This is a genomic window from Rhodococcus sp. C1 (assembly GCF_020809065.1).
Lineage (GTDB): Bacteria > Actinomycetota > Actinomycetes > Mycobacteriales > Mycobacteriaceae > Rhodococcus_F > Rhodococcus_F qingshengii.
In genome coordinates, this window is sequence record NZ_CP078080.1 from 5,515,076 (window position 1) to 5,627,916 (window position 112,841).

Here is a 112,841-nt window from a genome sequence, read left to right on the forward strand (position 1 = left end):
ACGCCGGCCAAGTTGGGTGAATCGTAGATGCGGTACGCGATGATCGCGGCAACTATTGCGGTAACTGCCATCGCAGCCTTGGCGAGGTAGAGCTCCTGCTTGTCCCGCAGTGGGTGAACGACAGCAACGATGTCGTTCGCAACTTGAGTGCCGATCGCTTGGGTGACGCCGTCGACGAAGCCCATTCCCGCCGCGAAAACTATGACAAGCGCGATCGCCAACAACCAGGTACCACCGGCGTCCTGCGCGATCGCGAAGAACGACGATACTGGATTGGCAGCGGCGAAAGGGATCGGCGCCGCGCACAGCGCGACAAACATGAGTAGAACGCAGAACACGAAGCCGATCGCCATTGTTTGCAGCGAGCCCTTTTTCACTTCACGCACGCTGGCCGCAGTGTAGATTCGCGTGAATATCATAGGCCAGCAAAGACTTCCAATGATTCCGGCGGCAACGATGCCGAAGTAGTAGAGTCCGCCTTCATCGGATCCGAAGCCGGGCAGGCTCAGTTGAGCGTCGGTAAGCTTGCTCATGTTCGAGATGCCACCGAAGTAGAAGAACAACAGGCCCAGGCACAAAATGGCCGATCCGATGTAGGCAACAATCCCCTGGACCATATCGGTGAGGATGAGACCCCTCATACCCATCTGGACGGTCCAGAACTGACGCACGACCAATACTGCAATCCCGATCAGGATGGAGTCGGCGTCAGAGAGTTTACCCAGCGATGCCCACTGAACTACCGCGCCCATTGCAATGAGCCCGAGAACGAGCCAGGGCACGAGGGCGACGACACTGATGGCGCTTCCGATCAACTTCAGGCCGCGGCTGTTGTACCGCAGGTCCAGTAGATCCGCCTGGGTCCGCAGGTCGAACTTCTTACCCCACTTCCATACTGGCCGGGCGATGAAATACATCGCGAGAACACCAAGGACGGAGTAGACGAGAAAGTACAACCCGATCACGCCACTAGCAACGGTCAGACCGAAAACCGCGGTAAAAGTCGAACCGGGCCACCACGAATTCGTGTACGCCATCGACACGAACCAGCTCGAAAACGAGCGCTCGCCGACGGCGTAGTTGCTGAACGTCGCGACGCTTTGCCGGTTCTTGGAGATGTGAAGGACAACAACGATGACGACGAAGAAGACGCCTAAGGCGCCAAAAGTGACGATCATCAGTCCACCGCTCCCTGACGACACTCGGTGACCCAGAGACCGGTGACTGCTGCGATCGCAGCTGCGGACACGAGTATCAGGTACCAGACCGAAATCGGTACGCCGATGACCAGACCGTGCTGGTGGGACATTGCGATGTACAAAGGTGGCCAGAGCGCGATCATATTGATCAGCGCGAATAGTGCGCCGAAGGCGATGTTCCTCGCTGGGGAACGACTGAATAAGCCAGTGCGTTTCATTGATACTCTTTTCGTCTCTGCAGGCCGTCAACAGGGCCGGCTGGGCGGCGTATAGCCAGATGAAAAGCGTATGAACAATCACATTCCTCGACCATCGGTCAGTTGACGTATTTTCCGCATACCTCCGGTCGGACATCACATGCGGACACGACAAACCGAACGGGCGAAATGTACTGGGGCATCGAGAATTTCATAACCGGAACTGAACGGGTGAGAATCCGCCACTAAAGACGCGGCTGCTGCATCATCAACGGAGATACATCTCCCCTCACAGCGCCTTTGGCGCTACCGTAGGGCTTTGGTTTACGCCCGTTCCGACTCCCCCGACTCGCTGGTCGTTGCGGTCACCCTGACGACGGTCGCACTCCGGGTACTCACATCTCGCTCGCGAGCAACAGTCCTGCTTCCACAGCAAGCGCGGCGAGCTGCACACGAGATTGGCTCCCGAGTTTGACGAGAAGATGCTCGACGTGGGTCGAAACGGTTCTAGGACTGATGAACAGCTTCTTCGCGATCTGGGGATTGGAACAGCCTCGGGTGACCCAATGAAGAATTTGCACTTCCCGGCAGCTCAACCCGAACGGCCACGGAATCCGACGTTCAACGACCACGAGGGACGTTCCGGGACCCGCCGACAACTCGATTCGATGGCACGAACCATCCGACTCGGCCCACAAATACTGCGCCGGTCGGCCAGCCCAATCCCGGATCGCTGACGCCAACCACCTGCGCGCAGACTCCCCAAGAACCGGACCCGCCGTATGACCTGGCAGCTCCGAAATTGCGCCTGTATCGGTGACTATGACGGCGTGCGCTGCCACCCCAGCCCGTTGCACGGCACCATGAGCGCTCCGGAAGAGATCACAGACGTCAGCGAGTACAGGACGGAACCTCTCGATCACGCTAAGAGCCTCGTTACTGGCGTCTTTGGGGCGCGCCCAACTCACGTGCAGAGCACCGGTATATCGCCCACCAGGCAACCTCAGACACATGGTCGCGCCCTCCTTGAACCCAGCGGGAATCAAGAATCCCTCGGCGGACTGCGTCTGCGCGAACGGGATGTGCCAATCCCTCTGCAAGTCCAGCCAACGGAGGGCGTGCGGAACCTGGGTATGCAACAAATGAAAGCCCGGATTCCCGTCGACGAACGCGTCGTTCATATGTTCGTCGAGCTCCCGCGTGTAGCCTTCGCTCGCCAACGTGACGTGCCTATGACTTCCTGAACCCGCATCCCATGCCGTCAATGCGTATCCATCCCATGGAATCGAATCCCGCAGGACTCTCATTGCAGCAGAAGCGCGCACGTGGACATCGGATAGTTCGACGAAACGGCCATCGTCCGGCGGGATCATGGCCGGAAGCAAAGCGTGGATCTGCATACGATACTCCTGGATCCGACTCCCCCAAGTACGTATAGGCTCTCATTGTCTCGCCAGTCAGGCAACATCGGGGAACGAGAGGGAAACCGGTGGTAGAGCCACACGCAGTGGGCGAAAAGTGGCTGAGTTTACGCCCACCCGGCGACCGGCTCGAGCAAGCTGGGGTCGCTGTCCCCGGCATTTTTGGCGGCAGTCGAGACTTCGCAAAGCTCAGATGCGGCACCCGCAATCGAACTGTCACTGGCGGCAACCGCTGACAAACAGTGCGCGCAGATTGGCTGCAAGTTGACCACCAATGGTGAATCGGCAATCGTTCGGGCAGCGATCAAGGGTATACCGTTCGGCACCATCACAATTCACACTGAATCAGGGCCGATCCACACCGAATCGTTGTCGAACACCGGGACCGGCGGAGGTGCGTTCGTCGCCGCGGTGGGCAGTGCAGCAAGTTTCCGGCCATGTTCGATGACGCTGCCAGATGCCCGTTCTCCTTGAAGAGTGCCTATCGCCCTCAGTCTCAGTCGCCGTTCGAACCGCCGAATACAAGTTCAGGCGTGCCCACTACCGATAGGCCGGGGTGTAGTTGCTGCTGTAGGGACTCGATCCCGGCGGTGTCGAGTGTTCCGTGGTGAATCTGGCAGACCCAGTCGAAATCTTCTGTAGACCAGGCGATCTGATATCCGTAAGTCTTGGTTTTCCACGGCTGGTTCGATCGTGGCCTCCGGGCGATCCATCCCGCTTTATCACCGAGTTCTGCGGCGAATGCGCCGGTTTCGGGTTCGATCGAGTGAACGAAGCGTGGGGTCAGGTCCGTCAGCATGGGCACCCTGATGGGTTCGGCGGCGATCTCCTCATGAAACCAGCTCATCGACTCCTGCGCCGGCGTTACTGGTGGCCCGCCGCGACCGGTGAGGCTCCTCGATTCTGCATCGGTGGTGACCGGACCGTCCCAGGTGAACAGGGAGAGTTCGAGGTGCTCCCCCACTCTGAGGTCGGTGTATGCGGCGCCGTCGATACCGTCGCCGGAGTGTTGGGCAAGTACCGCACCGGTTTCGGCGTCGACGACAAGCCGCAGCGACGGCTTCGGCAGATTCCGGCTCTCGCGTGGGGCGAGATCCACCGACCAGCATCGACGGCCGAGGAACTCGACGTCTGTCACCGGCCCTGTCGGGCGTGAATGATCGTTGCCGACCCAATGCTCAACGCGCGGGGTGATCGCAAGGTATCGGCCCGCGCCGGGCGAGTGCACGTGATGGAGTTCGGTGCAGCGCGGTTGGTCTGGGTCGGCGGTGAAGTCCCAAGCGGTGGTGCCGTCGCTGACGAACATCACCTGCCCGTCGAGTGACTCGATCCTCGATCGGCGCCCCCACCGATACAGATGCACGCCGGGGAGGCGAACGGGAAGAAACACAGGTTCTTCACCGTAGCTGCCGAAGTAATAGTGAAACGGTTCGTCGGAATTGCGGTACGGGACCACGACCCCGTGGACCGGTTGCCGCGGTCCGTCGGCCAAGGTCACCAACATCTGCACCCATTCGGTCATCACTGCCTCCGTTATGCATTCGGGTATCGGTCGTCTGCGGCCTAGGTCAACGCGCCTCCCACTGGTTTCGGTGAGCTTTCCGGCCCGATCGCCTGCGCCGCTCAGCTCAGACATGCAGGACTCCCGCGATCGCTTCGGAAGCCGCGGGGTAGGCGCGGGTGTCGGCTTGTTCCCTCAACTCTGCCGAGGCGTAGGACAGGAGATTGTCGAGACGAACACCAAGCTCGTCGTACAGATTCAGCCGAGCTGTCAACATCAGTCCCGGGTAGTCACGATGCCGGAATCGGACATGGATCCGGCCGCTCGGCCAGTGGCCGACGTACGTGGCGCTCACCTGATCGACTTTGTCCGAGAACCGCATTCGGTCGAGACCGCGCAGGCAGTACTGCACGTACCCGTGATGATCGAGTGGCTCAGGCCCGACAGGCCAGCACCGATCGGTGATGTCGATGCCGCCGGTGATCAGCGAATGGATGCCGCCATCGACCCCGGTGGAAAGTACCGACCGACCGCCGGCAGGACGGGTAGCGGTCCTCGCGACCAACCACAGCCTCCTGGCCCCTGCGACCCCGTGGGCGACATCCATCCCGGGCAGCATCAAAGTCGTCACCGGCGACGGAACCTCACCACGGTAGGCCCGTACAGTTGTGGCGCCACGCACAATGGGGTCTTTGCCCCAGTACCAGCGCACGTTGCCATCGAATGCGCGCTTGCGGCGATGGTTTTCGTTGTACGACACATCCGCATACTCGCTGGCGTACCCGACCTGCCGATTTTCCGCGCACAGGTAGGTGTTGCGGTCGATGCGCAGCGGGGCCGGATCATGCAGAGGTATCTGCAATACCGATGAGCTGTAACGCAACTCGAACCCGGCCCGCTTTCCTCCCGTGCCGTCCACGCGCGGCACCCGTTCCCACGGATCGTGCTCGACACCGAGATAGAGCGAGGATTCGTCGAACTCGGCCGACACGATCGCCGCGGCATCCACTTCGACCAGACGCATCCCACCACCCGGCTTGCTCACCAGCAGCGCCGGTTTGCGCCTCAGCGTCCGTGGCGGAATATCCGGCGAGGGTGAGATGTCGTTGTGCCTGCGTGTAGTCGTCATACACCAGGCGCCGGCGCGTCCCGCGCCGATCAGATGGTGCCCTTCGGTGTATTCGGACCGGTCGATGCCGTCGGTACCGACGTGAACCAAAGGGCCGTCGCGGTGATTCTGTATCCACAAACCGGACTCGTCGGCAGAGATCTGTGCTGGGCCGAATCCCGGAGGGGTCGGAGGAAGATCGGTCCACGCCACCAACCCCGCCAACGATTCTGTGTGCGGATCAATCAGTGCCGCAACGGGTTGACGCTCGTCGACCACCCACAGGTGAGCAGCGGCGAAGAAGACATATCGAGGGCGCAGGAACCTACGCCGGAGGTGGGCGCTCATGCGCCTTTCTGCAGAGTCATGACATCGACGGTACCAGCGAAACCGCATCGTGTACCGCAACGGTCGCCCGACTGGTTCGATTTCAGGGCTGCCGATCGCGCAACTCCTCGACGATAATCCACTGCGATCGAGGGTTGAGCGCACCGTGCGCTGTGATTGTTTCTTTGCTGCGGTGCACTATCTTCTTTTTGGACGTTCGATCAGGACGGGTCGACATCGGAGCGAATGAACTCCAAAGTGCCCGAGCACGTTCGACGCTTGGGCACTGTCGGACTTTGTTACCCGTCAGTCGGGGTGGGCTCAGGGTTTTCCTGGATGAATCGCAGATTGCAAACCCGTACGCTATCGCAATGGACTTGATGGTCTGGATCGTCACGACGCCATTTCTTGCAGCAGCACTGGCGGGCGTGATGCGACGAACGCTGGGGACGAGGGTCGGTTGGCCACGGACACTTGTGATCGCGGTGATAGCGCTCTCGGTGGGTGTCCCACTCTCGGGCTACGCCGCGACATTCGCAGGAATTGCCAGCCAGGACGATCAACTTCTGGTGAGCGTAGGAACAGCGCTCATATTCTTCGGAGTTGTCGCGCTCTGGGTGTTCGCAGCATGCCTGGCCGCATTGGTTTTCCTCGAAGTTGTCCTTCCAACAGGGTCCATCCCCGGACCGCCAGAAGCATTGCAGCGCAGCCGCAAATCGTGGCGACGAACCAAGCGATACGTCCAGATCATGGGCATCGTCGTGCGAGCGGGAGGCGGGCCCGCTCTCCGTGCTGGGCCATCAGCGCCTCAGTTCGGGGACGCGCTGGTGGAAGTAATCAACCGGTGCGGTGTCACTTTCGTCAAGCTGGGACAGATCCTCGGCACGCGAGACGACCTCATACCACCCGAGTTGGCTCGCACTCTCTCGTCTCTGCAAAGTTCGGCACGACCGGCTGATCCAGTCCGCATTGGGGAGCTACTGGCATCGGAACTCGGCGACGCACCAGAGTCGGTGTTCGCATGGTTCGATGTGGAGCCGTTCGCCGCCGCCTCTGTCGCACAGGTACATTCCGCGCGCACCGTTGAAGGCGTCGACGTTGTGGTGAAGGTTCAACGGCCCGAGGCGAGCGCACAAGTGAGCGTGGATTGCGATATCTTCCTTCGCGTGTCATCCCGCGCGGAGACCCGTTTTCCCTGGGCACGCGATATCGGCGTTCACCGACTCGCCGGGGGCCTCGTCACGTCACTGCTCGAGGAACTCGACTACCGCACCGAAGCAGCGAATACCGGCGCGATTGCTTCCACAATGTCGAACCGCCCGGATATCGTCGTTCCGCACATCTACCCCAACCTCAGTAGCGGACGGGTGCTCGTGATGGAACGTCTTCACGGCACACCGCTCTCCGACGGTGAGTCGGCGCTCACCGGCCTCGACCGCGACACCCGCAGCAGCATCGCCAACGAACTTCTTGCGTCGTTGCTCGACGGGATCTTTGTCCACGGCGTGTTTCACGCGGACCTGCACCCCGGCAACATCATGATCCTCGATGACGGCCGGGTCGGGCTCCTCGACTTCGGCGCAGTAGGGGTTCTGGACGGCGAGACACGGATCTTGTTCGCCGTGCTCCTCAACGCTGCCCTCGCAGGCGATCCGGTGGCGACAGTCGACGCGATGCTGATGGCATTCGACGTGCCGCCCGAAGTTGATCGCGGAGCACTACGTCACCAGGTGGGCCGAGAGATCACCCTGCTCAGTGTCCAACCCAATGTTTCCATGGCATCGTTCGCGCGAATGTTCACTGTGCTTCGCGAACACCGAATCGGAGTGCCGGGAGACGTCGCCGCCGCTTTCCGTTCGCTCGCGTCCTTGGAGCGCGCCCTGCGGCTCCTGGATCCGCAGATCGACCTCGTCGCTGCTGTTCGGGCCGAAGTACCCCGACTGTTGACCCATGTCGCCAGCCCGACTGCAGCCGCACAGGCAATCCTGTCGACGACGGCGGTCACAACCGCGGTGGTCCGGCGCCTGCCTGGTCAGCTCGATCAGATCGCGACCTCGATTGCCTCGGGAAGCTTCACACTTCGCACTCGCTCGGTCGCACACCCCGACGACAGGCGATGGCTACGACGGTCGGCGAACAACGCCCTGGGTATGGCGGCGGGGGTGACCGCGCTGATTGTCGCGGCGATCCTTCTGTTCGTACCTGGCGGACCACAACTCACACCTCAGCTGTCGGGCTATGCACTCGCGAGTGCGGTACTGGGCTTCGTCGGCGTCGTTCTGTGCATGCGGACCGTGTTCCGTTTGTTCACACTCGACAACCGGTAACCAGTAACTGATGTTCATCGCTTGATTTCGATGTCGTCGAAGTCGAGCGCCAGGAGCGTCGGCCGCGAGGGAACGCGGCCGCCTGGGCCTCTCGGGAGCACACGTCGTCGAGTGGGAAAGGTGAGACCGTCGAACTCGCGATGCTGGTCGCAGTAGAGAGCAGCTTTCGCCCAGCTGCCTACCGGTTCGGCGACGAAGTCGTGACGGCGGATGCGGCCACCGTTGTCGACATAGAAGGTCTGCTGCCGGCAATGGGTATCGATCGCCGGCGCGAACGTTGCTTGTAGTCGTCGCCATTGCTGCCCGGATTCCTGCCAAGGTTCGGCTTCGGTGACAGTGATGTCGTCGCGGGCGAGCAGCAGCGGTGCGTTCAGATAGTTCCAAAAGGCGTAGCCGGCAAAGTAAGCGGTGTCGAGCGCGTCCCAGTGGAGGTTGCGCCGGACTCCACTCAACCCGAAAAACTCTGGACGTGGGTCGGTTCGACTCCCGAGTTCTTCGCCGTCACGAGTTTCGATCCGCACGACGCCCTTGTCGAACACAGCGCACTCGCCGACACGCGGAAAGTCTTGGAGGACAGTGCGTTGCTCGGCGACTTCAACCTCGACCGTGAACTTCGCCAGCTTGTTGCCGGGGAAGCGCTGAGGCAGCAGACCGCCCAAACGTCCCCGTGCCGTGATCGCTGAAACAGACTGCCAACGTTCGACTCCGCCATGTGCGGTGAGGACTTCATCGAGTAGTTCGGTCATATGTCGACGCTCTCCGTCCCATGACGGAACTGTGGAAATCAGCGATCAGACGGACGCGTAGTTGTAGTTGCGTTCCTCCCGCGGTACCACTGCCACCCCGCGGTGATGATGACAGCGCCGGCAAGGGACCCGAGGATGCCGCTCGGGCGCAATGATAATCCGTCGCCTGCAATCAAACTCACGAGCAATCCGCCGACCAGCGAACCACCGATTCCCGCGATGAACGCGAAGGTCCAGTCCACTCGTGCGGTCGTTTTCCCCAGAATCAGCTGGGCTCCCGCTCCGATGACGATCCCGAACAGGAGTATTCCGATGATGAGCATGAGACAAGGCCCTTTCGTGGAGTGACGACGCAAGGCGCGAACGACTTACTCTGCACCATCTTTCCGGTATGTCTCTTATGTCGTGGTGAAATCCGTGTGAAAGATCGTCGTCACCCATTCCGCGTTGCTAGGTCGATGCCAGTGTCGTCGCCCAGCGGTAGTCCGCCTTACCGGCCGGGGTTCGCTTGACTTCATCGACCAGCACGATCGTGCGCGGCACCTTGTAGCCGGCCAACGTCTTGCGGCAATGTTCCTGAACCGCTTCGAGAGTCAACTCGTCGGATCCGGGGTAGGTCGCGATCACCGCTGCGACCTGCTGCCCCATGCGCGGGTCGGGCGCGGGGACAACGAGTGCGTCCGATATTGCCGGATGCGCGTGAAGGGCGGCCTCGACCTCTTCGGCGAAGACCTTCTCGCCACCGGTGTTGATGCACTGCGAGCCACGACCCAGGAAGACAATCGTGCCGTCCGCTTCGACCTTGCCCATGTCGCCGAGCACCGAAAGACGGGTGCCGTCAGCGCGGGTCGGGAACGTGCGGGCGGTCTTCTCTTCGTCCTTGTAGTACCCGAGCGGGACGTTTCCGATACGCGCGATGTAGCCCACGTCGTCGGAGCCGGCGGGGATCTCTTCGAGCCGCTCGTCGACCAGGATCATGTTCGGCGAGGGCGGCATTCGCAGATTTCCCGCCTCATCGATGGAGAAGGCGCCGTCATTACCGGACTCCGAGGCTCCGAAGTTGTCCCGCAACAGCAGGTCCGGCTTCACCGCCAGCATGCGGTCTCGAACGCTGGTGGACCAGATCGCACCACCTGACGTGATCGAGAAGAGACTGCTGAAATCGACCTCGTCTTTGCGTCGTTCCATCTCGTCGACCAACGGCAGTCCCATGCCGTCACCGACGATCAGGATCACCTGTACCGAATCCTTCTCGATCGCTTCGACGACCTTCTCCGCAACGAATTCTCGTCGTAGAACCACGCGGGCACCGAGGGTGAGGAAGGTGAACAGCGAATACAACGCTGCGCCGTGCATGAGGGGGGCGGCAATGAGGAACGAGAGTTCCGGAAATTCCTTTGCAGCGCTGGCTATCTCGGCGAGGTCCTGTCGAGCTTCCTCGCCGTACGGATTTCCGCCGGAGAGCGGCTTACGGAAGAAGTCGTCGTGACGCCACATGACACCCTTCGGGTATCCGGTCGTCCCGCCGGTGTAGAGCAGGTACACGTCGTCGCCCGAACGAGAATCGAACTCCCCTACCGGTGACATCTCGCGAGCGTCGTCGAAGGAAACCACCGACACTTCATGCGCTTTCGCGGCAGCGACCAGTTCGGCCTCGACCTCGCCGATCACGATCACCGTCTTCACCTTCGGGCATGCACCGAAAAGGGAAGCAAGGACACGCTGATGCTCGGGGAGTTCCACGACCACTGCGACCGAGTCGGAGTTGGTGAAGATGTACTCGAGCTCGGCGGGCGTGTACCGGTAGTTCACGTTGATCGGGACCGCACGGATCTTGATCAACCCGAGGATCGACGTGACATGTTCGACGCTGTTCTTCAGGAACAGGGCTACATGATCGCCGCGCGAGATGCCGGCTTGCGCGAGCAGGTTGGCCGTTCGGTTGGCTTCCGCGTCCAGCTCAGCGTAGGAGAAGTTCTCTCCCTCGTAAGTCAAGGCGACGCGATCAGGCACCGAGCTGGCGACGGTTTCGAATACATCAGCGAGGTTGAACTGCATCGTCTTCCCTTTCAGAGTCTGCGCCGCGATACCGAGGCATACAACCCTGAATCTAGAACACGTTCCATGTCACCCGAGGCAAAACGGAGCGATTAGCTGACCATTACCTGGACCTGACCTTGATCGGCGCAGCGACGGCCGAGCCCGCACCGCCCGACACCCATTCGGCGAGCAAGGTCTGCCACGACCCACAATGGCAGCGCAGGTAGGTGACCGTCCCCTCGCTGGTCCGATGCCGAGATTCGATCTCCCAGCGGTGGATGCAACTTATCGGCGCGAAATCTGTTTTCTTCATACGACGAGCATGATGTAATGGCATTGTGCATCTCAACCCTTACGGCGAATATGCGGTGACGCTGGCCGCCGACCTGGCCAATCGAAATCCCGAGACCTTGGCCGAACTCGTCGAACGCTGCGTCGATGCAGGCATCATTCTCGATTTCCCCATCGCCGAGAAGGACCTCGACGAGACCCTCGACCTTCTGATCGAGTGGTCGAAAATCGTCGACGTCACGGAGGAGGCAGCCCGCGCCGAGTTGGTGAACGTCATGCTCGAGCAAGCGTCGGCGTATCCGCGCATGACCAACCACGCAAACGACGGGTGGCATCTGCACTACCGCGATCCGCAACAGTCGCTCGCCGAGGTCCTCAAGGCCCTCTTCTCGGTAGGCACGGCGCTGCACCTCGTCGGCCGCGGAATGCACAGATTAGGTCGGTGCACCCTGGACGAGTGCACCAACATCTATGCGGACACCTCACGCAACGGCAATCAGCGGTACTGCTCCCCCACGTGTGCGAATCGCGACGCGGTGCGACGCCACCGCGCGCGCAAGTGAGCCGGACCGACTACGACGTGGGACCCACTACCTCGAAATCCGAGCCACCTTGGTAGTCGAACTGGAAGCTGCCGCCGCTGCTTCCCGAGCTGATTCGATTCCACGCGTCGATCAAGTCCTGGACCGTGTTGTATCCCAGGTCCTCCAAAGAACCTGAGAGACTTCCGGTTCCGGCGCCCTCGAACCAGCCGCCGACCACAACGGCCTGCGGAATCGCGATAGTGGGGTTGGTCGGATCGAGCAGTCGAACGCACGCTCCCGCAACGGCGTACACCCCGGCCGGCAGATTGCCGACGGTCCGCGTGATCGTCTGCCCAGGCGAAACGGCAAACAGATCGAGGATGTTGCTGACGGTCGGATACACCAACACGCCGGGCTGGAGCAGCTTTGCCGGATCGCGGATCACGTCGGGGACATCCCTGGCGTTGAGGATCGCCACTGTGCAGTTGATGAAGCTGAACCGCGGGTTCGGATTGGTGATGGTGAAGGTGATCGCATTGTCCGCTGCGCTCACCGACACCGGAGGCGGGAGAATCGCCGGTGATGCCGACGCCGTCGCCGGAGTCATGACAACCAGTCCCACGACGGCGGCCGACGCCGCGACAATGCTTCCGAGAACGCGTTTGAATCCACGACTTCGCATTTCCGAACCTCCAGGCAAGTCGGTCAGATCACCAGATGCCTGAAGAATAGACCGCTCAGTCGGAAAATTGGAGAGACAGACGGTGAGCTACCCGAAAAGTCCTTCGAGGCTGCCGCTGCCGAACAGGTCGCTCAGGCTTCCGGTATTGATGCCGCTGAACGGTCCACCGATGACAACGAGGCTCGGCACGCCAGGAACAGGCTTACCCAACGTCTCCAGATCGAGAAGATCGGAGCAGGCACCGAGCACGGCGTAGGTTCCGTCCGGAACATCGGTCACGGTGTTGGTGACCGTCTGCCCCTTACCGACGGCGAACAGTGAGGACGGGTCGGTGATCTTGGGGTACACCACAAGGTTCGGATCGAGCAGCTTGAGCGGATTATCAAGCACGGCAGCAGAATCCGCGGCGTTGACGACAAACGCCTGGCACAACGGGGCAATGCCCGTGTTGTTGTTCGTGATCGTCAGTGCCAGATCGTTTCCGGTCACCTTGTACGAGACGACCGGCGGGACCACCTCGGCCGACGCAGTTGCAGGATTGACCATCGCGACGCCTGCCGCGGTTGCAGCGGCGACTGCCACGGTTCCCACGACGCGACGTACTCCACTCGTGCCCAGCTTCATCGAGGATCCTTTCGTACTGCGCCTTGAGTTCGGCAACAGTGCGCAGCCTAGAACGGATCTACTGACCGAATTGCGTGAATAGCCCCGGAGGGAGGCCGTGCCCGAAAGATCGGGACAAACGTCCCCTTCTCGAAGAGCTCGCTGTTCGACTCAGTTCCCACTGGAGACGAAGGGCGTTCGCACCGGTCCGCCGACCGAACCGTGCGGTGCTACCAATCCACGCTTTTCGAGGATCGGACGCACACCCTCACCGAACTGATACGCCTCTTCGAGATGGGGATAGCCCGACAATACGAAGTGATCCAGACCGATCGCCGCGTACTCGGCAATCCGATCAGCCACTTCTTGGTGCGAACCGACCAATGCGGTGCCTGCACCCCCTCGCACCAATCCGACGCCGGTCCACAGGTTCGGCGCAATCTCCAGCGACCTCGCTCCGACGCCCTCCTTGTAAGCCGAACCGCCGCCGTGCAATTCGAGCATCCGACGCTGACCTTCGGAGCCGGATCGCGCAAGACTCGCCTGAGCCTGCTCGACGGTCGCCGGATCGAGCGCACTGAGCAGCCGATCCGCTTCTGCCCATGCCTGTTCCGAGGTGTCCCGGCTGATGACATGCAGACGGATTCCGTAGTCGAGGTGACGACCTTGAACTTCCGCGAGGTCGCGAATCCAGGCGATCTTGGCGGCAACAGCGGACGGCGTCTCACCCCAGGTGAGATACGTATCCGCGTAACGCGATGCGACGGTTCCGGCCGCCGGCGACGATCCACCGAAGAAGATGGGCGGTACCGGATCCGGAATGCGCTGCAGCGTAGCCTTTTCCACGTTGACGTACTCGCCGGAGAAATCAACCGGACCGTTACCGGACCACAACTGGCGGATCACGTCGAGGAACTCGCCGCATCGTGCGTACCGTTGGTTCTTGTCGAGGAAGTCACCGAACGTGCGCTGCTCGTGGTCCTCCCCGCCGGTCACGACGTTGAGCAGCAGACGACCACCCGACTGCCATTGGAAGGTAGCGGCCATCTGAGCGGCCAGCGTCGGGCTGAGCAATCCCGGTCGCAGAGCAACCAGAAACTTGAGCGTCTCGGTGGTCTCGACCATCATCGCTGTCGTCAGCCATGCGTCTTCGCACCACGCGCCGGTGGGTGTGAGAACGGCCTCGAAGCCGTTCGTCTCGGCGGCCGCGCCGATCTGATTGAGGTATTTCAGCGTCGCCGGACGATCACCGGACATCGAGCTGCCGTGCCCACCCGCCATCAGATTCCGGGAATCACCGTAAGTAGGCAAGAACCAGTGGAAGCGCAGTGACACGGTGATTCCTTTCGTCGACGAACAGGCAGAACTCTTCTGTCATTACAACCACAGTCCACCTCGAAGAACAGGGTTGAAATCACCCTGATCGCTAGGGGTGCCCACTTTCGGCTCCGGCGATACCTTCGTGAATTTGCACCGCGACCCGGGGGCTCCGATGACCACGTTTGCCGAAGTCGAGCACAATTCACCGTTCTCGAACGAGACCGACGACGAGCGGCGATCCAGACTGAGAACCGTCGTCGCCGCGAGCCTGCTCGGCACGACGGTCGAGTGGTACGACTTCTTCCTCTATGCGACGGCCGCGAGCCTCGTCTTCAACCAACTGTTCTTCCCCAACCAGAGTTCCTTTGTCGGGACCATGCTTTCTTTTGCGACCTTCGCGGTCGGCTTTCTCGTTCGCCCCATCGGCGGAGTGGTGTTCGGTCACATCGGCGATCGCATCGGGCGCAAGAAAACGCTTGCCCTCACGATGTTCATCATGGGTATCGCGACGGCGCTCATGGGTGTCCTTCCGACCGCAGCTCAAATCGGGGTCGTTGCACCGATTCTGCTTCTGCTGCTTCGTATCCTGCAGGGATTTGCTCTCGGTGGTGAGTGGGCCGGAGCCGTTCTTCTGGCGGTCGAACACAGTCCGGAGAAGAAGCGCGGGCTGTTCGGCAGCATCCCGCAGATCGGACTGGCTCTCGGCTTGGCTTTGGGCACAGGAATGTTCGCACTACTTCAAACGGTCTTCGACGACGAACAGTTTCTCCGTTTCGGCTGGCGCATAGCCTTTGTTCTCAGCTTGGTGCTCGTGATCGTAGGGTTGGTGGTCCGTTTGAAGGTCGACGAGACGCCGGCATTTCAGGCCGTTCGCGACCTCGAACAACGCTCGTCCGCCCCGCTCAGGGAAGTCTTTCAAGGAAGAGTCGCGCGAAACACCGTACTGGGCATGCTGTCTCGCTGGGGCGAGGGCGCCGCGTTCAACACCTGGGGCGTCTTTGCAATCACGTATGCAACCAAGACTCTGCATTTCGAAAAGGTTCCGGTACTTCTCGTGGTCACCGTGGCCGCAGTAGTGATGGCGATCTTGCTGCCGTTTTCCGGTTCACTCACTGATCGGTTCGGCCCGCAACGGGTCTACATCGTGGGCATCGCCGCGTACGGCCTCGCGATCTTCCCCGCCTTCGCACTGTTCGGTACCGAGAATCTCCTGCTCTTCGGAGTCGCGATGGTCGCGGTCTTCGGAGTGATTCATGCCTTGTTCTACGGCGCCCAGGGAACGCTGTATGCGAGCCTCTACCCCACAGAAATCCGGTTCACCGGGTTGTCGGTCGTCTACCAGTTCTCTGGTATCTACGCCTCCGGCGTCACACCTCTGATCCTTACTGCACTGATCGGCGCCACCGGCGGTTCACCGTGGCTGGCCTGTGGATATCTGGTGGCCACCTCGGCGATCAGCGTCGTCGCCACTGCGGCGATCAGGAAGCGTGATCTGCATCTGTAGCGATCACATCTGAATATTCACCTCTCTTGCACATTTACTAGATATGCATAGAAATACCTGCGAAGAAGAACAGATCGAGATACGCCTGCGCATCGGATACATCGGTGTATCGTTTGGGGTCCCACCCTGACGGAGGCGCCGATGACGACTGGAACGGACAACTCGCCGGCCAAGCGTGTCACCAAACGCCGTGGTCAGACCCGGCAGCGTCTGCTCGACGCGGCTGCAGATGTCTTCTCCGAATCCGGGTTCGGGCACGCCACGGTCGAGCAGATCTGCGAACGCGCCGGATACTCCCGAGGCGCGTTCTACTCCAACTTCGATTCACTCGACGAATTGTTCTTCGCGATGTGGGAGCAGCGATCTGCATCAATGCTCGCCGATCTACGGCTGGCGACGGAGTCGATCACCGCCGGTAACATCGTCGACATCCATGCCGCTGTCGCCCGGATCGTGGCGGTGGTTCCGGTCGACCCGCAGTGGTACCGGATCAACGCGGAATTCACAGCCCACGCGCTCCGTAACCCGGCACTTCGCAAAGCCCTTGCCGACCGTGAAGACGCGATCCTTCGCACCCTGTTGCCCATCGTGGAGTCCGCACTCAGCGACGTCGGGCGAACAATCGTCGGCGACCCGACGGCGTTGGGACGGGCATTGGTCGCAGTGCACGACGGCACCAGCGTGCAGTGCCTCGTCGATACCGACACCAACGCCGCCTTTGCACTGCGCCGCGATATCTTCACTCGAATTCTGCTGTCCTACAGCGAAATAATCCAGAACAACCAATCGGAAGAGGAGTTGTCGTGAGCGAACAAGCTGACGTCATCGTTGTCGGGGCAGGGCTGGCGGGACTGGTCGCCACCTACGAACTGACGCGCGCGGGCCGCAAAGTCCTTGTCGTGGAACAGGAGAACGCTGCCAACCTCGGCGCGCAGGCATTTTGGTCTCTCGGCGGACTCTTCCTCGTGAACAGCCCCGAACAACGCCGACTCGGCATCAAGGACTCCCTCGAGTTGGCGATGCAGGACTGGATGGGCACAGCGGGATTCGACCGCGACCGCGAAGATCACTGGCCGCGTCAGTGGGCCAAGGCGTACGTCGAGTTCGCGGCCGGCGACAAGCGTCAGTACCTGCACGATCTGGGGCTTCGCCTGATGCCGAATGTCGGCTGGGCCGAACGTGGCCGCGGAATGGCTCTCGGACACGGAAATTCGGTGCCTCGCTTCCACCTCACCTGGGGCACCGGACCTGGCGTCGTCGATGTCTTTCTGACCAAGGTCATTGCTGCCCAGAAACGTGGCCTCGTCACGTTCAAGCACCGCCACCAGGTGGATCAGTTGGTGGTCACCGATGGCGCGGTCACCGGTGCACGAGGAACCGTCCTCGAACCTTCCAGTGATCTGCGCGGTGTGAAGAGCTCACGCACCCCCGTCGGCGAGTTCGAGTTCGCCGCACAGGCCGTCGTGGTGACCTCCGGCGGTATCGGCGGCAACTACGAACTGGTGAAGAAGAATTGGCCGGAGCGACTCGGCACGGCTCCGAAGCACATGCTGACGGGAGTACCGGCGCACGTCGACGGACGCATGCTCGAAATCACCGAATCCGCGGGCGGAAACATCGTCAACCGCGACCGCATGTGGCACTACACCGAAGGCATCCAGAACTGGAATCCCATCTGGCCCAACCACGGAATCCGAATCATCCCCGGACCGTCCTCGATGTGGTTCGACGCCACCGGCAAGCGTCTGCCGGTCCCCAACTTCCCCGGCTTCGACACGATGGGAACTTTCAAGTACATCCTCGACAGCGGCCACGAGTACACGTGGTTCATCCTCGACCAGAAGATCATCGAGAAGGAGTTCGCACTCTCGGGATCGGAACAGAACCCTGACTTCACCAACCGCGACTTCAAGCTCCTCCTCGAACGAATCAAGAAGGGCGCGCCGGGACCGGTCGAGGCGTTCAAGCAGAAGGGCGCGGACTTCGTGGTGCGCAACAACCTTCGCGATCTGGTCGACGGCATGAACGCCCTCACCGACGAACCGCTCCTCGACTACGAGGACATCGAACGCGAGATGATCGCCCGCGACCGCGAAGTCGACAACAAGTACAGCAAGGACTTCCAGGTCACCGCCATCCACGGTGCCCGTAATCTGTTGGCAGACAAGATCGTGCGCGTCGTTGCACCGCACAAGATCCTGGACCCCAAGAACGGCCCACTGATCGCGGTCCGGTTGCACCTACTCACACGCAAGACCCTCGGCGGCTTGGAAACCAACCTGGATTCGCAGGTCATCAAGGCCGACGGCAGTGTCTTCGACGGTCTGTACGCAGCCGGTGAAGTCGCGGGCTTCGGCGGCGGCGGAGTCCACGGTTACAGCGCACTCGAGGGGACCTTCCTCGGCGGCTGCATCTTCTCGGGCCGCGCAGCCGGACGAGCATTGGCGCGCGACCTGTAGCTCCGAAATCAGGCGAGCGAATGCGTGACCAGAATGTGGTGGGCACGCATTCGCCGCGCCTCGTGCACGGATTGATGGTGGTGATGGTGCGTCGGCCCCCGCGCGTGGCGGACCAGATCGTGAACAGTTCGGATGACGGTCGGCATTGCGACCCTCCCTCAGGAGATTGTGACTGCTGCTCTTGCCTGTGGAATCACTGTCTGGACACCGCCACTCGCGCCACCTCCTCCGGATCGATGAGGTGGGTATGGTCGTCGTCACCGACATCGATCTGCACGACGTCGATACGTGCGTTGAATGTGGTTGCGCCACTGTAATCGACACTGACAGGCATGCCGTAGTCATCCCCGATGTCGGTGGTCTCGTCCGCGGAGAAGACCATCGGTTGCGTCTGCTCGACGCGACCTGAGCCCACTTCGCGACCGTCGTGATAGATCGCGACCCCACCGCCTCTCGCGAGACCACCTCCGTCGTAGGTGAACTCAGCTCTGATCTGGTGTGATCCTGCCGGAATGTCAACGTCGGAACCGATGACGAACTCGGTCATGCCCAATAGGTTGTAGACGAATTTGGCGCGGCCTTCCCGCGCGTAAAGTGCCCAGCCACCAAATCTGCCTCCCTGCGCGATCACCACACCGTTGGCAGTAATGCCATCCGCGACGTCGACTGCTGCTGTGACACTGAATGATCGGTTCTTGATACTCAGCACGCTGTGCTCGCTCAGCCGTTTCATTCCGGGAAACAGAACCTGTCGATTCCCGGACACCAACTGCGGACGCCCCGCGATGTGAGGGTTGAACCTCTCGAATCTTCGGTCGTCGATCGGAAGCACGTTGTACTTGACTGCTTCGATCAACCACAAGCGTTGCAGTGCAGCGAGTTTCTCCGGCAACTCGGCCGCCAAATCTTTGGACTGCGTCCAATCCTGAGACCCGTCGTAGAGCTCCCACACGTCGTCGAGGAGAGCGGGGAGTGCCTCCGCGAACAGCCACGGAGTGCTGTGCCTGGTGACCGCACTCCAACCCTTGTAATAGATACCGCGATTGCCGGCCATCTCGAAGTACTGCAGATCGTGACGTTCGGCGACTTCGGCGTCGTCGAAGGTGTAGACCATGCTGGTCCCCTCGATGGGTGATTGCTGGACGCCGTTGACAAAGGTCGGTTCCGGCAGTTTCGCGACTTCGAGGATCGTCGGTGCAACGTCGATGACGTGGGTGAACTGCGACCGCGTCTCCCCCTTGGTCCGAATCCCTGCAGGCCAGTGCACGATCGTCCCGTTACGGGTGCCACCCCAGTGTGACGCAACCTGTTTCGTCCACTGATACGGCGTACACATTGCCCACGCCCACCCCACGGAATAGTGGTTGTATGCGTCCTTGGTACCGAATTTGTCTTTCACTTCCGCCATGAACTCGGGTGTTTCGATGGCGGCGAGTCCGTTGAAGTTGGCCATCTCGTTGAAAGCGCCGTTGATCGTCCCCTCTGCGGATGCTCCGTTGTCTCCGATGATGTAGTACACGAGAGTGTTGTCGAGAGCTCCGAGTTCTTCGATCGCATCGACAAGCCGGCCGACATGGAAATCGGTGTGTTCGAGAAATCCTGCATAGACTTCCATTTGGCGTTCGAGGACGGGCTTCATCTCCTCACTCATGTCCTCCCACGCCGGAATGGCCTCGGGGCGCGGGGTGAGGACCGCATCCGCGGGAACGACTCCCCGCTGCTTCTGCTGCTCGAGAATCGATTCGCGTTGAGCGTCCCAACCTCCTGCGAACCGGCCCTCGTACTTGTCTGCCCACTCCTTCGGAACATGGTGCGGTGCATGTGTGGCGCCGGGTGCAAAGTAGACGAAGAACGGCTTGTCCGGAGCCAATGACTTCTGCATCCGAACCCAGTCGATCGCGTGATCGGCAAGGTCCTCAGTGAGGTGGTAACCCTCCTCCGGTGTCTTGTCCGGCTCGACAGGCGCGACGCCCTCGTACAGCGCCGGGTAATACTGGTTGTTCTCCCCGCCGATGAATCCGTAGAAATGCTCGAATCCGCCTTCTCCCGTCGGCCACGACGTGAACGGACCCACCGGGGATGTTTGCCACGGCGGAACCTCGTGACACTTGCCGAACTGCGCCGTCGAGTATCCGTTGAGTTTCAACGTCATCGGCAGTGCGGCTTTGGTATTCGGCCGCAGGCCGGAAAGACCAGGAGCCGAGGTAGCGGTTTCGGTGATCGATCCCATGCCGACCGAATGATGGTTGCGCCCGCTCAGAAGAGCGGCGCGGGTCGGAGCACACAGTGCCGTCGTGTGAAACCGCGTGTACGTGAGCCCATTACTTTGCAATCGCTCAGCAGTCGGTGTGTCCGCTGGTCCTCCGAAGGCACTGCTCGCGCCATATCCCACGTCGTCCAACAGGACCACCAGAACATTGGGTGCGCCGGCCGGCGGTAGTAGCGGAGTGATCGGCGGAAACTCGGTGTCCGGATCCTTCGCGTCGTACGTCACCAGACCAAGATGTTGTCGATCCGGAATCGGTAGTACGGCGCGGCTCTGGTCTGTCGGATCCATCATGACGTCTCGCCTTCTGTCTCTCACATGGCTCTTTCAAGCGTTTCAGGATCACGACGACGTCGACATCATCCGTTTCGGGTGAAGGCGCACCATTGCCGCAGCGTGGAGGCTTGAAGTGTGGATCAGCCCGGACGTTTCGCTCCCACCCCGATCGGGCATGCCTTCCTCGTCCCCCGGCGCCGTGTACGTGCCGTCCTGACCCAGATCCTGTGCGTCGTCGTGGGGCTGGCTGCCGGACTGGGGATGCCGTATATCCGGAGCGGCCCGATGATTCCCGCCCGTCAGGTCAGCGAGATGCTCGTTGCCCTCGGACTGGGGTTACTGGGTGTAGTGGCAGTGATCTTCTCGCTGCTGTTCCTCGTCGTCCAGTGGGCCGCGACCACCTTCACTCCTCGCTTGTTGTTGTTCCGCGACGACCCCATCGTGTGGCGGACGTTTGCCTTCGCGATAGGCCAGTCGGTTTTCGACATCACGGCGGCGCTCGCCATCAGCAACGAAACGGATGTGTCCGTGGTTGTGCCAAGTCTCGCAGTGCTGGCACTCTTGGCCACGCTGACGCTGATCAGACTGCTCCAGCTGCGCGCATTCTCGGCCATCCAGTTGGCTCCTGTACTGACCTCGATCTCGAGTCGTGGCCGAGCAGTCTTCGCCGCCGTGTACCCCACCACTGATCTGGAGTTGCCTCCTCTACCAACACTTCCGGTGATCACGACAATCGAGTGGCATCGACCGCCGGCCGTTCTGCAGCAGATCCTCGTCGAAGATCTGCTGCAGAACGCTCGGAACTGCCGATCCATGGTGGTCCTCCGAGTGTCGCCGGGTAGCACGCTGCGAGACGGATTGCCGCTCGCCGACGTCTACGGCGGACCCATGCCCGCCAACACGATCCTTGACGCCTTGGTCAGTGGGAGTGAGCGGACCTTCACCCAGGACCCCCTACTCGCGATTCGGTTGTTGGCTGACATCGCGCTCAGAGCGCTCTCACCCGCTATCAACGATCCTGCGACGGCCGTGCAGGCTCTGGACGAGATCGAGGACCTCCTCTCTCTGGTGGCCTCCGTACGCGCAGATTCGATCCGGGCCGTCGACGAGCGTGGTGATCTGCGTGTGGTGATTCCACTGCCCGACTTCACGAGCTTCGTCAGAACCGGACTGGACGACGTCATAGCCTCGGCATCGAACTCGCCACTCGTTCTGGGCCGACTTCGCGACCTACTTTCGCACGTCGCCGCCCAATCGGAGTCTCGGAACCGCGATATTCTCGCCAAGCGCGCTCGCTGGATTGATCAGCTGTCACAAGGCTTCCCGCGACTCGAACCCCCGTTGTGAACCCGTACAGATTTGCGGGCCATCGCGTCAAAGCATCGTCAAGATCAGTCTCAGAGCTACGGGAAATGACGATACTGACTCGGTGAGACATGCAGTGATACTCGGACACCGTGGAGTCATATCGTCGACCATCCGCGCCGGCGGCGAACCTGAGAAGCAAAAGCTCTCCGTCGCAACCGGACTGGCGGGTCTGTCGCTCGACGCGATGGCCTCGGTGTCGTACGGGCCAGAAGCCATCGTGTTGGTGTTGGCCCTCGCCGGCGGCGCGGGGATCGGGTTCACCGTGCCGGTGACGATCGCCATCGCCGTGCTGCTTGTGGTCCTGGTGGCGTCGTATCGCCAGGTGATCGCCGCATTTCCCGAAGGCGGTGGCGCATATGCCGTCGCGAAGAAGCATCTGAGTCCTCGCGCAAGCCTGACTGCCGCCGCGTCGTTGATCGTCGACTACACCCTCAACGTCGCGGTATCGATCGCAGCCGGTGTCGCGGCTCTGACCTCCGCCTTCCCTGCGCTTCTTCCCTACACGGTCTGGATCGCACTGGCGATACTCGGCGGCATCACGGCACTGAATCTGCGGGGCATCGCAGATTCCGCGCGGGTATTCATGTTGCCCACCGTGGTTTTTGTCGTCAGCATCTTCACGGTGATCGGTGCCGGACTACTTCGGGAAAACCCTGCTGCCGCAACGGCTCCCTTCGTCGTCGACAACGCACACACGATCGGCATTCTCCTTCTGCTCAAGGCATTTTCGAGTGGTTGCGCCGCATTGACCGGTGTCGAAGCCATCGCCAACGCGGTACCCAGTTTCAAGAAGCCTCGCGTGCGTAGCGCTCAGCGTGCCGAAGTAGCTCTGGGAATCCTGTTGGGCACCATGTTGATCGGCCTTGCCGTGTTGATCGAGAAGTTCTCACTGGCCCCAGTCCCTGGAACAACGGTCCTGTCGCAACTCACTTCCGCTGCCCTCGGAAATGGTGTGGGCTACTACGTCGTCCAATTCTCCACTGTGATTCTGTTGGCGTTGGCCGCGAATACCTCGTACGGCGGACTTCCCAACCTGATGCGAATCCTCGCCGACGACAACGTGCTCCCGCACCGCTTCAGCCGGAAGTCGACGCGCGACGTCTTCACTTACGGCGTCTTGTCGCTCGGTGGCGTCGGTGCTCTCCTGCTCATCGGATCCGGCGGAAACATGAACACCTTGGTGCCGCTGTTCGCCATCGGTGTGTTCATCGGATTCACGCTCGCGCAGTTCGGCATGGTGCGCCACTGGCTCGCCGAACAGACGCCGGGCTGGAAGTGGCGCCTAGCGCTCAACGGTTTCGGCGCAGTGTTGACCTCGATCGCAGCAGTGGTGACCACCGCCATGAAGTTCACCGAGGGAGCCTGGCTGATCGCTCTCGCCCTCCCTGCGCTCGTCCTCGGTATGGAACGCATCCGCGGTGCGTACACACATATCGGTACGCGGTTAACCGTTCAGGGTGAGAACGATTCTCTGTCTATCGGATACAAACCAGCGGTCCTAGTACCGGTGTCCGAAATTACGTCGCTCTCCACCCGCGCGATGGCCGCGGCAACGGCGATGTCGTCACAGCCCATCGCAATTCGAGTCTGCCTGGCCCACGAATCGACGACGGACTTCACACGCCGATGGCAAGCCCGACACCCGAATTCGCGTTTGATCGTCATCGAGGACACCGAGAATTCGGTGGGGAACACTCTCGCCCGATACATCCGCACACACTTCCCCCACCGAGAGACCTTTGTTGTCGTCGCCACCATCGACCCGGCGACCAGATGGCACCGGTTCCTCCCGAGCCAACGGACCGATGAGATCGCTCATGCACTGCGCAAACACACCGAGGCCGTGGTGTGCCAGATTCCGGTTCGGATCGATCCGGCTCACCGCGATCCCGCCCTACGCGCATGAGCCGACGCTCAGAGCGAAGTCCCGAACAACATGCCGAGCAGATACGTCGCGCCGGCAGCGCCGTAGCCGATCGCAAGTTGGCGTAGAGCCCTCTTGAACGGCGGCCCGCCCGAGAGCAACCCGACCACAACGCCCGTCGTCAGCAACGCGATCCCCACGAGAACAGATGCGACGATCAGAGCCGTCATGCCTTCCAGGCCGAACAGATACGGCAGCACCGGAATGATTGCGCCCGAGGCGAAGAAGCAGAAACTTGCCGCCGCTGCGCCCAACCCGGTTCCGACGGCTTCATGGTCGTCGACAACGTCCGCGGCGCCGAAGGTGCTGTTCGCGAGGACCTCGGCGGCGCGCTGGTCCGCTTCCTCGGCGGACATACCGCGGGCCCGGTAGACCAGGGCCAATTCGTTCGCGTCGACGTCGAGCAGGCCGACAGCTTCGCTGGCAGCCGGACCAGGATTGGACGCTTCCAACAACTCTCGCTGCGAGCGGACTGAAACGTACTCGCCGGCACCCATCGACAGGGCGCCGGCCAGAAGCCCGGCCATGCCGGTGATCAGAACGATCTGGTTGGAGACGCCGCTACCGCTGATGCCGAGTACAAGGGCGAGATTGCTGACCAGGCCGTCGTTGGCTCCGAAGACGGCGGCACGAAACGTCCCCGAAAGTCTGTTGCGGCCTCGGGTGGCCAAGGCCCGCACCACTTCTTCGTGGATCTTCTCGTCCGCGCCCATCGATGCGGTCGCGTCGGCGTCGTTCGGATAGGGGGATCGTGTCTCCGCGCGCTGGGCAAGAGCGAGCACGAAGACAGAGCCGAAGCGTCTGGCCAGAAAGCCCAGTATCCGAGTGCGGATATCACCGCGAAGTGGTTTGCCGACGTGATCGCCGAGTAGCGCTCGCCAGTGCGCCTCGTGTCGACCCTCCGCATCGGCCAGTGCGAGAAGGATTTCGCGCTCCTCGCCGCTGCGCCTACCCGCGAGGTCGCGGTAGACGGCGGCCTCGGCTTGTTCGTCGGCGAGGTATCGTCTCCAGCGCTTGACATCTCGCGGGTCTGGATCGGGTCGTGCGGCCGGAACTGTGGACATCGTGTTCCCCTTTCCGGTGAGGCGGTCATGCTTCGAGTACGCGGTCCATCCACGTCGTCAGATCATTGATGACGTCGTCGCGGTTGGTCTCGTTGAAGATCTCGTGTCTGGCACCCGGATAGGTGTAGTAGGTGACGTCTTCGATCCCCGCCGAGTTGTACCGTTCGACTGCGACGTCGGTACGGCTCAGTGCGGCGTTGAGAGGATCCGAGGTGCCGACGAAGACCAGGATCGGAAGGTCTTGTCGCACGCCCTCGACGTCGACGAACCTCGGTCCCGCTGCGATAAGTCCACCCATGCCGGCGTCGTCCAGGCTGAAACCGCACAGCGGATCGTTGATGTACAAATCCACCTGCGCTTCGTCACGGCTGAGCCAGTCGTGCGGAGTACGGGCCGGTTCGAATTCCGCATTGAACTGGGCGAGGACGTCCGGGCCGTCGTTGACGAGGCTCTCGATCAGTTGATCGACCGCGGTGGTCCCCGACAGTGCGACGGCGTCGATCAGGTGCGAATGATCGAGGATGTACTGCTGCGAAGCGAACGAACCGAGGCTGTGGCTGAGCAGTACGACGGGCAGGCCGGGGTGTTTGTCGCGGATGATGCCCGTGAGGGTCACCATGTCTGCCACCAAGCGGTTCCAGCCGTCGTCGCCGATGTTGCCTGGGCCGGCGTGCATGCTCTCACCGTGGCCGCGGTGGTCCGCCGCGTAGACGTGGAAACCGCGAGCATTCAGGGCTTCGGCAACGTGTGCGTAGCGTTTTGCGTGCTCACCCATACCGTGCGCGAGTTGAACAACCCCTCGAGGTTCCTGCTCGGTGGGCCATTCGTGGACATGAATGACCACTCCGTCGTCGCTGGTGAAGGTGAACATGCGCTACTCCCGGTGGTCGCGATCCGGACAGGTCATTTCTCATGCTAGATCCGCAACGGCAATCCATCCGGGAAGTAGGTCCTGATCACCGGCGAGCCTGATTCGTTTCTGCACATCCGGCTTCAAACTCGGATATACCGGACACGGATGTTCGGAAACAGTTGTCGACCAGCCTGAGGAGTACAGAGCGATGAATTCGAACCGCATGCGCAACGTCGGCTTGTTGGCGGCTCCACTTGCTGCTCTCGCCCTTCTCAGCGGTTGCGGCTCGGATGAAACGGGAACGGCCGAGAGTTCACCGGCACCCGCCTCAACGACGACCGCCTCTGCGCCGACGACCCAGACCGGCACCGCTTCACCTTCGACGACCCATACCGACCACACCCAAACGACAACCTCGACGGCACCCAATCCCGAAGGCTGCGCGATCGGGGAACTGAACGTCACCCTCGGCGAGTCGAGTGGCGCCGCCGGTTCTGTGGAGCTTCCGGTGGTCTTCACCAACACGGGCGGCCGCACGTGCACGCTCGACGGTTTCCCCGGCGTCTCGTATGTCACGGGAGCGTCCGGAAGCGAAGTGGGTGCTGCAGCCGGCCGCTCCGGATCCGGTTCACTCGTCTCCCTTGCCCCTGGCTCTGCCGCAACGTCTTTGGTGCGAGCTACGAACGTCGAGAACTACCCGGCAGATCAGTGCGGCGTGACCGACGTTGCGGGACTGAGGGTTTACCCACCCAACAGCTACGACTCGGTCTTCCTCGCCTACCCCACCAAGGGTTGCTCGATGACCGGCGCGAACATCAACCAGCTGACGGTCGCGCCGGTCGCCCGCTGAGTCACGGCTTGAGGCGTCGTAGACCCCAGAGCGCCGGCAGGAGGAACAGGCCTGAAAGGATCAGGACGAGTGCAGCTTCCGTGAACTGGAAACGCCAGAACCGATCATCCGAGTGGTAGCGAACTTCGTAGTGGTCGACGCCGTGTTCCCGCAAACAGATCTCCATCTCTCTGTTCTGCTGCGCTGAGAGCACATCCATGCGGAGGTTGTACTCGGCGCCGGTCTCCTCCGGGCGCTGGTCGTACGGGTCCTCATCGCCTGATCCACCCCACGTGCACTCGTCGTATTTGACGTCGACCCAGTTACCTCGGAGGTCGACATATCCCTGCGCGAGTTCCCAATTGACCGCGGGGATACTGGTATCGCTCGAATAGTAGGAACTGAATCCGGCGACGGGTGACGTTCGGACACTCGGCTCGGCGTAATCGGGTCGTGCAACCAACTGAAATGCTGCCAGGATCGCAACAACACCGACCATCGTGATCGCCATTGCGCCGATCGAACTACGCACCAGCAAAGCCAGTGCTGCTCCGAGCATGAGTGCCATGAATGTGTATGCACCCAAGACCAGTCCGCTGGATTGAAAGAGCGGATACGACAGGTTCGATATCTCGACGAAAGTCGAACGCCCGGCAACAAATGCATACCGGGAGTTGTCCGGGAGAGATCGAGCCCATTGCAGTGCAAATCCGAGCAATGACGAAGCCACAGAAATCGGCAGGAAGACGATTAACACCCGGGTCCAGAACCAACGAGTCCGACTGACCGATTGAGTAAGCCCCAATACGTGTGTTCCTTGTTCGACATCCCGCGAAAACACGGTGACACCGATCAACACGCCGAGGAACACCGGCAGAGCAGTAGCAACCACTGTCGTCAGTGTGAGAGCAGTCTCTGCCGTGCAGATAGCGGTGATGTCATCGAAGCAACTGAGAGGCGATCCGAAGAGTTGGGCTTGTCCGCCGCTCTTGATGATCGCACCACTCGACAAGACAATGACTGCTAATGCCGCGAGGAATCCCAACGACACAACGAGCGATGTCCGGTGGTGCCGCCACGTAACCCAGATCATGCCGCCACCATCGTTTCTGCGCTCAGGTGCCCGAGCACCACGTCGTCGAGAGTTGCGTCGTCGATCACCCAGCCGGCCCGAGGGCTCGGACGGATTCCCTCCACCACGTGAGAATTCGACCGCACCCCCTTCTCGGTATGAATGACCGCACCGGCGCCGACCACGTCCGAGGGATCGCCGTCCCCGATCAATACGTAATGGGCAGCGATCAATTCATCCAACGGACCGGACAATCTCGCGTTTCCGCCGCCCAGCAGAAGAAGTCGATCCGAGACGTCTGCCAATTCGGAAACGATGTGTGACGACAACAGAACTGTGGTGCCGTACTCGGCAACGTCTTCGAGCAGAGTGGTCGCCACAGACCGCCGTGCCACCGGATCGAGATCCGCCAGAGGCTCGTCGAGTAGAAGCAACTGCGGCCTGCGTCCGAGCGCCAAAGCCAGTGCAACCCTGGTTCGTTGACCTGGTGACAGAGTCTTCGCCTTTGCATCGAGAGAAATCCCAGCGCGCTCCACCAGATCCAGAGCGTACTTCGCATCCCACTCGTCGTTGGTGTATGCGCCGAATCGAAGAAGTTCTGCAACAGTGAATTTGGGGTACAGGGGCTTGTGCTGAGCGAGGTACGACAGGCCTGGACAGATGCCGTCCTGATCCGGCGTGCTGCCCAGGACGGAGATCGAACCATGGTCAGGCATCGTCAACCCGACCGCCAAGGACATCAGTGTGGACTTGCCCGCTCCGTTCACCCCGACCAGGGCAGTGATGCTTCCTGTCGCGACCTCGAATGTGCAGGCGTCGAGCACCTTCTTCTTGCCGAAGCGCTTGTCCACGTCCTGCATCGTCAGTGCCAATTCTTGCGCAGTCATGATGTCTCCCCCTGCTTTCCGGACGGATCCGATTCGATGAACGTCTTCTCGAGCTCCAAACTCACCAACGCTTCGATGTCCGTGCGCTCGAGTCCGGCGGCCACGGCATCTGCCACCCAGCGGGCCAACTCGCGCCGTAGCGCAGAGCTTTCCGCCATACCGGGCTTGGCCAGGGACTTGACGACGAACGTGCCCAATCCGGGCCGCGGAGCAACAAGTCCGTCGCGCTCGAGTTCCTTGTAGGCCTTCAGGACTGTGTTCGGGTTGATCGCGAGCGCTCCCACGACGTCCTTGGCTGTGGGCAGCCGATCCCCGACTTGGAGATCACCGAGCCTGAGCGCCTGCTTCACCTGAAGGACCAATTGCACGTAAGTGGGAATGCCGGATCGGCGGTCGATACGGAAGTCGATCATCCGAACCCTTTCACTAGTTCATTAGTGGAATAGATATTTACCCTGCCTTGACCTCCCGGGTCAAGCCAGACGACCCCTGTAAAGTGCAGATGCCCCGGTTCACCGGGGTGCCACGCTGCTCGTGTGAAGTTCGGTGAAACCCCGGCACTGTCGACGCAACTGTGAATTCGCCCGTCACTACTCGAGGCGAACGAGTCAGGTCACCGGCCTCGTGGCGACACGATGGTTCTCGGACGAAGGACCGCTCGTGGCGCTTCGCCTCGCGGCCGCGCTGCTCGCGACCCTTCACCACTAGCGGAGGGGTGGCTGTGAGTACTCGGCCGACACGTAGATTCAGATCTGTACTTGCAGCACTGACGGTGAGCACCGCACTGCTTGCCGGTGCGTGCAGTAGCTCGACGTCCGATGCACCCGCAACCACAGCGGCCTCGGACGGCTCGTTCCCGGTGACTGTTGTTTCCGGTCCCACGGATTCCGGCACGGACATCACCATCGAGTCACGTCCGCAGTCGATCGTGTCACTCAGTCCCAGCGCCACCGAGACCCTGTGGGCCGTCGGCGCGGGCGATCAGGTGAAGGCCGTCGACAATCAGTCCGACTACCCGGCCGGTATCCCGGTCACCGATCTCTCGGGCTTTCAACCGAACGTCGAAGCCATCCTCGGCTACGCACCGGATCTGGTGATCGCATCGGATGACATGAACGATCTTGTCTCCGGGCTGCAAAAGGCGAAGGTGCCGACCCTCCTACTACCCGCAGCCACAAGCATCGACGACGTCTACGCCCAGATCGAGCGCGTCGCGAAGGCCACCGGCCACGAGGACAAGGGCACCGAAGTTGTCGACACCATGCGCTCGGACATCGACGCCGCTGTCGCCAGTGTTCCTGCGCGCCAACAGCCGCTGACGTACTTCCACGAACTCGACTCCTCGCTCTACACCGTCACGAGTTCGAGCTTCGTCGGGCAGATCTACTCGCTGTTCGGAATGAAGAGCATCGCCGACGCCGCGGGGCAGGGTGACTATCCGCAGTTGTCCGCCGAATTCGTGGTACAGGCCAATCCCGATCTCATCTTTCTCGCAGACTCCCAATGCTGTGGAGTGACAGCAGAATCCGTCGCCGCTCGACCCGGGTGGAGCGGCATGAAAGCGGTTACCGGCAACCAGATCCATGTGCTCGACGAAGACCTCTCCAGCCGCTGGGGACCTCGTGTCGCCGACCAGGTGAAGGCCGTCGCGGCCATCGTTGCCCAAGTTCCCGCGGCCTGAGCACTCGATGATCAAAGCCGGTATCTCCCAACATCGGACCGCCGTTCTGCTCGGCGCCGCGCTCATTCTGTGCGCTGCCTTGCTGATCGGTGTTCTGGTGGGGCCGGCCGGATTGACGCCTGATCGGACCATTCTCGAACTTCTGGACGGAATACCCGGCATCCACCTCGATTCCGGCCTCACCGCAACACAGCAGGCCATTCTCTGGCAGATCCGGCTTCCGCGAGTAGTCCTGGGCGCGTTGGTCGGAGCAATGTTGGCGGTAGCCGGCGCCGCCTACCAGGGCGTGTTCCGAAATCCCTTGGCGGATCCGTATCTCCTCGGAGTTTCCAGCGGAGCCGGACTGGGCGCAACCCTCGCCATCGTTTCGGGTGGAGCGCTGGGCATGTTCGGAATTCCCATGGCCGCCTTCGTCGGTGGTGTGCTGGCAGTGTTCGCAACTTATTCGCTCGGCCGAAGCATTGGCGGGCCGCAGAACGCGGTAGTCATCATCCTCGCCGGTGTCGCAGTCGCGGCGTTCACGAATGCAGCACAGACTTTTGTTCAGCAGCGGTTCGACGATTCACTGCGCGAGGTCTATTCCTGGCTGCTCGGCGGATTGTCCACCGACGGTTGGTCGGAAGTTCTGGTTGTCCTGCCGTACGTTGCGCTGGCCTCAGCCGTCATCCTGGTACACCGACGCGTACTCGACGTGATGGCCGTAGGTGACGTCGAAGCCGCCAGCCTCGGCGTCGACCCGGCCAGATCACGCCTGGTGCTGGTGCTCGCCGCAACTCTGGGAACGGCGGCGGTCGTGAGTGCAAGTGGACTGATCGGCTTTGTCGGAATCGTTGTTCCCCATGCGGTTCGACTGGTCGTCGGCCCGTCGCATCGACTGCTTCTCCCCCTGTCACTCATGCTGGGTGCGGCGTTTCTCGTCCTCACCGACGTTGCCGCCCGCACGGTCATGGCACCGGCCGAACTCCCCATCGGGGTTGTAACCGCGATGATCGGCGCTCCGTTCTTCCTTCTGGTTCTGCGCCGCAGCCGGGTCTCGGCATGACCGACAGCGCAGTGTGGTGCCGCGACCTCCGAGTCAACCTCGGCGGCAAGGACGTCGTCGACGGCATCGATCTCGATGTGACACCAGGCGATTGGGTTGCCGTGGTCGGGCCGAACGGCGCCGGCAAGACAACCTTGATGCACGCCCTCGCTGGATTGATTCCGTCCACCGGTGAGCTCTCGGTCGGGGGACTGAGTCCTCGCAATTCCAGCCGCAAGGCTATGTCCGCCGTCGTCGCGTTGATGCCACAGCGTCCGGTAGTACCCGAGGGCTCAACGGTCAAGGAACTGGTTGCGCTCGGCCGCACTCCCTATCTACGACGCTTCGGAACCGAAACCGCTACTGACCGTTCGGTGATCTCTTCGGTGATCGAGAGGCTCGACCTCACCGAGTTCGCAGATCGACGAGCCACCGAACTTTCCGGCGGCGAATTGCAGCGCGTGGTCCTGGCTCGGGCACTGGCCCAAGAACCGCAGGTACTGCTCCTGGACGAACCCACCAGCGCGCTCGACATCGGTCACCAGCAGCAGGTTCTCGACTTGGTGGAGGAACTGCGTGAAGCCGACAACATCACGGTCATCGCCGCGATGCACGACCTCACTCTCGCGGGTCAGTACGGTCGACGAATCGTGTTGCTGGACAAGGGCAGCGTCGTTGCCGACGGCACTCCCTCATCGGTGCTGGAGGCAGACCTCCTCGGCCGCGTGTACGGCGCTCGGGTCGAAATCCTGGACCGGCCCAGCGGTCCCATAGTTGTTCCGATTCGGCAGGAAGGCACCCGCTGATGGAATTGGTGATGCTCGGCACCGGTGCTGCCGACGGTTGGCCGAACCCGTTCTGTACCTGCCCTTCCTGCCTGGCCGCCCTGTCGAGTGAAACCATCCGCGGGCACACTGCCGCCCTGGTGGACAACAGAATCCTGTTGGACTGTGGACCCGAAGTACCGCGTGCCGCGTCGCGATTCGGTCGCACGCTGGCACACGTCGAACACATCCTGTTGACGCATTCTCATTCCGATCACCTCGGCCCGATGGCATTGCTGTTCCGGTCCTGGGCCTCGCGCACCGAACCACTACAGGTTCTCGGACCACCCGACGCGCTCGATCTCTGCCGAGACTGGGTAGGCCCGGATGACCCGGTGACCTTCACACCGCTCGAGACCGGCCAGTCGATCATGTTGGGCACCTATCGTGTTCGCGCACTCGAAGCCGCGCACGAAGTACCCACCCTTCTCTACGACATGACCGACGCATCCGGAACCCGAATCTTCTGGGCCACCGACACCGGGCCTTTGCCCGAATCAACTGTCGACGCCCTTGCCGACGCGCGTTTCGACGCCGTCTTTCTCGAAGAGACCTTCGGCTACAAAACTGACCACGGCGCCGGGCACCATGATCTGCCGAGTTTCGCGGAGACGGTGAGCCGACTACGCAACTGCGACGCGATCACCGATCGAACCGACGTGGTCGCCGTACACCTCGGACACCACAACCCGGTCGAAAACGAACTCGCGGAAGCACTTCGCGTGTCCGGGGCGCGAGCGGTTCCGGATGGAGCTGTGCTCGAGATCGGGGTAGGACAGAGCCATCGAACTCTGGTCACCGGTGGCGCCCGCTCGGGCAAGTCCACTTACGCGGAGGGCCTGCTTGCCGGCTACCGGAACGTCACGTACATCGCCACCGGGGATCCGCAGGACGACGATCCCGACTGGATCGAACGAATTGCGTCGCATCGCGCGCGGAGGCCGCCGACGTGGACGACGGTAGAGACCTCCGAGGTCGCCGAAATTCTCGTGGCCGCAACAACACCGATCCTGATCGACTGCCTCGGCACGTGGCTGACCGCACGTCTGGACCGACATCAGGCGTGGGCGACAGAAGATCTCAGCGACGTCCACGCAGATATCGACCGGTTGGCCGACGCCTGGACCGCCTGTCCGGTTCCGATTGTCGCCGTCACGAACGAAGTGGGAAGCGGCGTCGTCCCGGACACGAAGTCCGGGAGACTGTTCCGCGATCTACTCGGTCTGGTGAACAGCCGAATCGCCAGTGAATCGGAGTCCGTGGTCCTGATGACCGCCGGGCTCCCCCTGAGCCTGCGCGTGTGACGTCAGAGCAATCCGGTGAGCTGACGCGCACAATCGAGTAGGAAACCGACCAACTCTCGATCCTCGTCCGTCACTCGCCCGCTCGCTCCCTGAACACACAACCCGCCGGCCACCTGGTCTGCGTGATCTCGAACCGGTACTGCGACCGCGGATCGACCCAGGCGACATTCCTGGTTCTCGAATGCAAAACCCTGCAGGCGAACAGACCTCAACTGCTCATACAACGCATCGAAATCACCGAGGGTGAACTCCGTGACCCGGCGAAGTTCCAAACCCGAAAGCAGCCGCTCGTCGTGCGCCAACAGAACCTTCCCCAGCGCATTCGCGTGAAGGTTCTTGGCCAGTGCCGCTATTCCGATGATCTCGTGATCCGGATCCTTGTCGACGAACCTCAAGCGCCCACCAGCGAATGAGGCGACGTGCAATCCGAACCTCGTGTGTGTCCGCATGTCCTCGACGCGCTCGTGCAGCGTCGGCGCCGGACCACTCGCCGACGCTGCATGTGAGAGCTCGGCAGTCCGACGCCCCAACGCGAACCCTGACAGGTCCGGCACCCGCACGAGAAAGCCTTCCGCCACCAGCAGATTCAGCATCCGGTACGCCGTGGCCGACGGAACGCCTGCAAAAGTGGCGATCTCCTTCGCGGTTGTTCCCGGTCCCAGATGAGCCACCGCCTCGAGCATCCCCAGCGCCTTCTGGACCGCACGCGGTTGTTGTCCACTGAAGTGGGTCTCGTCGCCGATCTGTTTGCCTGATCGTGGACCAGCGGTTGCACGGTCCGCGGTCACCGCCCATGCTCCGGCGAGTCACCCTCGGCGGTCCCACGATCCGGAACGAGTCGCCTTCGCCCGTCACCGTCGATCAGCAGAGTGCCCGCACCGGGCAACAGGTCCGCCGTCTCGACGCTGTCGAAAGCGCCCACCATCAGAAGGCTTTCCGGTCTGGCTCTTCGAAGCAATGAACTCCACACTGTCCCCGACACAGCAACAGCAAGAGCAGCGATCGGCAGTGCCCACATCCCGTGAACCGCACCGTCGAGAACGATGTAGACCAATAGACCGGCACCGGCGACGCTCACGGACACAGTGCATATCCGGGTCAGCGAAGTATGTTCCCCGATTCGGCGCAAGAACTTCCACGAAGCAAAGGCCACCAGCGTGTAAGCGCAGACCAACGCGGTCTCCACCACGCCGTCGAAGGATCCCGAATCGTCGCGAACCGTATCCGAATAGATGAATACGCCCGCCGCACTTACCGCGACGAACGCAAGTACCGCAACGTACGGGGTGCGGAACCGTCTGTGTACGCGAGCGAGCGGCGCAGGCAGTACCCGTTCGATCCCCATCGAGTACAACAACCGCGAACCCGCCTGCGCACAACCGAGAGTGGATGCGAACCAGGAACACGTCATTCCGATCTTGACTGCCAGAACCACTTCCGCGCTGGCTCCGGATGCCGTTCCTTCGAAGTACGCTCCGACGATCGTTGCGCCGTGGCCGGTCATCGCCGCCCAGGCCGCAAAAACGAAGAGGACCCCGCAGATGATCGGCGAAATGAGAACCGTGCGTGTGACGCTGATGAGTGGTCGTTTCGCTTCCGGGCCGAAGAAGGCCGAGCTTTCGAAGCCCGCCATGCTGAGCACCGTCAGCATCGCGAGAAACGGAACTGCACTCAGCGACGGATTCGGCAGGGCAACAGCAGTTGTCGTGTCACTGTGCGTCGCCAGCATGACCACGACGATGAGAATCAACGAGCACGCTTCGACGACCAGGATCGCTCGGGTGGCGAACCGGACGCCTCGCACTGCAATCCACGCGACGGCCAGGGCAATCGCCACCGTCGTGATCACCGTCGCGGCAGGCCCTCGCACGTCGGGGCCGACAATGGCGATGGTATCGAGCAGACTCGGAACTGCCTGCGAGAAAACCGAAACCGAGATTCCGAGATACCCGAGTACCAGTGCGGCACCCGCCGTCAGTGTCGCCCGGATACCGGAGCCTTGGAAGACGAAGCTGTACAACGATCCTGCTGCGGCCAGTCTCCGCGTGAACTGAGTGATGCAGAACGCAACGAGAAACACCGCCGAAGTTGTCGCAGCAATCGCAGCCAACCCGACGTAGCCGGGACTGTAGGTGATCATCCACAGGGCGATGAACACCATTCCCGTTGCCGGAGCGATCGTGGAAAGTGATTGCCCCAACAGGTCGATCGGGGTCAGACGTCCTCGTCCGAGACCACGGAGCGGGGAGAACACGGGCTCACTGTGTTGATCCGCATTCTGCGCTCGCGTGATCGCCGCACGCAGTGCCGCACTCACGGCCATGTGTCACCGTCCGTCGCGTCCAGGCCCGAACCTACGAGCGAATTGTCAGAATTCGGTCAAGTTAGTCCGCTTATGTTTCCGCGCAGTTTCCACGATGGCGCGCACAGAACTTTCAAGTGAGAATCCGACTCTGTTTCCCACCCAGCGTCATGCCGGATCAAGGGCGGCCGACGGTATCCGTCCCCTCCGGGAGCACCTTGACCTGCGAGTTCTCCGATTCTCACACGACAACTGCTCTCTCAGTTGCACCTCGTCCAGGCGTAGCGCGGTCGACGCGGGTTCGCAGCATCGCCCGTACAGGATGTGTCCCACACACCACCGGCACTACCCGAGAAGAACGGAGGAAGCATGCACTTGGTCAGCGCCACCACTTCGGCGATCATCGGATTTGTTCTCCTGCTCGCCGGCATTCCCAAGCTGAACGACCACGACGGGGTCCTTCGTTCGGTGCGCGGATACAAAGTGTTGCCGGTGCGACTCGAAGTACCGATCGCTCGTATCCTTCCCGTCGCGGAAACCGTCGTAGGCATCCTCCTGGTTCTCGGCGTGGCCCATCGCCTGGCCGCCTTGGTTGCTGCCGTCATGTTCGCGTCGTTCTTCACGGGCCTCACGATCAACCTCCTGCGTGGGCGACGCGATCTGGACTGCGGATGTTTTGCATTCGGAGTCGGCGAGATTCCGCGTATCGGATGGTTCCACGCCGTTCGCGCCGGAACACTCGCGGTGATCGCTGTGGCACTGTCGGTCACCTCCGGACAGGGTGAGATCGGCGTCCAGGCCGTGGCGGCGACCTCCGGATTCCTCTTTGTCCTGGCTGGAGTTGCTCTCGCACAGATTCGTTCGGTGGTCCACCTCGGGCGACGCCCAGTCGACGACTATCTGTCGAGCGCCTCCATCCGCCTCCGAACCGCCGAAACCGCGTCCCGGTACGGCTCGTGAACTCACATCCCCACCACTGAAAACTCGAAGGCAGGACTACCACGATGACCACTTTCCTCCTTGTCGCGACAGTGATCCTGGTGATCGCCGTAGCCGTACTGTTCTTGATGGTTCTTGCTCTGGCTCGTGAAATCGGCCGCGTACAAGTACGTCTCGGACCTCTCGGTGCCCGGATGATGGATACCGGGCCCAAGGTCGAACAGGCCGGCCCGTCGTTTGCCGGTCTCATCGATCAGGAAGGACGGACCGTCGGAGTCGGTGGTCACCGCGACAAACCTCAACTCCTGCTGTTCACAGCACCGAGTTGCTCGACGTGCAAGAGCCTTCTTCCCGGCGTAAGGGCAATGGCCCGAGCCGAATCGGATCTCGACGTGATCATCATCTCCGACGGAACACCCGAAGAGCATCGCGAGTTCCTGGCCGGCAGCGGGATCGGTTCCGAGCTCAGTTACATCGACGCTCGAGACGTCGGTATCGCATACCAGGTGGGCACCACTCCGTACGGCGTGATTCTCGACGAGCACGGCAAGATCCGAGGAAAGGGCCTGTGCAATCACATGGCTCAGGTGGAAAGCCTCCTCAATGCGCTCGAATCCGGCACCCCCTCACTCCAGCACCTTCATGCCCAGGCGAAATCCGGCAGCGCGGCCTGATCTTCCTGCACAGTTCGATCCTCTTCACGAATCAGGAGAAAATCGTTGGACGACAATGAATTCCCGCAGCACAACATGACGGAGAATCGATATCCCGTCGACGAGGCGACAGTTCAGGCCCAGGCCGAATGGATGGCGGGCCAGGGCGGTTCGCTTACCAGCCGAACCGGACGTAAACTCTCCGAACGAGTTTCGCGGCGATCCATGATCAGTCGGATCGGCAAGTGGACCATGGGTGTGTCAGGAGTGGCACTGATCAGCACACTTCCCGTGACACGTAGTGCCTTCGCCCAAGAGCCCGAGGTTCCTGCGCCGGCACCTGGCCCCGAACCTCTTGTCCCTGTCTACGACGGTAAAGATCCGGCCGAGTGCGAGTACTGGCGCTGGTGCAACATGGACGGAACGTCCTGTGCCGCATGCAACGGCGGCGGTGTCACCACCTGCGCCCCCGGCAGCAAGCCCGGCGCAGAGTTCTGGGTCGGATGCTGCACCAACCCTGATACCGGCAAGACCTATCTGATCGCCTACTACGACTGCTGCGGTGCACCTTCGTGTTCCAACGCATTCTGCGGCGAACCGGACATGCAGGCCGTGATGTACAACCCGGTCTCCGGAAGCTACGACCAGGAAATCATCTGGTGTGTCTCCGACGAGTCTCAGGCATACACCTGCACGATGGCGCCCATCATCGGTGAGGACTGCCAGACTCGACCGGCCGAGCGCCCCAAGGTCGGTGCCGGATCATGAGCAGTTCGCGAACCCGAAAACTGGCGCGCCCCGCCGTTGCCGTCATCCCACTCACCGTCGTACTCGCGCTGGCCGGTTGCAGTTCGTCCGACAACGACGAACCTTCCAGCGCAGGCGATGTCACCTATCCGACAGTTCCGTTCACTGCACCGGGCGAGGGGATCTCCCTCGGTCACGACGACCAGGAAATCGGCGACACCATTCCCGAGCCGTTGCACGTCGGTTCGATCACCCCGATCGCAGCTGACCGCTTGCTGGGCGTCGAAGGTGGATTCGGCCAACTCGAGCTCAGCGTCAACGTCATCGATCCGAAAACCGGTGTGGCCGAGAGCCGGATCACCGTCGGCCCGGGTATCTGGGATCCGGTCATTCACGGATTCGTCGGGGATTCCGCCGAGGATCCTGCGGTACTCGCTGCCGAGGTGTGGCGCCCCCGAGGTTCCCGCGGCGCAGCAGATTTCACGGTCAGCACTTACTCCGGAAACCTGCTGGAACCAGCCGAGGTCATGCTTCCGGACGTCGCACGCGTACATTCCCGTCCCGGCTCGAACGCCGTGACCTCCGACGGTAAGTTCTTCGTCACGTGGGACGACGGTTTGTACGGCATCAGGGTGGTCGACCTCGAGAAGAAGGAAGCGACCGGTGCACTCCAGATAGTCGGCTGCGGTCCGTTCACGTGGATGGTCGATCACGAACTGTACAGCGTCTGCGAGGACACCCGGGAACTGCTGCACGTCACGATCGGTGACGACGGAGTTCCGAAGGAAACCGCCCGAAGCAAGGTCCTACCCGAGGATTTTGTCTCCACCCGCAAGGTCACGTGGGCCTCGGAAGCACAAAAAGCCTTGCTGGTCAGTGAGAACGGCGATGTGTACGTCTTCGACTTCTCCAACGGACTGCCTCAGGAAGGTGTCAAGCCGATCGGAAACGCCGGGCAGGACTCCGGTCGATTCTCGGAGAACGTCATCAACGCCGACGCAACCCGGCTCGCAATCGCGTACACGGACACGGCTATTCATCCGGACTCTGCTCGGGGAGGCTCACTGGTCAAGATCGACTTGTCCGATGCAACGACCTTCGCCCCGGTGAAGAGCTTAACGCTTGCAGACCTCGGCTTGACAGACATCAAGAGCATGACCTTTTCCGTCGACGGCGCCACGTTCTACGTGCTCGGGACCGGACCTGAGGTCGAAGGCTCCGCTCCGCAGAAGATCGTGGGTTACAACGCGAGCACCGGCGAGCAGGTCAGTTCCGTCGATGTCTCGGGCAACGTCGGGGATGTCAGCGGGTTGATCACACCAGAAGTACTCCGATGAGTCGTCCCGGATCCGGTGTGGTGATGGGCCGGCGCCGCTTCCTGAGTTTGGGAGCACTCGGCGCCGGAGCACTCGGGCTCGGCGCAATGGGGACGATTGCCGGATGCAGTTCCACTGCAGCATCTCCGACGCCCACAACCGATCTCGACTACATCCTGCCCACCGACCCCGAAGTTGCCGCCGCAGAATCGGCGCGAGCCTGGAACGGGACCACCGCTGCGTTTGCCCTTGCCGCCGGATTCTCGACGGTAGATCTTGGCGGACGCCTCGTGAACACGTGGACGTACGGAGGCGCTGCGGTGGCTCCGGAACTTCGCCTGAAGTCCGGTGACCGGGTGAACGTCAGCGTCCAGAACGGCCTCGACGCCGAAACAACACTGCACTGGCACGGAATTCGAGTCCGCAACGACATGGACGGCGCGGCACCCACCACGCAGGCCCCCATCGGCGCCGGTTCGAGTTTCGAGTACAACTTCATCGCAACGGATCCGGGAACGTACTGGTACCACTCGCACAGCGGATTACAAGCCGATCGGGGGCTCTTCGGCGCCATGATCGTCGAGGATCCGAACGACATCACCGGGGCCGACGCCGATGCCGTTCTGGTGCTCGACGACTGGCTCGACGGATTGGGTACCACCCCGGATTCCGTCCTGATGGCCCTGAACCCGGCAATTTCGGGCGGGCACGGCGGTGGGGCAACAACTCCGGCGGAACACTCGGAAGCCGACATGTCCGTCGCGCAACAGTTGGTGAGCGGCGGACACGGTTCTTCCGAACCACTCGGCGGGATGACTCAACACATCGCGTATCCACTGCACTTGATCAACGGGCGGCCACCCAATGATCCTGCTGTCGTGACTGCAGCGCCCGGTTCGACCCTGCGACTGCGAATCATCAACGCAGCCGCCGAAACTCCGTACCGGTTTGCTGTGGCCGGTCACGAGATGACAATTGTCGCTACCGATGGCTACGACGTGGAACCAACTCCTGCCGACACCATCATCGTCGGAATGGCGCAGCGCTACGACGTGCTGGTGACGGTGAAGTCGGGAACATGGCCGGTGGTGGCGAAGGTCGAGGGCCGAGATGGTTATGCGTCGACCGTCCTACGCAGCACCGACGCGTTGGCGCTGGCGAACCCGGATGTGGGCGGAAACCTCTCGGAACTGGCCGGCCGACTGGTCACCGAAAGCGAACTCCGGCCCACGGAATCCGCACGGCTCGAGACGAAATCGCCTGATCGCGACTACCGCATCGAGTTGATCCAGGCCGGCGATCGGTACGTCTGGGGAATGGCGGGGGCCGATGCAGGCAAGCTCGTCATGAAACAGGGCGAACGGGTCCGGATCACGATGAAGAACGCGTCCACGATGTGGCACCCGATGCACACCCACGGCCACACGTTTGCGGTACCGGATTACGGCGGACTTCGCCGCGACACCGTCAACGTCCTACCCGGCACCGAGCTTGCCATCGAGTTCGACGCCGACAATCCCGGCGAGTGGATGTTCCACTGCCACAACGCCTACCACTTCGAGGCCGGCATGACGGCAAATCTGCGTTACGTCCGCTGACAAGTCGAAGAATGGAGAGAACACCTCATGAAGAAACTCGTTCCCGCTTTCCTGGCCGCGTGCGCTGCCCTGAGCCTCACCGCCTGCAGTAGTGATGCCGGTGCGTCGTCGGACGAACCTGCAGTCGTGATCGAGGTGAAGAACATGGCGTACACACCGGCATCGGTCACCATCGAGAAGGGACAGACCGTCGAATGGAAGTTCGACGACAGCGGACTCCCCCACGACGTGGTCGGCAACGGTGATCTCGACGGGAAACTGAAGAGCGAGTTGCTCACCGAGGGAACCTTCTCGTACACGTTCGACGACGCCGGAACCTTCACCTACCACTGCACGCCCCACCCGATGATGGTGGGCACCGTGATCGTTCAATAGTGAGGAGGTGGATCGTCGGCTTCGGCCTGGCTGTCGCGGCGTCGTGTGTCCCAGCTTGCGGCACAGAAGATCCCGTCCCCGATGTGGTGGTCGAGATCAGCAATGTTCAGTTCAGCCCGATGGACGTCACCGTGGAACACGGCGGCACCGTCGAGTGGCGCTTCGACGACGGTGGACTCCTGCATCTCGTGGAATCACCCGGCCTGTTCGACAGCGGTATCACCGGAGACGGAACGTTCCGGCACACGTTCGAGAGCGTCGGAGTCTACGAATATTCGTGCTCCGTGCACCCGTACATGATCGGAGTCATCACAGTGCTGTGAACTCTGGCTCATCACTTTTCGCTGCGACTTCGGCTCGACACTTTTCCTGAACCACAAACACTTCGGAGGATCTGATGACTACTGTTCTCTCACACGGCCCACTGCAGACCGACGTCCCTGACATCCGGCCGACCCTTCAAGGCTCGGTCGGCACCGCGACCCGTGTCAGCCTCGTCGCGGCGGGCGCCGCTGCGGGTGCCGGCCTCGCACTCGTGGCCACGCCATCTGCGACAACAGCTTTGACCACAGCTGTTATCGGCGCCGGACTGGTTACGTCGCTGGCCGCGAACTGGTCGACCTGCGGAATGTCCGTCGCCGGAGTTGTTGCCGCGCCGAAGCAAGTCGATCGGAAGGGATCCTCGACTCCCGTCCGCCGACTCGGCTGGCACGCTCTGGGTTCGGTCACGACGGGAGCCGTCACCGGGGCATTGATCGGCGCTCTCGGTGCGGCGATGTCCGGGTACGTGCCGATCGGCTGGGCGCTGGGCGTCTGGGCCGTCGTCGCGGTTGCATACGGGCTGCACGAGTTGGGTGCGGTGAGCATGCCGACTCCGATGCGGCGCCAACAGCTTCCGCGCCATCTGCGCCGCACGATGGCGCCCTGGAAGGTCTCGCTGATCTTCGGCGCGATCATCGGTCCGGGATTTCTGATCTTCATCCGCTCGAGTGCGTACTACCTCCTGGCACTCGGCGTCATGGCTTCGGGTTCACCGGCTCTCGGGGCGGCGCTGTTCACGGTCGTATCCCTTGGCCGCTGCATGCCCAGCCTCGCGGCAATCGTGCACACCAAGCGCGGTGGCTCGATGCCGGGATTCCTCTCGATCATGTGCGTCGTGGACCGTCGCGTGCAGAGCGTTACCGGCGCGGCATTGATCGCGTTGGGAGCATTTGCCGCCGCAGCACTGATCTGACTGTCGAGCTAGCACCCTGTACCTCGAGTGAACACACGCTCCGACTCCCCGGAGCGTGTGTTCGCTCGACACGAACTGTGCTCACTCACACCGCGTCAGGGAATCGACAGCGCCACCTGGACCGAGTCCTCCGACGGCGACGTCACCTTTGCGTCCCGGCTCCACAGCATGTCCAGCGCTGCCTTGGGCTTGGCAAGAACCCACTCCCGGGCGGCGTTCTTGATCAGCGTCGGAGTTGCGCACCCGCAATCGCTGTTCACCCCGTCTGCGTCGATGCCGACGTCTCGGCACAATGCCACGGCGCGTGGCACGTGATACCCCTGAGTGACGATCAACGCCTTGGTCACCCCATACGTATGTATGGCCCGGAAGCAGGTGTCATAGGTGTCGAGGCCGTACGGATCCCCCACGATGCGACGCTCATCTATTCCCTGCTCCACCAGGTAGTTCGTCATCGCGGCGATCTCGTCACCCGAGCCGCCGTTCGCGTCGCCGGAGACCAGGACCGCTTTAGCCTTTCCCGCTTCCACCAGTTCGACTGCTGCGTCCAGCCGCCCCTTCAGGAAAGCCATCGGCTTGCCGTCCTTGATCTGCGCGCCCAGCACGATCACGACCGGAGCATCGGGAGCATCGGCGGCGTCCGACGTGTGGCCGGCCGACGCCACGGAAATCCACACGATCGAGCCCGCGTAGACAACTGCTCCGAGCACCGCAATGCCTGCGACCCAACGAGGCCACCGGCGCTTGCGCGGCGGTTTCACTGGATCTGCAGCAGCTTCGTCCATTCGTCGATCAAACCACACGGTTTGCTCATGGCTCGAGCGCTCGGTCGATCCTCCATCCCTCCGCGCCACTGCGCTCGGCCCACAGATCCGAGTACTTTCCACCTCGCGCGATCAGGTCTTCGTGGGAACCGACCTCCTCCACCCCACCGTCTTCGAGGTAGACGATGCGATCTGCTCCCTCAATAGTCGACAGGCGATGAGCGATGATCACCACCGTTCGACCACGGGCCAATCGGTGAATTGCCTCGGTGATGGCGACTTCGTTCTCTCCGTCGAGGGCTGAAGTCGCTTCATCGAGTAGAACTATCGGAGTGTCCTTGAGGAATGCCCGCGCAATCGAGACCCGCTGACGTTCACCGCCGGACAGCAGTGATCCGCCTTCACCTACCCTGGTCTCCTCACCGCTCGGCAAACGGTCGATCACTTCGCCTAGCCTGGAATCCACCACTGCTTGACGGACCTCCGACTCGGTGGCATCCGGTCTCGCCAACCGAACGTTCTCCAGGATGGTTCCGTCGAACAGGTAAACCTGCTGTGAGACAGTCGATATCCGAGACATCAATGCTCTCGTTCCGATGTCGCGAACATCGGCTCCCCCGATGGATACCGCACCTTCGTCTACGTCCCAGAATCTGGAGATCAGCCGAACCAGAGTTGTCTTTCCGGAACCGGAAGGACCGACCAGAGCAGTGACCGAGCAGTCCGGGAATTCGAGACTCACGTTCCGAATCACGCGATCCGGGCCGTAGCCGAAGGAGACCGAATCGAACCGAATATTATACGACGTAGGCTCTTTCGGCACCTCAGGTTCCGCCAGCACCGGTACATCGATCATCTCTCGGACAGATCCGAGCGACACCCGGGCCAGTGAGATACCTTCACCGAATCCTGCGAGCATTTGCATCGGCTCCACGAACCTCACGGCCAACACGAGAACAACGATCACGCTTGCTGTGTCGATGGACCCGGTGGTGACCAGCAGTGCCGCCAGAACCAGGACGGTGAGAAAGGCAACCTGAACGACGATCATGAAGCGCAGCAGATACTTGTCGACCGATCCGATTTCCTGCAGGTGTGCGTCCCGGTTGGACACAAGAGCTTCGTCCAACCGGGTCCAGCCTTCGCCACTCTTACCGGCCGAACGTAGAACTTGCTGCGCCTGTGCATATTCGACGACGCGCGATGCCAACTCGGATTCGCTCTTGCCGATCGCCTCGTATTCGGGAACAACCGCCCGCTGCACGTTGCGGTAAGCCCGAATCCCCAGTGGAACGAAGACGACCATCGCGAGAGACAGTCGCCAGTCCACAAACAAGACAGCGATCGCCACTGTCGCTGGAGTCACCGTGACGGTGACGAGTTGCGCGATGATCATTCCCGGGATGCTCATCAAGATTGCCGTGCCCTCGGTGACCAGGCGAGTGAACGCTCCACGATTTGCCTTGCTGAACCACCCGAGCGGAACCTGCACCAAGTGCTCACCGAGGCGATGCATGATTCCACCGGCAAAACCATCGATTCCGATGCGGTACGCCCGATTCTCGGCGATCCACCGTACGGTGCCACAGGCCACCGCCACGAGAGCAGCCGTGACAACCCACGGCACTGCGGCGTCGTAATCGCCGCGAACCACCGCTTTCAGGATCGGAATCATCAGTGCAAAGACGATACCCTCGAGTATCCCGGCGAGCGTGAAACCTGCTATCTGACCTCGCATCCCATTGTCGCGCCCGAGGATTTCGTCCAGGTCTCGAATCATTGCAGCGCCTTTCGCGGAGATATGTCTTCGACGAGGGGGTTCTGGAGCGCCCACATCCGCGCGTAGGTTCCGCCGAGCGCCGACAACTGTTCGTGCGTACCCTTTTCCACGATCCGTCCGGCGTCGAGAACGAGTATCTGATCTGCATATCGGACGGTGTGCAGTCGATGAGCGATCACCATCAGGGTGCCGCCGTCTGCACTGATCTCGCCCAGTGCGCGTTGAACGGCCGATTCACTGTGGGGATCGGCCTGCGAAGTCGCCTCGTCCAGGATGACGATCGGCGGGTTCTGAAGGATGGCGCGGGCGATCGTCAGGCGTTGCTTCTCCCCACCCGACAGCTCACCGCCCGAACCACCACCGATCTCGGTGTCGTACCCGTCCGGCAGTCGCATGATCACGTCGTGAATCTGCGCCCGCCTCGCCGCTGTCTCCACTTCCAGATCCGTTGCATCCGGTCGACCGAGCCGAATATTCTCGCGCACGCTGTCCCGCAGGAGCACAACATCTTGGAAGACGATGGCCATTGATCTCAAGACTTCGCGACTGGACTGATCTCGTAAATCGCTTCCGCCCAGTCGAATAGACCCGTCCGTGACGTCCCAGAACCGCGGAAGTAGACGCGCCAAAGTGGTCTTTCCGGAGCCGGAGGGGCCAACGATCGCGGTCACGGTGCCCGGTTGCATCTCGAAGGAGATGTTCTCGAGGACGCGCTGCCCAGTGGTGTATTCGAAGCCGACGCTGTCGAATTCGACCAAAGTGCTGCGAGCAGGCACTGCATCCTGAGGTTCGGCCAGCTCTGGTTCGCCGAGGATGCTCTCGACGTGAGTCGCTCCCAGTTGGCCTTCGCGGTAGAGGTTGGCCATCGTTCCCATGTGCAGAACCGACGACGGAACACCGATTCCGACGACCAGATAGGCAACAAGAGCTACCGGGGTAATCCAACCCCCGGACAACATTGCAGTTCCCGTCGCCGTGATGACCACGATGAGTACCGCCGGTGAGAGGAGGATCGACATCGCGACCACCGGCCTTCCCATCCCCGACATCCATCGCACGCACACCGCAACCATCGAATCGACAGCGCTCGAGTAGCGCGCGAATGCGCGACTCCCACTCCCGTACGTCTTGACAACCTCGATACCGTCGCCCAGTTCTACTGTCGCAGAAGTCAATGTCGACATTGCAAGATTCCAGGAGTCGACGTTCGTTCGATAGGCTCTGCGCATCGACGGCGCGGCGAGAGCGAGACACACTCCGATGTAGCCGACCAGGACCAGGCTGAACTTCCAGTCCATCGCCACCAGATAGATCAGGGCCACTATCGGCGACAGGATCGCGGGCACCACGTCGGCGGGAAGGTGAGCGACGAGAAGATGCATCCGCTTCACGTCGTCCGTCATCGCCTGCTTCACTTCACCGGTGCCACCATTTGCAAACCACCCCAGAGGAACTCGGGACAGATGCCGAGCGATACGCGAGCGGATCGAGTATTTGAAATGCGCGTCGGCGGTGTGACACACGGTCAGTGCTGCGTTGTAGACGACAAAACCGAGAATTGTGCCCGCTGCACCGATTGCGGCCCACATCCAGACCAGGTTCAACGACGAGCCGGTCAGGAGCACCCGCGCGATCTCGACCACCGCAACGTAGGGCAGGAATCGCAACGGCACCGACAGTGCCGACAGACCCGCCCCTAGGAGGAGTTGATTTCTCACCGGCGCGGTCATCCTGCCCAAAGCGTCTCGGTCGACGAGTCCAGGCGAGTCTTCCGGGGCTGCGGACTCGTTCACTTTCATTGCCGCACTCACTCTTCGACGATGATCGTGCCGGTCATGTTCGGATGTGGTGTGCACGTGTAGGTGAACGTTCCGGCTTTGTCGAAGGTCTGACTGTAGGTTCCACTTCCTTGGAGATCGCTCTTGATCCCCAACTCGGCGAACACGACATCGTGCGGCATTCCCTGGTCCTCGAAAATCCACGTGACGGTCTGTCCTGTGTGCACGGTGACGGAGTTCGGTGTGTACGCAAGGTTTTTCACCGAGATCTCGACCGGCGCTTGCTCGGTAGATCCCGTCGAATCGTTGCCGCACGACGTCAGTGTGAATACCGCTGCAACAGCGATCAATGTGGTCAATCCGGTGCGAAATGACATTCTGCTCTCCTCATCGAACGTAGTGGAGGTCGGCAGTCATCCCGGCCTCGAAGTGGTACGCGTTGTGACAGTGAAACATCCACCGTCCTGGATTGTCGGCGTCGAAGTCGATCGCCATTTGTGTACGCGGAAGTACGATCACGGTGTCTCGGCGAAGCCCGCCGTAGGAGGGAACCGAGAAGGTGTGCCCATGGGTGTGCATCGGGTGCCACATGTCGGTGTCGTTGTTCATGACGATTCGTATTCGCTCGCCCTGCTTCATTCTCAACCGACCTGCATCGGCGCCCGCCATTCCCCAGAGGTATCGATCGCCGGCCTGAATGAGATCCACCGAATACGCACGATCCGGTGCCCTCTGCTCCAGCGCTCCTGACGGGCGAAGCTCCGATTCCAGAACGAGCCGACCGCCGGAACCTGACAGCACTGCAGGCGAAGTCAGGTCGACGACCGCTACCGAATCCGGCGTCCGAAGCAGGCACGCGACGCCACCTGACTTCCCTTCCACCTTCGCGGCGATGGGCCACGAGCCGGACTGCACCGTCACCAATACGTCGTATCGCTGCGCGGGTGCGATCAGAATCTCGTCTCCGGCTGTGTAGGCAACGTCCTGCCCGTCAGCACTGACAACGGTCATCTCGTGCCCGGCGACCGAGAAACGGTACGGAGTCTCCGCCCCGGCATTGATCACCCGCAATCGAAGCCGAGTTCCGGCCGTCGCACTGACGACGAAGGGATCTTCCACAGGCCGTCCGTTGATCAGGTGCAGTGGATACGTGATGTGCGTTGCCATTCCACCGAGCGCCTCGGAATTTCCGTGACCACTGCCGAGAAGTTCTGCGGCAGAATCAATCTCTGCACCATCGACTTCCGGTGGAGTGCCGCCGTGCCCGTGGTGTCCTCCCTGCACGTCCGGTGACAATGCGCGAAGCACTGCATCCGGGGTTGTTCCCAGCCCGTCGAGCCAGTCGTCGATCACGATGACGACGTCCTCTTCGGCTCCGGTCCGGTCGTTCGGGTCCTCGACCACGAGTGCACCGAATAACCCTCGATCGGCCTGCAAGCCTGAATGGGAGTGGTACCAATATGTTCCGTGATCCGGGGCCACGAAGTCGTAGGTGAACTCGGCACCTGGTTGGATTCGTTCCTGGGTGACCGGCGGGACGCCGTCCATGTCGTTGCGGATCGCAATGCCGTGCCAGTGCACCGAGGTCTCCGTCGGAAGGTCGTTCTGCAAAAGAACGTTGAGCTGGTCTCCCTTGGAGATTCGAAGCTCCGGGCCAACTGCTTCCGCACCGTACGACCATGTGTCGACCTCTCCGGCGCCCAGACTCACCCGAGCCGGTGCAGCTGTCAGATTCCGTTCGACTGTGCGCCCGCTATGAAATCTCTCCTGTTCGGCAGCACGAACTTCGTCGTCGAACGGTGAAATCTCAGAACCGGTTTCGTTCGCCGAACCACGGCTGCACGCACTCAGTGCCACAGAACCCAAAGCCGCAGAACCCACAGCCGCAGAGCCGAGCGTCACCGCTCCCCATCGCAGAGCCAGGCGCCGACTCAACGCTCTCGAACTCATGCCGTCAGCGCCGTGAATTCCTGATAGCGCGTCGCGGCAACAGCTTCGGTTCCGGTGCCGGTCAGATTGCCGGCAGCCATGGCATCCATGTCCTCGATCATCCAGAAGGTGGCGAAGGGATGAGTGGCAAGCCACATGTCTCCGTTGACCTTGGCCACTCGGTTCTCCTGCACCGCTGAAAGACTCGAGAATCCGGGAACACCGGCAACCTTGCCGAACTCGTACACGCCCTCGTCGAACACGGCTACGATCCGAGCATCCTGCGCCGGGATCGCCTCGTCGGACAGGGGCGCATACGGCAGTCCTCCAGCGGCATTCGCTCGCTGGGATTCCGGACGCCCGAAGCCGCTCTCCGCCAACAGCAACGACGGCGGCGCCTGCTCGGTGGTGGTGGCAAGGATTCCAGAACTGCTCATCAGCACCGACACGGTGTTCACTTCACCACCGGACCGAGCAGAGACGTCAGCGATCTTGCCCTCCAAAGCGACAGTCAGCTTGTCGGCAACCGACTGACGATCAAAAGCGCGTCCGAAGAAGGCAAGATTCTCACGCCACGGAGTGGTGACGGCCGGGACCGGCACTGTGGGGACGGTCGACGCGAGGGAGTCGTAGTAGCTCCGATCGCCCATCGACGTGAAGATGACCAGTCCGGGATCCTGGGCGAGTACCTGCTCGATCGGGGGTGCACCGAGCGGCGGCACCGTGACCACCTCGGTACCCGCTGACGCCAAGATGTCCTGGCCGATCTCCGATCCCCACGACGTGAAGACCACGTCAGGGGTGATGCCGACGGCAAGGAGACCGAGTGCGGCGTATTCGTCGAGGGAAACAATTCGCCCGAGGTCGCCCGGAACCGACGTCTCACCGAATTCATGGGACACAACACGCGTTCCCTCGGCAGGTTCCGTCGTCGGTCCCGCCTCACTCGAGCTACAGGCGGCCGCAGTCAGGGCAACGACACTGACCAGCAGCGAAGCACCCAGCCTCGATAGGTAACCGGGTCGCGTTTTCAACTTCATGGTGTCCTTCAGCTTCGAAAAATCGGGGGGGTTCGCATAAATCCGAGCACTGCTCGGATTTGGCAAGTAAACCTCACCTAAGTTCATCCGTCAATCGCTTGCGTCGACTACGCACACCGATCCGACGCCGCTAAGCTCGGTCGGACCATGACTGCGCCATCACCTGACAAGAAGTCCGCCGCGACATCGGAGCGCCGCCGGAGTTACAACACCGGGATCACTGCGGACGCAGTGGTGACCGTGGCGTTCGGGCTCAGTCGCGAGCACGGAGTCGAGGGCTGGTCGCTGCGGCAGCTGCTCGGCGAACTCGATACGTCGTTCTCCGTCGTCTATCGACTCGTCGGAGATCGGGACGCACTCTCGGCTGCAGTGGTCGACAGTGCGGTGTCGGCCGTGAACGTTCCATCCGCACAAGAAGATTGGCGTCAATGGCTGAAACATCTGCTCTTGCAGATGCGAGAGGCATTGATCGAGTGTCCAGGTGCGGCGCAGTGGCTGCTGATGAACGGAGTTGCCACCCAGCACAGCCGGGAACTCATGGAGGCCGGATTGGCATCGCTGATCGACGCCGGGTTCGGGGAAGAAGCCGCTCAGGCTTACACCGTCGCCTTCACCTCGACAACCACACTGATCGCCATGAACGACGCCAGGCGCATTCCCAGCGGACAGCCTTCACCCGATCACAGCGCGATGCTGGAACGACTGAGTAACGACGGACCCTCAGATCCTCGTTCATCGATGGAGACACTGATCGGGAAGTTCGCCGGTCCACCGGATGCTGCGGAAGCAACACGGGCAGAACACTATCGCTACACACTCGACCGTGTCCTCGACGGCCTCGAGGCGCGGCTGAACGCAATCAAGGAGTCACAGAAATGACCGAGGGTCGCTGTCGCAGTTGTGCGACAGCGACCCCGCGGATGATCTGGATTCTCGGTATGCCTAGCGGAACAGGTTCGCGACGAACGGAATCGTGTCGGCCTGTGATTCGACCAAAGCGCCGCTGTGATCGGTGTTGTAGGTCTTGAACGTGACCGGTTCACCGTTGGCGACCAACGCTGCAACCAGCGAAAGTGCAGACGGTGCAGGGACATCCACGTCAAGCAGGCCCTGGCCGATGAAGATAGGGCGGTCGTATCCACTGGTCGGTACACCCATGTAATCGTTCAGCAGACCCTGGAAGTTCGGGATCTGACTGAGCGGGCGGGAAAAGATGTCACCGAGGACCAGATCCTTGGAAGCCTCGTCCAGGTCTGCGGCGCAGAGCTTTTCGGCCGAGTCGACCTTTTCCCTTCCCAAGTCGTTCAGGTAGGAATTCAAGTCGATCTCGGGGTGCGCTTCCCGCAAGCCCGCGAGGATGTAGAGCGCGTACGACGTCAATCCGCCGCCGAGGGCGATGGGCGGGAAGCCCGGACCGGCAGGCAGGAGGGTCAACTCGATGTTGGCCGGCACTCCGGTACCCACCCCGCCGCGATAGTCGAGAGAATCCCCACCGTATTCAGTGGCGTAGCGCGCCGTCGTGATGGCCGCACCGCCGCCCTGCGACTGCCCGACCACCGCCCACCGATTCGAGATGGTGGGGTCGATCACCCGAGCAGCCTTGACCGAGTCGACGACGCTGTGCGCCTCCACCTTTCCGTCGAGATACGGCATCAGCCCCGGTGTTCCCAGACCGACGTAGTCGGTGGCGACTACGGCGTAGCCCTCGGAGAGCCAACGCCCCAGGTAGGGGTAGTCGCGCTCGGGCAGGCCAGGACCGACCAGCGAAGGGGCACAGGAATCGTCGAGTCCCGTGGTGCCGTGCGCCCACGCAATGACGGGCCAACCACCTTCCGGTGCCGGACCGGCCGGGACGTAGTACGCGCCACTGCTCAGCGCAGGCCCGCCGTTGGAACCGATGGTCCAGTACGTGAATCGCTTGGCGTCGGCGGTACCCGGAATCCACAGATCTTTCGGTAGCGGCTCACTCGACACCACAGTGCCGGTGGCTTGCGACGCGCTCGGTGCCTGTGCGGACGCGATGGGCGCAGCAACGGCGGAGCCGATCGTTGCAGCACAGAGGGCTGCGATGGATATGCGGGCAAACGACTTCGACTGGAATTTCACGTCTGACGACTCCGGTTCGTGCGGTGGGCGACCTCGTTGGACGTTATCGTAGATTTTGTTTAACCGATCGGTCAAGCAAAATCTTGCAGCTTCGTGAAACGTATATGTCGAGATTCCGGCCCCAACTCCGACCTAGCATCGAACCGCACGAAAAAACAGTAGGAGGATGTGTCCATGGCACACGTACAGCGTTTCGACCACATCGGCATCACCGTCGCGGACCTCGAATCAGCGACGGCATTCTTCGTCGGTCTGGGTCTCGAGGTGGAGGGCACCGGATCCGTGGAGGGTGAGTTCGTGGAAACCGTCTGCGGTATCCCTGGAGCCAAGTGCGAAATCGCCATGCTGCGCCCGCCGGGCGAAGGACCACGGCTCGAGCTCTCGTCCTTCGTCACGCCCGAGCACGTACCCGGATCGCCTGCTCCGATGGCCAACGAGATCGGGATACGCAACGTGTCTTTCGAGGTGGGCGATCTCCAGGTTGCGGTCGACGCGGTGGCTGCGGACGGTTACGGACTCATCGGCGGGATCGGCGAGTACGAGAACAGCGTGCGCATGGCCTACGTCCGGGGGCCTGAAGGGATCATCGTGTCCCTGTTCGAGCAGATCGCCTGAAGCGTCACGGCATTCGGAGCGTCAGATCGCCTTCCAGGAGCTGGCCAGAGCGCCCATCGCAGCCGCGAATTCGGCGAACGCCGCGTCGATTCTGACGCGGTCACCGGTGGTCACCAGATCGAGCGTCAACCCGCGAATCTGCGCCAACACGATCGTCGCGTAGCGATCAGCGCGATCGGGTGGACATCCGTGCGCGAGCGCAGCTTCCGCCAAACCACCCAACCAGTCCCCCACCACATGGTCGAGAAACTCGCGATACCGCTCCGGATGCAACAACGCCTGTCCGTAGATCTCGAACATCAAGCGAAAGTTCGGCAACGATTCCGCTGATGTGCGCCCATTCCAGTAACTCGTCAACATCTCGACGATGTCGGTCCCGGAAGAGATGTCGAGAGAAGAGCTGTCTCGCAGGGTGGCAACTACTTCAGTGAGCAGTTGTTCCTTCGAACCGAAATGATGGATGAGTGTCGCATGACTGATCCCCAGATCCTTGGCCAATGGCCGCATGGACAGTTCACCGACGCCGTTCGCCGTGACGTACGCGGTTACCTGCTCGAGCAATTCGGCACGGCGATGCTGGTAACGCAGTTTCCGGCCGTCGACCGGCGTGCTGTCCTCCACCTGCAGGAGCCTACGCAGTACCGGAAACACAGCAGTACCGGAAACACGGCAGTACCGGAAACACGGCAGAACCGGTTACACGGTGACGTGGTGGCGATCCGATCGACTGATCGTCACAGCGGCGACGACAACTCCGATCACCACGCCGATGAGAGTGTCCGCGACGCGAGCCACTGCCGCTTCGGTCCCGATCGGAGCACTGAAACCGATGAGGAGCAGTGCCATCGGGGTGACGGCCAGTGATGTCAGTGCATAGTTCTTGATCACGAGCAGCTCAGCAGCAGTCTGCAGAATCACGACCACGGCAACCGCTTGCCAGTAGCCGAGCGTCAATGCGATGAGAGCAGCAGCGACGACGGCGCCACCGACATTTCCCACCAACCGCTGAATCCCACGCTGGACGGTCTGCTTGTAGTTCAGCCCCTGCATCGCGGCGATGGCACCCATCGACGCCCAGAGCGGATGCTCCAATCCGGCTCCCGCCGCGAGCCAACCGGCCAGAGCCGACGCTGCCACGATGCGGAGAGCATTCATCCGCACCGGGCGCGAATACAGCCGATTCAATCCTTCGAGAAAATAGCCTTCGGGCGCGGCCAGGTTCTTTGCCGGTGCGAGATCGTGTTCGATCATGCTGGAACGCTTGAGCTTCCGAAGCTCCTTCTCGTGCCGAGCAATGCTGCGAATCAGGGTGGCGTCGCCGTGCAACTGCCACTCCTGAACTGCCGCTTCTGCTTCGTCGAGCACCGCCACCAGTTCGCGTCCGTGATCGACGGTCGACTTGATCCGGCCACTCGACGCAATAACCAAGCGGGCGTTGGCAATCGATCCGAGCGCCGGTTCCACTCCGCCTGCGCCGGACTGTTCGAGACGCCCCACCGCAGAAACTGCACGGGCAACTGCCAGGCGGGCAGGTCCCATCGGCAGTACGAGCGCTGGGAGCATCGCGGCCGCCCAACCGACCAGAACTCCGAGCGCACCGGCAGTGACCAACCGCGCCAAATCATCAACGCTGGAGGCATATCCGGCTGCACCGGTCGCCGCGAAGACGAGGATGACGGGCCCTGGTCCGGTGATCCGGAAGCCCGACATGAAGCAGTACGACGCACCCGCAAGCAAAGAGAGGATGCCGATCTGCAACCACATCGGAACGCCCGCGACACCCATGGCGCCGCCGAAGGCAATCGAAACCACCAGTGCAGCACCCACCATTGCCAGCTTGCCGGCCAACCGTGGATACGGCTCGTACCTGCCGAACGCGGCGCACAGCGCGCCCAAGGCCGCGAAGCCGGCCAATTCCCGATGCCCGAGCAGTCCGCCGACCACGAGGACTACGGCGGTGGCGAGCCCGACCCTGATCGCGGGGGCGATGGTCGCGTCGGCAGATCCGACGCGAAAAGCCGCTCGCCACGTCGCCCCGGAGACGGTATGTGCAATGGCTTCACTCGAATGAGTGAGACGGCTGGGCGTCCTGGCTGCGGTTTCGGTTCGGCTCACCCAATCAGCATACATTTATTTCACTAGTAAATTACTTGTGAAGTAATGTGAATTCTGTCGCTAAGATAGGGACATGGGCGCGGCGAACAGATCCGAAGACGACTTCATCGACAAAGTCCGTCGCGAATGGAAGCGCGCCTACCCCGAGTTCGACACTGCTCCCGTCGAGGTGATGGGCCGGATCGCCCGCATCAACGCGCAGTCTCTTCACCAGCTCGACCGCGCACTGGCGTCCAGCGGGGTCTCTCGCGCCGAATTCGACGTGATGAGTGCACTTGCTCGCAGTGACCGTCCCCTGCGGGCGAGCGAAGTCACCGCCGTCACGATGGTCAGCGGCGCCGCCACCACAAAACACGCAGACCGCCTGGCCAAGCTGGGCTTTGTCGAGCGTCAGCGCTTCGAACACGACGGACGAGTGGTTCTGCTTCAACTCACCGATGCCGGTCGCGCATTGGTCGAGGCAGAGTTTCCCCGACGCGTCGAGCGAGACCGTCAAGTACTCACCGGACTCGACGAGGACGAACGTGCCCAACTGACGGCACTGCTCAAACGCATCTCACTCAACATCGACTCGGGGATCTGGGACTGACCTACTTCGGCAGCGGCACGTTCTGCAAACGCACCTGACCGCGCGCCACCTCTTTGCCCGATTCCGGATCGGTGATGACCACCGACCACAACTGCTGAACCCGGCCCTGCTGTATCGGCACAGCCACGACGTCCACGCGCCCACCCGTACGCGCCCGCAGGAAATCCGTTCCGTTGTGCACTCCGACGGCAAATTCGCCACGGTCCGCCACTGCAGTGCTGGCCCCGATGCTCGCGGCGGACTCGACGGCGGTCGTGTAGACACCGCCGTGGACTACGCCCCACGGCGTGTGATGCTCCTCGGACAGATCGATGTGCCCGACAACCTTCGTGCCGGACACCTCGTCCAGTTGCAATCCGGCAGCGCTGACAAATCCGCTTGCTGCCTCGAGATTCAATTCCGTCATGACGACCCCTCATCTGCTCCGTTGGATTTCTCGACCTACCTTCCGCCCTCAAATACATGCCGTCAAGTGCTAAGTTGGAATTCCCAACTAACATTTCCAACTAACAGGGGCCCAGAGATGACGGCGACAAAAGGACGCAACTGCTCCATCGCCAACGCCTTGGAGGTCGTCGGCGAGAAGTGGTCACTGTTGGTGCTCAGAGAAATCGCCCTCGGGCAACGACGGTTCGACGAGATCGCCGCGGGCACGGGTGCGAGCCGCGACATCCTCGCCGCGCGTCTACGCACCCTTGTCGACGCCGACGTCCTCACGAAGCGACGCTACGAAGACCATCCACCGCGCTACGAATACGTCGCCACCGAATCAGGGAAGGCGCTCTATCCCATTCTGATGGCGCTCATGGAATGGGGGGACGCCTTTGCGACGACGGGTCCACCGCCAACCGTCGTCGAACACCGTTGCGGTGAGATCCTGCACGCCCAAGTTGTGTGCGCGCACTGCAAAGAGCCGCTGGCCGCCAAAGACGCGCATGTAGTCGAACTCTCGCCGCCTACTCGATAGCGTCAGCGTCCGGGCGGAAACCCGCCTGTTGCGATCGGACCCCAGGAGTCGACGGTGACGCGGATCAGGCTCTTACCCTGCTTGCGCATGGCTTCGCGGTACTCGTCCCAGTCCGGATGATCACCGGCGATGGATCGGTAGTAGTCGACCAACGGTTCCACCGAGTCCGGGAGGTCGATCAACTCCGCGGTTCCGTTCACCTGGACGTACGGGCCGTTCCACTCGTCGGAGTGGATACACAGAGACACCGCCGGGGTGCGGCGGACATTCGCGGCCTTGGCCCGTTCCGGGTACGTGGAGATGACGATCCGACCCTCGTCGTCGACCCCGCACGTCACCGGAGAGATCTGCAACTCGCCGGATTTCTTCACCGTGACGAACGTGGCCCGATGGCGCGGCCTGACGAATTCGAGGAGCTCGGCAAACGACACACGATCTGCGCTGGCGATCTTGGACATGACCTCAGCCTAATTCGATTTACGAACTGACGCTCAGGGCATCTCGATGGTCTGAGCACGTGCGATTTCGCCGATTGCACGAATGATGTACGCGCTCTGAGCTTTCTTCACTCCGGTCGACAAACTCCCGATGACCAGAACCGCCGAACGCAGGTACGCGCCGTGCCCGATACGGAACGAATCGTCTTCCAGATCCGAGATCCCGAGCGCCCCGGTGTAGACCGCAGCGAGCGCCTGCACGTCCAGATCCGGCAGCCACACGATCGTGGACTTGGCGCAGGCGGTGAGCGCATCCTGCACGTCCTCGCTGGACAAGCCGTCCGGATGCGTGTCCTCGAGCAATTCGCGCACGATCGCCGCGTGAACCGAGCTGACCTGCTCGAAAGAGAGCCCGCGCAGTTCCTCGACAGCCACGAGTAGTCCGTCACGATTTGCCGCCCGCACCGCGGCGAGTGCGTCGGCCGTGGCATCGGCGATGTCACGGGCGACCTTCGGCCAATGCGTCGGCCAGCTCTGTTCTGGCGTCCACTGTTCTGGCGTCCACTGTTCTGGCGTCATCGTGGTATCTCCTCGGTCCTCGTGTTCATGCGGAAGCCTTCCACATCCCACCGACAGGCCAGGCGATCCGTCAGCGCAGCCGCTCCAACAAGGACATTGCGTTGTGCGGCGCAAAGCCTTTCATGTCGTTGTCGAAGTAGACGTACACGTCGAGGCCCTCGTCCATCCAATCCCGAAAGCGCTTGGACCACTTGTCCAGAGCTTCGTCGGTGTACCCACTCGCATACAGTTCCTTGTCCCCGTGCATCCGCACATAGACAAAATCGGCAGTAGGAGTGGTGATGCGGGGATACCTGCCGGCTGTGTCTGCGACGACAAAACCGATGGAGCGCTCGCGCATCAGGTCCACGGCTTCGTCGGTCTCGAAGCTGGCGTGCCGCGCTTCCACCGCGTAGCGAATCGGCACGTCCCTCTCGGTCTGGGCGAACACTCGGTCTTCGGTGAGTTTGTCGTCGTGCTGTGCTGCCAGATCGGCTGCAGCCTGCGTGGTACGGGGAAGACCGTCGAAGAAGTCGGCCAATCGCTGCGATTCGAACTGCAGCGTCGGAGGTAGTTGCCACAGAATCGGCCCGAGCTTGGGGCCGAGGGCGAGCGTTCCGGCGGCAAAGAAGTTGGCGAGTCCGTCACGGGCGTCGAGCAGCCGTTTCATGTGTGTGATGTACCGGCCGCCCTTGATCGCGAACACAAAATCTTCGGGAGTTTCGCTGCGCCATTTGGTGTAGCTTTCCGGCTTCTGCAGCGCGTAGAACGAGCCGTTGATCTCGATCGACGCCAATCTCTCTGCGGCATAAGACAATTCTTTGCGGTGAGCAAGACCTTTCGGATAGAAATCTCCGCGCCACGCGGGATACGTCCACCCGGAGATACCTACCCGAATATCTGCCATCGATTCAGACTAAGCGGCACTCGAGCGTTTTGGCACTCCGTGTTTCAAACTCCGGCGCTGAGCGCGACGGATACCGGTACGACGGTCAGGCACACCACCGCACCGATGAACAACGCGATCACGAGGCGACGGTCCCACTTTCCGCGTGCACCACTGGCAGCGAGCATGAAGATCACAAAACCTACACACACGGACACGATAGTCACGATCACCGGAGTTCCAACCATGCCGTGATTGTCCCCTACCCATTGCCACCGAGCGCCCTACGGGTACACGATCGAAGTACCCATCCCGAGCTAGGAGTGGAAATGCCGAAATACCTCTGGCAAGTGACGTACTCACCCTCCGGCGCCGCCGGTCTACAGCAGGAGGGAGGCACTGCGCGGCGCGACGCGATAACGCGAATGGTCGAAAGCATCGGTGGCACTGTCGAATCCTGCCACTTCGCACTGGGCGGTCACGACATGTTCGTGATCGGCAACCTGCCGGACGACGTCGCGGCAGCCGCATTGAGCATTCGCACGGCTGCGGCAGGTGCAGCACGCTCGGAGTCGATCACACTGCTCACGCCGGAGCAGATCGACGAGGCAGTCAAGCGACCGACCGACTACCGCGCGCCGGGCAAATGACGACGGAAGGAATAGATCCCGGCAGCAGCCGAGTTGCACCCGCTGTGACGGAGACTACGAAAACACCTGACCTGGGCACCTACGGAATCTGGCGAGGAGCGGCCGGTTTGCCGCCCGAGCTGGGAACTGCGATCGAGAAACTCGGTTTCGGCACCATCTGGATCGGCGGCTCCCCACGCGCCGATCTACGGATCGCCGAGAAACTTCTCGACGCGACCGAGCACATCACCGTGGCAACCGGAATCGTCAACATCTGGTCCTCACCTGCGGCTGAGGTGGCGGAGTCCTATCACCGACTCGAAGCCGCGCACCCGGGGCGATTCCTGCTCGGCGTAGGCGTCGGACATCCGGAGGCGACCGGCGACTACACCAAGCCGTACGCCTCACTCGTGTCGTACCTCGACGAACTCGACGCGGCCCAGGTCCCGGAATCGCGGCGCGTCCTCGCCGCACTGGGGCCGAAGGTGTTGAAACTGTCCGCCGCTCGCGCCGCCGGCGCGCATCCGTACCTGACCACCCCCGAACACACGGCCGAAGCTCGCGAAATCCTCGGCCCTTCGAAGATCCTGGCCCCCGAGCACAAGGTTGTCCTGGAAACCGATCCGGAGAAGGCCAGAGCAATCGGTCGCCCCGCCGTCGCCAACCCGTATCTGTATCTGCGCAACTACACGAGCAATCTCGAGCGCCTCGGTTTTGCGCCCGAAGAGTTGGCCAACGAGGGGAACGATCGCGTCATCGACGCCCTGGTTGCGCGGGGTACCGCGAAGTCCATCGCGGATCGACTTCGGGAGCATGTCGCGGCGGGTGCCGATCACGTTGCGATCCAAGCACTTCCCGCCGAAGGTGATCCGATCGCGACCTACGAAGCACTGGCCGCCGAACTCTTCGACTGACCGGACAACCCTTGACTTGGATAAGTAGTGTCCGAGTATACTTGGACACTACTTATCCGAGTAAAGGAGAAAACATGAAGATCGTCATTTTCGGAAGCGGACTCATCGGAAGCCAGGTCGCCGCCAAGCTCGCTGACGCCGGGCACGACGTGAAGGCGCTCGGTCGCGGCGACGGGATCGACATCACCACCGGCGCAGGTATCGCCGAGGCAGTCGAGGGTGCCGACGTCGTCGTGGATCTGACCAATTCCCCGTCGTGGTCGGACGACGACGTCTTGGCCTTCTTCCGCGACGGAACCGGCCACATCCTCGCCGCGGAAGAGAAGGCGGGCGTCGGGCACCACGTCATCCTGTCCATCGTGGGTGCCGATCGACTGCCCGATTCCGGGTACATGCGAGCCAAGGTCGCCCAGGAAGACCTGGTCAAAGCGGGCCCGACCCCCTACACGATCGTCCGATCGACCCAATTCTTCGAGTTCGTCGCCGGAATCGCCGACGCGGGAACCACCGACGGCGCCGTCCACGCAACGCCGGGACATCTGCAACCCATCGCGTCTCGAGACGTCGTGTCCCACGTCGCCGAGGTAGTGACCGCCGCGCCGCGAAACGGCACGGTCGAGATTGCCGGACCCGAACCGCTGGGCATCGACGAACTGGTCCGGCGCTTGTTCCTCGTCACCGGCGACAAGCGTTCGGTGATCTCCGATCCCGAAGCCGGCTACTTCGGCGCGAAACTCGACAACTCGGCACTGACCCCGACACCCGGTGCAGATGCATGGATCGCGCCGACAACATACGACGCGTGGCTTGCCGAGAAGGCCTGACGTCGACAACTCGAGCGACGTCCGGCCCTCACCGCTTTCCGCGGCGTCGATAGAGTCCAATCATGAAGCTTTCCGGAGGCGTGGAGTGGTCACTCCACTGCTGCGTGGTTCTGAGCCAGTCCGAGGGGCCGGTACCCACAGCCAGACTCGCCGAACTTCACGGGGTGTCGAAGACATACCTGGCGAAGCATCTGCGAGCGCTCGCGCACGCCGGTCTGGTCAATCCGACCGAGGGCCGAGACGGCGGGTACGTTCTCACCCGGGCTCCCGAGAAGATCACCGTTCTCGACGTCGTACAGGCCGTTGACGGCACCGAACCTGCGTTCCGGTGCACGGAGATTCGACAGCAAGGAATCCTCGCCGCCCCACCGGAACAGTGCCGTTCCGCCTGCGGAATCGCCAAGGTCATGGCCGACGCCGAAAAAGCCTGGCGCGCATCACTGTCGGGGGTCACTATTGCAGATCTTGCTGCAACCCTGGACCTTCCGGCACTCAGAAAGATCCTGACCACACCGATCACACCCTAGAGCAGCCCACACCCCACGAGACGGCAATCCATCGTTCAACTATCGGGTACCTTGTTCGGGGATCAAATCTTGACGAAGAATCTTCCGGGAATTTTCGCAAGATCTCGGAGGGGGTTTCATGGGAGTCAGTGGCGCTGCGGGGTTGGGGCAGAACATTCGTCAAACAACGGGACTGTTGAGTCGCTGGTGGTCTCTTGCGTACGACGGCGAATGGTTCCCGAGCTTCCTGGCTGCTCGATCGATGTTGGGGACAGCCAGGGTGGTCGTCACCTTTTGGTGTGCTGTGTTCGTGGCACTCGCCGTACTGGCTCAATTCGTGAAGGGTGGCGCAACCGAGCTCCCTGAACGGCTCGCGGCGGGCGCAGCATGCATGATCGCGCTCTACTGCATGATTCGCTGGTCACTCGGTCGGTCTTGGCCGAGTCACCATCAATCCGTTCGTTTCGTTTCGCTCACCAATATCTGCTTGTCCTTGATACTTCTCGCCGGAATCCATTCGAGCTTCCTGGCATTGACCGGCACCGTTCTGTTCGTGGTCGTCGCGAACTATTCGTCGGTATTCCACAGCCCTCGAATAGTCACCGCACAGATCACCGGTGCGCTGTTCGTCGTTGCGCTACTGACAATTCGAGCTGTAACCGATCCGGATACCGACTCTTCGCTGTCGGTGTCCACTGGATTCGTCATCGGGTGTGTTATCGCTTCAGCTTCGATGACCGTGCATTTCCTCGTCCTGTATTTGACCGACGACGCACGACACTCTTGGCGTGATCCACTCACCGCTGCCCTGAATCGACGTGGGCTGCACAATGTCTGGCAACAGTTGTTCGGTGTCGGCGAACTCCAAGGACACGTAGTCCTTGCGGTGGTGATCGATGTCGATTCGTTCAAGAGCGTCAACGACAAACTGGGTCACGCGGAAGGCGATCGGATGCTGGTGACAGTCGGCCGGCGCCTGAACTCGGTGGTCGGAGAGGTCGGGCTGGTGGCGCGGACTGGCGGCGACGAGTTCGTGATTCTCATGCCCGTGGAGCCACGTCGCATCGAACAAACCGTGGTGGACATTCACAATTCGATATCGCGGCCCGCCGGCCGGCAATCGATTTCCGTGAGCGTCGGAGCCAGCGTGTGGCTGTCCTCGACAATCCCGGACGCTTCGGGAACCATCGATCGGATTCTTGCCGATGCCGACAACGCGATGTATCGGGCGAAACGACGAGGTGGAGACCAGGTAGCTTGGGCAGTAACGCATCTGAGCTGAATCGACACGATTACCTGTCGATCGAATTCAGAGCGCCGCTTCGCTGTCGTTCGCCGGATCCAGCTGATCCTGGGTTGCCGCCCAACTCGCCAAGAGTTTGAGTGCGTCAGCCGTGGGCGTCCCCGGCGCCGCGGTGTAGACCAGCAGTGTCAGCCCGGGATTGGACGGCAGTTCCATCGCCTCGAAGTTCAGCTCCAGGTCGCCGACGACGGGGTGACGAACCTTCTTGAATCCCGTCCGATGAAAGCGCACATTGTGTTTCGCCCACCGGGTGCGGAATACCTCACTGCGAGTGGCAAGTTCACCGATGAGCTCGGTCAGCGCCCTGTCGTGGGGATTGCGCCCCGCTTCCGAGCGGAGCATCGCGGCGATGTCGTCTGCCGCGCGCTCCCAATCCACGAAGAAGTCCTGCGATGCCGGGTCCAGGTACACGAACCGGGCGTTGTTCGCCGGCCTACGTGGATCGGCCAACACCGGCGAATACAACGCGCGCGCCATACGATTGGCCGCCAGCATGTCGTGCCTGGCATTACGTACCCACGCCGGCGCGTCGGTGATGGCGTCGAGTATCTGCTGAATCGCCGGGCTCATGCCCTTGGGGGCGGGCCGCTTTCTACTCGGTGCGCCTGCACTGGCGGCCTTCGCAAGGTCATACAAATGGGCAGTTTCGGCTTCGTCGAGTTGCAGTGCTCGGGAAAGGCTTTCGAGCACCGAGTCCGACGCTCCCGCCAGATTTCCGCGTTCCATGCGCACGTAGTAGTCGATGCTCACACCGGCGAGCAGAGCGACTTCCTCACGGCGCAACCCCTTGACGCGACGGTTCCCGCCGTAGGCCGGCAGCCCTGCCTGCTCGGGTGTGATGCGAGCACGACGGGAGCTGAGGAATTCGCGGATCTCGGCTCGGTTGTCCATGCAGTTCACGTTACTCGAGCGGAGAAGACCGAGGGAGGTACTGCCGTTACCTGGAACAACAGACACTCCCGCGCCCGCGAGGCGCGGCGTTGACTGATTGCAGTCGACCGGTCCACGCCGAAACGTCGACTTCGAAGCACGCGACACCAGAAGCAAGAGGGGACACCATGCGAGCAACCATCATGTACGGCGCCGGAGACGTTCGAGTCGAGACCGTGCCCGATCCGGCACTGCAGCAGCCGACGGACGCGATCGTGCGGGTCGTCAGGGCGTGCGTTTGCGGCTCTGACCTGCACCCTTACCACAACATGCCGGCCACGCCCGGTGGTTCCCCGATGGGCCACGAATTTGTCGGAGTGGTCGAAGAGACCGGTCGCGAGGTGTCCACGTTGAAGAAGGGCGACTTCGTCATCGCCCCCTTCGCCTGGTCCGACGGGACGTGCGACTTCTGCCGCGAAGGCTTGCAGACGTCTTGCCGACACGGTGGATTCTGGGCCGGAAACGGGATCGGAGGCGGTCAGGCAGAGGCCATCCGAGTGCCGTTGGCAGACGGCACCCTGGTCAAGGCGCCGGTCGGTGAGGATTCCGAACTCCTACCGTCACTGCTCACACTCTCCGACGTCTTCGGCACCGGCTATCACGCGGCGGTCAAGGGTGGCGTCAACCAACGCACGACGGTCACGGTCATCGGCGATGGAGCCGTGGGGCTGATGGCAGTGCTCTCCGCCAAACGCCTCGGCGCCGAGCGCATCATCCTCATGGGGCGCCACAAGACCCGCACGGATCTCGGTCTCGAGTTCGGAGCCACCGACGTGGTTGCCGAACGTGGAGATGAGGGCATCGAGAAAGTCCGCGAACTGACCGGAGGCGACGGCACTCATGTCGTCCTCGAAGCGGTAGGTCACATGCCTGCCTACGAGCAGTCGCTCGGAGTTGTCCGACCGGGCGGCGTCATCAGCCGAGTCGGGGTACCCCAATACGAAGAAGCTCCAATCGGATTCGGGACACTCTTCGGACCCAACATCACACTCACCGGTGGACCGGCCCCGGTGCGCGCGTACATCGAAGAGCTGATGCCGGATGTGCTCGATGGAAAGATCGAGCCGGGCAAGGTCTTCGACCACACCGTCGGACTCGACGACGTAGCGGAAGGCTACCGAGCCATGGACTCCCGTGAATCGTTGAAGGTCCTCGTCCGCCCGTAGTCCACCACTTGCGAAAGTCCACCACTTGCGAAGAAGATGCGCGTGACCCACATTGCCACCCGTCCTGTTGCCGGTCGCATCAATCCCACCGCGATCCTGGCGATCATTCTGATCAGCTATTTCATGATCCTGCTCGACAATTCGATCATCTTCACCGGGCTACCCAGCATCCAAAGCAGCATGGGTTACTCGGCAACCGGGCTGTCCTGGGTCCAGGACGCCTACACCCTGGTGTTCGGCGGGCTTCTCCTGCTGGGTGCTCGTCTCGGGGACATCTTCGGCCGTCGTCGCGTATTCGTGGCCGGTCTCGCGATTTTCGCGATTGCGTCGTTTCTCGTCGGGGTCGCGCCGAACGGTTGGTGGCTCATCGCAGCGCGCGCTCTCCAAGGCGTCGGAGCCGCAGTGGTCGCCCCGGCGTCGCTGTCACTGCTGACCGCCAGTTTCCCGCCCGGCCCGGAGCGAACGCGCGCTGTTGCCTGGTACGGCGCTGCTGCGGGAATAGGCGCCAGCCTCGGACTCGTGATCGGCGGCGCCCTTGCCGACTGGGTGTCTTGGCGCGCAGGCTTTTTCATCAACGTTCCGATCGGTATCGCGATGATCGCTCTCGCTCCCCGGTTCATTCCGGAAACCGAGCCCAACTCCGGACGTTTCGATGTGGCCGGCGCTGTTCTCGCCACACTCGGGATGACCGCGCTCGTCTTCGGCACCGTCAACTCGGCCGAAGCGGGGTGGACCTCACCGATCACCGTTGCGACACTGGCGGCCGGGGCGATACTACTGACCTTGCTCTTCCTCAACGAAGCGAGAGCGGAGCAGCCGATCATGCCACTGAGGTTGTTCCGTAGCCGGGAGCGATCCGGGGCGTACGCCGCCCGAATGCTCTATCTGGGTGCCATGATCGGATTCTTCTACTTCACGACTCAGCTACTCCAAGGCGTCATGGGCTTCAGCGCGTTCCAAGCAGGCATCGCCTTCTTCCCGATGACGATCGTCAATTTTGCTGTGGCGATGCTTATTCCGCGACTGACACCGCGATTCGGAAATTCCGCAATTCTGTCGGTTGGCATTGCCGTCACCCTGGCCGGGATGGCGTGGCTCAGTCTGGTCCATCCCGGCAGCACGTACCTCACTGCGATAGCACTTCCGATGATCTTGATCGGCGCCGGACAGGGGTTGGCTTTCGCCCCACTGACTTCTGCTGGCATCTCCGGGGTACAGGCCGAGGATGCCGGTGCCGCATCAGGATTGGTCAACACTGCACATCAACTGGGCAGTGCTCTCGGACTCGGCATCCTCGTCGCAGTCTCCGCGGGCGCCGGATCCTCTGCCGACGACGCTACAACGGCACTCACCGATCACGTATCAACGGCTCTCACCGCAGGCACCGCCCTGCTCGCCGCTTGTCTCGTCATCGTCCTCGCACTGATCGTCCCGGCTACGAGAACGCGAAGTACCGCAAAGCAATTCGACCAGGAGAAAGGAAGCCGAGATGTCGCACTCGTGGACCGAGGCTGAACTGACCAAGATCGGCGACGCCGAGGAGTTGCAGGTCTCCTCGTACCGCCGAGACGGAACCGCAAGGCCGTACGTCACGATTTGGGTTGTCCGTACCGACAACCAACTGTACGTTCGCTCGGCCTACGGAACCGACAACCCGTGGTTCGTCCGAGCAACGGCAAGTGGAACGGGCCGAATCCGAGCAGGAGGAATCGAGCGGGACGTGGCGTTCGAGTCCGCCGCACCGGATGCCCACTCGTCGATCGACTCCGCCTATCACACCAAGTACGACCGCTACGGCCCGCAGATCGTCGGCTCCGTCACCGGCCGCGCCGCCGCACCCAACACCATTCGACTTGTTCCGCTGACGCAGAACTGAACCGCCCCTTTCGATTCCGAGGAGACCTCATGGAAATCTTGAAGCCCCAGCCCACCAGCAAAGCACCCAGCGACTGGTTCACCGGCGACGTCTGGTGGGACGTCATCTACGCCGGCCAGGAGCCGTCGAGGATGCGCGCCAACATGGTTCGCTTTGCACCGTGCGCGCGAACCGACTGGCACTCCCATGCAGTCGGACAGACCCTCCACATCGTCTCCGGTACCGCGCTGGTTCAAGCTCGCGGCGGCGAGATCGTCGAAGTCCACCCGGGTGAGACCGTCTACACCCCAGCGGGAGAGGAACACTGGCACGGTGCGGCACCCGACCGTTTCATGAGCCACCTCGCACTGTGGGAAGGACCCGGCGACGGAGGCACCGAAACTACATGGGGCGACAAAGTCACCGATGAGGAATACGGCGGTCCCCGCGCCAAACGTCGTTGAGACCGGACACCTCTCAGATACGGCGCATCACGGAAACAACTTTGCCCAGGATGACCGCGCGATCGCCGTCGATGACGCTGTATGCGGGATTGCGAGGCTCGAGGTACACGTGACCGTCGCGACGCCGGAGCACCTTCACCGTGGCCTCGCCGTCGATCATCGCGGCGACGATCTCACCGGAATGAGCTTCGTCCTGGCGGCGCACCACGACGACGTCACCGTCACAGATCGCTGCGTCGACCATCGACTCACCACGCACCCGAAGTCCGAACACCGTGCCGGAGCCGACGAGCTCGCGAGGAAGCGCAAGCACCTCGTCGGCGTGCTCCTCCGCGAGGATCGGCGCGCCGGCCGCGATGTCACCGACGACCGGAACCGTCACCGTATTCGACGACGACTGTTCCTTCGCGCCTACGAGGAACGGCCGCACGTCCAACTGCCGAGCCATGGCCGCTCCCCTACGGAGGAAGCCCTTATCTTCGAGACTCTTGAGGTGCTTGGACACCGTCGACGTCGAGCGCAGACCAACCGCGTCTCCGATCTGCCGTGTGCTCGGCGTGCACCCGTTGGCAGCCACGAGATCCCGGATGGTCATCAGAATCTGCTGCTGGCGGAGCGGCAGGGAGGAGGCGTCGAGGCCACCGAACATGTCGAGATCGTCGTAATCGGTCACGATGAGAATCGTAGTGAGGGGTCCCGACATCCAGGCCAGGCAGTCGGAGTCTGCCAGAAACGGCACAGGCAGTTTGTTTCCCGAGCGGCGCATGGCACGCTGAGCTGATGGAGCCTCTCGAACCGATGCGCCCGGTCAGTGTTCCCGCCGACACCCATAAGTCGACGCCGATCTGGAAGTCGGCACCGGTCACTTTGGGAACGGTGGGTGTGTTTGCCTACGCATTGATGTCCGCGAGAACCGGCGTCGTCGAAGTTGCACTTGGCGCGGCGATCGCGATCGCCGGCGCCGCCCTCTACTGCATGTCAGTGATGCGCACGATCAGAGAAAACTCGTGCAGCCGCGTACCTCTGCTCGGAACCCCACCCGTCTCGCCCCGTGACGTCGACCTGCTCGCCGGGGCCGGGATGCCCTTGATCATGGGCGGATCGTTGCTGGCCATACGAGCAGCGGGGTGGACCTGGCCATATCTCTATCTCGGACTGCTCGCCGTGATCATGGTCGCTACCTATGTTCTTCCCGTGGTGGTGCACAACCGACGATTACGGAAGCGAACTCACCGATCGCAAACCCCGTGACGCGGGTACGTCGACGCAACATCTCCAGCACATTCTCCGACGTCCCCACTGGTACGACCGGTCCATCCCCCGGTGGAGCCGACTATGCGCTGGCGACCTTGCTATCAGGCACGACAGCAATATCGACCTTGCTGAACTGCAGCACACCGTCTTCGATCTCGGCGTCGTGCATCAGCTTGCGGTCGCGGTAGTAATTGTTGACCACTTTCCACGCGCCGCGGGCACCCTGACGCGGCATTTCTCCGTCGCCGCGCTGGATGTAGCCCGAGGTCAGGGCTCCGCCCATGAGAGATTCTTCCGCGAAGTCCTCAGGTTCGGCGTGAACCTCGAAAGTCGTGTAGTCGCGCTTACGCATGATCTTGAGTACGCGACACAGATAGGACGCGGCCAGGTCGGCCTTGAGCGTCCAGGATGCGTTGGTGTAGCCGAGGATCATCAGGAAGTTCGGAATGTCGGAGTAGAGCACGCTCTTGTAGGCGACCGTCTCGTTGAGCTTGACGGGCTCGCCGTCGATGCTCATGGTCGCCCCGCCCAGGATCTGTACGTTCAAGCCGGTCGCCGTGACGATGACGTCGGCCTCGATTTCGCGGCCCGACTCGGTCACGATGCCCTTCTCGGTGAACGTGGCGATACGGTCGGTGACGATGTCGGCCTTGCCGCTCTTGAGCACCTTGAACAGGTCCCCGTTGGGAACCACGCACAGGCGCTGATCCCACGGGTTGTAGTTGGGGGTGAAGTGACGCAGGTCCACGTTCTTGCCGAGTTGCAAGCGGATCTGGGTGAGGAACAGCTTCTTCGCCAGCTTCGGATTGGTGCGTGAGAGCTGAAAGCTGGCGCGTTGCAGTGCGATATTGCGGGCTCGACCGATCTTGTAAGCGATCTGGTCGGGAACGCGCGCAAGCTTGAGACCCTTGGCAACAGGGTCCTCGGACGGCAGCGCCTGGATCCACGTGGGCGAGCGCTGCAGCATGGTGACGTGACCGGCGGTGGGGGCCATCGACGGGATCAGGGTGATCGCGGTGGCACCGGAACCGATGACCACTACCTTCTTTCCGGTGTAATCGAGATCCTCCGGCCAGTGCTGCGGGTGCACGATCTGACCGCGGAAGTCGTCCTCACCGGGGAAGGCGGGGCGGTATCCCTTGTCGTAGTTGTAGTAACCACAGGCGCCGACGAGGACGTTCGCGGTCCACGTCTCGGTCTCCCCCGTCGCCTCGACCAGGACGGTCACGGACCACTGTGCAGTCGCGCGATCGAAGTCCATTGCCACGACCTTGCGGCCGAAGTTGATGTGGTCGGTGACGCCGTATTCCTTGGCGGTTTCCTCGACGTAGTCACGGATACTGGCGCCGTCTGCGAGCACTTTGGTTCCGATCCACGGACGGAAACCGAATCCGAAGGTGAGCATGTCGGAATCCGAACGGATGCCGGGATACTTGAACAGGTCCCAGGTGCCACCGATGTTCTCGCGGCGTTCGAGGATCGCGTAAGTGCTTCCGGTCTGCTCACGAATGAGGTGGCAAGCCGCGCCGATTCCGGACAAGCCAGCGCCGATGATCAGTACGTCGACATGCTGTGTCATGAGGAAACTCGTTTCGTCGGTCGTCGCGAAGCTACTTCTGGCGTCGGCAGTGACCGAGAACGATCGGCCGGTTCAGGCCGGGTTCCCTAAGGTCAGCGCCAATGAACAGGGTATGTGCGACTGACGGTAACAGTCAATATCTCGACCCGGCCGCGTACGGAACATTGAGGTGCGACGCACCGGCCTCGCGGAACTCGATCGAGACGCCTGAATGCCTCGAGACACCGGAGAGTTGTTCACGTCGTCGACGGAACGCCCAATGACTCGTCTACACGGGATACTCATCGCCCAAATATTCAGCGCCCCAGCATAATTCGAAGGTCCACGATCAGGTGTCGAACGCGCGAGTTTCCATGGGAAGACGGGCAACTGCGATATCGCCGTAACCTTCGTGCGCATCAGCGGAAAGGTCACTGCGATAGCTAACCTGCTGACGAAACCACGCTGAAAGCAACGGTTTTGGTTTCGCAGCGAAGAGAGCGGGCGGAGCGGACCTCCACCGGAGATGTAGTCGCTATGACACTCTCCAGCACAGTCACCCTGTACACCACTCCTAGCAATCGAGGGTTCGCCAATGCAATCGCTGCCGGAATCAGCGCCAGGGCTTATTCCGAGCCACAAACCGCAGACATGAGCCTGTTAAGGCATCACACCAGCGATCACGGTAGAGCGCTCGTTCTCCTACCACTCGGGGGCGTCGATTGGCAGGTGAAGGAGCTCTCCGCGCTCGAGGGATCGGTCCTGGTCGGCGATCTCAGTAGCGGCAACTCCATGATTCGGGGGCTCGCAGCGGGCGCCCACGCCGTGCTCAACTCTCAACTGCCATTCACATCCCTGCTCGATGAGCTGCAGGCCGCGATCAACCCCAACTCCGCTCTGTCTGCACACGACAAGTCCTCGCTCGTACAACGCATCCGGTTGCGCACCGAAGAATTCGCACGAATCAGCAGTCTCACCGATCGCGAGTTCGAGATCGTGGGCCTTCTCTACGGAGGCTCGAATGTCGACTCGATTGCTCGAACCGCCCACATCGCACCGACCACGGTTCGCGCCCACATCCGAAGCATCCTGCAAAAACTGGGGGTGCATTCCCAGCTGGAGGCATGCGCGATGCTCCGCCGCTCTGGTCACGACGCACGCAGACACCCACTGGAACTTCGGATCGGACGCTTCTAGCAGGAAGTGCCCCAGACACACTCGCCGAGATGGGGTGCCGCCCCTGATCGAACTCGACCTTCGAAAAGATCGTCAATTTTGACGATTCGATGACGCGCCCGGACGTCGAATATTAGGTCCTACACGACACCGAAGACACGAGTGAACATCGAAAGGTGCATTCAATCAATGGAATACACACGCACAGTGCCGCGGCATCTCGTCCACAGACATGCTGTTGCCGAGGTTTTCTTGACGGACTACCGGATCGAATCGGACTCGGCGTACCAGGTTGCTGTGCAACTCCCGGTCTCGCACCGGATATTCGACGTATCGAGCGAGCAACACGATCCGCTCGGGGTGGCAGAAGCATTTCGACAGGCAGTGGTGCTTCTGTGCCACACCCGATACGAGATTCCACTGCACTACAAGTTCCTCATGGAAACGTTCAGCTTCGAGATGCTGGACGCGCTCGACGTGCAATCAGTCGCGGAGCCGTTGAGTTTCTCGATGACAGTGGACAACCTCACTCATCGCGACGGAGCGGTTTCGGGGGTCGAAGTATCGGGGATCCTCAGCGAGGGCAACCGGCACGTCGCCAGATGCAACGCTGTTGCGCGAGGAGTCAGCCCCGAGGGATACCGTCGAATTCGGCAAGGACGAGAAGACCACCGCCCGAGCCGACGCATCCTTCCTTCCGGAGCCGCGGTGGTCGGATCGGAGCGAGTCGGACGCCTAACCGATGGAGATGTGCTCATCAGCACTGATCCTGCTCGGCACGCGATGTTCTGCGCTCCCGATCCGCGCAACCACTCCCTTTTCGACCACCCCGTCGACCACATCCCAGGAATGATACTTTTCGAGGCCGCCCGACAAGCGCTCCGATTTCACATCGGCAACCCAGCAACAAAGATCGCCTCACTCTCGGCGGTCTTTCCGAGGTTCACTGAATGGGAAACGCCGTGCGAGGTGTCAACGATCCCCCTTGACGCGTCGGGCCATGTGCACCGAGTTCGGTTCACTCAAGAACTGGAAACCACCGCGGAACTCGAAATTACAGTTGCGGACCAATCATGAGAGGGAACGAACACGTTCTTCTCGTCGCGTCTTCCACGTCAAGCGCTCGGTGCTTCCCACTCTCTCGGTGCAAGCGCCGCCAGTTGCATGACGTGCGCCAACTTGTCCTCGCGGACGATCGTTGGCAGCACCAGGTTCCACATCTGACTCAACCGCTCGTACAGATCGGTTCTGCCCGTCAGCATTTCCGAGAGAATCTGCACTCCGGTGAACGACCCCACCACAAATCGAGCCAACGCGTCTATATCGGTGCCCGGGACGATATCGCCGGCTTCGGCCGCTTGGGTTGCCACCTGCTTGATAGCCTCGATCCAATCGAGGTACGGCTGTTCGATGGGGCCTTGAATACTGCCGATCTCCATCGTCAACCGCATGCCACCTCGCGCGATGGGCTCGGTCACAAGCTGCCGAGCCATCTCCTGCGAAACGAGCACCAGGGTTTCGACCGCGATGTCGGAGTGCGCAGCAACCCGCCGGGTACCCTCCATCGCCATACCGTGCTGCGCTGCGATGACCGCGTGCGCAAGCTCCTCCTTGGACGCGAAATGAAAATACATCGCCCCCTTCGACACACCCCCGTGCTGCAAGATCGTGCCCAAACTGGCGGAGTACCCGAACTTCTCGAAGCTCTTCGCAGCACCCAAAATGACGGCCTGGCGCGTCAGGACAGCACGCTCCTGCATGATCTACCCAGCTCTCGTTGCCGACGGAATGAATCTCAACGATACGTCGAAAGAGCCCGCAGCAACGCTCTCGACACGGACACACCGTGACGACTCTGGTACTCGGGGCCACTGGTTTCATCGGCTCCGCAGTGATGAAACAGCTGGTTTCCCGCGACGGAAACGCTGCAATCGGTTTCGTTCGCACGGCCACCGCAGCGAAGTTCGGCCGTGAAGGAATCGCCACCGTGATCGGCGACATCAACGAAAGTGCTTCTCTACGAGTTGCAATGAGTCAGGCGTCGACCGTCATCTGTTGCGTGTCGTACGTGGGCGACGACGAACAACGGTGCGTTCACGTCAACCAACACGGCGTACAGAACGTTGCGTCGATGGCCGCCACCGTCGGCGTCGAACGCTTGCTCTACGTCAGTACCGCGGCCGTGTACGGGCCGGGACCGTTTCGAGACTTGCCGGTCAACGGCGCACCTCTCAGCCCCTTCTCACCTGCCAGTCGCACGCGCGCTCTCGCCGAGAAGTTCGTGCGCGACGCCGGAGGCCTGGTCGTCCGGCCGCATCTCGTGTACGGACCCGGCGACAGATGGTTTCTTCCGACACTGACGCGAATTGTCTCTCGCCTCGACTCGATCATCGACGGCGGTAGCGCTGTCCTGTCGGTAGTCGACGTAGACCTACTCGCCCGATCCATCTACGAGTTGTCGATAGAACAGCAATTTCGCTACGGCTCAACACTTCACGTCAACGAGCCTGTCCCGCGGACAGTCATCGACCTTCTCGAGCAACATGCGCGGGAGACCAACTGGACTCTGCCCCAGAACTCTATCCCCCGCGCCGACGCGGTGAAAGCTGCTGCCCAGCTGAGTCTCGACATGCACCAGATCGACATGATCAGCCTCGATCACTGGTTCCGGTCGAGACTGTACTGATGGCACACGGATCACTCTCGCCAAAACACCTGTCTCCCAACCTTTTCAGCCCTCTCCATTGTTCAGCCTCAGCAATCAATACGACCTATTTCGCAGTCACTACAGGCAAACAGAGAGCTCTGATCGACGAAAACCACGGCTACACAAAGACGGCAGTGATCGCGCACACCAAAGAAGCGGCGTTCACGCGACTGGCAGCAGCCTGGGGCTCCCTTCCGTCCGCCTTCGCCGCCGAATGCAGTGTGTGGCGATCATGTCGTGCGCGACGGGACCGTCGGGATTTCCGACATCAAAGGAGAAAGTTCTCCGTCTCAACGACCTCGGCTACCGTCATCTGAACCAGAAAACGGGAGAACAGATGCTCACTGCGGATATTTTGCTGTCGGGCCCGCGCGGACGCCGGATGCTGCTCGCGTATGCGATCGACGCCGAACGCGCCCTGCGTCCCGAGCCAGGCGACGACATGTTCCGCATCAACGCTCACCGGGCGGCGTATCACCTCGACATCGGACAAGGAACCTCCCAAGTGTTGTTCGGCCCGGGCGCCGAAGAGGCCCGGCAGACCATAGTCACCGCGGAGGGCGTGGCGCGCAGCCTCACGGAAATATCGCTCCCCGACGTCACCGCCGTCGATCTACGCTCCGCCCTCGCAGAAGCGGTCGATGCGGCGCGTTACTGGCAGGATCCCGACGGAGAAGACGTCCTCGTCGCCACCGAAGTTATGCGAGATGAGCTTCGACGCGTCGCCGAGCACATCGCCGGCTCCGAATGCGCGCGGTGGTGGTCAACCTCGCTCGCCTCATCCGACCAATGGTCGATTCTGAGCAGAGGTGAGGAATCTCCGGACACAGACGAAGTGCCTGCTGCGCAACAACTCCTCAGCGAGTGGCGCACGAGCACCCTGGAATCGGAAGCGAGAGCTGAACGTGACCGCCCGGTGGACCCCGCGGCGAACTGGTCAGGTTATTGGTGGTCGAATCCACCCACTCAGGGTTCGACGAGGGCGCTGTTCGACGGGACTCCGGCGGGCTTGTGGTTCGTCGAAGACAGCATGGGATGGGAACGGGTCGTCGTCCGAGCATTGCGGCCACCGACTGGCGCACGCATCTACGAGATCGACAGCGCGCAAGCCTGGTCGGAGCTGTGCAGACGGTTCCCGCTCGAGGTCACCGCAGAAACGCGGCAGGTTTGGTATCGGACTACCGGCCGATCAGGCAGGTGGGTCATCCCCGACTGGGTGCAGGTCGCGGAAAGATTTGAGGGAGTGCACCTTACCGTGACGGGATACCTCGCGGCAGCAGGAACCGCGATCGAGGTCGATACCGAGACGGCGAGCGTCATCGCGGGCTGGGCACCCGACGAAACATACTGGTTCACCGATGCTGCCACCTACATTTCCGAGCCGTGTGCTTGGGTGCTGCACGACGGCCCGGAAGTGACCGACCAGCCCGCATGGACGCTGGAATCGCAGCAATGACCCGCACGTGAGGGTCTGCTAGGCATGAGGTTCCGTGAGGAATCGATCGCAGTTGCCCTTCGAGTCGAGTCAACTGCCCCGTGCGCGGTCGGCAGGAGCACTCACGTGCACGCAGACATGCGGAAGGGCGGTACCCCGCCCAGGCCGATCCGAACCCGAGTGCCCTAGATCACAAAGGTAAACCTATCCACAAATCGCCAAATGTCCTACATTTGACTCATGCCGGATTCCCGTATCGCACCCACCGCACGCAACATCCCACTTTCAGTGCAGATCGCGGAACAACTGCGGTCCCAGATCACTTCTGGCAACTGGGAATTAGGGGAGAAGATCCCCGGCGAGCATCAACTTGTCGAAATGACCGGCGCGAGCCGCAATACGGTCCGGGAGGCCATTCGCGGCCTCGTCCATGCCGGCCTCCTCGAAGCACGCCCGGGAGACGGAACCTACGTCTGCGCGAGCTCAGAACTCGAAATTGCACTTCAAAGACGTGCAGCGGCGGAGAACGTGCTCGAAATCTTCGAAGCCCGTGAAGCTTTGGAGCTCTACGCCGCCCGACTCGCAGCCGAACGAGCCCTGCCCGAAGACATCGACCGAATGACTCGGGCTTTGGATGGCCGAGACGCTGAGCCCGACGTCGCCAAATCCGTCGAGTACGACCTCGACTTCCACCTGGAGATGTTCGCAGCGAGCGGGAACCAACTGATCACGGACATCTACCGCAGTCTCGATCGCTCTGACACCATGAGCATCCCACAAGGTAAGTCCGACAAGGAGACTCGACAGCTGTTCATCGGACCTTGGACCGACGACGACCCACACCGGCAGCTGCTTGCGGCCATCCGTGACCGCGATCCGGACGGCGCAGCCGCCGCAGTGGTCCGACTGATGGACCACAGCCGATCCCTCTTTCTGCAAAACATGCCGAAGTAGCTGACACACAAGAGGTTCAGCGCACAGACAATCTCAGAAGGGCACACCTATGGCTAACGTCATCTCCGACACCGAAAACGTGGCGTCTGCCCCGAGCGCGATACCGATAATGCGCCGAGGACTCGTTATCGCTGGCATTCTTCTCATCGCAGCCAATCTTCGAGCCTCAATCACAGTCGTCGGCCCGCTACTCGGTGAGGTACGCACCGATCTCGATATCTCGTCGACAACAGCATCAGCGCTGATCAGCCTTCCACTGCTGTGCTTCGCAGTGTTCTCCCCCGTTGCCCCGGTCATCGCAGCTCGGTGGGGAATGGAACGGACACTCGCAGCAGCACTCGGCATGCTCGCCTTAGCGATCGTGATCCGCTCTGTTCCGTGGATGCCTGCGCTGTGGATCGGTACCGTATCGCTCGGCATGTCCATCGCAACAATGAACGTTCTACTGCCGGCGCTCCTCAAACGAGACTTCCCGACCGAAGCCGGCCGTTTGACCGGCATCTTCTCGGCGGTCTCTGCAGCCGTCGCCGCAACCGCATCCGGACTTGCCGTGCCGATCGCCGGTCTCACCGATCACGGTTGGCGGATCGCATTCGGAATCTGGGCTGCTATGGCTCTCATAGGATTTGGGGTGTTCCTTCCCCAACTTCGCCGACGCACGCTTCCGAAACACGATCATGCTGCGGCTTTGGATTCCCATCCAGGCGGCCATCGCTCCCCCTGGCGCTCAGCACTCGGGTGGCAGATCACAATATTCATGGGCGTCCAATCTCTCTTCTTCTACACCGTTCTGACATGGTGGCCCACCATTGAAGAATCACACGGCACTACCGCGGCTACCGCCGGACTGCATCAAGGCATCATGCAAATATTCTCGATCGTCGGCAGCCTCCTCACAGCAGTGCTCCTGCACAAACTGCCCAAGGATCAGAGAGGAGCCGTCCTCGGGCTGGTGTCGGTCGCCGCAGTGGCAGTTCTCGGCCAACTCCTCCTCCCCTCCTGGGCCCTGCTGTGGAATGCATTCCTCGGCATCGGCATCGGCGGATCGATTGTCATTGCCTTGTCCTTCTTCGCAATACGCACTGTCAATCACGGTCAAGCAGCGGCACTCTCGGGTATGGCACAGTCCGTCGGATACCTTCTGGCCGCCACCGGTCCTCTCGTTTTCGGTGCACTGCACGACGCCGTCGATTCCTGGACGACTCCGCTGATCGCGTTGCTGGTGCTGCTGGCCGTGCAACTCGTCTTCGGCTCCCTCGCCGGCCGCAACAAGACACTGGGATAAGCGAACCACGGTCGCCTCGAATCCACCCACCAACCTCCCCAGAACCGTGCCGCGACCCGAACTGTCGTCGACGTGCTGAGGTCCGAGGATGTCGACGAGACAGCGGGGCGCTCAACGGCCTACCGAATTGCACCCGGCCCATCCCCGACTGGTGGATCGGAGCCGGAAGTCGATAATGAGGGCATGAACGAGACACAACCCCACAACCTCGAACGAGAGCGCTGGCGCACGCTGCCAACTCCACCGTCGACCGAGTTGATCGAGATGGTCGGGGACGGACCTTCGAGCGCAGACTTCGACCCTGCTGCACCAGTGGCACAGCAGGGGTGAGACAGTCACGACATTCCGGTATCCCGCAGGGTGATGTTCAGCCGCCCGGACGGCAGACCTATGTCGGGACTTGCACTTCCCGCAATAACTTTCGGCACTCCGTGATATGCGAACCGAGACTCTCCACCGAAGACGAAGAGATCACCCGAATGGAGTTCGACGTCGGTGTACGGCTTGTTCCGGTTCTCGGAATTCCCGAATCGAAAGACACAACTCTGCCCGACGCTCAGTGAGACGACGGGAGCGTCGCAGCGCTCGTCCTTGTCCTGGTGCATGCCCATCCGAGCGCCCTCGTCGTAGAAATTGATCAGCGCGGTGTCCGGCGTGTACCGCTCCCCCGCAGTCGGATCATCATAGGCAGCGGCAACTGCGGCCCGGCCGAGGTCGACGAGCCAGTCAGGCACCGCTGCGACAGGCGCACCGTTCACGTCGTCGGCGGTGCGCGTGTACTTGTACGGCTGCCAATGCCAACCGAGACAGACTGTTTGCACCGACATCTTGTGCCCACCAGGGACAACAGCGGAGCGCATCGGTACGGGTGCGGTCGCCCACCGTCGGCACTCGGCCACCAAGAAGCGTTGCTGTTCGACGCTGAGCCAATCCGGAACGAGGATCGCCCCCGGCGCCACTTCCAATCGTGGCCGAGGAATCAGAGCGTTCATGGTTTCCACGCTAATCGGTTTCGAAGCATTGACACCCTCGGCATGGGCTCGTACCGTAATCAACAGGTTGGTTGATAAAGGAGATGGTTGACAAGTGATCGTGGATCCAGGGGCAGACGAGCGTCTCGACAAAGCGTTCATGGCGCTTGCCGACCCGGTACGACGGCGGATCATCGCCCGCCTGAGCACCGGCCCCCAAACGGTCAACGAGTTGGCCGAGCCGTTCGAGATCACGAAACAGGCCATCTCCAAACATATTCAGGTACTCGAAGCCGCGGGTTTGGTCACTCGCAGCCGCGAAGCCCAGAGGCGGCCGGTACATCTCAACGCCGCAACTCTCGAGGCTTTGACCGCCTGGATCGACCGCTATCGACTGATCCACGAACAACAGTTCCGCAAGCTCGATCACCTACTCAGCACCACACAGAAGGAGACTTAGCCATGGCTACCACCAATCCCGTCACCATCACGGCTCCTGAGGGCGTGCCGTACATCGACATCACCCGCGAATTCGACGCACCCGTCAGTGCCGTCTTCGCAGCTCATTCGAATCCCGATCTGGTCAAGCAGTGGCTCGGCCCCAACGGATACGAGATGGAGATCGACGAATACGAGTTCGTGAGCGGCGGTCGATACAAGTACGTCCATCGCAACCCCGAGGGCGAAGAGTTCCGGTTCAACGGTGTATTTCACGTCGTTCGCGAGAACGACTTTGCCATCCAGACCTTCGAATACGAGGGATTTCCCGACGTCGTCAGCATCGAATCGATCACGTTCGAGGATCTGGGCAACGGACGCACCCGCCTCTCCGGCCATTCCGTATATCCGAGCCTCGAAGCGCGAGACGGAATGATCGAGAGCAATATGGAGCTCGGCGTCACCGAAGGTTACGAACGCCTGGACAAGATCGTCGCGCAACTCTGACCACCTGTTTGCCCGAACCTCCTCAGCGAAAGGCAGTTTCATGGACTGGACCCTCGAAGTAGTCATCGTTCCCGTCAGTGACCTCGACCGCTCCATCGAGTTCTACCGTGACAAGGTCGGTTTCGATCTCGACCACCACACCGTCAACGAACACATGACGGTCGCCCAGCTCACTCCGCGTGGTTCGGGCTGCTCGATCGTCATCGGGAACCTGCCGTCGCAGACCGAGATGACCCCTGGTTCGTTGAAGGGATTGCAGTTGGTCGTGGCCGACGCTGCAGCGGCTCGCCAAGAGCTCATCGGCCGCGGCGTCGATGCCAGTGAGGTCACCGTCTTCGACGAGCGTGACGGGGGCACCTTCTTCGGATTCGCCGACCCGGACGGCAATACCTGGGCTGTCCAGCAGCTGAAGGTCCGCGGCGACAAGCCGCTCATTCCGAAGGAGTACCGCGACCGCTTCGGCGCGTAGCAACTGCCTTCCAGGCTGCGTAACCTTCGGGCATGCAGACGGCACAGGGGCGATAGCCGGCCGCAATCGCGGTCGGCTCGTCCGCGAAGAACACCCGACTGGCGACATACCCGCCACGCGCGATTGCCTGCGCGGCCCCTCGACAGTCGAGTCGCCCGTAGATCTTCGTTTTCCGGTGCCCGCCAAGCACACCGGGCGTCGAACTCTCGTAGGGTTTGTTGCGAGCGTCGCGGAGAATGTACGTCTTACTCGGCATCGTGAAGCACCAATCCCAATGTTCGACGCGTACCCGAGTGCACCACGCTGACACCATGTCGCACAGGGGCTCTCGACCACCCACGAGAACTCTGCACCGGTCGATCCCGCGTGGTGAAGATCAAAGCGTGACCTTGCCCGAGAACTGTCACCGTCCCTTTCGACTGGGCGCGCGGCCGCTGTTCCACGAGCAAGAACTCGCCGCCGACGTGGTCGATGCGAGGTCTGTCGAGCCCGATCACGACTTGCAAGGGAAACACCAACTCTCCGTACAAGTCCCGATGCAATGCATTCCAGTCACCAGGTCCGTAGGACAGAAGGATCGGGGTAGGGCGATTCTGACCGGCGTCGTGACACTGATCGATCCATTCTTCGAAAGAATCCGGCCACGGTGCACCCTCGCCCAGCTTGAACGCCCACTCCCGCGCCACGGGCAGGAGGTGTCGGTAGAAGGCGGATCGCATAGCCGTGATCGGCTCCGGTACGGGATCACCGAAGTACCGGTACTCCCCTTGGCCGAAACGGTATCGAGCCATGTCGACGGTGCTCCGGAACCGGTCGACCTCCGAGTACCAGGAAGCAATTTCGCGACATTCCGACTCGTCGAGTATCGGCGTCGTCTGGGCACACCCACTGGAGTCGATTCCCTCGATCAGCGCAGGCCAATCGAGGGATTCAACACGAGCAGACAGAGCGGTGAAGAGGTCCATACGTCGTAGACGACGCGGCGGTCAGGAATGTGAGAATGCCAGCAGCTGGTCAGCCAGATCGTTGTACGTACGGGCGATCCCGGCATAACTGAGCACGGGTTCCGGATTCCAGGTGCCGATCTTCCCCTCCTTCACCGCGGACAAGTTGGACCACGCAGGATTGGCGCCGAGCGTATCCAGTTGCAAACTGGACGGGCGATCGTCGAGGAAGATCATGTCGGCCGGATAGTGGTCCGCCATCTCCCAAGCCAGTTTCTCGACGTAGACCGACGACCCCTCGGCCGGATCGACGACGGCAAGGCCCAATCCCGCCAGATCTGCGAGGATCGGGAAGCCCGAACGACTGACACGAATCGTGTCCGGATCTGCGGACGCGAACAAAACCTGTGAATTATTCAGCGAAGAAGCAACTTCGGAGATCCGTGCACGCGCAGCGTCGTAGTCTTTTCGCTGAGCCTCCACATCCTGGTCCGCCCCGAGTTCCACGGCCAGTTCCACGATCTCTTGCACGGCTCGGTCGATGGTTCCTGCTGCCGTTTCCACGAACAGTACTGTCGACAAGCCTTTCACCGCATCCAAGTTCGCCTCGTCGAGTAGTGCCGAACCACGCAGCTGAGGGACTATGACGACGTCCGGCTCCAGCGCAGCGATCTTCTCGAGTTCCACTTGTCCCCAGAGCTGCCCGACCATGTCGGTTTTCGAGAAATCCAAATTGCCGGAGATGCTGGTGTCCGCTGATCCCGGCGATCGTGTAAGTGCCCCGAAAACTCCGACAGGCACCAGTCCATAATCCCACAGAGCACCCGCGATACCGGTGTAGGTGACAAATCTCCTTGGTGGTGAATCCAATTCGATCAGATTGCCGCGATCATCGGTGAAGGACCAGCCTGCATCGCCTTCGCCCCCGGCGTCTGCGTCCCAACGCGAGCAACCGGTCGCTGCCAGCGCAGCAGCCAATCCTGCTGCAGCGCCGAGGAACCTGCGGCGATTCCAGTCCATCTCGATACGCCGGTGCGGTCGTGGAGTGAACAGCGTGGTCATGTGTGTGCCCTTTCGGCGATTGGTTGAACTGTTGCAGGAGTTGACGAACGAGAAAAGAGAAGGATCGACACCAAACCCGTGAGCATTCCGACGCCGGCACAGAAGACCAACGGCCACAGCAAGGCGAACTCGTCCGGACCGACGAAGAGCGAGCCGCACAACGCAATTCCGACGGCAAGCCCGAGTTGACGCGACGAGTTGGCTGTTGCCGAAGCCGTCCCGGCGCGCTCTGCCGGGGCGTCCGACATCGCGGCACCCGGCAGCACCGGCGACACCATCGCCGAACCGACACCGGTCAGAATCAGCCCGGCGATCAGTGCGGGCCAGAGCGGCTCGGTGAGAACGTACAGCATGGCCACGCAACCGATTCCGCAAAGGATCGTCCCGAATCCGAGCGACAGTCGAAGGTCGACTCGCTGAAGCCGTGATCCACACAAGGCCGATACGAAGACAAAAGCGAGCGGTTGAATCGAGAGCACGAGTGCGGCCGCCGATGCCGACAGTTCCAGCCCGTTCTGCAGCCACAGTGAAAGGACTACGAGCGGGCCGTAGGCCGCGAGGTAGTACCCGAAAGCAGCGACGAGGACGCCGTCGAATTTCAGGGATCGGAACAATGCCGGATCGAGCATCGGACTGCTGCCTCGACGCTGCCAGAACACAAACGCCGTCAGCGCACCGATTGCGATCAGGAAGGCAAGAGCTGTCGACGACGAAGCCCACCCGATGTCGCCGCCCCACGTCACGCCGAGAACCGCGGCAACGGCAGCGAGGGTGAACAAAACGATTCCGGCCCAGTCGATGTTGTCGTCGCCGCGCTCACTGTCGGCGAAACAGAACACAGCCATTGCGAGCGCCACTGCGGCCACGGGGATTCCGGAATAGAAGACCGCACGCCAGTCGAAGAACTGCGTCAGCAGCCCTCCTGCAACATTGCCGATTCCCGCCGCCAATCCAGCGACGGCACCCCACGCGGCAAAAGCCACGTGCCGATCGCGGCCCGAATATGCCTCGCCGAGCAGAGGCAGGAGTGTCGCGAACATCGCCGCACCGGCAATTCCTTGCGCGCCGCGAGCAACGACCAGAACCGTGACGTCCGGAGCAATCGCGCACACGGCCGTTGCAACCAGGAACACGACCAGTCCGCAGATGTAGAGGCGTTTGCGTCCCCACGCATCGCCGAGTGCGCCCATGCCCACAAGAAGCGCGGCAAGAGCCAGCGTGTAGGCGTCGACGACCCATGACATCGCGCCCGTACTGCCGTCCAAACCGACTGCGATGGCCGGCACCGCGATCGTTGTGATCGTGGCGTACGTCAGTAACAGGAAAGTTCCGATGCATGCGGCGATGAGCGGCAGCCATCGTCGTGCCGACATGGTCAACCTCCGGGTAGGGCGGTAAGTGCCCTAACTATGAAGGTTCAAGTGAACTTGAAGTCAAGCGCCGCTTCGACACGAATGTCGAGCTGCTCGAGCAACCACGGGCACTGCATCGGACGCTCTTGCCGACACGTCAGGTGATGCTCGAGGATCAGCTTCGCTCGCGTAGCAGCGGCGATCTGTGCCTCGAGTGTCGACACTTGATTTGCGAGAACCGTCGAGAACTGGTCGGACGTGGTGTCGGTTTCGATGAAGGACCGCACCTGTTCCAAGGACATTCCCGTCTCGGTGTACATCCGGATCAATGCCAGCCGGCGCAGCTCACGCTGCCCGTACCAGCGTTTACCGCCAGTTCGCGACCGCGCGGACAGCAGTCCTTCGTCCTCGTAATAACGCAAGGTCGACGCCGCAATTCCGAACGATTTTGCAACCTCGCCGATCGGGATCAAGTGCTCACGCATTCACCGATCGTAGGCTGAACGCGTAGGCGGTTCCGGCAGTTATGTGTGACTTGGCATACTGACTAACGGAAGGGGTCGCGTAAGTGATCTCACGGCAAAATGCTGGATGCGCTCGTTGAACGAGGGAGAGCTGTGCTGGATCCAACGCGACCTGTCGGGCCGTACTCGTCAGGAGTGCCCGCCACTGCCCTCGAAGTCCGCATGCCGGACCTCGAACGCTTCGGCCTCGCCCAGTTGTGGCGTTCCGCGATCATCGCCGTCGTGTTGTCGACGTCGATCATGCTGGCACTGATCGTGTGGCCTTTCCGCAAGCGTGGACGCACGTGGGCTGACGCCGCCTCCGACGGGATGGTCGACGGCTTCATCGCGCTGGGTCCCACCTTCGTCAAGCTCGGGCAACTGGTCGCGTCGTCGTCAGGCCTGTTCCCCGCCCCCGTCGCCAATGCATGCCTACGTTGCCTCGACGACGTTCCGTCATTTCCTGCCGAGCAGGCCAGAAGCGTCGTGCACGAAGACCTCGGATACTCCGTAGACGACCTGTTCGCGAAATTCGACGACGTACCTCTCGCGGCCGCGTCGGTAGCGCAGGTACACGCGTGCGTTCTGCACGATGGCCGCGAGGCCGTCATCAAGATCCAGCGTCCGGACATCTATGCGCGGATGCTGATCGACCTGAGGGCGGCGTACTGGGGCGCGAACATCCTCGAGAAGTTTGTCGAGTTCCTTCGAATTGCCAATGCCACCGCCATCATTCGCGATCTGCACAACGCAACGATGACGGAGTTGAACAGCGCGGTCGAGGCCGACCGGCAGACCACATTCCGGAACAACATCAGCGCATTCGGTGACAACAAAGGAGTCACGACACCGGAGGTGTACTGGGACTACTGTGGTCCCCGCGTCATCTGTATGGAACGCATGCGCGGCGTTCCACTGGATCGGTTCGTCGCCGGTCCGGACGGCATCGACGAAGCCCGCATGCTGATCCGACGCGGAGTGAAGGTCTGGCTCGAATCAGTCATCGTTCACGGTCCGTTCCACGGAGATGTACACGCGGGAAATTTGTGGGTCCTCGACGACGGCCGGATAGCGATGCTCGACTTCGGCATCGTCGGCGTCCTTCCCGAGACCTGGAGATCCATTCTTTCCGACATGTTCCGAGCCACCCTCATCGACGGTGATTTCGCCCGTGTCGCCCGCGGAATTCGATCCTTGGGATATGCAACCGACTACGAAGTCGACGACGATCAGCTCGGTATGCAGGTCGCAACGGCTCTGGCCCCAATTCTCGGCCGTGACCTCGGTGAACTCAAGCTCAGTGAATTGATCATGGCACTGATTCAGTTGGGCAAGCAGTGGGGTGTTGCGAGTCCCGAGGAATTGGTTCTTTTCGGTAAACAACTCGGATACTTCGAGCGATATGCGACGGCGTTGGCACCTGGTTGGGTGATCGGACAAGACCTTTATCTGTTCAAGAACGTTTTTCCAGAGGCAGTCGCCGAAAAGGTGCAGGAACTCGGCATCACCATGCCTGACGAATAAATTTGTCCCCTATTTCCTTATTCTGCATTTCGTCTGTCGGGGTTAGCCTGTAATGACCCACTGGCCGAGGAGCAAATGTGCAGCCACTTTCTGTAGCCCTCCCGCAAGCGTCGACAGGTCCGAGGAATAACGGGCCGAGTGTCGGCACCACCCTCGGCGCCCTCATGCATTCCACGGACAAGTCCGTGATCGAGCTTCTGGAAAGCCCCGACGGACTCGATGTCGAAATCCGTTCGATCGCCCTCGTCGAGTCCTCCGATATCGACGGCACCGACAGCCGTGGTGCGATCTCCGACATCTACCTCCCCGTGGGGGTTCCCGAATCGACGTTGACGCAGTGGTTGCGAAAGTTCGAAGGCAGGCCGGCGAGGCGTCGTCCGAAGCTCTTGCTCGTCAAGAATGCGCGCGAGGCGACGACGCTTCTGACCGCCGCACGCAACATCGGAATCGCAGTGGCCGCGGTACATCCGCAGGCTAGTTCCGGACACGTCTATTCACTCGTACAACGACTTCTGACACAGAGCATGTACCGTTCGCGGGCCGTCTCAGGAGCTGTGGCCGGTGGCGATTCGGATCTGTTCGCGCTCTCGGAGACGATCGCCGAATTGACCGGCGGACTCGTGACGATCGACGACACGGCACTCCATGTCATCGCATATTCAGCTGCTCACGAAGGTGAAGACGAACTCCGTCAGCTCTCCATACTGGGCCGGGAGTGGCCGATCGAATACACCGAATGGATAGAGCGCAGAGGCGTGTTCGAGCATCTCAGGCGATCGGACGAGGTCATCAGTCTGCCCTCCGAGCCGAGCATCGGAGCCGCGCACAGGTTGGCTGTGAGCATCACCCGCCCGGACCTGTCAGCGCCGACGGGTTCTGTTGCACACCAACACAATCTCGGCAGCATCTGGGTGCAGCGCGCCTCTGAACCTCTTTCCGACGACGCCCAAGCGGTATTGCGGGGTGCAGCGGCAGTCGCCGCACGCATTCTCATGCGAACCTTGGACGCCTCCAGCCGCGAGAATGCCCAATTGCAAAGGCTGTTCGGCGTTCGCTCCGGCGGAGTCGACATGCACTCGCTGGCCGGCTCCTTCGGCATCAACACCGACGGACCGTCTGCGGTCATCGGATTTGCGACATCACTCGCGCCCGGATCGAATCTCGATCGAATCACCAACGCCTTGCGCCTGCGCGCCAGCGCATTCCGCAGCGACGCGGTCACAACGATCATCGACAACCGGATCTACGTGCTGTTTCCTCAGGCCGAACACGAGGTCGCGATCAGCGACTGGGCTTACGACACCGTGGGAGTAGTCGAGGCCCGTGCGGGCATCAGCGTGCGCGCCGCCGTCGCGGTCCCGATCGCGCGATTGCACGGCGTACCCGAGGCGCGTCGAGAAGTGGACCGCGTGCTCGATACCACCGATGATCACGAAACCTCGAAGGTCACCACACTCGCGGCGTCACGCACCGCGGTGTTGCTGGGCGAGATACTCGACCTCGTTGCTGATCACGAGCGATTGCGGGACCCTCGTATCGACAGACTCGTCTCCTACGACGACAAGAACGCCTCTGACATGCAGTTCACGCTCACGGCCTACCTGACAGCTTTCGGGGATGTGAAGAAGGCCGCCTCGTCTCTGAAAGTACATCCGAACACGCTGCGCTACCGCATTCGGCGCGCTGAACAGATCATGGGCATTTCGTTGGACGAGCCGGATACGCGACTGCTCACCGAACTGCAACTCGCCATCTTGGGACGCACCCCGGACGAGTCTGAAAGATACGAAACGTCCGATCAGTGAGATAGGCCTCGAGCCCGTCCTGAACTCTCGAGTAGACAACTGAGGAAGTCGAAGAACAACTCTTACCTCAGGAGATACCTTGCGCACTCGTGGAGCCGTCATTCGCCAAGCACCAGGCACATACGAGGTGGTCGATCTCGAACTCGATTCACCCCGCAGCGGCGAACTCACTGTCAAAATGGTCGCCTCAGGCCTGTGCCACTCGGACGATCACATCGCCAGCGGCGACCACGGAGTCGGCCGCTACCCCATCTGCGGCGGACACGAAGGCGCCGGAATCGTCGTCGAGGTCGGGCCGAACACGGAAGGATGGTCCGAGGGCGATCATGTCGTGTTCTCGTTCCTCGCCGCCTGCGGCCGTTGCCGTTGGTGTGCAAGCGGAATCCAGAACCTCTGCGACAACGGCGCCGCCATCATGACCGGCAGCAGACCCGGCGAAACCTCAAGTTACAGAATGTCTCTCGACGGTCAGCCCGTCGCACAAACCTGCGGCCTGTCCACCTTCAGTGAATACACCACGGTCAGCACTCTCTCGGCTGTGAAAGTCGACAAGCACCTGCCACTCGACGCTTTGTGTCTGCTCGGCTGCGGCGTCGGAACCGGTTGGGGCGCCGCGGTCAACTCCGCTCAGGTGTATCCCGGGCAGACGGTCATCGTCATGGGCGTCGGCGGAATCGGAATCAACGCGGTGCAGGGCGCCTCGCATGCCGGCGCCGCCCACGTGATCGCGGTGGACCCGGTTGCGTTCAAGCGCGACAGTGCATTGAAGTTGGGCGCCACCCATGCCGTGGCCACCATGGAGGAAGCCACCGACATAGCGCGCTCGTTCACCAACGGCCAGGGCGCGGATTCGGCCATCGTCACCGTCGGTGTCACCACCGGAGAACATGTCGCGCAGGCATTCTCGTCGATCCGCAAGGCAGGAACCTGCGTCGTCACCGGCCTCGGAAAGATGACGGACGTCGGAATTCCCGTGAGCCTGATGGAACTCACGCTGTACCAGAAGAGAATTCAGGGATCCCTGTTCGGTGCATCCAATCCCACCGCCGACATTCCCTGGATGATCGATCTCTACACCAGCGGCAAGCTCGAACTCGACGGACTGATCACCAACCGATACACCCTCGACCAGATCAACGACGGTTTCGCCGACATGCATGCCGGTCGCAACCTCCGTGGAATCATCGCCTTCTGAGCGAGTTCTCTCCGGACTTTCGATCGAGAGCAAGTCCGGAGAGATCCTAACTACAGCTTCACCAGGCGTTCATGGTGTCGAGGATTTGTCCTCTGGCCATCCACAATTCAGCAGACCAATACGGCCACGAGTGAATTCCGGCGGGCGGAAAGCTGTACGTCGCTGGGATTCCCAAGGATTTCAGGCGAATTTCGAATGCACGCGCGTGCACCCACGAGAGCGCCTCGAGCCCCATACCCGTCGCCGTGTGGAAGTAATCGATCGGCGCAGAGGGATGATCGTACGGTCCCGGGATGCCGTTGGACGACGAAATGTACATCGACAGTCCGCGAAGCGATTCCGCGTTGACGAACGGGTCGTTGCGAAGCCATCCGGATGACCACGGCGGGCCCCACATCGAATCGACGTTGTACCGGCCGGCGTCGAACATGGCTACGCGGATCGCTTCACGCATACCCGGACCCGAGATATTGATGTAGCCGGACAGCGAGCCGGCGAACTTGAACTGATCCCGATGATGCCCCGCCAGGTTCAACGCGGCACTGCCGCCCATCGACAACCCGATGATCGCATTGTTGGTTGGTGAAACGCCATACCCTGCAAGGAAGTCCGGAAGCTCGCGGGTGAGGAACGTTTCCCACCTGTACGTTATCGGCTGAGCGTTGAAATTGGACGGCGCGTACCAATCCGTGTAGAAACTCGACTCACCGCCGACCGGCATCACCAACGTGATGTTGTCATTGCGGTACTGATCGAGTGCGTTCGTTTCGAAACTCCAAGCATTTCTGTCGTTTTGCGCGCGAAGACCGTCGAGCAGGTACAACGCGGCGTTGCCACCGCGCGCGGCCCACTGCACCTGAACCTTGATGTTTCCCATCGAAGACGGGACCCACAACTCGTCGTACCCACCCCATGGCGCCGAGCGCGCCGGAGTAGCACTCGCGGCGGTCGGACCGAACATACCGCCGAGCAGGAATATCGACAACAACGCCGCTACGAGCACCCGCACCCGCCGTGTATTGCGTTCGGGCAACGTGAATCTGATTCTCTGCAAGGTTGTGTCTTTCCCCGAAACTGCGCATCAAGAAACTCGCTTCGGTAAGTGCATCGTCGGTTCCACTGTCGACGTGTTTGTCCCTTTCCGGGGGCTCCGGTGTTACAAAGTCGAGGTCATCGCAACAATCGGACAACTGTCGTGCCGAGCGAATCCAGGTGGCGAAAAGCACAATTCACGAAGCACGCTGAATGCGCTCACTCAGCCGAGTGACGAAGCGATCGCATCACGACCTGCGGCAGCACACGCTTGGTCCTGCATTCCGTCTGGAGCGCCACCGACACCGATACCGGCGATCGACCCGGCTCCAGCCTTCAATGTGACTCCACCTGCAAGGAAGAGAGTGCCGGGAAGGTCGGCGATGGTTGATCCTTCGCCTTTGGTACGCTGCGAGAGGTCACTGGTGTCGGCTCCGAAAGCTGCAGAGGTGTATGCCTTCTCGCGTGAGGCTTCCACCGTGTGCTGGGCTGCGTTGTCGCCGCGCACCATGGCGATGACATTTCCCGCGCGGTCTACGACGGAGACGGTGACGAAGCCGAGACCGTCGGCGCGGCATTTCGCCAGGGCCGCACCAGCAGCCTTCACTGCTGCGTCGGCACTGAGTCGATTCTGAGTGACAATCGCCGAATCACCGGTCGCGGCAGGCTGCTGCGTGGCAGTAATCGACGTCGTGCTCGATGCGTTCGCCACCGGTGTGTCGGTGGTCGAGCATGCGGCGCTGGCAAGGATTGCGACAACCGGAACGGCGACAGCGAGCGTACGGGGAAGTCGTGTGTAAATGCGGTGGTTCATGTCGGGCACACTTTCAATCGAATGGTTCGAAACCGTCCACTACAGCGTCGCGTCCGGGGGCGGGTGCGCACATCGGGCGCTCGGGTGACGAACCGTGCCCCCTACGGCTACCCGGATATCATCCGAATGGTTGATACGACGGCCTGGTGCCCTCCGTAACATTCGAGGGATGAGTAACGGAGCCATGAACGCCGACGCCGAACGCGGCCTACGCGGCCCGTTGGCGTATGCGATCCACGCGTCGTTCTTCGTACTGCTGTCTACATCGGGAGTTCGGTACGTCACAGTCCACGGGACCAGCGGTCGGTTCGGGGTGGTACTCGTCCTGGCCGTGGTCCTCGCCCTGCTCTACGCCGTCATGGCCACGGTGTCCTCGCGAGATGTGGTTCGCCAACGGCTGTGGATGTGGCCGGTACTGAGCGCATGGGCAGCGCTGGTCTGGCTTGCCCCGAGTTTCGCGTGGTGTGCGTTTCCCGTTCTCTTCCTTTGCATTCGTCTGTATCCGAGCAAGATCGCCTACCCCCTCGTCGGGATCCTGGGCGTCCTCGCCGGTATCGCGTTCTACCGGGTCACCGGTCGTGCCGAATTGGTGACACTTCTCGGGCCGCTGTGCACCGCGGCACTGGTCGCGGCCGCGTACGGGCAGATGGAACGAGATGCCCGAGAACGCCTTCGGCTTCTGCGTCAGGTAGCAGAAGCGCAATCTGCATTGGCAGATACCGAACGCGCTGCCGGCGTTGCCGCTGAGCGAGAGCGCCTCGCGCGCGAAATCCACGACACCGTTACCCAGGGACTGGCGAGCGCCCTTCTACGGCTCGAGGCAGCCGAACAAACGTGGAATACAACGGGTTCGCCGTCTCGAGCCGATGTCGATGCCGCAGCAGAGAACATCCGAACGAGCTTGATGCAGAGTCGCGACCTCGTCCACGATCTGGCGCCGACCAAGGGCGGTACGGGCGACTTCGACGCCTTGGTCGTGGCCGCCGCCCGCCAGTTCGTCCCGGCCGTTCGGATCCGCACCGTCGGTGAAGCCGTCATCTTGCCCTCGGACGTAGCTCATGCCGTCGTGCGAGTGGTCTCGAGCGCGTCCTCCAACATCGCCCGCCACGCTCGCGCCGAAACGGCGGGCGTGACGATCACGTATCTCGACCACTCCGTCTCCGTAGACATCTTCGACGACGGCGTCGGCTTCGATCCGGGAAAGCTCGCCGACCATTCTCGGTACGGTGGATACGGCCTGCGTGCGATGCGAAGCCGCGTCGCACAGCTCGGCGGATCGTTCACCGTGGAAAGTGCACCGGGAGACGGCACCGTCGTCGCGGCCCAGTTCCCTCTCGAACGGAGGATCCGGTGACCACCACCATTCGCGTGTTCCTCGTCGACGATCATCTGGTCGTGCGAGCCGGGCTGAGAGCGCTGCTGAACACTCAGCCGGACGTCGAAGTAGTAGGCGAAGCATCGTCCGGCGAGGAGGCGGCCACGGCGATACCGTCGGCCTCACCGGATCTGGTGATGATGGATCTGGACATGGGCACCGGCATGCACGGTGCAGAAGCGATCAAACGCCTGCGAAGCGACGGTGTCGATGTTCCCGTACTGGTTTTCACGACGTATGACACCGACGCCGACGTCGTGCGGGCCGTGGACGCCGGTGCCATCGGTTACCTACTCAAGGACTCGACTCCTGACGAGATCTTCGGCGCGGTGCGCGGCGCGCTCGCCGGGCGCAGCGTCCTCTCCCCCGCCGTGGCCTCTCGTCTCGTCCAGCAGATGCAGCGCCCGCAGGAAGCGCTCACCGCCCGTGAGTCCGAACTGCTCAGCCTGCTCGCCGAGGGGATGACCAACCGCGAGCTGGGTAAAGCGCTCTTCATCAGCGAAGCGACGGTGAAAACACACCTCGGGCACATCTACGCCAAACTCGGTGTCGATAACCGCTCTGCCGCAGTGTCCGTCGCACTACGTCGCGACGGAATACGCTGACCTCGGTGGCAGCCGAACAGCTCAGCCGCCCATCGCCTTACGCACTCCGTCGATCAGTTCGAGGAATTCAGCCTTGGGAGCAAAGTCGACATACTCCGAGTCGTCGATCGCTCCGGGAACGTGACCGGGTGCCCAGTAGAACACGTCGCCGGCATCGTAGGTTTGCCGACCTGCTTCGGAATCTGTGTAGATCCTTCCTTTCAAGACGTATCCGTAGTGCGGACATTGACAGCGCCCGCCTTCCAATTGTGCGAACGGTTCGGCGAAGTCTGCACCAGCAGGAATTTTGACGAAGTTGACGATCATGTCGCCTTCTTCTCGCATCCGCAATTCGAATTCGCCGTCCTGCAACACGATGGGAAGATCGTGAGCCGAGATGGTGCGCATAGGAGTACCTTTCGACTTCAGAAGGGGAAGGTCTGCGCCGCTGGCCGGCTGGTTCGCCACTGCCAGGCGGTGAATTCGTCCCAACTGCTTTGAGTTCCGAATCTCGCGCCGTTTCCGGAGGCACCCGTGCCACCGAATGGTGCATAGGCATCGTTGTTCAAAGTCTGATCGTTGATGTGCACGATGCCGGTACGCAGTCGGTCCGCGATCCGCTCGCCGCGTTCAACCGATCCTGTTTGAATGGCAGCAACCAGACCGTATTCGCTGTCATTGGCCGACCTGACTGCCTCGTCTTCGTCCTTGACGATCACGACGGGCGCCACGGGCCCGAAGATTTCTTCACGGAACGCGGGCATGTCCGAGGTGACTCCGGCCAGGACGGTCGGCTGATAGAAGAGCCCTTCGTATGTTCCACCGGCGCGGATTTCGGCGCCGGCCGCCTTGGTGCCCTGGACGATTCGATCGACGTTCGCAATCTGCCGCGCGTTGATGAGCGGTCCGAGAGCGACGTCGCCTGTATTGGGATCCCCGACCGGCAGGACCGCTGCGCGCTTGGCCAGCAGGTCCAGGTACTGATCGGCGACCGATTCCAACACGATGTGGCGGCCTGCGGTCATGCAGACCTGCCCCTGATGCAGGAACGAACCCCACGCGCCCGCCGAGCTCGCGGCATCCAGGTCTGCGTCGTCGAGGACGATCAGCGCATTGTTCCCACCCAGTTCCAGCGAGACACGCTTGAGCGTGCGACCGGCAGTTGCCCCGACCTGACGGCCGACGGCGGTCGAACCCGTGAAGGACACCATCGCGATGCTCGGGCTCTCGCACAATGCCTGACCAGGTGCCGCGTCACCGGCGAGCACATGCAGGAGGCCTTCGGGAAGACCTGCGGACGTGAACAATTCCGCGATGACCGCACCCCCGCTGATCGCGGTTTGAACATCCGGCTTGAGAACGACGCCATTTCCGAGTGCCAAGGCGGGGGCGACAGCGCGCATGGCGAGGAGAAGCGGGAAATTCCACGGGCTGATCACGCCGACCACACCCAGGGGCACCCGGCGACCGATGCTCGTGCGCCCCTCCTGGCTGGCGGGCAGGAGGTGCCCGAACGGCTGTGTCGGCAGCGCCGAGGCTTCCCACAGTTCGGAGATGACAAGATCAACTTCGAATGCGGCTTTCCCTGGTACGGAACCACCTTCACGGATCAACCAGCGCTCCACCTCGGCTCGCTCGGCTTCCAAAATCTGCGCTGCCTTACGGATCACCGAAGCGCGAGCCTGCCCGATCGTCGCCGCCCACGCCGGCTGCGCGGCCGACGCGATGTGTGCCGCTCGATCGATATCCGCAGCAGTCGCCGTGCCGATCACACCGAGCACCTCGCCGGTAGCCGGTTCGAGCGACTCGACGGTGTCACCGCCTCCGTCGATCCATTGGCCGTCGAAAATCTTTCCGTGCCATTGCTGATGAGCGAGCAGATTCGTCATGCGTTCCTCGATTCGTAGCTTTCGCTGCGGTCCTCGCTGTTCGTGGACCTGAGCTCTTCGCGAGCCTGAAAAGCGATCTGGAACACACTCTGCCCCGGTATTCGGGCTCCCAGTTGTCGTGATCGGACACGTTTGTTGTTCGGATGCGACAGATCAGTGACGTTCGCGGGCGTTCGGATCAGGCGAGTTACGTACTTCCGACGGCGCCGCACCGAATTCCGCTTTGAATGCACGCGAAAACGCTGGTGCGTCATGGAAACACCATCGTGCGGCCAGGATGGAGATCGAATGACCCCGCAGTGAGACGTCGGTGAGATCGCGGCGTACGCGGATCAACCGTTCGCGGCGAATCAGCGCACTGAGGGTCAGATCCCCGTCACCGAAGTGACGCTGAACGGTTCGCGGCGACAGGTGCAACGCACCGGCGATCGACGCGACCGAGAGGTCTGGTGAGTCGAGATTCCGAAGCGCATATCGCAAGATCTCCTCTCGCGTCGAACGTCCGGGTGTCGCGGGCGCAGATCCTTGCATCAGAACTGCCGAAGCGAGATTGACTCCAGCATCTCCGAGAAGCCCGGCTGCGCTGCCGTCGACCTGGGATGCAACAGCGCCCGAGATGAAATTTTCCAGCAATGCACCGGACCCACGCCGACCGTCGTGGGTGCGCTCGAGCGCGCAATTCAGTTCTCGCTCGGTCAGACTCACCGCACTGCGCGGTAGGGTCATGACGGTGCACGACCAGTGACCGTCGAAACGCAGCGCGTACGAATGCTCGACGTCGTAGAGAATCATCGCGCCGGGCGGGGCCGTCAACTCGCGGTCCGATTGGCGCAGTATCGCGCTCCCGGTTCGGACCGTGCAGATCTTGAGCAGATCACTACCGTGTCGCTTTGCTGCGCGTGCGCTCCGCCGCAGTATCTGCGGTGAACCGGAGATGTCGAAAGCGCCTACATCCCCGAGACTTACGCCGCTGACCGTACCGACAGGCGCGGCATCGACGGAACTCTCGGGGCACAGGCCACCGAAGGTCTCCGACATCTCGCAGTGCCACTGCTGCACAGATTCCGGCAGGCTCGCAGGCGTGGCAGACACTGCAGACATGGCGGGCTACTTGATCGAAGATCCGTGCTGCGTCAACGGCATGACCTCGATGGTCATGTACGGGAACAGGGGCAGGTTCCAGAGAATCTCATGGAGTTCGTCAGCCGACTCGACATCGAAGATGCTGATGTTGCTGAACTGTCCCACAATTCGCCACAGATGCACCCACTTTCCCTGTCGCTGAAGGTCTTGCGAGTACGCCTTCTCCGTTGCGACGGTATCGGCGCGTACTTCCGGATCCAGGTCGCGCGGAATATCGACGTCCATCCGAACGTGAAAGAGTGCCATGTTCTTCTATCCTCTAGTTCCTGGTCCAGGTCTTGACGGCGTCCATGTTCAGTTCGACTCCCAGGCCAGGTCCGGCGGGGAGGTGCAACTGACCCTCGGAATACTTCAGGGGTTCCTGAAGCAACTCTTCACTGAAGAGCAGTGGGCCGAAAAGCTCTGTTCCGAAGTTGATTCCGGGCTCGGCGCACGCGAAGTGCAACGAAGCGGCGGTGCCGATCGGGCCTTCGATGGACGTCGCACCGTGGCACGCGATACCGGCGGCCTTGGCAATCGCGACGATGTCGCGGCTGCGCTGGAGGCCACCACATTTGGTGGTCTTGAGGGCGATGACATCGGCGGCGCTCCGGCGGGCGATTTCCAGAGCGTCGTGTGGGGTCTGCACACTCTCGTCGGCCATGATCGGAATCGGTAGAAGCCTACTGAGTTCGGCGAGGACCTCGATTTGGTCTGCCGGAGTGGGTTGTTCGATCAGTTCGACTCCACCCTCGGCGAGTTGCGGCAAGTACCGCAGGGCAGTGAAGCGATCCCACCGTGCGTTGACGTCGACACGGACTCCGGCGTGGCCGTCCAGCGCCTGCGCGATGTTGACGATGCGCGCAACGTCGACTGCTGGATCGAGTGCTCCCATCTTGAGTTTGAAGCTGAAATTGAGCCGGGATTCGAGCTTTTCGTGAGCTTCCTCGATGATCTCGTCCGCCGGCGCAGCACCCAGTGCCCACGTGACGTCGACACTCTCGCGGAAAGCCCCGCCGAGGAGCGTGTGCACGGGGACTCCCAGGCTACGCGCCCAGGCGTCGTGCAACGCCACGTCGACGGCGGCCTTCGCGAATCGTGCATTGGCAACAACTTTTTCGATGTCGGCCATGATCGCGGTGATGTGATCCACGCGCCTGCCGACCACCACGGGAGCGATGTACTTCTCGATGATGACCTGCATCGTCTCCACCGATTCGCCACCCCACCACGGCCCGCCCGGAACGACTCCTTCGCCGTATCCGATCACCCCGTCGGAGGTGCGAATCGCGACCAGCAACAACGGCTGCGCCGTCATCGACGTGGTGGCGAACTTGTGGGGGCGAACCAGCGGAACGTCGAGGATGGTCGTCTCGATGGAGACGATCGACAGGTCTGTCATCAAATCACTTTCTTCAGAGCAGTTGTGGATCAGGCCGGATCGAGCACGAAGTCGTATGTGACCCGGTTGGTTCCGTCGGCACCTGGCTTCGGATCGAGAATCAGTTCGGGCTTCGTCGCCGTTGCCACGTCGTTCTCGATCCACTCTCCATCCTTGAAATAGAGCTGGGTGGTGATGGTGCGCTTACCGGGAGCCTTCACCATGAGGTGCAGGTGAGCCGGACGCCACGGGTGCCAGCCGGCCTTCTCGATGAACCAGCCGGTGGGGCCGTCGGTCGGGATCTGGTACGGCGCAGGCTGAATCGTGGTGATCTCGAAGCGTCCCTCGTCGTCGGCGACGATCGTTCCGCGGAGGTTGCCGTCGGGGATGTGCGGCGCGAAATGGGAGTAGTAGCCTTCGTCGTCCGCGTGCCAGAGTTCGACGGTTGCACCGCCCAACCCCTTGCCGTCGAGATCGCGAACCTGGCCCTCGAAGACCAGCTTCGATCCAACCTCGTTGTCACGCATCGGAAGTTCACACTTGGCAGGCAACGTCTTGGCATCGGCAACGTAGTACGGGCCCTCGATGCTTCCCTTGGTGCCGTGCTGGCCGCGGTACGCGACCTCCTCGACGTTGTGCTCGAGGAAGACGTCCAGCCACAGGGGCCACTCGCCGAACTGGCCGATGTCGATGAGCCACTGCTTGAGGACGCGGTACTCGGGGTAGGTGATGCCGTGCTTGTCGATGACGCCTGCGAGTGCCTCGAGCACGTCCTTGGCGATGGCCGAGACGCGTTCGGGCGGGGTGTCCGCGCTGACTCGTTCCTGGAGGAACTTGTCGGTGGCGGCAGTACCCGAACCTACTGCGGTGGGGCTCTCGGAAGTGGTCATGTGGTCCTCCTCGGGGCCGTATGTGGCTGTTACCGGGTGGGTGCCGTACTGCTGGGCTGCGTCGGCTCCCCAAGTTTGGGTTGTACGCTCTGCGTACATCTGTTACGCTGTGCGTACGCTTGTACTGTGCGCCCAGTCACAAGGTTTGTCAACCTTCGAAGGCGTCGATCGGGCATACCCGCAGATGAAAGGCCATTCCGTGAGCGAGAACGATCGCGATTACATCCAGAGCATCGAGCGTGGATTTGCTGTGCTGACGGCCTTCGACGAGAAGAACCCCAACCCGTCGCTCGCCGATCTTGCCGCCGAAACGGGTCTCTCCCGCCCAGCGGTCCGGCGCATCCTCCTCACGCTGCAGAAGCTCGGATACGTCACCGGCAACAACAGTCGGTGGTCGCTCACCCCACGCGTTCTGAGCATCGGGCAGCACTTCTCGGCATCACATGCCTTGACGGAGGCGGCGCTCCCTCGTCTGTTGGAGATCGCAGAACACACCCACGAGTCGGCGTCGCTCGGGGTGCTCGACGGTGTCGACGTGGTCTACGCCGCGCGTGTACCCGTCCGGCGGATCATGAGCATCAACGTCAGCGTCGGCACCCGAGTGCCTGCATATGCCACCTCCATGGGTCGAGCCCTGCTAGCTTGGGCGCCAACCGAAATCGTCGACAACGTCATCGCGAACTCCACGTTCGACGCCCTCACACCCACCACGATCACCGACGAAGGCGCATTCCATACCGCCCTCCGGGTGGTGCGCGAGCAGGGATACGCGCTCACATCGGAGGAACTGGAAGACGGCCTGATTTCCCTCGCTGCTCCCGTCCGCGACGCCGGTGGAAGCGTCGTCGGAGTGACAGCGTGTTCGACCTCGGCCGGACGAACATCCCCGGAAGCTTTCCGCGCCGACGTCGCGCCTTTCCTCGTCGAGAAGGCGAACCAACTCAGCGCGGACATGGGGTACCGAAGCTAGCGCCTCAACACCTCGGAAGGCAGCAATCCGTACTTACGCCGAAAGGACGACGCGAACCGTCCGGTGTGCGTGAAACCCCATCTCACAGCGACATTGGTGACCGTCGTCGAGTCGTCGGCATCCACCAGATCTGCATGGACCCGCTCGAGACGGATGTCGAGCAGGCATTCCGACGGACTCCGGCCCACGTACTGCCGAAATCCCTCCTGCAATCTCCGTACGCTGACGCCCGCCACCTCCGCCATCTCGGCTGCGGTCCACACGCGGGCCGGGTCGTCGTGCATCTCGTCGAGCACCCGCTTGACGATGCGTGGCCTGGCGTGTCGCACCGCGTCCTCGCTTTCGGGCATTGCGGCAAGGACGAATGCCGTGACCACGGCGCCGGAGAGCTGACCTGCCACCAGTTCGTTGTGCAGCACGCCGACCGGGCCGAGTATCTGATCCGACAGTGAGCGAACAAATTTCAGCCATCTGGCTCCGTCGTCGCCCCGAAGATCCACCTGATCAGGCAAGTGCATTCCGGGTCGACCGAGAACCTTTTCCATCTCACGGTCGAGGTACTGACGGTCCATCCGGACTCCGACGATCTCGCAGTCCGCACTCCACCGCGTAATTCTTGTCGTGATGTCGGGTGGACATACCGTCGCAACACCCTGCGTCGAGAGCACGTGCGAGCCCGCGAACACCGACTCGAGCTCGCCCGAGAGCGGGATGTTCACCCCATAGGCACCGGGATGATCGGATTCGACGGCGACGTCTGCTCCCCACCGAATATGAGCGATCCTCAGCGGTCCCAACTCGGTGGTGCACACCCCGACTCCACTGGCCGCATGCCGAGACAACGGCGTCAGCGAGTGCGGAAAGTAGGCGTCCGAAACCGCATGACACGCCTCGTCCCAGTCGCGGGGAGCTGTACCGATCATGGAGTCGACCATCGTCCTTCTTCACCTTCCAAACCCGTGACCAGCCACATTGCCGAGCAAGGGCGCTGAACATCATTGAACACTGTGTCCCCGGTCACTTCCAAGAGAAAACGGGTACGGGCCGCGATCGGGTGCGCAATCCGGATAGCCACCGCGCTGTACGGATCGACCGAAGCCTGCGCCCGCCGTACGTTCGTCTTCACTCCCGGCGCGAGTCGCCCACTACTTCCCTCCCGCACTTCGCGGCACTCTCACTCAACCGCCATCCGACAAGGAGGTCCGGTCATGGAACAAAATCAGCTTCGAGGAATCTTCGGTCAATTCGCGAGCGGCGTCACCGTCATCACCTGTACCAATGCCGACGGTCAACCACACGGAGCCACGGTCACCGCATTCACGGCCATTTCCCTGGAACCACGGCTGTGCCAGATCACGATGACTCGCAAGTCCAAGGCGTGCGGCTACCTCGGCAACGCGCCGTTTGCGGTCAACATCCTTGCCTCCGACCAAGTGGACACGGCCATGCATTTTGCCGGCCGACCGCAGCGCACCGAACCGAAGTGGATCGACGGACCGACCGCTCCCCTGCTCGACGGCGCCGCAGCAACCATCTCGTGCGTCCCGTGGAGGGAGTACGACGGCGGTGACCACATCATCTTCATCGGCGAGATCGTCGACGCTCAGTCGAGTGGCAAGGATCCGCTTCTGTTCTACCGAAGCACTTTTCACGATCTAGGCACTACCTCGTCGACCACAGTCTGGAACGGAAGTCAGGACGACCCCCACAGCGGCTGGTTCGACGCCACCACTTCGTTCACCCCGATTCATCTTCAGCCCGCACCCCAAACGATCTGAAAGGCTTTGCCATGACGACCACCGAAATTCCTCCCACCGGCGTCGATCCCGCAGATTCCGGAGCACCACAGGTCAATCCGGCCGCCGACAGCGAAGCCAACCGCACGAAGAACTTCGCCACCCGGCCGATGACGGGCGACGAGTACATCTCGAGCCTGCAGGACGGTCGCGAGATCTGGCTTCACGGTGATCGCGTCAAGGACGTCACGACGCACCCCGCCTTCCGGAATCCGATCCGCATGACCGCAAGGCTGTACGACGCTCTGCATACGGGCGAGCACGTGGACGCCTTGACCGTTCCGACGGACACGGGCAACGGCGGTGTCACCATGCCGTTCTTCCGCACTCCGACGTCCTCGGCCGATCTGCTCAAGGAACGCGATGCCATAGCGACGTGGGCTCGTATGACCTACGGCTGGATGGGCCGTTCCCCCGACTACAAGGCGAGTTTCCTGGGCACCCTCCACGCCAACAAGGAGTTGTACGCACCGTTCCAGGACAACGCCGAACGCTGGTACCGCGAATCGCAGGAGAAGGTTCTGTACTGGAACCACGCGATCATCAATCCCCCGGTGGATCGCCAACTTCCACCGGACGAGGTCGGTGACGTCTTCATGAAGGTGGAGAAGGAAACCGACGCAGGTTTGATCGTCAGCGGCGCCAAAGTGGTCGCCACCGGATCGGCGATCACGAACTACAACTTCATCGCTCACTACGGTCTGCCGATCAAGAAGAAGCAGTTCGCCCTGATCTGCACGGTACCGATGGACGCGCCGGGTGTGAAGCTGATCTGCCGCACCTCGTACACCGAACATGCTGCGGTGATGGGCAGTCCGTTCGATTATCCGCTGTCGAGTCGCATGGACGAGAACGACACCATCTTCGTCTTCGACAAGGTGTTGGTTCCGTGGGAAAACGTCTTCATGTACGGCGACGTCGACCGGATCAACGCATTCTTCCCTCAATCGGGCTTCCTGCCGCGCTTCACCTTTCAGGGCTGCACTCGCCTGGCCGTCAAGCTCGACTTCATCGCCGGACTGTTGATGAAGGCACTCGAAGCCACCGGCGCCGGCGGCTTCCGCGGAGTCCAGACCCGTGTCGGTGAGGTGATCGGGTGGCGAAACCTCTTCTGGTCGTTGACCGAATCGATGGCACGCGATCCCGAACAGTGGGTCGGCGATTCGGTGATCCCGAAGCTCGAGTACGGCCTCACCTATCGAATGTTCATGATTCAGGGGTACCCGCGGATCAAGGAGATCATCGAACAGGACGTCGCGTCGGGCTTGATCTACCTGCCTTCGAGTTCACTCGACTTCAAGAGCCCGGACGTGCGTCCGTACCTCGACAAGTACGTTCGCGGTTCCGACGGCATCACCGCCGTCGACCGCGTGAAAGTCATGAAGGCGCTGTGGGATTCGATCGGGACCGAGTTCGGCGGCCGACACGAACTCTACGAGCGCAACTACTCCGGCAATCACGAGAACGTCAAAGCCGAACTGCTGTTCGCAGCCCAGAATCGTGGACACGCAAGTTCCATGAAGGGACTGGCCGAGCAGTGCTTGAGTGAATACGACCTCGACGGCTGGACGGTCCCTGACCTCATCGGCAACGACGACGTCTCGTTCTTCAAGAACCGGTAATCCCCTCGGCAGGTAGGGCGGACTCGCGATGTCGAGTCCGCCCTGCTCGTCGTCTTCAGCAGGCATGGCCCATCAGCAGAATTCGACGAACACTGCACCCTTGGTCAGGACTAGGCAATTGCCTAGTGTGACCCGAGACACACGATGTCAAGGTGAATTCAGTACCGGACGCAGCCCCGTCCGGAAAGCGGGTCCCACCGATTTGGTCCGACAGCCCTCGGCTTTCTCGGTAGGCGCCCACTCTTATCTGGAGGACACCCATGACGGATATGTTGGATGCTGCCCGCGGCACCGACCAGTTCGCGAACATCCGCGCCGTCCTCGACGACGCGCTCGTCGAGGAGCCGGAGACCGGCCGCTACCAGGTGCGGCGCAGCGTCTTCACGGACGAGCAACTGTTCGAACTCGAGATGACGCACATCTTCGAAGGCAATTGGATCTACCTCGCGCACGAGAGCCAGATCCCGAACGTCGGCGACTACTTCACCACCTACATGGGCCGTCAGCCCATTGTGATCACCCGCAACAAGGACGGCGAATTGGGTGCGCTGATCAACGCATGCAGCCACCGCGGTGCGATGCTCTGTCGCCGTAAGACCGACAACCGAACCACCTTCACCTGCCCGTTCCACGGCTGGACCTTCAACAACAGCGGAAAACTCCTCAAGGCCAAGGACGCTCGCACCGGTGGCTATCCGGAGCAGTTCAACAAAGACGGCTCACACGACCTGACCAGGGTGGCGCGGTTCGAGAACTATCGCGGCTTCCTCTTCGGCAGCCTCAACCCCGACGTGCTGCCACTCGAAGAGCACCTCGGTGACACCACGAAGGTCATCGACATGATCGTCGATCAGTCACCTGACGGACTCGAAGTTCTGCGCGGTGCATCCACCTACACCTACGACGGCAACTGGAAGTTGCAGACCGAGAACGGTGCCGACGGCTACCACGTGTCTTCGACGCACTGGAACTACGCCGCTACCACCGCTCGCCGCACCGCCGGTGAATCGTCCAACGAGACCAAAGCCATGGACGCCGGCACCTGGGGGAAGCAGGGCGGTGGATACTTCTCCTACGACTACGGCCACCTCCTGCTCTGGATGTGGTGGGGCAATCCCGAGGACCGACCCCTGTTCGAACGCAAAGCAGAACTGGAGGCTCAGTTCGGTTCCAAGAAGGCCGAATTCATGGTCGGTGCGTCGAGGAACCTCTGCCTGTACCCGAACGTCTACCTCATGGATCAATTCAGCAGCCAGATCCGGCACTTCCGTCCGATCTCCGTGGACCAGACCGAAGTCACCATCTACTGCATCGCGCCCAAGGGAGAGAGCGCCGAAGCGCGCAGCAACCGCATCCGTCAGTACGAGGACTTCTTCAATGCCAGCGGTATGGCCACCCCGGACGATCTCGAAGAGTTCCGTTCCTGCCAGAAGACCTACCAGGCAGCCGGCGCCCCGTGGAACGACCTCAGCCGTGGCGTCACACACCAGATTCCCGGTCCGAACGACGTCGCGAAGGATCTCGGCATGAATCGCGTGCTCTCGAGCGGAGCCAAGACCGAGGACGAAGGCTTGTATCCCATTCAGCACGGGTACTGGCGCGACGCCATGCTTGCGGCCGTAGATGCCGAGCAAGCCGCTTCCAACCGGACCATCTGAGGACGATCACCATGACTGTCACCACCACCAATGCCGTCGCCCTCGAAACAGTGCAGCAGTTTCTCTACCGTGAGGCTCGCTATCTGGACGATCGCGAGTTCGAGAAGTGGATCGAGTGCTACCACCCCGATTCCGAGTACTGGATGCCCGCATGGGCGGACGACGGCGAGCTGACCACGGACCCGGCCGCAGAGATCTCCCTGATCTACTACCCGAATCGCGGCGGTATCGAGGACCGCGTGTTCCGAATCAGGACTGACCGTTCCAGCGCGACAAGCCTTCCCGAGCCCCGCACCGGTCACAACATCACCAACGTGGAAGTGATCGAAGAACGCGGCTTCGTCGTCGACGTCCGCTTCAATTGGTTCACGCTGTACTTCCGCTACAACACAGTCGACACCTACTTCGGCACCTCGCACTACACGATCGACTTCTCGGGCGAGCAGCCGTTGATCATGAAGAAGAAGGTAGTCCTCAAGAACGACTACATCCATCACGTGGTCGACATCTACCACTTCTGACACGACTTCCCTTCGAATCGAGCTGTTTCCCATGAGCATTCAAGCTGCGCCGACCTTTCAAGTAGCCCTGAGTTTCGAAGACGGCATCACCCGCTTCGTCGAATGCAACACCGACGAGACCGTCGCGGACGCGTCGTACCGCGCACGAATCAATATTCCGCTCGACTGCCGCGACGGAGCATGTGGCACCTGCAAATCACTCTGTGAGTCAGGTACTTTCGATGCCGGCGACTACATCGAGGAGGCCCTGACGGACGACGAGGCCGAGCAGGGATACTGCCTTCCGTGCCAGATGGTGCCGGAATCTGATCTCGTGCTGCAGATTCCCACCACGTCGGCGGTCGCCAAGACCACTGCCGGTTCGTACACGTCCACCATCACCGAGATCATTCGCCATTCGGATTCCACGGTGGGTTTCACCGTCGCAGTCGACAACCGCGCAGATCTGGTCTTCCTCCCCGGTCAGTACGTGAACATCCTCGTTCCCGGAACCGAAGCGACGCGGTCGTACTCGTTCAGCTCCGGCCCTGAGGTCGAGTCGGCGTCGTTCCTGGTCAAGATCACCCCGGGTGGTCTGATGTCCGAGTATCTCAGTCAGCGCGCGCAGGTAGGCGACACTCTCGAATTGACCGGACCGATGGGTAGCTTCTTCCTCCGGTCAGGTCAACGGAGAGCCCTACTGCTTGCCGGCGGAACCGGCTTGGCCCCGCTGCTCTCCATACTGGAGAAGATGCGTACCGAAAGCTCCACTCGGCCCGTCCATCTGGTCTACGGCGTCAGCTCCGACACCGATCTCGTCGAACTCGACAAACTGCACGACTACGCGGAGTCTCTACCCCAGTTCACCTTCGACTACTGCGTATCCGATCCCGACAGCACAGCACCGAACAAGGGCTATGTCACGGGCTTGATCGAGCCCGATCACCTCGACGACGGCAACGTAGACGTCTACCTGTGCGGCCCGCCGCCGATGGTCGAAGCCGTACGTCTGCACTTCAAGGACGTATCGATCACACCCACGAACTTCTACTTCGAAAAGTTCAACAATGCGGCAGCACCGGCTGATTCACCGGCAGCCTCGGCCGAAGAATCAGCTGCCGGCACGTACGAGATCGGTGAAGAACATCTGCCGGTCGCGGAGTCGGACGCACAGTTCGACGCTCGGATGGCACTCGAACTCGGAGCAATGGAACTCACGATCGGCCGCCTCACTCCAGCACAGTTGACGGAGTACCGCATTCTGGCGGAGAACTCGGCTGCTTCCATCGACCGCGATCACTTCACGGACGCAGCGGCATTCACCGAAACCAATGCCCTGTTCCACGACTTCCTCTTCCGCTGCACCGGAAACGAAGTGCTCCTGCAGGCATACCACCGTCTCGAGGTCACACAACTGATGAACCGAGTGCTCCGCACCGCCGATTGGGTGGACGAACATGTCGCGGAGGATCACTCACGTATCGTGAGTGCATTCGAGCAGAATGATCGCGCCGCGGCCCGTGATCTGATCGTCCAGCACAGCGAACACGCCAAGTCGACGATGCACCGCGCCATCACTGACGCTCGGGAAAGTGTGGCGTCGTGAGCACGAGATTCTTCGCCGGCCGGTTCGACGACCGGGTCGTGGTCGTCACCGGAGCGGCTCAGGGGATCGGGCGCAGCGTTGCCGAAAGAGTTTCCGCAGAAGGCGGTTCCGTCGCGCTTGTGGATCGAGCTGAATTGGTTCACGACATTGCGACACCGCTGGAGCGTTCCCATTCGGTGACCGCGGATCTCGAGACGTTCGAAGGCGCCCAGAATGCAATAGATTCCGCATTGGAGCGCTTCGGACGCATCGACGTCCTGGTCAACAACGTCGGTGGGACCATCTGGGCCAAACCCTACGAGCACTACACGCCGCAGCAGATACAAGCCGAGGTCACACGATCACTGTTCCCCACGCTCTGGACGTGTCGCGCCGTACTGCCCCATCTGATCGAGCAGGCGAGCGGCACCATCGTCAACGTCTCCTCGGTCGCCACCCGCGGTGTCAACCGTGTTCCTTACGCGGCGGCCAAGGGCGGGGTCAGCGCGATCACCGCTGCACTGGCGATGGAAGTCGCGCAGTACGGAATACGCGTCGTGGCAACCGCTCCCGGCGGAACCGAGGCGCCACCACGCGTCGTGGCACGCGGACCGGGTGCCGAGACCGACGAGGAGAAGGCCTGGTACCAGCAGATCGTCGACCAGACCGTCGACTCGTCGCTACTCAAGCGTTACGGCACCCTGGACGAACAGGCTGCTGCTATCACTTTCCTTGCCTCCGAAGAGGCTTCGTATGTCACCGGAACGGTTCTGCCCGTCGCCGGTGGCGACCTCGGCTGAATCCAGCCTCCCCCGATTCCTGATCTCTCGAACGGAGATTCGCCATGTCCTCGATCGAACGTGGTTCCTGGGCCAGTGCCCGCCATCGCTCGTCAGTGTTGTGGGTGGTCACCATCGCCGCCATTGCCATTCTGTTCGACGGATACGACCTGGTCGTGTACGGCACGATCCTGCCCGTACTCATGGACGACCCCAGCCATATCGGCGCCTTGACCGCATCTCAGGCCGGCGCGTTGGGTTCGTATGCACTCGTCGGAGTGATGGTCGGCGCACTGACGTGTGGAGCGATCGGCGATCACTTCGGTCGCCGAAAGATGATGCTGGTCAACATCATCTGGTTCTCGGTCGGAATGGCACTGGCAGCGTTCGCCACCAGCATCACCACTTTCGGTCTGCTGCGGTTCTTCACCGGCATCGGTGTCGGTGGGCTTGTCGCCACCGCCGGAGCCATGATTGCCGAGTTCGCGCCGCCGGGACGCCGCAATCTGTTCAACGCCATCGTCTACAGCGGTGTCCCGGCCGGTGGCGTCATGGCTTCCGTCCTGGCGATCGTTCTCCGTGATTCCATCGGATGGCGCGGACTGTTCCTCATCGGCGCCCTGCCATTGGTGTTCCTGTTCCCACTCGCCTGGTTCAAACTGCCCGAGTCTCCCGCGTGGCTGATTGCTCGCGGACGTGTCGAGGAAGCTCGCGCCATTTCCTCGAAAACCGGAATTCCATTGCCTGTCGGTACAGATCGACCCAACGACGCCGTAGCCGAGAAGGTCGGCTTCCGAGCGTTGGCGAGCAGACAATATGTCTGGGGCACCGCGCTTCTCGGCCTCATGAGCTTCGCCGGCCTCCTCCTGACCTACGGACTGAACACCTGGCTGCCCAAGATCATGGAAAACGCGGGATACAACGCGAAGGGTTCGCTCTCGTTCCTGTTGGTACTCAATGGCGGTGCCATCATCGGTGGACTTCTCGCCTCCAAGATCGCGGACGTAACCGGTCCGCAGCGGGTTGTCGCAACCACCTTCGGCCTGGCCGCACTCGCCCTGCTCCTGTTCACATTCGGGTTCCCGCTTCCCGTACTCCTCGCCTCCGTTGCCATCGCGGGTGTCGGAACCATCGGTACTCAGGTTCTGATCTACGGATTCGTGTCCAACTACTATTCGACGGCCGCTCGGGCCGCAGGTGTCGCGTGGTGCGCCGGATTCGGACGTCTGGGCGGGATATTCGGGCCACTGATCGGCGGAAGTTTGATCAGCGCCGGAATCAGTTCCGAATCGGCGTTCTACGTCTTCGCCGGCATCGCGGTGCTGGGCGCCATCGTCACCTTCTTCGTGCCGAAGCAAGCACCTGATCTGGGTGCCACTGCACTTCGATCCGATGGAGACCGTGCCGAAAAGGAAACCCGTGGTGAGCCCGGCGTTACGGTAGTCGGGTGACACTTCGTGACCTGTTGCTCGGCCGAGAACGCGAGCTCGCCGTTCTCGGCCGAGCCTTGGCCGCGGCAGAGACAGGAGTGCCGACTCTCGTGCTGGTCGAAGGCGATGCCGGTAGCGGTAAGTCCACTCTCGTCGACCGGTTCGCCGAAATCTCTTCCGCTCATACGCTCCGCCGCGCTCGTGGGCTGGAGTGGGAATCGAACACTGCCTTCGGAGTGATCGAACAACTACTCGAACGTCCGGTTTCCAACTCGGACCCGGTCGCCGTTGCACACGAGATCGTCGACGCAGCGGAGCAACTGACCCTGATCGTCGTCGACGATGCCCATCACAGCGATGTCAGCTCGCTTCAGGCAATCACCTCCGCCCTCCATCGAGGCCGAACGGCACCACTGCTGTTCGTCCTCGTCGCCGAGGAAACGCCGTTCCTGCGCGAGGATGTCAGGCAGATTCTCGACCTGCACTGGTCGACGCGTTTGCACATCAGCCCGATCGACGCACCCGTCATCATCGACATCGCGCGCATGCGAAGCGGAATCGACCTCAGCTCCGGCGTCGCGCTTGCCCTTCAGGACTTCACCGCGGGCAACACACTCGACATCGTCTCGCTTCTCGACGAGCTGCCACCTACCTATTGGACCCAGTGGCACCGAACTTTGCCCGTCCCTCGCCATCGTGCAGTGTCGATCGCCGCCGCCCTCGCTACGTGTTCGGCGGGAGCACGAACGTTGATCGAAGCCGCAGCAGTTGTCGGGCGCAGCACGACGTTGTCGCATCTTGCTCAGCTAGCCGAAATCGACGACGTGGTCGGCGCCTTGGACAGCGCCTTTGCCAGCGGCCTCCTTTCTGTCCACGAGCAGCGCGGCAGCACCGAGGTGTCACTGAGCAGCACGATGGTCACGGCCGCAGTGCGCGGGGCGTTGGGACCCGCGCACTTGCATCTGCTGCACACACGCGCAGCCGAGATCGCTTGGGGAGAAGGTGAACGGCTTTTCCACCTTGCCGCTGCCAGCACCACCCATGACGAGGACCTCGCCGCCGAACTCGTTGCGTACGCATCACTACGAGCATCCGACGGCGCGTGGTCGGAAGTCGCCGACGCCATGGTCACGGCAAGCCGTCTCACCACAGCCCGAACCGAACACGAGGACCGACTGCTCCGCGGAGTCGACGCGCTGACCGGATCGGGTGACATCCCCCGCGCCATGGTCTTCGTGCCGGAGATCGAGAGTATTTCGCGCGGGCCTCTCCGCGACGCCGTCCTCGGCTACCTCGCCATCCATAGAGGGCGACCGACCGAGGCCGCCGATCTTCTGACCAGAGCGTGGGACAGCTGCAGCGTGGATCGTGAGCCAGGCATCGCTGCGATGATCGCCCAACGAATGGTCCTGCATTCTCTGGCTCGGCTCGATGGCACGGCGCTCGTCGAGTGGGTTGACCGCGCAGTCGAATTGGTGGGCCCTTCTGATCCCGCAGCAGTGGAGTCCGAAGCGATCAAGGGTCTCGGGCTCGGTGCTACCGGAAGAACCGAGAATGCGCTCGCGGCATACGCCGAACTCTCCGATCGTGTCCGCCCCGGAGCCCAAGCACAGCGCTTCCAGATGGGACGCGGATGGCTCGAGCTTGCGTTGGACCACCCGGAGTCCGCCAGACGCGACCTCGAAAGCGCGGTGTCCACAGAGTTTTCCAGTGGTTCGGCAAGAATCTCACTGTGGGCACAGGCCTGGCTCGCCCGCACTCAATTCGCTCTCGGCGCCTGGGACGAAGCGCTCTCGACCGTCGAGGGCGCCGGTGCCGAGGTGGATCGGTTCGAGATCGAGATCATCCGGCCGTTGGTCCACTGGTCGGGAGCACAGATTCACGCTCTGCGCGGCAACTGGGAACTGGCCCGTGACCATGTGCGACGTGCGTACGCCGGCATTCATGCCTACGAAATCATGTATGTTCCTGCACTTCTCGCCAGGGCCCAGGTTGCCGAGGCCGCCGCCGACTACGCCGAAGTTCTGGTGGCGCTGGCTCCGCTCACCTCGAGCAAGGCGCAACAATGGCTCGACGAGCCGGGCTTCTGGCCGTGGGTCGATCTCTACGCCAATGCATTGGTCATGGTCGGGCGAGCTGATGATGCCGACGCCTTTCTGCAACCACACGAGCAGACCGCACGACGTCGGGAGCACCGCTCAGCTGCGGCACGTCTCGGCTACGTTCGCGGCCGGATCCACGGCGCACGGGGCGAACTCGACTCGGCAAGAGAAAGTTTCGATGCTGCACTACTCGGCATCGAGACGCTGCCGCTCCCCTACGACCGAGCCCGAATCAATTTTGCCTACGGCCAAACTCTCCGCCGGGCCGGGAAACGCGCGGAGGCCGACGTCGTCCTCCGCGCCGCCCGCGAGCTGTATCACTCGTTGGGCGCCGCTACTTACGTCGAGCGCTGCGAGCGCGAACTCCGCGCGGGCGGGTTGAACCTCTCGCGGACGGAGAAGGGAATCACCGACCTGACCCCGCAAGAACGAGCCGTCGCCGACCTTGTCGCAGCGGGCAAGTCCAACAAGGAAGCTGCCGGCGAATTGTTCCTCTCCGTCAAGACCATTCAATATCACCTCACGCGCGCGTACGCGAAACTCGGACTGCGATCACGGAGCGAACTCGCGGCTTTGTTCCGCGACCGAGGGCTTTCGGATCCGCATCAGGAGAACTGAGAACATGCCGGACACTACGACGACCGCGCCCGTTCGCGTCGTCACCGAGCCACTCCCCCAACCGCTCTACGGCCCGAAGCGGGTCTTGCGCGACTTCGGCGGAACGTCCATTGCCAACGGAATCATCGGCATCGTCTTCTCGGCCACCGGGCCGGTGGCGGTCATTCTCGCTGCGGGGTTGGCGGGTGGACTGAGTCAAGCTCAATTGGCCTCTTGGCTTTTCGGTGCCTTCTTCGTCAACGGAATTCTCACCATCACGGCTTCCTGGCTGTACCGGCAGCCGCTGGCCTTCTTCTGGACGATTCCCGGAACCGTTGTCGTCGGAGCGTCGTTGGAGCATCTGCTGTGGGAGCAAGTGCTCGGAGCGTTCTTCGCGACCGGCGCCCTGATCTTGCTGTTGGGATTGACAGGGTGGGTCACACCGATCATGGCCGCATTACCCTTGCCCATCGTAATGGCAATGGTGGCAGGCGTTTTCCTTCATTTCGGAACGGATTTGGTCGAAGCGCCCGCCCACGACGCGGTGATCGCCCTGCCGATGATCGCCACCTTTGTCGCTCTGAGCGTGTTCGCCAAGCTGGGAAGATTCGTTCCGCCCGTTCTCGGCGCGTTGATCGTCGGCGTGGTCGTGATACTCGCGGCCGGAAGATTCAACTCCGCCGGCGACGCGCACGAGTGGCTGGCGCATCCGATGCTGACCACGCCAACCTGGTCTTGGCAGGCGATGATCGAACTGGTTGTACCGCTGGCGATCACAGTCGTCGTCGTGCAGAACGGCCAAGGAATCGCAGTCCTCCGCGCAGCGGGTCATCAACCGCCGATCGGGGCAGCAACGGTTGCCTGCGGTGTGTTCTCTCTCGTGAACGCGGCGGTGGGTTGTGTCTCGACGTGCCTTACCGGGCCGACGAACGCATTGCTCACGGCGTCGGGAGAGCGGACACGCCAATACACCGCCGGAATCTTCTGCGGCTTACTCGCCGTCGTCTTCGGACTGTTCGCCCCGACTTTCGTCGCGATGATGTTGGGAACTCCGACGGCATTCATCGTCACTCTGGGTGGTCTGGCCATGCTCAAGGCCTTACAGGGAGCCTTCGTGACCGCATTCGGCGGGAAATTCACCTTCGGCGCTTTGATCGCGTTCCTCGTGACGATCTCCGACATCGAACTACTCAATATCGGAGCCGCTTTCTGGGGACTCGTCTTCGGGGTCATCGCCTCGCGCATGCTCGAGCGAGCCGACTACACCTGACATGCGAATATTCGCATACTCGACTTTGACAATCATTTACATTAAGCAGTAGATCTATACCCATGCACCTCAACACCCGCATGTCGCGGCGCCTCACCCTTGCCACATCAGTAGGCCTCTCACTCGCCCTCGTTACGGGTTGCTCGTCCGACAACAAGGACTCCGCCCAGTCCGAAACCAAGACCACGACGTCGGCCGCACCAACCGAACAGGCCTCGGCAACACCACGTCTCGCCGTGTCGTACGACGGCGGCGTCCTGGTGCTGGATGCAACTTCCCTCGACGTGGTCGGCGAGACCGAGATCGACGGCTTCACCCGACTCAACCCGGCCGGCGACGGTCGCCACGTCATGATCTCTGCCGGCGAAGCATTCAAGGTGCTCGACACCGGCACGTGGTCTTCGGCTCACGGTGATCATTCTCATTACTACACAGCCGATCCCGCGATGTCCGAGGTCGAGTTCGCAGCCAACGAACCCGGACACGTTGTACGCCATGCCGGAAAAACCGTTCTCTTCAACGACGGCTCGGGACTGGTCGAGATCTTCGACCCGGTTCAGTTGGCAAAACGTCAGCCCCGCGTCGAGACGTACACCACGCCAGAACCCCATCACGGCGTTGCGGTCGCACTTGCCGATGGCAGCCTGTTGACGACCATCGGAAATTCGGAGTCCCGCAACGGCATAGCTGTCCTCGATGCCGACCGCAAGGAAATCCTGCGCAACGAACAGTGCCCCGGTGTCCACGGCGAAGCAGTCGCTGCCGGCGAAGCCATCGTGCTGGGCTGCCAGGACGGGTTGCTCGTGTACAAGAACGGAGCGATCACCAAGGTCCAGAGTCCGGATGCATACGGCCGCATCGGAAATCAGGCAGGCTCGGAGGAGTCGGACATCGTGCTGGGTGATTACAAGACCGACAAGGACGCCGAACTCGAACGTCCGCAACGGGTCTCGCTGACCAACACGACGACGTCCGAACTCAAGCTCGTCGACCTCGGCACCAGCTACACCTTCCGCTCACTCGGCCGCGGACCACACGGAGAGGCACTGGTGCTCGGCACCGACGGCGCCATCCACGTCATCGACCCGAACACCGGCGTCGTCACCAAGAAGATCGCCGTCATAGACGCATGGACCGAGCCCACCAAATGGCAAGAGCCCAGGCCCGCGCTCTTCGTAGAAGATCACACCGCTTACGTCACCGACCCAGCGTCGAAGAAGCTGATCGCAGTCGACCTCGAGGACGGCAGCATCCTGACCGAGACCACTCTCGATCACGCCCCCAACGAATTGACCGGTGTCACCGGCTGATTCAGATCCTCACCTCAGGCCCCCATCTCACACCGAGATGAGGGCCTGAGCCGTTCTCG

The 112,841-nt window shown here is 61.8% G+C and carries 114 protein-coding genes (1 of these 114 cut by a window edge); 60 read left to right on the top strand and 54 right to left on the bottom strand.

The window, feature by feature from the left end:
* The 5 genes from KTR60_RS25450 to KTR60_RS25470 form a co-directional block, all read right to left on the bottom strand.
* Positions 1-1,178, bottom strand: partial view of a sodium:solute symporter family protein gene (locus tag KTR60_RS25450; RefSeq protein WP_047271997.1) — the 5' portion only. The gene continues 373 nt to the left of window position 1, outside the view; the window shows 1,178 of its 1,551 coding nt (coding positions 1-1,178); it begins with the start codon at positions 1,176-1,178; the stop codon falls past the left edge of the window.
* On the bottom strand, positions 1,178-1,342 hold the full coding sequence (locus tag KTR60_RS25455; protein WP_158170423.1) for a hypothetical protein: 165 nt from the start codon (positions 1,340-1,342) through the stop codon (positions 1,178-1,180). Before KTR60_RS25455 ends, KTR60_RS25450 begins: the two co-directional genes overlap by 1 nt.
* A 449-nt stretch (positions 1,343-1,791) precedes the next feature.
* Positions 1,792-2,796: a helix-turn-helix transcriptional regulator gene (locus KTR60_RS25460; protein WP_065351475.1), complete on the bottom strand. Its 1,005-nt coding sequence runs from the start codon at positions 2,794-2,796 to the stop codon at positions 1,792-1,794.
* Positions 2,797-3,313: 517 nt separating this feature from the next.
* On the bottom strand, positions 3,314-4,339 hold the full coding sequence (locus tag KTR60_RS25465) for a hypothetical protein (RefSeq protein WP_054827031.1): 1,026 nt from the start codon (positions 4,337-4,339) through the stop codon (positions 3,314-3,316).
* 106 nt (positions 4,340-4,445) lie between these two features.
* Positions 4,446-5,774: a hypothetical protein gene (locus tag KTR60_RS25470; RefSeq protein ID WP_151098319.1), complete on the bottom strand. Its 1,329-nt coding sequence runs from the start codon at positions 5,772-5,774 to the stop codon at positions 4,446-4,448.
* 350 nt (positions 5,775-6,124) lie between these two features.
* On the opposite strand from KTR60_RS25470, the gene KTR60_RS25475 reads away from it, so the two are divergent.
* Positions 6,125-8,080 carry an ABC1 kinase family protein gene (locus KTR60_RS25475; RefSeq protein ID WP_228401383.1) on the top strand — a complete coding sequence of 652 codons (1,956 nt, stop codon included), beginning with the start codon at positions 6,125-6,127 and terminating at the stop codon, positions 8,078-8,080.
* A gap of 14 nt (positions 8,081-8,094) precedes the next feature.
* Here KTR60_RS25475 and KTR60_RS25480 read toward each other — a convergent pair whose 3' ends face one another.
* From KTR60_RS25480 to KTR60_RS25495, 4 genes are all read right to left on the bottom strand, one after another.
* Positions 8,095-8,826: a hypothetical protein gene (locus tag KTR60_RS25480; RefSeq protein ID WP_054827029.1), complete on the bottom strand. Its 732-nt coding sequence runs from the start codon at positions 8,824-8,826 to the stop codon at positions 8,095-8,097.
* Between the two features lie 38 nt (positions 8,827-8,864).
* Complete coding sequence (locus KTR60_RS25485) at positions 8,865-9,149, bottom strand: hypothetical protein (RefSeq protein WP_003939785.1); 285 nt, start codon at positions 9,147-9,149, stop codon at positions 8,865-8,867.
* A 127-nt stretch (positions 9,150-9,276) separates the two neighbouring features.
* Positions 9,277-10,884, bottom strand: a complete 1,608-nt coding sequence (locus KTR60_RS25490) for an AMP-binding protein (protein ID WP_054825371.1) — start codon at positions 10,882-10,884, stop codon at positions 9,277-9,279.
* Positions 10,885-10,987: 103 nt separating this feature from the next.
* Positions 10,988-11,179 (bottom strand): hypothetical protein, encoded by a 192-nt coding sequence (locus KTR60_RS25495; RefSeq protein ID WP_039973125.1) that lies wholly within the window; start codon positions 11,177-11,179, stop codon positions 10,988-10,990.
* Between the two features lie 25 nt (positions 11,180-11,204).
* Between KTR60_RS25495 and KTR60_RS25500 the strand changes: the two genes are divergently transcribed.
* Complete coding sequence (locus KTR60_RS25500; RefSeq protein WP_003940315.1) at positions 11,205-11,720, top strand: CGNR zinc finger domain-containing protein; 516 nt, start codon at positions 11,205-11,207, stop codon at positions 11,718-11,720.
* Between the two features lie 10 nt (positions 11,721-11,730).
* On the opposite strand, the gene KTR60_RS25505 is transcribed toward KTR60_RS25500, so the two are convergent.
* The 3 genes from KTR60_RS25505 to KTR60_RS25515 all read right to left on the bottom strand — a co-directional run bounded on the left by KTR60_RS25505 (position 11,731) and on the right by KTR60_RS25515 (position 14,301).
* On the bottom strand, positions 11,731-12,363 hold the full coding sequence (locus KTR60_RS25505) for a hypothetical protein (protein ID WP_054780969.1): 633 nt from the start codon (positions 12,361-12,363) through the stop codon (positions 11,731-11,733).
* Positions 12,364-12,450: 87 nt separating this feature from the next.
* The gene (locus KTR60_RS25510; protein WP_228401384.1) at positions 12,451-12,987 is read right to left on the bottom strand and encodes a hypothetical protein; all 537 of its coding nucleotides are present in this window, start codon (positions 12,985-12,987) and stop codon (positions 12,451-12,453) included.
* 150 nt (positions 12,988-13,137) lie between these two features.
* Entirely contained in the window at positions 13,138-14,301 is a 1,164-nt protein-coding gene (locus KTR60_RS25515; protein ID WP_042447073.1) for an LLM class flavin-dependent oxidoreductase, read from the bottom strand.
* 157 nt (positions 14,302-14,458) lie between these two features.
* On the opposite strand from KTR60_RS25515, the gene KTR60_RS25520 reads away from it, so the two are divergent.
* The 3 genes from KTR60_RS25520 to KTR60_RS25530 all read left to right on the top strand — a co-directional run bounded on the left by KTR60_RS25520 (position 14,459) and on the right by KTR60_RS25530 (position 18,249).
* Positions 14,459-15,790, top strand: a complete 1,332-nt coding sequence (locus tag KTR60_RS25520) for an MFS transporter (RefSeq protein WP_228401385.1) — start codon at positions 14,459-14,461, stop codon at positions 15,788-15,790.
* Positions 15,791-15,931: 141 nt separating this feature from the next.
* The gene (locus tag KTR60_RS25525) at positions 15,932-16,597 is read left to right on the top strand and encodes a TetR/AcrR family transcriptional regulator (protein WP_042924910.1); all 666 of its coding nucleotides are present in this window, start codon (positions 15,932-15,934) and stop codon (positions 16,595-16,597) included.
* On the top strand, positions 16,594-18,249 hold the full coding sequence (locus KTR60_RS25530) for an FAD-binding dehydrogenase (protein ID WP_228401386.1): 1,656 nt from the start codon (positions 16,594-16,596) through the stop codon (positions 18,247-18,249). The genes KTR60_RS25525 and KTR60_RS25530 overlap by 4 nt, the downstream gene beginning before the upstream one ends.
* Positions 18,250-18,257: 8 nt before the next feature.
* Here KTR60_RS25530 and KTR60_RS25535 read toward each other — a convergent pair whose 3' ends face one another.
* A complete protein-coding gene (locus tag KTR60_RS25535; protein WP_153211511.1) occupies positions 18,258-18,395 on the bottom strand; it encodes a hypothetical protein in 138 nt (45 codons plus the stop codon).
* 47 nt (positions 18,396-18,442) lie between these two features.
* Positions 18,443-20,809, bottom strand: a complete 2,367-nt coding sequence (locus KTR60_RS25540; protein WP_228401387.1) for an arylsulfatase — start codon at positions 20,807-20,809, stop codon at positions 18,443-18,445.
* 117 nt (positions 20,810-20,926) lie between these two features.
* Here KTR60_RS25540 and KTR60_RS25545 point away from each other — a divergent pair, with 117 nt between their 5' ends.
* Positions 20,927-22,138: a DUF2254 family protein gene (locus KTR60_RS25545; RefSeq protein ID WP_228401388.1), complete on the top strand. Its 1,212-nt coding sequence runs from the start codon at positions 20,927-20,929 to the stop codon at positions 22,136-22,138.
* A 94-nt stretch (positions 22,139-22,232) separates the two neighbouring features.
* Positions 22,233-24,065, top strand: coding sequence for an APC family permease (locus KTR60_RS25550; protein ID WP_125052740.1), 1,833 nt, complete (start codon positions 22,233-22,235; stop codon positions 24,063-24,065).
* Between the two features lie 8 nt (positions 24,066-24,073).
* Here the strand turns inward: KTR60_RS25550 and KTR60_RS25555 are convergent, their stop codons facing one another.
* Together KTR60_RS25555 and KTR60_RS25560 are read right to left on the bottom strand one after the other, a co-directional pair.
* Positions 24,074-25,147: a VIT1/CCC1 transporter family protein gene (locus tag KTR60_RS25555; RefSeq protein ID WP_042924901.1), complete on the bottom strand. Its 1,074-nt coding sequence runs from the start codon at positions 25,145-25,147 to the stop codon at positions 24,074-24,076.
* A 25-nt stretch (positions 25,148-25,172) separates the two neighbouring features.
* A complete protein-coding gene (locus tag KTR60_RS25560) occupies positions 25,173-26,018 on the bottom strand; it encodes an alpha/beta hydrolase (protein ID WP_003939910.1) in 846 nt (281 codons plus the stop codon).
* Positions 26,019-26,208: 190 nt separating this feature from the next.
* Between KTR60_RS25560 and KTR60_RS25565 the strand changes: the two genes are divergently transcribed.
* Complete coding sequence (locus KTR60_RS25565) at positions 26,209-26,850, top strand: DUF4232 domain-containing protein (RefSeq protein ID WP_042447085.1); 642 nt, start codon at positions 26,209-26,211, stop codon at positions 26,848-26,850.
* A 1-nt stretch (position 26,851) separates the two neighbouring features.
* Here the strand turns inward: KTR60_RS25565 and KTR60_RS25570 are convergent, their stop codons facing one another.
* From KTR60_RS25570 to KTR60_RS25580, 3 genes are read right to left on the bottom strand one after another with little or no spacing between them, the layout of a single operon-like run.
* Complete coding sequence (locus KTR60_RS25570; protein WP_228401389.1) at positions 26,852-27,922, bottom strand: ABC transporter permease; 1,071 nt, start codon at positions 27,920-27,922, stop codon at positions 26,852-26,854.
* The gene (locus tag KTR60_RS25575; RefSeq protein ID WP_007729672.1) at positions 27,919-28,788 is read right to left on the bottom strand and encodes an ABC transporter ATP-binding protein; all 870 of its coding nucleotides are present in this window, start codon (positions 28,786-28,788) and stop codon (positions 27,919-27,921) included. Before KTR60_RS25575 ends, KTR60_RS25570 begins: the two co-directional genes overlap by 4 nt.
* Entirely contained in the window at positions 28,785-29,201 is a 417-nt protein-coding gene (locus KTR60_RS25580) for a GntR family transcriptional regulator (RefSeq protein WP_007729675.1), read from the bottom strand. Before KTR60_RS25580 ends, KTR60_RS25575 begins: the two co-directional genes overlap by 4 nt.
* 308 nt (positions 29,202-29,509) lie before the next feature.
* On the opposite strand from KTR60_RS25580, the gene KTR60_RS25585 reads away from it, so the two are divergent.
* Genes KTR60_RS25585 through cobU form a run of 4 tightly spaced genes read left to right on the top strand, consistent with a single transcriptional unit; the run spans position 29,510 to position 33,618 of the window.
* Complete coding sequence (locus tag KTR60_RS25585) at positions 29,510-30,469, top strand: ABC transporter substrate-binding protein (RefSeq protein WP_020970983.1); 960 nt, start codon at positions 29,510-29,512, stop codon at positions 30,467-30,469.
* Between the two features lie 7 nt (positions 30,470-30,476).
* On the top strand, positions 30,477-31,511 hold the full coding sequence (locus KTR60_RS25590) for a FecCD family ABC transporter permease (RefSeq protein ID WP_019745569.1): 1,035 nt from the start codon (positions 30,477-30,479) through the stop codon (positions 31,509-31,511).
* Complete coding sequence (locus tag KTR60_RS25595; RefSeq protein ID WP_058038267.1) at positions 31,508-32,296, top strand: ABC transporter ATP-binding protein; 789 nt, start codon at positions 31,508-31,510, stop codon at positions 32,294-32,296. Before KTR60_RS25590 ends, KTR60_RS25595 begins: the two co-directional genes overlap by 4 nt.
* A complete protein-coding gene (gene cobU / locus KTR60_RS25600; RefSeq protein WP_228401390.1) occupies positions 32,296-33,618 on the top strand; it encodes a bifunctional adenosylcobinamide kinase/adenosylcobinamide-phosphate guanylyltransferase in 1,323 nt (440 codons plus the stop codon). The genes KTR60_RS25595 and cobU overlap by 1 nt, the downstream gene beginning before the upstream one ends.
* A 2-nt stretch (positions 33,619-33,620) precedes the next feature.
* Here the strand turns inward: cobU and KTR60_RS25605 are convergent, their stop codons facing one another.
* Positions 33,621-34,406: an IclR family transcriptional regulator gene (locus tag KTR60_RS25605; RefSeq protein ID WP_228401391.1), complete on the bottom strand. Its 786-nt coding sequence runs from the start codon at positions 34,404-34,406 to the stop codon at positions 33,621-33,623.
* Positions 34,403-35,941: an APC family permease gene (locus tag KTR60_RS25610; protein ID WP_047271947.1), complete on the bottom strand. Its 1,539-nt coding sequence runs from the start codon at positions 35,939-35,941 to the stop codon at positions 34,403-34,405. Before KTR60_RS25610 ends, KTR60_RS25605 begins: the two co-directional genes overlap by 4 nt.
* Before the next feature lie 348 nt (positions 35,942-36,289).
* On the opposite strand from KTR60_RS25610, the gene KTR60_RS25615 reads away from it, so the two are divergent.
* The 8 genes from KTR60_RS25615 (at position 36,290) to KTR60_RS25650 (ending at position 42,782) form a co-directional block, all read left to right on the top strand.
* The gene (locus KTR60_RS25615) at positions 36,290-36,880 is read left to right on the top strand and encodes a MauE/DoxX family redox-associated membrane protein (RefSeq protein WP_228401392.1); all 591 of its coding nucleotides are present in this window, start codon (positions 36,290-36,292) and stop codon (positions 36,878-36,880) included.
* A 44-nt stretch (positions 36,881-36,924) separates the two neighbouring features.
* Positions 36,925-37,533 carry a redoxin domain-containing protein gene (locus KTR60_RS25620; protein WP_019745575.1) on the top strand — a complete coding sequence of 203 codons (609 nt, stop codon included), beginning with the start codon at positions 36,925-36,927 and terminating at the stop codon, positions 37,531-37,533.
* 75 nt (positions 37,534-37,608) lie between these two features.
* Positions 37,609-38,280, top strand: a complete 672-nt coding sequence (locus tag KTR60_RS25625; RefSeq protein WP_029256402.1) for a methylamine dehydrogenase light chain — start codon at positions 37,609-37,611, stop codon at positions 38,278-38,280.
* On the top strand, positions 38,277-39,596 hold the full coding sequence (locus tag KTR60_RS25630; RefSeq protein WP_228401393.1) for a hypothetical protein: 1,320 nt from the start codon (positions 38,277-38,279) through the stop codon (positions 39,594-39,596). The genes KTR60_RS25625 and KTR60_RS25630 overlap by 4 nt, the downstream gene beginning before the upstream one ends.
* On the top strand, positions 39,593-41,173 hold the full coding sequence (locus KTR60_RS25635) for a multicopper oxidase family protein (protein WP_228401394.1): 1,581 nt from the start codon (positions 39,593-39,595) through the stop codon (positions 41,171-41,173). Before KTR60_RS25630 ends, KTR60_RS25635 begins: the two co-directional genes overlap by 4 nt.
* A 27-nt stretch (positions 41,174-41,200) precedes the next feature.
* On the top strand, positions 41,201-41,548 hold the full coding sequence (locus tag KTR60_RS25640; protein WP_003940240.1) for a plastocyanin/azurin family copper-binding protein: 348 nt from the start codon (positions 41,201-41,203) through the stop codon (positions 41,546-41,548).
* Complete coding sequence (locus KTR60_RS25645; protein ID WP_228401395.1) at positions 41,548-41,871, top strand: biphenyl 2,3-dioxygenase; 324 nt, start codon at positions 41,548-41,550, stop codon at positions 41,869-41,871. Before KTR60_RS25640 ends, KTR60_RS25645 begins: the two co-directional genes overlap by 1 nt.
* Positions 41,872-41,945: 74 nt before the next feature.
* On the top strand, positions 41,946-42,782 hold the full coding sequence (locus KTR60_RS25650) for a hypothetical protein (RefSeq protein ID WP_007729702.1): 837 nt from the start codon (positions 41,946-41,948) through the stop codon (positions 42,780-42,782).
* A gap of 95 nt (positions 42,783-42,877) precedes the next feature.
* On the opposite strand, the gene KTR60_RS25655 is transcribed toward KTR60_RS25650, so the two are convergent.
* From KTR60_RS25655 to KTR60_RS25680, 6 genes are read right to left on the bottom strand one after another with little or no spacing between them, the layout of a single operon-like run.
* Positions 42,878-43,567 (bottom strand): SanA/YdcF family protein, encoded by a 690-nt coding sequence (locus tag KTR60_RS25655; protein ID WP_019745580.1) that lies wholly within the window; start codon positions 43,565-43,567, stop codon positions 42,878-42,880.
* 25 nt (positions 43,568-43,592) lie between these two features.
* The gene (locus KTR60_RS25660) at positions 43,593-45,326 is read right to left on the bottom strand and encodes an ABC transporter ATP-binding protein (RefSeq protein ID WP_192712169.1); all 1,734 of its coding nucleotides are present in this window, start codon (positions 45,324-45,326) and stop codon (positions 43,593-43,595) included.
* On the bottom strand, positions 45,323-47,137 hold the full coding sequence (locus KTR60_RS25665; protein WP_228401396.1) for an ABC transporter ATP-binding protein: 1,815 nt from the start codon (positions 47,135-47,137) through the stop codon (positions 45,323-45,325). Before KTR60_RS25665 ends, KTR60_RS25660 begins: the two co-directional genes overlap by 4 nt.
* Positions 47,134-47,481: a plastocyanin/azurin family copper-binding protein gene (locus KTR60_RS25670; protein WP_007729706.1), complete on the bottom strand. Its 348-nt coding sequence runs from the start codon at positions 47,479-47,481 to the stop codon at positions 47,134-47,136. The genes KTR60_RS25665 and KTR60_RS25670 overlap by 4 nt, the downstream gene beginning before the upstream one ends.
* 10 nt (positions 47,482-47,491) lie before the next feature.
* Complete coding sequence (locus KTR60_RS25675; RefSeq protein WP_228401397.1) at positions 47,492-49,054, bottom strand: multicopper oxidase family protein; 1,563 nt, start codon at positions 49,052-49,054, stop codon at positions 47,492-47,494.
* Entirely contained in the window at positions 49,051-50,073 is a 1,023-nt protein-coding gene (locus KTR60_RS25680) for an ABC transporter substrate-binding protein (RefSeq protein ID WP_042925933.1), read from the bottom strand. The genes KTR60_RS25675 and KTR60_RS25680 overlap by 4 nt, the downstream gene beginning before the upstream one ends.
* Positions 50,074-50,220: 147 nt before the next feature.
* On the opposite strand from KTR60_RS25680, the gene KTR60_RS25685 reads away from it, so the two are divergent.
* On the top strand, positions 50,221-50,952 hold the full coding sequence (locus KTR60_RS25685) for a TetR/AcrR family transcriptional regulator (RefSeq protein WP_228401398.1): 732 nt from the start codon (positions 50,221-50,223) through the stop codon (positions 50,950-50,952).
* A 63-nt stretch (positions 50,953-51,015) separates the two neighbouring features.
* Here KTR60_RS25685 and KTR60_RS25690 read toward each other — a convergent pair whose 3' ends face one another.
* Positions 51,016-52,179 (bottom strand): alpha/beta hydrolase family protein, encoded by a 1,164-nt coding sequence (locus tag KTR60_RS25690; protein ID WP_003940397.1) that lies wholly within the window; start codon positions 52,177-52,179, stop codon positions 51,016-51,018.
* A 174-nt stretch (positions 52,180-52,353) separates the two neighbouring features.
* Between KTR60_RS25690 and KTR60_RS25695 the strand changes: the two genes are divergently transcribed.
* Positions 52,354-52,794, top strand: a complete 441-nt coding sequence (locus KTR60_RS25695; RefSeq protein WP_228401399.1) for a VOC family protein — start codon at positions 52,354-52,356, stop codon at positions 52,792-52,794.
* A gap of 21 nt (positions 52,795-52,815) precedes the next feature.
* Here the strand turns inward: KTR60_RS25695 and KTR60_RS25700 are convergent, their stop codons facing one another.
* Both KTR60_RS25700 and KTR60_RS25705 read right to left on the bottom strand, forming a co-directional pair.
* Positions 52,816-53,415 carry a TetR/AcrR family transcriptional regulator gene (locus tag KTR60_RS25700; protein ID WP_030536496.1) on the bottom strand — a complete coding sequence of 200 codons (600 nt, stop codon included), beginning with the start codon at positions 53,413-53,415 and terminating at the stop codon, positions 52,816-52,818.
* A gap of 75 nt (positions 53,416-53,490) precedes the next feature.
* Positions 53,491-54,924, bottom strand: a complete 1,434-nt coding sequence (locus KTR60_RS25705) for an FUSC family protein (protein WP_058038280.1) — start codon at positions 54,922-54,924, stop codon at positions 53,491-53,493.
* Between the two features lie 58 nt (positions 54,925-54,982).
* Between KTR60_RS25705 and KTR60_RS25710 the strand changes: the two genes are divergently transcribed.
* Positions 54,983-55,498, top strand: coding sequence for a MarR family winged helix-turn-helix transcriptional regulator (locus KTR60_RS25710; protein ID WP_003940222.1), 516 nt, complete (start codon positions 54,983-54,985; stop codon positions 55,496-55,498).
* Position 55,499: 1 nt separating this feature from the next.
* Here the strand turns inward: KTR60_RS25710 and KTR60_RS25715 are convergent, their stop codons facing one another.
* Positions 55,500-55,904: a PaaI family thioesterase gene (locus KTR60_RS25715; RefSeq protein WP_003940256.1), complete on the bottom strand. Its 405-nt coding sequence runs from the start codon at positions 55,902-55,904 to the stop codon at positions 55,500-55,502.
* 117 nt (positions 55,905-56,021) lie between these two features.
* Here KTR60_RS25715 and KTR60_RS25720 point away from each other — a divergent pair, with 117 nt between their 5' ends.
* A complete protein-coding gene (locus tag KTR60_RS25720) occupies positions 56,022-56,465 on the top strand; it encodes a winged helix-turn-helix transcriptional regulator (RefSeq protein WP_075834550.1) in 444 nt (147 codons plus the stop codon).
* A gap of 2 nt (positions 56,466-56,467) precedes the next feature.
* Here KTR60_RS25720 and KTR60_RS25725 read toward each other — a convergent pair whose 3' ends face one another.
* From KTR60_RS25725 to KTR60_RS25740, 4 genes are all read right to left on the bottom strand, one after another.
* Positions 56,468-56,923, bottom strand: a complete 456-nt coding sequence (locus KTR60_RS25725; protein ID WP_030536493.1) for a PPOX class F420-dependent oxidoreductase — start codon at positions 56,921-56,923, stop codon at positions 56,468-56,470.
* A gap of 33 nt (positions 56,924-56,956) precedes the next feature.
* Positions 56,957-57,481 (bottom strand): hypothetical protein, encoded by a 525-nt coding sequence (locus tag KTR60_RS25730; RefSeq protein WP_228401400.1) that lies wholly within the window; start codon positions 57,479-57,481, stop codon positions 56,957-56,959.
* 70 nt (positions 57,482-57,551) lie between these two features.
* A complete protein-coding gene (locus KTR60_RS25735) occupies positions 57,552-58,367 on the bottom strand; it encodes a DUF72 domain-containing protein (protein ID WP_228401401.1) in 816 nt (271 codons plus the stop codon).
* A 44-nt stretch (positions 58,368-58,411) separates the two neighbouring features.
* Positions 58,412-58,594 carry a hypothetical protein gene (locus tag KTR60_RS25740; RefSeq protein WP_003940600.1) on the bottom strand — a complete coding sequence of 61 codons (183 nt, stop codon included), beginning with the start codon at positions 58,592-58,594 and terminating at the stop codon, positions 58,412-58,414.
* Positions 58,595-58,675: 81 nt separating this feature from the next.
* On the opposite strand from KTR60_RS25740, the gene KTR60_RS25745 reads away from it, so the two are divergent.
* The 5 genes from KTR60_RS25745 (at position 58,676) to KTR60_RS25765 (ending at position 62,501) form a co-directional block, all read left to right on the top strand.
* Complete coding sequence (locus KTR60_RS25745) at positions 58,676-58,996, top strand: GYD domain-containing protein (RefSeq protein ID WP_007729728.1); 321 nt, start codon at positions 58,676-58,678, stop codon at positions 58,994-58,996.
* A gap of 44 nt (positions 58,997-59,040) precedes the next feature.
* Positions 59,041-59,889 (top strand): LLM class F420-dependent oxidoreductase, encoded by an 849-nt coding sequence (locus KTR60_RS25750; protein WP_030536489.1) that lies wholly within the window; start codon positions 59,041-59,043, stop codon positions 59,887-59,889.
* Positions 59,890-59,963: 74 nt separating this feature from the next.
* Positions 59,964-60,713, top strand: a complete 750-nt coding sequence (locus KTR60_RS25755) for an SDR family oxidoreductase (RefSeq protein WP_054188455.1) — start codon at positions 59,964-59,966, stop codon at positions 60,711-60,713.
* Positions 60,714-60,775: 62 nt separating this feature from the next.
* Positions 60,776-61,240, top strand: coding sequence for an RrF2 family transcriptional regulator (locus tag KTR60_RS25760; protein WP_039973110.1), 465 nt, complete (start codon positions 60,776-60,778; stop codon positions 61,238-61,240).
* A 118-nt stretch (positions 61,241-61,358) separates the two neighbouring features.
* Complete coding sequence (locus KTR60_RS25765; RefSeq protein WP_228401402.1) at positions 61,359-62,501, top strand: sensor domain-containing diguanylate cyclase; 1,143 nt, start codon at positions 61,359-61,361, stop codon at positions 62,499-62,501.
* Positions 62,502-62,528: 27 nt separating this feature from the next.
* On the opposite strand, the gene KTR60_RS25770 is transcribed toward KTR60_RS25765, so the two are convergent.
* Positions 62,529-63,413, bottom strand: coding sequence for a helix-turn-helix transcriptional regulator (locus KTR60_RS25770; protein WP_228401403.1), 885 nt, complete (start codon positions 63,411-63,413; stop codon positions 62,529-62,531).
* A gap of 167 nt (positions 63,414-63,580) precedes the next feature.
* Here KTR60_RS25770 and KTR60_RS25775 point away from each other — a divergent pair, with 167 nt between their 5' ends.
* Genes KTR60_RS25775 through KTR60_RS25790 form a run of 4 tightly spaced genes read left to right on the top strand, consistent with a single transcriptional unit; the run spans position 63,581 to position 66,937 of the window.
* Positions 63,581-64,618: a zinc-dependent alcohol dehydrogenase family protein gene (locus KTR60_RS25775; protein WP_030536486.1), complete on the top strand. Its 1,038-nt coding sequence runs from the start codon at positions 63,581-63,583 to the stop codon at positions 64,616-64,618.
* A gap of 36 nt (positions 64,619-64,654) precedes the next feature.
* Entirely contained in the window at positions 64,655-66,133 is a 1,479-nt protein-coding gene (locus KTR60_RS25780) for an MFS transporter (RefSeq protein ID WP_202427086.1), read from the top strand.
* On the top strand, positions 66,108-66,494 hold the full coding sequence (locus KTR60_RS25785; protein ID WP_007729735.1) for a DUF2255 family protein: 387 nt from the start codon (positions 66,108-66,110) through the stop codon (positions 66,492-66,494). The genes KTR60_RS25780 and KTR60_RS25785 overlap by 26 nt, the downstream gene beginning before the upstream one ends.
* A 29-nt stretch (positions 66,495-66,523) precedes the next feature.
* Complete coding sequence (locus tag KTR60_RS25790) at positions 66,524-66,937, top strand: cupin domain-containing protein (RefSeq protein WP_007729736.1); 414 nt, start codon at positions 66,524-66,526, stop codon at positions 66,935-66,937.
* Positions 66,938-66,950: 13 nt separating this feature from the next.
* Here the strand turns inward: KTR60_RS25790 and lexA are convergent, their stop codons facing one another.
* Positions 66,951-67,640, bottom strand: coding sequence for a transcriptional repressor LexA (lexA, locus tag KTR60_RS25795; RefSeq protein WP_228402303.1), 690 nt, complete (start codon positions 67,638-67,640; stop codon positions 66,951-66,953).
* A gap of 77 nt (positions 67,641-67,717) precedes the next feature.
* On the opposite strand from lexA, the gene KTR60_RS25800 reads away from it, so the two are divergent.
* Positions 67,718-68,188 (top strand): hypothetical protein, encoded by a 471-nt coding sequence (locus KTR60_RS25800; protein ID WP_054781331.1) that lies wholly within the window; start codon positions 67,718-67,720, stop codon positions 68,186-68,188.
* A gap of 82 nt (positions 68,189-68,270) precedes the next feature.
* Here the strand turns inward: KTR60_RS25800 and KTR60_RS25805 are convergent, their stop codons facing one another.
* A complete protein-coding gene (locus KTR60_RS25805; RefSeq protein WP_003940522.1) occupies positions 68,271-69,770 on the bottom strand; it encodes a flavin-containing monooxygenase in 1,500 nt (499 codons plus the stop codon).
* Between the two features lie 516 nt (positions 69,771-70,286).
* On the opposite strand from KTR60_RS25805, the gene KTR60_RS25810 reads away from it, so the two are divergent.
* Together KTR60_RS25810 and KTR60_RS25815 are read left to right on the top strand one after the other, a co-directional pair.
* Complete coding sequence (locus KTR60_RS25810; protein ID WP_209922228.1) at positions 70,287-70,946, top strand: helix-turn-helix transcriptional regulator; 660 nt, start codon at positions 70,287-70,289, stop codon at positions 70,944-70,946.
* A 168-nt stretch (positions 70,947-71,114) separates the two neighbouring features.
* Positions 71,115-72,002 (top strand): ScbA/BarX family gamma-butyrolactone biosynthesis protein, encoded by an 888-nt coding sequence (locus KTR60_RS25815; protein ID WP_021331802.1) that lies wholly within the window; start codon positions 71,115-71,117, stop codon positions 72,000-72,002.
* 38 nt (positions 72,003-72,040) lie between these two features.
* Here KTR60_RS25815 and KTR60_RS25820 read toward each other — a convergent pair whose 3' ends face one another.
* Positions 72,041-72,685 carry a ScbR family autoregulator-binding transcription factor gene (locus tag KTR60_RS25820; protein ID WP_003940238.1) on the bottom strand — a complete coding sequence of 215 codons (645 nt, stop codon included), beginning with the start codon at positions 72,683-72,685 and terminating at the stop codon, positions 72,041-72,043.
* Positions 72,686-72,771: 86 nt separating this feature from the next.
* Between KTR60_RS25820 and KTR60_RS25825 the strand changes: the two genes are divergently transcribed.
* The 5 genes from KTR60_RS25825 to KTR60_RS25845 all read left to right on the top strand — a co-directional run bounded on the left by KTR60_RS25825 (position 72,772) and on the right by KTR60_RS25845 (position 77,636).
* Positions 72,772-73,611: an NAD-dependent epimerase/dehydratase family protein gene (locus tag KTR60_RS25825; RefSeq protein WP_228401404.1), complete on the top strand. Its 840-nt coding sequence runs from the start codon at positions 72,772-72,774 to the stop codon at positions 73,609-73,611.
* A gap of 358 nt (positions 73,612-73,969) precedes the next feature.
* Positions 73,970-75,088, top strand: coding sequence for a hypothetical protein (locus tag KTR60_RS25830; protein WP_050656070.1), 1,119 nt, complete (start codon positions 73,970-73,972; stop codon positions 75,086-75,088).
* 219 nt (positions 75,089-75,307) lie between these two features.
* Positions 75,308-76,021, top strand: a complete 714-nt coding sequence (locus tag KTR60_RS25835) for a FadR/GntR family transcriptional regulator (protein ID WP_003940486.1) — start codon at positions 75,308-75,310, stop codon at positions 76,019-76,021.
* A 49-nt stretch (positions 76,022-76,070) separates the two neighbouring features.
* A complete protein-coding gene (locus KTR60_RS25840; RefSeq protein ID WP_050656055.1) occupies positions 76,071-77,306 on the top strand; it encodes a CynX/NimT family MFS transporter in 1,236 nt (411 codons plus the stop codon).
* A gap of 183 nt (positions 77,307-77,489) precedes the next feature.
* Positions 77,490-77,636, top strand: coding sequence for a hypothetical protein (locus KTR60_RS25845; RefSeq protein WP_020723613.1), 147 nt, complete (start codon positions 77,490-77,492; stop codon positions 77,634-77,636).
* 5 nt (positions 77,637-77,641) lie between these two features.
* On the opposite strand, the gene KTR60_RS25850 is transcribed toward KTR60_RS25845, so the two are convergent.
* Positions 77,642-78,298 carry an alpha-ketoglutarate-dependent dioxygenase AlkB family protein gene (locus KTR60_RS25850; protein WP_037128920.1) on the bottom strand — a complete coding sequence of 219 codons (657 nt, stop codon included), beginning with the start codon at positions 78,296-78,298 and terminating at the stop codon, positions 77,642-77,644.
* Between the two features lie 94 nt (positions 78,299-78,392).
* Between KTR60_RS25850 and KTR60_RS25855 the strand changes: the two genes are divergently transcribed.
* The 3 genes from KTR60_RS25855 to KTR60_RS25865 are packed head-to-tail and all read left to right on the top strand — an operon-like array spanning position 78,393 to position 79,691.
* Positions 78,393-78,737 (top strand): ArsR/SmtB family transcription factor, encoded by a 345-nt coding sequence (locus KTR60_RS25855; RefSeq protein ID WP_003939956.1) that lies wholly within the window; start codon positions 78,393-78,395, stop codon positions 78,735-78,737.
* A gap of 2 nt (positions 78,738-78,739) precedes the next feature.
* Positions 78,740-79,222: an SRPBCC family protein gene (locus KTR60_RS25860; protein WP_003940319.1), complete on the top strand. Its 483-nt coding sequence runs from the start codon at positions 78,740-78,742 to the stop codon at positions 79,220-79,222.
* Between the two features lie 40 nt (positions 79,223-79,262).
* Positions 79,263-79,691 (top strand): VOC family protein, encoded by a 429-nt coding sequence (locus KTR60_RS25865; RefSeq protein WP_007729747.1) that lies wholly within the window; start codon positions 79,263-79,265, stop codon positions 79,689-79,691.
* Here the strand turns inward: KTR60_RS25865 and KTR60_RS25870 are convergent.
* From KTR60_RS25870 to KTR60_RS25890, 5 genes are read right to left on the bottom strand one after another with little or no spacing between them, the layout of a single operon-like run.
* Entirely contained in the window at positions 79,654-79,947 is a 294-nt protein-coding gene (locus KTR60_RS25870) for an Ada metal-binding domain-containing protein (RefSeq protein WP_007729748.1), read from the bottom strand. The genes KTR60_RS25865 and KTR60_RS25870 overlap by 38 nt on opposite strands.
* The gene (locus tag KTR60_RS25875) at positions 79,937-80,656 is read right to left on the bottom strand and encodes a 2OG-Fe(II) oxygenase (RefSeq protein ID WP_007729749.1); all 720 of its coding nucleotides are present in this window, start codon (positions 80,654-80,656) and stop codon (positions 79,937-79,939) included. The genes KTR60_RS25870 and KTR60_RS25875 overlap by 11 nt, the downstream gene beginning before the upstream one ends.
* Positions 80,657-80,677: 21 nt before the next feature.
* On the bottom strand, positions 80,678-81,697 hold the full coding sequence (locus tag KTR60_RS25880; RefSeq protein WP_007729750.1) for an ABC transporter substrate-binding protein: 1,020 nt from the start codon (positions 81,695-81,697) through the stop codon (positions 80,678-80,680).
* Entirely contained in the window at positions 81,694-83,070 is a 1,377-nt protein-coding gene (locus KTR60_RS25885) for an MFS transporter (protein ID WP_125052167.1), read from the bottom strand. Before KTR60_RS25885 ends, KTR60_RS25880 begins: the two co-directional genes overlap by 4 nt.
* Before the next feature lie 44 nt (positions 83,071-83,114).
* A complete protein-coding gene (locus KTR60_RS25890; RefSeq protein ID WP_125052169.1) occupies positions 83,115-83,534 on the bottom strand; it encodes a MerR family transcriptional regulator in 420 nt (139 codons plus the stop codon).
* Positions 83,535-83,666: 132 nt separating this feature from the next.
* Between KTR60_RS25890 and KTR60_RS25895 the strand changes: the two genes are divergently transcribed.
* The 3 genes from KTR60_RS25895 (at position 83,667) to KTR60_RS25905 (ending at position 88,076) form a co-directional block, all read left to right on the top strand.
* Positions 83,667-85,076, top strand: coding sequence for an ABC1 kinase family protein (locus KTR60_RS25895; protein WP_030536471.1), 1,410 nt, complete (start codon positions 83,667-83,669; stop codon positions 85,074-85,076).
* Between the two features lie 164 nt (positions 85,077-85,240).
* Positions 85,241-86,881: a PucR family transcriptional regulator gene (locus KTR60_RS25900; RefSeq protein WP_042447157.1), complete on the top strand. Its 1,641-nt coding sequence runs from the start codon at positions 85,241-85,243 to the stop codon at positions 86,879-86,881.
* A 79-nt stretch (positions 86,882-86,960) separates the two neighbouring features.
* Positions 86,961-88,076, top strand: a complete 1,116-nt coding sequence (locus KTR60_RS25905; RefSeq protein ID WP_042447159.1) for an NDMA-dependent alcohol dehydrogenase — start codon at positions 86,961-86,963, stop codon at positions 88,074-88,076.
* Between the two features lie 58 nt (positions 88,077-88,134).
* Here KTR60_RS25905 and KTR60_RS25910 read toward each other — a convergent pair whose 3' ends face one another.
* Positions 88,135-89,085, bottom strand: coding sequence for an alpha/beta hydrolase (locus KTR60_RS25910; protein ID WP_003940156.1), 951 nt, complete (start codon positions 89,083-89,085; stop codon positions 88,135-88,137).
* A gap of 246 nt (positions 89,086-89,331) precedes the next feature.
* Entirely contained in the window at positions 89,332-89,922 is a 591-nt protein-coding gene (locus KTR60_RS25915; RefSeq protein ID WP_003940245.1) for a GlcG/HbpS family heme-binding protein, read from the bottom strand.
* 184 nt (positions 89,923-90,106) lie between these two features.
* Between KTR60_RS25915 and KTR60_RS25920 the strand changes: the two genes are divergently transcribed.
* Together KTR60_RS25920 and KTR60_RS25925 are read left to right on the top strand one after the other, a co-directional pair.
* Entirely contained in the window at positions 90,107-91,276 is a 1,170-nt protein-coding gene (locus tag KTR60_RS25920) for a sensor histidine kinase (RefSeq protein WP_030536467.1), read from the top strand.
* Positions 91,273-91,902, top strand: coding sequence for a response regulator (locus KTR60_RS25925; protein WP_125052171.1), 630 nt, complete (start codon positions 91,273-91,275; stop codon positions 91,900-91,902). Before KTR60_RS25920 ends, KTR60_RS25925 begins: the two co-directional genes overlap by 4 nt.
* 21 nt (positions 91,903-91,923) lie before the next feature.
* On the opposite strand, the gene KTR60_RS25930 is transcribed toward KTR60_RS25925, so the two are convergent.
* The 6 genes from KTR60_RS25930 to catA all read right to left on the bottom strand — a co-directional run bounded on the left by KTR60_RS25930 (position 91,924) and on the right by catA (position 97,163).
* Positions 91,924-92,289, bottom strand: a complete 366-nt coding sequence (locus tag KTR60_RS25930; protein WP_065351503.1) for a hypothetical protein — start codon at positions 92,287-92,289, stop codon at positions 91,924-91,926.
* A gap of 17 nt (positions 92,290-92,306) precedes the next feature.
* Positions 92,307-93,770, bottom strand: a complete 1,464-nt coding sequence (locus KTR60_RS25935; RefSeq protein WP_228401405.1) for a benzaldehyde dehydrogenase — start codon at positions 93,768-93,770, stop codon at positions 92,307-92,309.
* A gap of 153 nt (positions 93,771-93,923) precedes the next feature.
* The gene (locus KTR60_RS25940; RefSeq protein WP_042447166.1) at positions 93,924-94,871 is read right to left on the bottom strand and encodes a helix-turn-helix domain-containing protein; all 948 of its coding nucleotides are present in this window, start codon (positions 94,869-94,871) and stop codon (positions 93,924-93,926) included.
* Between the two features lie 6 nt (positions 94,872-94,877).
* Positions 94,878-95,159, bottom strand: coding sequence for a muconolactone Delta-isomerase (gene catC, locus KTR60_RS25945; RefSeq protein ID WP_003940264.1), 282 nt, complete (start codon positions 95,157-95,159; stop codon positions 94,878-94,880).
* Between the two features lie 13 nt (positions 95,160-95,172).
* Entirely contained in the window at positions 95,173-96,294 is a 1,122-nt protein-coding gene (locus KTR60_RS25950; RefSeq protein ID WP_003940572.1) for a muconate/chloromuconate family cycloisomerase, read from the bottom strand.
* 29 nt (positions 96,295-96,323) lie between these two features.
* The gene (gene catA, locus KTR60_RS25955; RefSeq protein WP_003940427.1) at positions 96,324-97,163 is read right to left on the bottom strand and encodes a catechol 1,2-dioxygenase; all 840 of its coding nucleotides are present in this window, start codon (positions 97,161-97,163) and stop codon (positions 96,324-96,326) included.
* 199 nt (positions 97,164-97,362) lie between these two features.
* On the opposite strand from catA, the gene KTR60_RS25960 reads away from it, so the two are divergent.
* The gene (locus KTR60_RS25960; protein WP_003939932.1) at positions 97,363-98,133 is read left to right on the top strand and encodes an IclR family transcriptional regulator; all 771 of its coding nucleotides are present in this window, start codon (positions 97,363-97,365) and stop codon (positions 98,131-98,133) included.
* Here the strand turns inward: KTR60_RS25960 and KTR60_RS25965 are convergent.
* Positions 98,130-99,068 (bottom strand): AraC family transcriptional regulator, encoded by a 939-nt coding sequence (locus tag KTR60_RS25965; protein ID WP_228401406.1) that lies wholly within the window; start codon positions 99,066-99,068, stop codon positions 98,130-98,132. The genes KTR60_RS25960 and KTR60_RS25965 overlap by 4 nt on opposite strands.
* A gap of 273 nt (positions 99,069-99,341) precedes the next feature.
* On the opposite strand from KTR60_RS25965, the gene KTR60_RS25970 reads away from it, so the two are divergent.
* From KTR60_RS25970 to aztD, 10 genes are all read left to right on the top strand, one after another.
* Positions 99,342-99,911 carry a flavin reductase family protein gene (locus KTR60_RS25970; RefSeq protein WP_162114601.1) on the top strand — a complete coding sequence of 190 codons (570 nt, stop codon included), beginning with the start codon at positions 99,342-99,344 and terminating at the stop codon, positions 99,909-99,911.
* Positions 99,912-99,922: 11 nt separating this feature from the next.
* Positions 99,923-101,551, top strand: a complete 1,629-nt coding sequence (locus KTR60_RS25975) for a 4-hydroxyphenylacetate 3-hydroxylase family protein (RefSeq protein ID WP_020971036.1) — start codon at positions 99,923-99,925, stop codon at positions 101,549-101,551.
* 260 nt (positions 101,552-101,811) lie between these two features.
* On the top strand, positions 101,812-103,209 hold the full coding sequence (benA, locus tag KTR60_RS25980; protein ID WP_209922207.1) for a benzoate 1,2-dioxygenase large subunit: 1,398 nt from the start codon (positions 101,812-101,814) through the stop codon (positions 103,207-103,209).
* Positions 103,210-103,220: 11 nt separating this feature from the next.
* On the top strand, positions 103,221-103,730 hold the full coding sequence (gene benB, locus KTR60_RS25985; RefSeq protein ID WP_003939939.1) for a benzoate 1,2-dioxygenase small subunit: 510 nt from the start codon (positions 103,221-103,223) through the stop codon (positions 103,728-103,730).
* A gap of 31 nt (positions 103,731-103,761) precedes the next feature.
* A complete protein-coding gene (benC, locus tag KTR60_RS25990; RefSeq protein WP_050656062.1) occupies positions 103,762-105,315 on the top strand; it encodes a benzoate 1,2-dioxygenase electron transfer component BenC in 1,554 nt (517 codons plus the stop codon).
* The gene (locus KTR60_RS25995) at positions 105,312-106,094 is read left to right on the top strand and encodes a 1,6-dihydroxycyclohexa-2,4-diene-1-carboxylate dehydrogenase (RefSeq protein ID WP_050656063.1); all 783 of its coding nucleotides are present in this window, start codon (positions 105,312-105,314) and stop codon (positions 106,092-106,094) included. The genes benC and KTR60_RS25995 overlap by 4 nt, the downstream gene beginning before the upstream one ends.
* A 44-nt stretch (positions 106,095-106,138) precedes the next feature.
* Entirely contained in the window at positions 106,139-107,524 is a 1,386-nt protein-coding gene (locus KTR60_RS26000; RefSeq protein ID WP_209922202.1) for an MFS transporter, read from the top strand.
* Positions 107,521-110,223 (top strand): helix-turn-helix transcriptional regulator, encoded by a 2,703-nt coding sequence (locus KTR60_RS26005; RefSeq protein ID WP_065351508.1) that lies wholly within the window; start codon positions 107,521-107,523, stop codon positions 110,221-110,223. The genes KTR60_RS26000 and KTR60_RS26005 overlap by 4 nt, the downstream gene beginning before the upstream one ends.
* A 4-nt stretch (positions 110,224-110,227) precedes the next feature.
* Positions 110,228-111,472: a benzoate/H(+) symporter BenE family transporter gene (locus tag KTR60_RS26010; protein WP_228401407.1), complete on the top strand. Its 1,245-nt coding sequence runs from the start codon at positions 110,228-110,230 to the stop codon at positions 111,470-111,472.
* Between the two features lie 62 nt (positions 111,473-111,534).
* Entirely contained in the window at positions 111,535-112,782 is a 1,248-nt protein-coding gene (gene aztD / locus KTR60_RS26015; protein WP_228401408.1) for a zinc metallochaperone AztD, read from the top strand.
* Positions 112,783-112,841: the final 59 nt, after the last annotated feature.

What these genes read in the sequence shown, in the direction of transcription:
- KTR60_RS25570 (WP_228401389.1), bottom strand. Translation starts at nt 27,922, where the DNA reads ATGATCTGGGTTACGTGGCGGCACCACCGGACATCGCTCGTTGTGTCG.
- KTR60_RS25890 (WP_125052169.1), bottom strand. Translation starts at nt 83,534, where the DNA reads ATGCGTGAGCACTTGATCCCGATCGGCGAGGTTGCAAAATCGTTCGGA.
- KTR60_RS25680 (WP_042925933.1), bottom strand. Translation starts at nt 50,073, where the DNA reads ATGAAGTTGAAAACGCGACCCGGTTACCTATCGAGGCTGGGTGCTTCG.
- KTR60_RS25540 (WP_228401387.1), bottom strand. Translation starts at nt 20,809, where the DNA reads ATGATGGATCCGACAGACCAGAGCCGCGCCGTACTACCGATTCCGGAT.
- KTR60_RS25480 (WP_054827029.1), bottom strand. Translation starts at nt 8,826, where the DNA reads ATGACCGAACTACTCGATGAAGTCCTCACCGCACATGGCGGAGTCGAA.
- KTR60_RS25865 (WP_007729747.1), top strand. Translation starts at nt 79,263, where the DNA reads ATGGACTGGACCCTCGAAGTAGTCATCGTTCCCGTCAGTGACCTCGAC.
- KTR60_RS25770 (WP_228401403.1), bottom strand. Translation starts at nt 63,413, where the DNA reads ATGGACAACCGAGCCGAGATCCGCGAATTCCTCAGCTCCCGTCGTGCT.
- KTR60_RS25920 (WP_030536467.1), top strand. Translation starts at nt 90,107, where the DNA reads ATGAACGCCGACGCCGAACGCGGCCTACGCGGCCCGTTGGCGTATGCG.
- KTR60_RS25820 (WP_003940238.1), bottom strand. Translation starts at nt 72,685, where the DNA reads ATGCAGGAGCGTGCTGTCCTGACGCGCCAGGCCGTCATTTTGGGTGCT.
- catA (WP_003940427.1), bottom strand. Translation starts at nt 97,163, where the DNA reads ATGACCACTTCCGAGAGCCCCACCGCAGTAGGTTCGGGTACTGCCGCC.
- KTR60_RS25860 (WP_003940319.1), top strand. Translation starts at nt 78,740, where the DNA reads ATGGCTACCACCAATCCCGTCACCATCACGGCTCCTGAGGGCGTGCCG.
- KTR60_RS25715 (WP_003940256.1), bottom strand. Translation starts at nt 55,904, where the DNA reads ATGACGGAATTGAATCTCGAGGCAGCAAGCGGATTTGTCAGCGCTGCC.
- KTR60_RS25695 (WP_228401399.1), top strand. Translation starts at nt 52,354, where the DNA reads ATGGCACACGTACAGCGTTTCGACCACATCGGCATCACCGTCGCGGAC.
- KTR60_RS25495 (WP_039973125.1), bottom strand. Translation starts at nt 11,179, where the DNA reads ATGAAGAAAACAGATTTCGCGCCGATAAGTTGCATCCACCGCTGGGAG.
- KTR60_RS25565 (WP_042447085.1), top strand. Translation starts at nt 26,209, where the DNA reads ATGAATTCGAACCGCATGCGCAACGTCGGCTTGTTGGCGGCTCCACTT.
- benA (WP_209922207.1), top strand. Translation starts at nt 101,812, where the DNA reads ATGACGGATATGTTGGATGCTGCCCGCGGCACCGACCAGTTCGCGAAC.
- KTR60_RS25845 (WP_020723613.1), top strand. Translation starts at nt 77,490, where the DNA reads ATGAACGAGACACAACCCCACAACCTCGAACGAGAGCGCTGGCGCACG.
- KTR60_RS26000 (WP_209922202.1), top strand. Translation starts at nt 106,139, where the DNA reads ATGTCCTCGATCGAACGTGGTTCCTGGGCCAGTGCCCGCCATCGCTCG.
- KTR60_RS25885 (WP_125052167.1), bottom strand. Translation starts at nt 83,070, where the DNA reads ATGTCGGCACGACGATGGCTGCCGCTCATCGCCGCATGCATCGGAACT.
- KTR60_RS25745 (WP_007729728.1), top strand. Translation starts at nt 58,676, where the DNA reads ATGCCGAAATACCTCTGGCAAGTGACGTACTCACCCTCCGGCGCCGCC.
- KTR60_RS25520 (WP_228401385.1), top strand. Translation starts at nt 14,459, where the DNA reads ATGACCACGTTTGCCGAAGTCGAGCACAATTCACCGTTCTCGAACGAG.
- KTR60_RS25810 (WP_209922228.1), top strand. Translation starts at nt 70,287, where the DNA reads ATGACACTCTCCAGCACAGTCACCCTGTACACCACTCCTAGCAATCGA.
- KTR60_RS25465 (WP_054827031.1), bottom strand. Translation starts at nt 4,339, where the DNA reads ATGACCGAATGGGTGCAGATGTTGGTGACCTTGGCCGACGGACCGCGG.
- KTR60_RS25555 (WP_042924901.1), bottom strand. Translation starts at nt 25,147, where the DNA reads ATGTCCACAGTTCCGGCCGCACGACCCGATCCAGACCCGCGAGATGTC.
- KTR60_RS25630 (WP_228401393.1), top strand. Translation starts at nt 38,277, where the DNA reads ATGAGCAGTTCGCGAACCCGAAAACTGGCGCGCCCCGCCGTTGCCGTC.
- KTR60_RS25805 (WP_003940522.1), bottom strand. Translation starts at nt 69,770, where the DNA reads ATGACACAGCATGTCGACGTACTGATCATCGGCGCTGGCTTGTCCGGA.
- KTR60_RS25940 (WP_042447166.1), bottom strand. Translation starts at nt 94,871, where the DNA reads ATGTCTGCAGTGTCTGCCACGCCTGCGAGCCTGCCGGAATCTGTGCAG.
- KTR60_RS25525 (WP_042924910.1), top strand. Translation starts at nt 15,932, where the DNA reads ATGACGACTGGAACGGACAACTCGCCGGCCAAGCGTGTCACCAAACGC.
- KTR60_RS25475 (WP_228401383.1), top strand. Translation starts at nt 6,125, where the DNA reads ATGGACTTGATGGTCTGGATCGTCACGACGCCATTTCTTGCAGCAGCA.
- KTR60_RS25800 (WP_054781331.1), top strand. Translation starts at nt 67,718, where the DNA reads ATGGAGCCTCTCGAACCGATGCGCCCGGTCAGTGTTCCCGCCGACACC.
- KTR60_RS25970 (WP_162114601.1), top strand. Translation starts at nt 99,342, where the DNA reads ATGGAACAAAATCAGCTTCGAGGAATCTTCGGTCAATTCGCGAGCGGC.
- catC (WP_003940264.1), bottom strand. Translation starts at nt 95,159, where the DNA reads ATGGCACTCTTTCACGTTCGGATGGACGTCGATATTCCGCGCGACCTG.
- KTR60_RS25685 (WP_228401398.1), top strand. Translation starts at nt 50,221, where the DNA reads ATGACTGCGCCATCACCTGACAAGAAGTCCGCCGCGACATCGGAGCGC.
- KTR60_RS25835 (WP_003940486.1), top strand. Translation starts at nt 75,308, where the DNA reads ATGCCGGATTCCCGTATCGCACCCACCGCACGCAACATCCCACTTTCA.
- KTR60_RS25740 (WP_003940600.1), bottom strand. Translation starts at nt 58,594, where the DNA reads ATGGTTGGAACTCCGGTGATCGTGACTATCGTGTCCGTGTGTGTAGGT.
- KTR60_RS25595 (WP_058038267.1), top strand. Translation starts at nt 31,508, where the DNA reads ATGACCGACAGCGCAGTGTGGTGCCGCGACCTCCGAGTCAACCTCGGC.
- KTR60_RS25610 (WP_047271947.1), bottom strand. Translation starts at nt 35,941, where the DNA reads ATGGCCGTGAGTGCGGCACTGCGTGCGGCGATCACGCGAGCGCAGAAT.
- KTR60_RS25735 (WP_228401401.1), bottom strand. Translation starts at nt 58,367, where the DNA reads ATGGCAGATATTCGGGTAGGTATCTCCGGGTGGACGTATCCCGCGTGG.
- KTR60_RS25850 (WP_037128920.1), bottom strand. Translation starts at nt 78,298, where the DNA reads ATGAACGCTCTGATTCCTCGGCCACGATTGGAAGTGGCGCCGGGGGCG.
- KTR60_RS25915 (WP_003940245.1), bottom strand. Translation starts at nt 89,922, where the DNA reads ATGAACCACCGCATTTACACACGACTTCCCCGTACGCTCGCTGTCGCC.
- KTR60_RS25935 (WP_228401405.1), bottom strand. Translation starts at nt 93,770, where the DNA reads ATGACGAATCTGCTCGCTCATCAGCAATGGCACGGAAAGATTTTCGAC.
- KTR60_RS25670 (WP_007729706.1), bottom strand. Translation starts at nt 47,481, where the DNA reads ATGTCATTTCGCACCGGATTGACCACATTGATCGCTGTTGCAGCGGTA.
- KTR60_RS25675 (WP_228401397.1), bottom strand. Translation starts at nt 49,054, where the DNA reads ATGAGTTCGAGAGCGTTGAGTCGGCGCCTGGCTCTGCGATGGGGAGCG.
- KTR60_RS25655 (WP_019745580.1), bottom strand. Translation starts at nt 43,567, where the DNA reads ATGGACGAAGCTGCTGCAGATCCAGTGAAACCGCCGCGCAAGCGCCGG.
- aztD (WP_228401408.1), top strand. Translation starts at nt 111,535, where the DNA reads ATGCACCTCAACACCCGCATGTCGCGGCGCCTCACCCTTGCCACATCA.
- KTR60_RS26010 (WP_228401407.1), top strand. Translation starts at nt 110,228, where the DNA reads ATGCCGGACACTACGACGACCGCGCCCGTTCGCGTCGTCACCGAGCCA.
- KTR60_RS25460 (WP_065351475.1), bottom strand. Translation starts at nt 2,796, where the DNA reads ATGCAGATCCACGCTTTGCTTCCGGCCATGATCCCGCCGGACGATGGC.
- KTR60_RS25455 (WP_158170423.1), bottom strand. Translation starts at nt 1,342, where the DNA reads ATGATCGCGCTCTGGCCACCTTTGTACATCGCAATGTCCCACCAGCAC.
- KTR60_RS25620 (WP_019745575.1), top strand. Translation starts at nt 36,925, where the DNA reads ATGACCACTTTCCTCCTTGTCGCGACAGTGATCCTGGTGATCGCCGTA.
- KTR60_RS25785 (WP_007729735.1), top strand. Translation starts at nt 66,108, where the DNA reads ATGTCGCACTCGTGGACCGAGGCTGAACTGACCAAGATCGGCGACGCC.
- KTR60_RS25485 (WP_003939785.1), bottom strand. Translation starts at nt 9,149, where the DNA reads ATGCTCATCATCGGAATACTCCTGTTCGGGATCGTCATCGGAGCGGGA.
- KTR60_RS25930 (WP_065351503.1), bottom strand. Translation starts at nt 92,289, where the DNA reads ATGCGCACCATCTCGGCTCACGATCTTCCCATCGTGTTGCAGGACGGC.
- KTR60_RS25950 (WP_003940572.1), bottom strand. Translation starts at nt 96,294, where the DNA reads ATGACAGACCTGTCGATCGTCTCCATCGAGACGACCATCCTCGACGTT.
- KTR60_RS25625 (WP_029256402.1), top strand. Translation starts at nt 37,609, where the DNA reads ATGACGGAGAATCGATATCCCGTCGACGAGGCGACAGTTCAGGCCCAG.
- KTR60_RS25765 (WP_228401402.1), top strand. Translation starts at nt 61,359, where the DNA reads ATGGGAGTCAGTGGCGCTGCGGGGTTGGGGCAGAACATTCGTCAAACA.
- benC (WP_050656062.1), top strand. Translation starts at nt 103,762, where the DNA reads ATGAGCATTCAAGCTGCGCCGACCTTTCAAGTAGCCCTGAGTTTCGAA.
- KTR60_RS25560 (WP_003939910.1), bottom strand. Translation starts at nt 26,018, where the DNA reads ATGTTCACCTTCACCAGCGACGACGGAGTGGTCATTCATGTCCACGAA.
- KTR60_RS25760 (WP_039973110.1), top strand. Translation starts at nt 60,776, where the DNA reads ATGAAGCTTTCCGGAGGCGTGGAGTGGTCACTCCACTGCTGCGTGGTT.
- KTR60_RS25975 (WP_020971036.1), top strand. Translation starts at nt 99,923, where the DNA reads ATGACGACCACCGAAATTCCTCCCACCGGCGTCGATCCCGCAGATTCC.
- KTR60_RS25965 (WP_228401406.1), bottom strand. Translation starts at nt 99,068, where the DNA reads ATGGTCGACTCCATGATCGGTACAGCTCCCCGCGACTGGGACGAGGCG.
- KTR60_RS25660 (WP_192712169.1), bottom strand. Translation starts at nt 45,326, where the DNA reads ATGATTCGAGACCTGGACGAAATCCTCGGGCGCGACAATGGGATGCGA.
- KTR60_RS25720 (WP_075834550.1), top strand. Translation starts at nt 56,022, where the DNA reads ATGACGGCGACAAAAGGACGCAACTGCTCCATCGCCAACGCCTTGGAG.
- KTR60_RS25640 (WP_003940240.1), top strand. Translation starts at nt 41,201, where the DNA reads ATGAAGAAACTCGTTCCCGCTTTCCTGGCCGCGTGCGCTGCCCTGAGC.
- KTR60_RS25790 (WP_007729736.1), top strand. Translation starts at nt 66,524, where the DNA reads ATGGAAATCTTGAAGCCCCAGCCCACCAGCAAAGCACCCAGCGACTGG.
- cobU (WP_228401390.1), top strand. Translation starts at nt 32,296, where the DNA reads ATGGAATTGGTGATGCTCGGCACCGGTGCTGCCGACGGTTGGCCGAAC.
- benB (WP_003939939.1), top strand. Translation starts at nt 103,221, where the DNA reads ATGACTGTCACCACCACCAATGCCGTCGCCCTCGAAACAGTGCAGCAG.
- KTR60_RS25510 (WP_228401384.1), bottom strand. Translation starts at nt 12,987, where the DNA reads ATGAAGCTGGGCACGAGTGGAGTACGTCGCGTCGTGGGAACCGTGGCA.
- KTR60_RS25590 (WP_019745569.1), top strand. Translation starts at nt 30,477, where the DNA reads ATGATCAAAGCCGGTATCTCCCAACATCGGACCGCCGTTCTGCTCGGC.
- KTR60_RS25710 (WP_003940222.1), top strand. Translation starts at nt 54,983, where the DNA reads ATGGGCGCGGCGAACAGATCCGAAGACGACTTCATCGACAAAGTCCGT.
- KTR60_RS25840 (WP_050656055.1), top strand. Translation starts at nt 76,071, where the DNA reads ATGGCTAACGTCATCTCCGACACCGAAAACGTGGCGTCTGCCCCGAGC.
- KTR60_RS25875 (WP_007729749.1), bottom strand. Translation starts at nt 80,656, where the DNA reads ATGGACCTCTTCACCGCTCTGTCTGCTCGTGTTGAATCCCTCGATTGG.
- KTR60_RS25470 (WP_151098319.1), bottom strand. Translation starts at nt 5,774, where the DNA reads ATGAGCGCCCACCTCCGGCGTAGGTTCCTGCGCCCTCGATATGTCTTC.
- KTR60_RS25775 (WP_030536486.1), top strand. Translation starts at nt 63,581, where the DNA reads ATGCGAGCAACCATCATGTACGGCGCCGGAGACGTTCGAGTCGAGACC.
- KTR60_RS25815 (WP_021331802.1), top strand. Translation starts at nt 71,115, where the DNA reads ATGGAATACACACGCACAGTGCCGCGGCATCTCGTCCACAGACATGCT.
- KTR60_RS25870 (WP_007729748.1), bottom strand. Translation starts at nt 79,947, where the DNA reads ATGCCGAGTAAGACGTACATTCTCCGCGACGCTCGCAACAAACCCTAC.
- KTR60_RS25880 (WP_007729750.1), bottom strand. Translation starts at nt 81,697, where the DNA reads ATGACCACGCTGTTCACTCCACGACCGCACCGGCGTATCGAGATGGAC.
- KTR60_RS25535 (WP_153211511.1), bottom strand. Translation starts at nt 18,395, where the DNA reads ATGCCGACCGTCATCCGAACTGTTCACGATCTGGTCCGCCACGCGCGG.
- KTR60_RS25505 (WP_054780969.1), bottom strand. Translation starts at nt 12,363, where the DNA reads ATGCGAAGTCGTGGATTCAAACGCGTTCTCGGAAGCATTGTCGCGGCG.
- KTR60_RS25650 (WP_007729702.1), top strand. Translation starts at nt 41,946, where the DNA reads ATGACTACTGTTCTCTCACACGGCCCACTGCAGACCGACGTCCCTGAC.
- KTR60_RS25615 (WP_228401392.1), top strand. Translation starts at nt 36,290, where the DNA reads ATGCACTTGGTCAGCGCCACCACTTCGGCGATCATCGGATTTGTTCTC.
- KTR60_RS25725 (WP_030536493.1), bottom strand. Translation starts at nt 56,923, where the DNA reads ATGTCCAAGATCGCCAGCGCAGATCGTGTGTCGTTTGCCGAGCTCCTC.
- KTR60_RS25780 (WP_202427086.1), top strand. Translation starts at nt 64,655, where the DNA reads ATGCGCGTGACCCACATTGCCACCCGTCCTGTTGCCGGTCGCATCAAT.
- KTR60_RS25900 (WP_042447157.1), top strand. Translation starts at nt 85,241, where the DNA reads ATGCATTCCACGGACAAGTCCGTGATCGAGCTTCTGGAAAGCCCCGAC.
- KTR60_RS25580 (WP_007729675.1), bottom strand. Translation starts at nt 29,201, where the DNA reads ATGATCGACTTCCGTATCGACCGCCGATCCGGCATTCCCACTTACGTG.
- lexA (WP_228402303.1), bottom strand. Translation starts at nt 67,640, where the DNA reads ATGTCGGGACCCCTCACTACGATTCTCATCGTGACCGATTACGACGAT.
- KTR60_RS25490 (WP_054825371.1), bottom strand. Translation starts at nt 10,884, where the DNA reads ATGCAGTTCAACCTCGCTGATGTATTCGAAACCGTCGCCAGCTCGGTG.
- KTR60_RS25730 (WP_228401400.1), bottom strand. Translation starts at nt 57,481, where the DNA reads ATGACGCCAGAACAGTGGACGCCAGAACAGTGGACGCCAGAACAGAGC.
- KTR60_RS25705 (WP_058038280.1), bottom strand. Translation starts at nt 54,924, where the DNA reads ATGTATGCTGATTGGGTGAGCCGAACCGAAACCGCAGCCAGGACGCCC.
- KTR60_RS25575 (WP_007729672.1), bottom strand. Translation starts at nt 28,788, where the DNA reads ATGACTGCGCAAGAATTGGCACTGACGATGCAGGACGTGGACAAGCGC.
- KTR60_RS25830 (WP_050656070.1), top strand. Translation starts at nt 73,970, where the DNA reads ATGCTCACTGCGGATATTTTGCTGTCGGGCCCGCGCGGACGCCGGATG.
- KTR60_RS25755 (WP_054188455.1), top strand. Translation starts at nt 59,964, where the DNA reads ATGAAGATCGTCATTTTCGGAAGCGGACTCATCGGAAGCCAGGTCGCC.
- KTR60_RS25635 (WP_228401394.1), top strand. Translation starts at nt 39,593, where the DNA reads ATGAGTCGTCCCGGATCCGGTGTGGTGATGGGCCGGCGCCGCTTCCTG.